Origin of the sequence: Croceicoccus marinus (assembly GCF_001661675.2) — a bacterium.
In the GTDB taxonomy this organism is placed as follows: domain Bacteria; phylum Pseudomonadota; class Alphaproteobacteria; order Sphingomonadales; family Sphingomonadaceae; genus Croceicoccus; species Croceicoccus marinus.
The window spans coordinates 1,842,103-1,951,238 of sequence record NZ_CP019602.1; the positions used below are offsets into that span (position 1 = coordinate 1,842,103).

The window sequence follows — 109,136 nt, forward strand, 5'->3', positions numbered from 1 at the left end:
TAGATCCCGATCACCAGCACCGCGAGCACACCTGCGATGCCCACCAGCCAGCGCTCTCGCCCCGACAGCCCCGCGAACCAGTCGCGCAAGGGTTGCAGCGCCGCGGTCATGGCGCGCGCACCGTGATGTCGACCACGGTCGCGCCGGTCGCGTCGGGCGCGATCTCGGGCGGGACGGTCACTTCCCAGCCATCGGCCTGCAGGGCGATCAGCATGCTGTTGATATCCTCCACGCGCGGCGCGGCGGCGCGGATCGCCAGCGTGCCGTCCCCCTGCCAGCCAAGCGAGCGCAATTGCAGCGAGGGCAGCGGCTGCATCGCGGCGAACACGGCGGGGGCCACCGCCTCGAAACTTGCGCCGCCCGCCCCGCGCCGCAGCAGTTCGGCATTCACCTGCGCCTCGGCGCTGGCGAGATCGGTGACGGCGGGGAAGCGCTGCTGCGCGGCGAGCAGCGCCTCGTCCTCAAGCGCAGTGCTGTCGAGTTCGAGGCGGATGATCTCCACCACCAGGATCAGGAAACCCAGCAGGGCGAGCACCGCCGCCATGCGCGCCAGGCCCGCCCAGTCGGGCAGGCGGAAGAACGACACGCGCGGGCGGGCATAGGCCCCCTGCCTCAGGTCGAGCGGCGGCTGCCGCCAGATCGCCGCCAACCGGTCGGCCAGCAAGTCGGGACCGATGTCGACACGCGGCGCATCGCCGGCCAGAGCATCCACCATCTCGGCCTCTCCCGCGAAGGCCGCTTCGGCGGATCGGGCCAGCGACTGGCCGCCGATCTCGCCCAGCGCGACCTCGCCCGGCGCAGGCGCAGGCAGGGCGAGCACGGCAGGCACCAGCGCATCGGCGTCGAGACCCGCCGTGGCCAGTTCTGCCAGCCACAGATCCATGTCCGACTGAGCGGCGCGGCAGGTAAGGATGCGGTCGCCCTCTGCCGCCGCGGCGACATGGGCGGGCCGGTCCGAGGCGAGGCCCGCTGGCGCAAGCCGGGCCGCGGCCACCGCCTGCGCGGCAGGCATGTCGCCGCGCGGGGCGAAACGGACGGGCGCGCTGACCGCGGGGACCAGCGCCACCACGCGCGAATGCTCTGCGTCGCCCCACGGGGCATCGGCGCCGGGGGTGTGGCGATGCTCGCTTTCGAGCCCGTCGGCAGTGACACGCCACCAGCGCCACGCGTCGCGCGGCTGCTCGCCCAGCAGGACGATCAGGCCCGCGGCGGAGTCCGCCTCATCGGGCTCGGGAAGGCTGGGAGTGAAACGCGCCATCGGTCGGCCTAGCCGATGATGTCCGCATTCTCGCCGTCGCCGCCGGGCTGTCCGTCGGCCCCCAGCGAATAGACGTCGAAGGGTTTCCCGTTCGTGCCGGGCACACGGTACTGGTACGGGCGGCCCCACGGATCGGTGGGCAGTTCCCTGATATAGCCGCCCGAACGGTAGTTCTGCGGCATCATCAGGTCGGCGGGCGGCGTCATCAGCGATGTCAGCCCGTCCGACGGGCCGGGATAGGTCGCGGTGTCGAGGCGGTACATTTCCAGCGCCTGGTTCAGCGTGGCGATATCGGCCTCGGCCTTGACCACCATCGCCTTGTCCTGGCTGGGCAGCACGTTGATGATGACGACGCTGGCCAGCAGGCCGATGATGAACAGCACCACCATCAGCTCGACGAGGGAGAAGCCGTTGCGCTTCCGGTTCTGGCGGCGCTTCTTGGCGCGGTTCCTGAGAATGTCTTCGGGTGTCTTGGTCATGATCTCAAAGTCCGGTCAGTTCCTGCAATTGCAGGATGGGAAGCAGGATGGCGAGGATGATCGTGGCGACCACCGCGCCCATCAGGATGATGATGGCAGGTTCCAGCAGCGCCATGGCGGCGGCGGTGAAGCTGGCGAATTCGCGTTCGAGATACTCGCCCGCGCGTTCGAGCATGGGGCCGAGCTGGCCAGCCGCCTCGCCGCTGGCGGCAAGATAGACGAGCAGCGGCGGAAAGGTCCCCGCCTCGCGCATGGCCGTCGATAGCGAGGTGCCCGCGCGCACCTTCTCGGTAATGACCTCCAGCGCGCGGCGCTGCACCGCGTTGTGCACGGTGCGGCTGGCAAGGCGCAGCCCGTCGACCAGCGGCAGGCGAGCGGCGATCATGGTCGACAGCGTGCGGGCGAGCGCGGCGGCATGCATGTCCCGGATCAGCCGCCCGATGAAAGGCGTCTTCAGCAGCAGCGTATCGAAGCGCAGCTTGAACGGGGGGCTCTTAAGCGCGCGCAGGAAACCCAGGATGCACAGCGCGATGACCAGCAGCAGCACCCACCACCAGGCCGACAGGAATTCCGACAAAGCGATCACGATGCGCGTCAGCAGCGGCAACTGGCGCGAGGCGTTGTCGAACTGTTCGACCACGCGCGGCACGACCGACACCATCAGCCCGGTGACCACCGCCACCGCCACCAGCGACAATATGATCGGATAGGCGAGCGCGGCGATGATCTTGCCGCGGATCTCGGCCTGCGATTCAAGGCTGTCGGCCAAGCGCTCGGCGATGCTGGGCAGGCTGCCCGAATTCTCGCCCGCCGCGATCATTGCGCGGAAGACCGGCGGAAAGCTCGCCTCCTCGCGGCGCAGCGCTTCGGCCAGCGGCTGGCCCTCGACGATGCCGGCGTGGACATTGGTCAGGATCGCGCGCGCCTTGTCCTTTTCGGTCTGGCGGCTGATCGTGCGCAGCGCTTCCTCAAGCGGGCTGACCATCATCAGCGAGGACAATTGCCGGGTGAACAGCGACAATTGCTTGGTCGTCAGCCTGCGGCCCAGCAGCGGCAGGGCGAAACCGCCCGGCTTGGCAGGCGCAGGGCCTGCCAGCTTCTCGTCCACGCGCAGCACGTGCCAGCGGCGCTTCGCCAGCTGTTCGCGCGCGGCGCTGGTGGAGGCGGCATCGACCGCACCGCGCCTTTCGCGCCCCTGCGGATCGACCGCGAGATAGGCGTATTTCGCCATCAGGGCTGCTCGTCTTCGCGGCGTGCGACGCGCGCGGCTTCGGTCGCAGAGGTCACGCCCGCCAGCACCAGACGCCGTGCCGCGCGGGCGAGGCGCTGGCCGCGCCGATTGCCGTCTGCGGTCTTGCCGAAGGCATAGTCGGCGATGCGTTCCTCGTCCGCATTATCGTGGATCATGCGGCGGATCGTGTCGTCGATGCGCACCGCCTCGTACACGCCGATGCGGCCGGTGAAGCCGGTCTCTCCGCATTGCTTGCAGCCGACCGGCTCATGGACGGGCCGGCCGGGCTTGATGCCCAGGATCGCGCCCAGCGCCGGATCGATCTCCGCCTCGCGTTTGCAGTGCGGGCACAGGCGGCGGACCAGGCGCTGCGCGATCACGCCGCGCAGGGTGCTGGCCAGCAGGAAGGGTTCGACCCCCATGTCGCGCATGCGCGTGATCGCGCCGATGCTGTCATTTGTGTGCACGGTGGAGAGCACCAGGTGCCCGGTCAGCGAGGCCTGCACCGCGATATCGGCGGTTTCCTTGTCGCGGATTTCGCCGACCATCACCACATCGGGATCCTGCCGCAGGATCGCGCGCAGCCCGGCGGCGAAGTCCAGCCCGACCTTGGAATTCACCTGCGTTTGCCCCACCCCGTCCACAGCGTATTCCACAGGGTCTTCCACAGTCAGTATATTGCGCTGTCCGTCGTTCAGGCTGCGCAGCCCGGCATAGAGCGAGGTGGTCTTGCCCGAACCGGTCGGGCCGGTGACCAGCACGATGCCATTGGGTTCCTTCAGCGCGCGTTCCAGCACCTCGCGCGCCTTGTCGTCGAGGCCCAGATCGGTGAGCGTCAGCCCCGCATTGTCCTTGTCGAGCAGGCGCAGCACCACGCGCTCGCCCGCGCGGTTCGGCAGGGTGGAAACGCGCACGTCGACCAGTTTGCCGCCCAGCGAAAGCCCGATGCGCCCGTCCTGCGGCACGCGGCGTTCGGCGATGTCGAGGCGGGCCATGACCTTGATGCGGCTGACCAGCACGGGCGCGACATGCGGCGGCATGCGCAATTTCTCGATCAGGACGCCGTCCTCGCGGAAGCGCACAACCAGCGCCTGTTCGTAAGGCTCGATATGGATGTCCGACGCGCCTTCGCGCAGGCCCTGCGCGATCAGCCCGTTGATGAGGCGAATGGCGGGCGCGTCGTCTGCGCTGTCGAGCAGGTCCTCGGCGCTGGGCAGGCCCATCATGTCGGTGTCCGACGAAGCCTCGAACCCCATCGAATCCGCGGCCAGCGACCCCGCATCGCCATAGGTTTCGGCCAGCAGCGCCTCAAAACGCTGCGGCTCCACCCTTTCTACCCGCAGGGGCCGTCCGAAACGGCGGCGCAGGTCGAGCAGCACCAGCGGATCGGCGGAATGCCGCATCGCCAGGCGCTCGCCCTCCTCGTCCTCCACCAGCAGCACGCCATTGTCGCGCGCCTCGGCATAGGTCAGGCCAGCCGCGACCCGCTCCGACACCACGGACTCCCCGGGCGCGAATTCTCCCCCGGCGAACGAGACATCGTCCGTCAGCGAAACCTCTGCGTGGGGATCGGTGGCCATGGCGCTGTTCTACTGCTGCGCGGTCGAGGGTGGAACCGGCGTAGTCGCAATCGGTGCGGGGGTGATCACCGTGTCGTTCGGCGTCACCGGCATCGTCGGCGGCACCGCGCCCATGTAATCGATGACCAGCTCGTCGATTGCCGGTTCGCGGTCGGGATCGAAATTATACTGCGCGCTGCGGATCGCGCCATAGCGGCGTGCGGTCACGGCTTGCCGATCGGCGGCAGTGCGCAGGATCGTGGGGCGGATGAAGACCATCAGGTTGGTCTTCACATGGCTCTTGCCGCGCGACTTGAACAATTCGCCGATCACGGGAATGTCGCCCAGCAGAGGCACCTTCTGGATGGTGCGCCGCTCGTTATCGTCAAGCAGGCCGCCCAGCACCAGGATCTCGCCATTGCCGACCGTCACGGTGGTCGCGATCTCGCGCTTGTTGATGATCAGCTCGTTGAAATCGTCGGACACCGGCCCCGCGATCGAGGACACTTCCTGCCGCAGGTTCAGCTTGATCTCGTCACCCGCGTTGATCTGCGGCGTGACGTCCAGCTCGATGCCGACGTTCTGGCGCTGGATCGTGCGGAACGCATTGTCGAAATTGTCGCCCAGCGCCTCGCCGGTGGAGACGGGGATCTCCTGCCCGAACAGGATCGAGGCAGGGACGTTGTCGTTGGTGGTGATATGCGGCGTCGACAGGATGTTCGAATCCGAATCCTCCTCCACCGCGTTGATCAGCACGCCCAGGTAATTGTTGCCGCCGAACTTGGTGCCATAGCCGCCCAGCCCGCCACGCGTGCCAAGGGCCGCCTGCACCGCATTTTCGCGCAGCAGGTCGGACACGCTGCTGTTGGTGCTGGTGGTGACGACGTCGCCATTGATGACGGTCGTGGTCTCGTCGAAATCGTCGGCCAGCAGACCGCCCGCCAGATCGATGATATTCGGCGCTATATTGGTGAAATTGGTGACGGCGAAGGGCACATCCTCGCCCCCGATAAGGAACTGCAGGCCCAGCTCGCGCGCCACCGAGTCCGAGATCTCGACGATGATCGCCTCGACCAGCACCTGGTCCTGCCGCACGTCCAGCTGTCGCACCAGCTCGGCCAGCTGTCGCTGGGTGTTGACGGGGGCCGAAATGACGATGGCGTTCGCGCCGGGATAGCGCGTGATGACTGCCGTGCCGCGCCCGCCCGAAAGCTCGATCAGGCCGCTGCCCAGATTGCCGTCCCCGACCGCGGCGCCGACCGCCCCCACCGGCGCAGCCGCCGCCCCGTCGGTCCCCAGCGCCGACAGGCCGCTGGTGCGCTGCACCGTGTCGACCGCAACCGGCACATAGGTGCCCGACCCGCCGATCAGCTTTTCCAGCATCGCGACCATCGCGCCCGCATCGGCATAGTCGAGCCAGATCACCTTGATCTCGCTACCCGCCGCGGCGCGATTGTCCAGCTCGCGCGCCATCGCGGCCAGCCGCCCGATCGTCGCCTGTTCCCCGCGCAGCAGCAGCGAGTTCGAACTGTCGACCGCGACCACGCCCGCCAGCGACGCGGCGCCGCCCTGCCCCTGCGGGACAAGCTCGCTAAGTGCGGCCGCGATCTCGCGCGCGCCGGCATGGTTGAGCGCGATCAGTTCGGTCGCGCTATTGTCGGTATCGATCTGCTGCAGCAGCGCGCGGATGCGGCGCAGATTATCGGCATAATCGACGATCACCAGCGAATTGCCCGCCCGGTTCGCGGTGATCGACCCCTCCGGGCTGACCAGCGGCTTGAGCGTATTGACTGCCTGCTCCGCCTCGACCGCGCCAAGGCGGACCACGTCGGTCACCATCTGGTTGCCGGGCGCGCCCTGGCTGCCGACGCGGCTGGGCTGCGACGCGGCATTGGCGGCCGGCTGGATGCGGAATGCGCCATCGGCGGTCGGCACCGCGACCAGCCCGTTGGCGCGCAGGGTGGACAGGAACACCTCGAAATATTCGCTGCGGGTCAGCGGCCGGTCGGACACGACCGACACCTTCTGGTTCACCCGGCCGTCGACGATGAAGGTCCGCCCCGTCACCTGCGCCGCATCCGCGACGAATGTGCGCACGTCGGCATCGCGCATGTTCAGCACATATTGCGCATGCGCTGGCGTGGCGCTGGCGCAGATCGCGACGGTGGTTGCAAGAGCGGCGGCAAGCGCCTGATTGAAAGAAGGCATTAGGGGGCTACCGTTATATTGACCGGAACCTCGCGTCCGTCGCGCCGGACGGTGAGGCTGACCTGGGAACCGGGCGTGAACGCACCGGAAAGCTGTGCGGCCTGCGATGGCGAGGTGATGCGCTGCCCGCCCATCGCCACCACCACGTCGCCGTCGCGCAGACCCGCGGCGCGGAACACGCTGCCATCGCCCGCGGGCGCGACATTCAGGCCCGAAAACCTGCCGCCCTGCTGCGAGGGCGTGAACGAGACGCCGGTGCCAAGCTCACCCACGCTCATGCGGTTGCGGATGGAGCTGGGCGTCGGCGGCGCCTCTTCGGGCTGGACAGCCGGTCCCGCCGAAGACTGGGTGGGCGACTGGGAGGACGACTGGCCAGAGGGCTGGACCGAAGGCTGGATCGAGGGCGCAGGCTGCGACTGGTCGAGATAGAGCAATTCGCGCGATCCGCCCCGGCTGAGCACGATATGGTCGAACTCAAGCGCGCTGAGCGTGACGCCCGGCGAAACCTCCTCGCCGATGCGGTAGATCCTCTGTTCGCCGTCATTGTCCGCGATGATCGCGGTGCCCGCGCCCGTCGCGGCGTTATAGCGTATGCCATAGACCGTCAGCGGCAGGTCGGTAATGGTCTCGACCATCTCGGTCTCTGCCATGGTGACGGGGTTGTTGCGGTTGAACGGATCGAAGCCCGTCATCAGCGCGGTGCGGGCGCTGTCCGACATGACGCGGACGCTGGCGGGCCGCCATTCGCCCAGCGGCGAGACGGGCGTGACGATCATCCAGAACAGGCGCACGGCGGCAATGACGATCCCGGCGGCAAGCAGCCACCACAGCGCATCATGCAGGGTCCACCCCCGCAGGCGAGGACCGCTTTGACCTAAGCGACCGAATCGCAAGCTCTTCATCCCACCCGTCCAAAATGAGGCGCCCTAGCCCTATGAGCGATGCGCCCGTTGCACAAGCGCCGCGAGGTAGCGTTCCCCTGCCGGAGCCGGGCGTTCGGCCCGGGCCAGGAACGGGCCGGCCACCTGCCGTCATGGCCGCCCGTGCCGTCACGTCCGTCGACGCCAATGTCGCAGATATTTGACAAATTCATGTCAAGGCTGGCGCCTGCACGAAAATGCCGCGGCGAAATACGGTGATCGCGCTCCGTTCCTGCCTCGCCAAAGCGGGATCATGAGTCTATGGCCCGCTGCCATGTCCGAAGCAGATACCATCGTGCCAGGTGCAAATCCGTCGACGGGCGACCGGGATGCGGGCGACAGGGATGCGGGCCACAGGGATGCGGGCCACAGGATGGACCTGCGGATCGCGATGTTCAGCGGCAATTACAATTACGTGCGCGACGGCGCGAACCAGGCGCTTAACCGGCTGGTGGACTATCTGCTGCGGCAGGGCTGCACGGTGCGCGCCTATGCGCCCAAGGTGGACAATCCCGCCTTCGAACCGACGGGCGAGCTGGTGGGCGTACCCGCCCTGCCGATCCCGGGCCGCAGCGAATATCGCTTTCCGCTCGCACTTTCGCCGCGGGTAAAGCGCGACATGGGGCGGTTCGCGCCGCATATCGTGCATGTCTCCAGCCCCGATATCGCGGCGCACGCGGCCGTTCGCTGGGCCCGCGCGCGCGGCATTCCCGTGCTGGCATCGGTGCATACGCGTTTCGAGACCTATCCCCGTTACTACCATCTGGGCTTCATCGAACCCGCGATGGTCGCGGGGCTGCGGCGATTCTACAACCGCTGCGACGCGCTGGTCGCTCCGTCCGAATCCATGGTCGATCTGCTGAAACGGCAGCGGATGAACAGCGATGTCTCGCTGTGGACGCGGGGGGTGGACCGTTCGATCTTCGTGCCGCAGGCGCGCGACATGGCGTGGCGGCGCTCGATGGGGATCGAGGATCACGAGCGCGTGATCGGCTTCCTTGGCCGGCTGGTCATGGAAAAGGGGCTGGACGTCTTCACCGACACCTGCGCCGAGCTGTCGCGCCGCGGCGTCGCGCACCGCGTCATCGTGATCGGCCAGGGCCCCGCGCGTGAGTGGTTCGAGGATCGGCTGCAGGATGGGGTCTTCGTCGGCCACCAGACCGGGGCCGAGCTTGGGCGCGCGGTCGCATCGATGGACATGCTGTTCAATCCCTCGGTGACCGAGACTTTCGGCAATGTCACGCTGGAGGCGATGGCCTGCGCGCTGCCGGTCGTCGCCGCGATCGCCACGGGCAGCGAGAGCCTGGTCGAGGACGGCGTTTCGGGCACGCTGGTGACGCCGGGCGACGTCGCGGGCTTTGCCGATGCGCTTCAGGCCTATTGCGCCGATCCCGCCCTGGCAGAACGCCACGGCAAGGCCGGCGAGGCGCGGGCCGAGAACTATGGCTGGGACCGGATCAATTCGGCGGTTCTGTCGACCTATCGCCGCCTGCTTGCCGAAAAGGGCTGACAGCGCTTCACGCGATATAGCCGCGCGACAGCGCCTTGCGCGCATAGGCAAGCAGCGCCAGCAGGATGATCCAGATCACCGCCGACACGAACCAGTATCCCGGCCCGCCAAGGCTGGACGGCATCGGCTTGACCGCCGCATAGACGGTTGTCACCACCACGCCGACCAGCGACACCAGGAACGCCGCCACCGCCCAGCGCGAACGCGCCAGCAGCAGAAGCGAGCCCGCCACCGATCCCCACACGCCCAGCGCCCAGAACGCGGTATGCCAGGCGGGGAAGCTGGTGAAATAGGCACGCTCCTCGGCCGAGAAATGGCCCATCAGCGCCTCGGCATCCAGCTGCGTCATCGTGTAGTCGAACGCGCCATAGGCGTTCCATAGCAGGCTGAGCAGGGCGATCACCCAGAAGCTTCCCGGAACCCGTGCCGCTTTGCTGGCCATTTGCGTTCTCCTCCCGCCATGCCCCCGCGGGCGTCACCTATACCGCAGATGAACGCAATGCCAAGAGCCGGCGGGATCAGAGCCGCTCGATCCGCCCCGCCGCCTCGTCGAGGATAGCGGCGATCCGGTGCGCGACCTCGTCGGTGAAACCGGCGGCCTGCGCGCGGTTGCGCGTGGCCACCAGCAGATTGCCGACGGCGCGGCGGACCGGCGGGCTTTCGCGGGGATCGCCCTCGTCCATGGCCTTGAGGCGGGCGAAGATCTGCGCGACCTTCTCCGCCTCGCCGGCGAGATGCGCCTTGCCTGCTTCGGTCACGGTGAAGGGCTTGCGGGCACTGTCCGCATGGCCCTCTGCCTCGGCGATCAGCCCTTCGTCCGCCAGCATGGCGAGCGTGGGATAGACCGCCCCGGGGCTGGGTGCATAGCGGCCGCCGGTCAGCGCCTCCACCGCCCTGATCAGCTCGTAACCGTGGCGTTCCTGCCGCCCGATCAGCTCCAGCAGGACAAGCCGCAGCTGGCCATGACCGAACATCCTCCTGCCCCGCCCTCGCCCCCGGTGGTCGCCTGCCAGCGCGCCGACGCCGGGGCCGCGTCCCATCCGGCTGCCCCGCTCGCGCGGGATGCGGTCCCCGAACTCGTCGCCGAAGCCCTTTCCGAAGCCCCCGCCCCATGGGCCGGGGCCGAGCGGGCCGTCGCCTCGCTGGCCGTGTGTTTCGTGGTGTCTGCCGGACCTGCATGGATCGCGCATGATGGTCTCCGTTTCGTTATTCTTACGATATATCTTAACGGTGTCGCGTCAAGCATAGGTGAAATTTCCCGCGGCACGCCTATCTTCGCTGCGATGGAAGATCTTTTTGCCGATGACGATGCAGGGCACGGCCCGCCCGATCACCCGACCGACGATGCCCCGCTGGCCGACCGTTTGCGCCCCGCGAAGCTGGACGACATCATCGGGCAGGAACATCTGACCGGTCCCGAGGGCGCGATCGGGCGGATGGTGGCGGCGGGCCGGCTGACCAGCATGATCCTGTGGGGCCCGCCCGGCACCGGCAAGACCAGCATCGCGCGGCTGCTGGCCGACAGCGTCGGCATGCGCTTTGCCGCGATCAGCGCCGTCTTTTCGGGCGTGGCGGACCTGAAGAAGGCTTTCGCCGAGGCCGAGGGGATGCAGAAAGCGGGGCGCAAGACGCTGTTGTTCGTGGACGAGATCCACCGCTTCAACCGCGCGCAGCAGGACGGCTTCCTGCCCTTCGTCGAACGCGGCACCGTGACTTTGGTGGGCGCCACGACCGAGAATCCCAGCTTCGCCCTCAACGCCGCGCTGCTCAGCCGCGCACAGGTGCTGATCCTGCACCGGCTTGATGCCGAGGCGCTGTCGAAACTGCTGGACCGTGCCGAGGCGCTGACCGGCCGCCCCCTCCCGCTCGACGCCGATGCCCGCGCGGCGCTGGTGGCCAGCGCCGATGGTGACGGGCGTTTCCTGTTGAACCAGGCCGAGACGCTCTATGCCGCGAACATCGACGCGCCGCTCGATCCCGCGGCGCTGGGCCAGTTCCTGCAGAGGCGTGTCGCCGTCTATGACAAGGACCGCGACGGGCATTACAACCTGATCAGCGCGCTGCACAAAAGCCTGCGCGGGTCCGACCCGCAGGCATCGCTCTATTACCTTGCGCGCATGCTGACCGCGGGGGAGGAGCCGCTCTACGTGCTGCGCCGCCTTGTCCGCTTCGCGAGCGAGGATATCGGTCTCGCCGATCCGCAGGCGCTGGTGCAATGCCTGGCCGCGAAGGATGCCTATGATTTTCTGGGCAGCCCGGAAGGCGAGCTCGCCATCGTGCAGGCCTGCCTCTATTGCGCAACCGCGCCCAAGTCGAACGCCGCCTACAAGGCGCAGAAGGCCGCTTTCAGGAACGCGCGCGAGACCGGCAGCCTGATGCCGCCCGCCAACATCCTGAACGCGCCGACCAAGCTGATGAAGGATGTGGGATACGGCAAGGACTATGCCTATGACCACGATGCCGAAGGCGGATTTTCCGGCGCGAACTACTGGCCCGCCGAGATGGAGCCGCAGGACTATTACAAGCCCGTCCCGCGCGGTTTCGAACGGCAGGTGATCGAGCGGATGGAATGGTGGGCGAAAAAGCGCGCCGAGAAGCAGGGGTAGTGCCCCGCTTCGACCATTTCGTGGCCATCGACTGGTCGGGGGCGGCCACCGAACGTCCCGGCGGGATCGCAATGGCCGTAGCCCATGGCGAAGACGGAGCGCCGGTGCTGGTCGATCCAGGCCCCAACGCCGGAAAAAAGGGGGGCTGGTCGCGAGAGGATGTGCTGGCAATCCTGCGCGACGAACTGCCCGCCGATACGCTGGTCGGGCTCGACCTGGGCATTTCGCTGCCGCATGCCGATTGCGGCGCATTCTTTCCCGGCTGGGCGGACAGCCCGCCCGATGCCCGGTCGCTATGGGCGATGATCGACCGCATCTGCGCGGGCGATCCGCATCTTTCCGCCAGCAGCTTCGTCGACCACCCGGAACTCAGCGCCTTCTACCGCCGCCACAACGGGCGCGAGGGGGCACGCTTCCATGCCCCCGGCGCCGTCCACAGGCGTGGCCGCTTCCGCGTGACCGAGGAGCGGCAGGCCGCGCTAGGCTGTTCGCCCTATTCCAACTTCAACCTGGTCGGCGCGGCGCAGGTCGGCAAGTCCAGCCTGACCGGGATGCGCGTGCTGCACCGGCTGGACGGGCGCATTCCCATCTGGCCGATCGATCCGCTGCCGCCATCGGGCAGCGTCATCGTCGAGATCTATACAGCGATCCCCGCCATAGCCGCGGGCCGCCGCGCGGGCACATCGAAGATCCGCAGCCACGAGGAATTGCGCCAGGCGCTGTCCGCACTGGGCAGCGCCGCCCCCGCTGGCACCGGCCTGGTCGACGACCACAGCGCCGACGCTTTGCTATCCGCCGCGTGGCTGCGCATCGCCGCGCAGGACGACCGGCTGTGGAATCCCCCCGGCCTGGATGCCGTCGCTAGCACCGAGGGCTGGACCTTCGGCGCGCCTTGACGCAAAGAGCGGTTCCGACGGCGATTCTGCAAAGGCATCGCCAGACGCCGGCTTAGCTCAGTTGGTAGAGCACCTGATTTGTAATCAGGGGGCCACGGGTTCGAATCCTGTAGCCGGCACCAGTTTCTGAATTGCCCGCCTGCGATTCGGGGGCAAAAGCCTTACCGCCCTTGACCTTGCGTCCTGCTCGACGCAGCCATGTGTGCAACTGCGAAATCGCACCGGGATCATCGTTTCCGCATGAGTATCATCGAAGCCATTCTCGTCGGGCTGCTTCAGGGCCTGACCGAGTTCCTGCCCATTTCGTCCAGCGCGCATCTGCGGCTGGCGGGGCCTTTCCTGACCTCGGGCGATCCGGGCGCGGCCTTTACCGCCGTGATCCAGATCGGGACCGAGGCTGCGGTGCTGCTCTATTTCCGCAAGGACATCTGGCGCATTGCCGAGGCGTGGATCCGCCAGCTTCTGCCTTCGGCCGAAAACCGCGATCCCGCCGATGCGCGGATGGGCTGGCTGATCATCATCGGCACGCTGCCGATCGCGATCCTGGGCGTGACGCTCAAGGACGCGATCGAGACCAATCTGCGCAACATGTACATCACCGCCACCATGCTGATCGCGTTCGGCCTGCTGCTCGGACTGGCCGATTACCTGGGGCGGCGCACCCGCCCGCTCGACCAGCTGAGCTGGAAGCACGGCCTGATCTTCGGCTTCGCGCAGGCGATGGCGCTGATCCCGGGCGTGTCCCGTTCGGGCGGCACCATCACCGCGGGGCTGGCGATGGGCTACACGCGCGAGGCGGCGGCCCGCTATTCCTTCCTGCTCGCGGTCCCGGCGGTGCTGGCCTCGGGCTTCTACCAGCTCTACAACTACTGGGGCGATTTCACGAGCAGCATGGCGATGCCGACCATCGTCGCGACGCTGGTGGCCTTCGTATCGGGCTATGTGGTGATCGTGGGCTTCCTCAAGCTGATCAGCACGCGCAGCTACATGATTTTCGTGGTGTACCGCGTCCTGCTGGGCAGCGTCATCCTGGCGTGCCTGGCGGCGGGCGTGATCGACCCGGTCTGACGGGCCTTCAAAGCCCCCAGTTCAGTCCCGCCCAGATTGTGCGCGGCACGCCAAGGTCGATCGATCCGCCCGAATTGCGGGTGATTATCGTCTCGTCGAACAGGTTCTCGCCCCGCAGCACGAAGGACAGCCTGCCCGCCAGCCGCATCTCGGCATAGGCGTCGAGAGTGGTGGCCGCCGGCAGCGGCTCGCTCTCGCGGTCGTCCTCGTACTGCTTGCCGACATGGCGCAGCGTAGCGGACAGGCGCGTGGCGTCCTGCGGCTGCCACCACAGCGTCGCGCTGGCCGCCAGTCGCGGCGTCTGCGCCGGGCGGAAGCCGTCGAGGTCCGCAGCTTCGCCCGCGCCGTCGACGACCGCGTCGGTATAGGTCACCGATCCCGCCAGCCCGAAAGCGCCCAGATCGACATTGGCATCCGCCTCGATCCCCTGCGCGTCGATCGCGGGCAGGTTGCGGCGCTGGCGCCAGGGTGACATTGGCGATGGCGGCGTCGATCCGGTTGTCGAACGCGGTCAGCGACAGGCGAACACCCGGTGCGGGGGTCAGGTCGACGCCCGCCTCGAACCCGAGCAATTCCTCGTTCTCAAGCTGGGCATTCGCTTCGGTCACGACCGGGAAGACGACGAACGGGCGGTACAGCTCGTTAAGGGTCGGCAGGCGAATGCCGCGATAGGCCGCCGCGCGCAGGGCCAGTGCCTCGCCCGCGCGGAAAAGCGCTCCGGCGCGCCAGGTGACGGTCCAGTCGGTGCGGTCCTCGAACGTCTCGTCGATGGTCACCGCGCCAGTTGGATCGGCCGAGCGGTAATATCCGCCCGTGATCGCGGTCCGGTCGGCGCGCACGCCGCCCGTCAGCACCAGCGCGCCCAGCGTCCAGTCATCCTCGGCGAACAGGCCCAGGTCCTCGTTCGCCCCGCCCGCGCGGCGGCGGGCGGTAATGTCGCCAGTGAACGCGCTGATCGCGTTTTCCATCATCGTGCCCGAAGCGCGGCGATAATCGGCACCGAAGCGAAGCTGGTGGCCCGCCATCCGGGGCGGGCGCAGTTCCAGCTTGCCGCCGAAGCCGGTGGAGGGCGTGTTGTACTGGTCCAGCACCGGGGTGAAGCGCGAGGAGCTGATCACGATATTGCTGAAATTGCGCGCCTGTACATAGGCAAGCGCATCCACTGCCCACTCGCCTCGGTGCACCAGCCGCAGCGATGCGTCCTGCCCCTCGCTGCTGCTGTCGGCGCCGTCGAAGCGCAGCGTGCGATCGTCGCGCCAGACCAGCATGCGGGCCTGCACCTCGGTCTGCGCGCCCGCCGGCATCACACCGCGCGCGCCGATCGACCAGTTGTCATAGGCGGCTCGTGCGCTGGCATCGACGCGCTGGTCCAGCGGAGTGGTCCAGAAGCCCTGCCCTCGGTCCCAGCGCCCCGATACCACGGCAAAGCCCGACCCCAGCTGCGGCGCCAACGTGGCGCTAAGCTCGGTGGCGCCGCGGTCGTTGACCAGCGCGCGGCCCGATACCGGGCCCAGCGTGGCGGCATTGGCGGTTTCCAGCTCGATCGTGCCGGTCAGCGCGCCCGCGCCGAACGGGCCTGATCCGCCGCCCCGGGTCACCGTGATTCGCTCCAGCCGTTCAGGGACGATGGCGTTGAAGGGGATGTAGCCGAAGAACGGATCCGCCATCGGCACCCCGTCCAGCAGCACCAGCGCCCTGCTGGTCGCGTTCCCGCCCAGCGAACGCAGCGTCGCGCCCTGCGCGCTGGGATTGGACGAACGGCTGTCCGAGCGGCGATATTGCTGGAAGCCCGCCACGCCCAGCAGCACGTCCTCTATCCGGCCCGACGCGGCTGTCAGGATCTGTTCGCGCGGAATCTCGCGCGTCGCATAGGCCGGCGAGCCGGGGGTATCGGCCAGCCCTTCGCCGGTCACCACGATGGGCGCCGGCTGTTCGCTTTCGGCATCCGCATCGTCCTGCGCGATGGCGTAGGCGGGATGCAGCATGGCGGCACCCGCCATCAGTCGGGGAAGCCAGATGCGGCGCTTTGTTTTTCGTTGCGGGGCCATAGGCGCGGCTTGGTAAAGCTTTGCGGCTTGAACGCAATGGCGGTGAACGCAATGGCGGGCCCTGGTTCTCAGAACTCTCCCGCGATGCCCGCGCGGACCGCGGTATTGCTGCCGCCGCCATAGCTTGCGCCCGCTGTCAGCGCGAAAGGCGTGTCGCTGGCGATACGGTGCATCAGCCCGGCGGAAACGCCCATTTCGCCGCGAAACAGCGCGACATTGCTGGCATAGCTGGTGCGCCCCGCCTCGCTGGGGAAGTGCGGATTGGCCAGTGCGGCGGTGGTGGCGATGCCCTGCCGCATCTTCTTGCGGTCAAGGGCGGCGATGTCGAACAGCTGGTCGACCTGGCCCTGAAGCTGATTGAACTGTTCTTCCGACACGGCGGCGATGGCCTGGACCGAAACGCCCAGCGAAGCCACTTGCTGTGCACCCGCCAGCGCGCTTCCGCGGCCGAAAGTGCCGTTTTCGTCCACCGTCACGGCATAGATCTGGCCGCTTTGCGCCGCAGTCGAGGATCCGATGTCGCCGATCTTCACCGACGAACCGGCACCGCCCAGCACCAGCTGGTTGCTTGCCGTGGTCCTTGCGCCATAACCCAGTGCCGTCGCATAGGCATGCCCGGCCAGCGCCTCGCCGCCGACCGCGGTGGCGCCCAGCGCGGTGGCGGTGGCGATAAAGCCGTTGGCGGTGGAGCGGTCGCCCGAGGCCGCGGCGCGGTAGCCGACCGCGCTGGCATAGATGCTGCTTGCGGCAGCGCGCGACCCCACCGCGACCGAGCGGTCGCCCGAGGCCAGGGATTGCGCGCCGATGGCACCCGACATGCTGCCGCTGGCTTGCGCCTCGAATCCGGCGGCATTGGAATAGGTGCCCGTTGCCGCGCTGCGATAGCCGGCGGCGGCCGAACCCTTGCCCTGCGCCAGTGCACCGCGCCCGATGGCGGCGGCATATTCGCCGGTCGCGATGCTGGCAGAGCCAAGCGCCAGGGCCGAACTGCCATTGGCGACCGATTCGGCGCCCAGTGCCGCCGCGCCGATGCCGACGGCCTGTGCCGATGGGCCCAGCGCCAGCGCGCCCGTGCCGCCGCTGGCTTCGCTGCCCTTGCCGATCGCCACCCCCAACGCCGCGGAGGCATTGGCGAGCGAGCCCAGCGCGATCGCATCTTCGCCCGCCGCCAGAGGCTGCGCGCCGCTGCTGCTGACCGCCAGATAGGGGCTGCCCGCGCCGCCGCCCGAGGGTGGCAGAGCCGCCATGGCGCTGGCGATGGCGCTGTTCATCTGGCCGAGATTGACGGCATCGGTACCGACCGTTCCCGCCGCCACATTGACGATCTGCCGCTGCGCGCCCGAATTTCCGACCGAGACGCTGTTCGCCCGGTTCGCGGTCGATCCGCTACCCAGTGCGACCGAATTGCTCGCCCCCGCCAGTGCATTGCCGCCGATGGCCAGCGATTCCGTGCCTGCCGCGCCCGCGTTCGCCAGCGCGCTGTTGATCGCGATGTGCGGGTTCGGCGCGGCGGGTTCGATCCCCGCCACCGCCGTCTGGATGGCGCTGTTGACCTGGCCCACGGTGGCCGCATCGGCGGCATCGACCCCGTTGGCCAGATTGACGATACGCCGCTTAAGCGTCGCGCTGCCGACCGAGACGCTGTTCGCGAGATTCGCGGTCGATCCGCTGCCCAGCGCGACGGAATTACTTGCTCCCGCCTGCGCCTTGCCGCCGATGGCCAGCGATTCGGTGCCCGTCGCGCCCGCGTCCGCCAGCGTGCTGTTGATCGCGAGATGGGGGTTCGGCGCAGCAGGCTCGATTCCAGCCACTGCCGTAGAGATCGCGCTGTTCATCTGGCCCACGGTCGCCGCGTCGGCGGCATCCACCCCGTTGGCGAGATTGACGATGCGCCGCTTCAGGGTCGCGCTGCCGACCGAGACGGTGTTGGGCGCGTCGGCCAGCGATTTCGCGCCCAGCGCCACCGCGTTTTCCTTTTCCGCGATCGAGCCCGCGCCGATGGCGGTGGAATTGATCCCGCTCGCCAGTGTCTTCTGCGTGCTGCCATAGGCGCCGAAGCTGCCGATGGCGGTCGATCCGGCGACGCTCGCTTCGGCCGAGCTGCCGATCGCGACGCCGCGGAAACTGGCCACCGCCTTGTCGCCCACAGCCACCGATTCGGTGCCCGCCGTGCTGCGCGTGCCCAGCGCCGATGCCGTGGTCTCTGCCGCGAAGGCGAAGCGGCCCACCGCGGTTCCCCCGCGCGAATCGGAATCGCGGCCCAGCGCCACGCCCCCTTCCTCGGCATAGGCCCCATAGCCCATGGCGACGCCCGCATCGGTTTCGGTCGAGGTGCCCGATCCGTTCACGACTGCGAAGGCGCCGACCGCGACCGCCTGCCGCGCATTGGCTTGCGCCTGGTTGCCCACGGCGATACCGTCCTGCCGATAGGCCGCCGCCAGATAGCCCGCCGCCAGCGAATAGGCCCCGCCCGCGTTGGAGGAGACGCCGACCGCAACCGCTCCGCTGGCGCCCGCGCTGGTATAGGGGCCGCACGCCAGCCGGTCGGGCTGGTTCGCCGATTCCGCCGCGCCATCGTTGTCGGTCGATGCGGTCGCCACCCCGTCGTTGTTGGTATCGAGCAGGCAGTCGCGCGCCTGCGCGGCATGGGCGTGCAGCCCTGCCGCCAACGCGATGCCCAGCCCCGCCAACAGGCGGGCACAGCCGTTCAAACGCAATTCCATGATACCCCCAGCGTCCCGCGGGGAGCAGCGGTCGGATTCGATCGACCATGGCCTGCGTCGCGGACCATCCAGGCGCGCCCCCTATCAAGCGCCCGTCTGAACTATTGGTGGTGAAAATCCCGTTAAGTCAAACCGCTGGGCCGGGGGGACGCGGCCGTTCCACAGCTTTGATGCGGCGGGCATCCGGCACCGCCGGCAATGGGTTCAGCCGCGGCCGCGATAGGAGGAGACCCCCTGGTCCGGCACCCACAGCCCCTCGGGGATCGCGCCGCTCTGCCAGAAGACGTCGATGGGGATGCCGCCGCGCGGGTACCAGTACCCGCCGATGCGCAGCCATCGCGGCGCCATCTCTGCGAACAGGCGCTGGCCGATGCCGACGGTCACATCCTCGTGAAAGCCGCAATGGTTGCGGAACGCGCCAAGGAACAGCTTGAGCGACTTCGATTCGACGATGGTCTCGCCCGGTGCGTAATCGATCACCAGATGCGCGAAATCGGGTTGGCCGGTCACCGGGCACAGCGAGGTGAACTCGGGCGCGGCGAAGCGCACCATGTAGAGCGAACCGGCACGCGGATTGGGCACGTAGTCGAGCACCGCCTCCTCGGGCGAAGCGGGAAGCGAACTGTTCTGCCCTAGGTAAAGGGGCTGCGTATGATCGTCGGCCATGGCGGCGCTTTGGCACTTTGCGGCGCGCCGCTCAAGAGAGCGCTCTTGGCGGGGGTGCATGGCATCGGCTACCAAGGGGCATGACTCAGTTGCTCGTCTCTACCGCCTGGCTGGCCGAACGGCTCGGCTCCGCCGATCTTGTGGTGCTGGATGCCAGCTATCACCTTGCGCCCACAGGCCGCGATGCCGCGGCGGAATTCGCGGCGGGGCATGTTCCCGGGGCGCGGTTCCTGAACCTCGCTTCGCTGAACGATCCTTCCGCGCCGTTCGACAACACCGTGCCGACGGCGGAGCAGTTCCAGCAGCACGTGCGGGCGCTGGGCGTGTCGGAGGGCAGCCATGTGGTGCTCTATGACGACAGCCCGCTGAGGAGTGCGGCGCGCGGCTGGTTCCTGTTCACCCTGTTCGGCGCGCGCAATGTGTCGATCCTGGATGGCGGTCTGGCGAAGTGGAAGGCCGAGGGGCGGCCCGAAACCCGCGCCATGGCGGAGCCGGCCAGCGGCGATTTCACCGCATCGTTCCGGCCCGAACTGCTGCGCGACAAGCAGGCGGTGCTGGCCTCGCTCGGCGGCGAGCAGCAGATCGTCGACGCGCGCGGCGCGGGGCGCTTCACCGCGGACGAGCCGGAGCCGCGCCCCGGCATGGCGTCGGGCCACATCCCCGGCGCGCGCAACCTGCCGATAGGCATGCTGTACGAGGCTGACGGCACGATGAAGGACGCCGCCGGGATCGAGGCGGAATTCGTCGCCGCGGGCGTGGATGTCGAGCGGCCCGTGATCACGTCGTGCGGATCGGGCGTGACCGCGGCGGTGCTAAGCCTTGCGCTGGCGCGGCTGGGGAAGCGGGACGTGGCATTGTACGACGGCAGCTGGTCCGAATGGGGCAGCGATCCCGATACGCCCAAGGCGACCGGTCCGGCCAAATTCGGCGAACAGGGCGGAGCAGCCCGGCTTGACTGATCCGAACGGCAGGAAGCACCGCACCGCGACCCGCGTGGTCGAGGCGGGGCGGCGCAGGCAGTGGACCAGCGTTCCCGATCTGGCAGGCGGCGTCGTCAATCCGCCGGTCTGGCGCGCCAGCACGCATCTTTACGAGAACTGCGCCGCGCTCAAGGAAGCGGCGGCGACATCGAACGAGGACGGCCGGTTCTTCTACGGCCGCCGCGGCGCGCCCACGCAATGGGCGCTGGCCGATGCGCTGACCGGGCTTGAGGAAGGCGCGTTCGGTACCATGCTCTATCCGTCGGGCGTGGCGGCGATCACCGGGGCCTATCTGGCCGTGTGCCGCCCGGGCGAGCGGCTGCTGATCGCCGACAATTCCTATGACCCGTCGCGCAGCATCGGCACCGGGCTGATGGCGAGCTATGGCGTGAAGGCCGAATTCTTCGATCCTTTGGACGTTGAGGGATTTCGCCGCCTTTGCGCGCAGGACGGCAAGATCGGCGCGGTGCTGCTGGAGGCGCCGGGCAGCCTTACAATGGAAGTGTGCGACGTGCCCGCGCTGGCGGCCACCGCAAAGGAAGCGGGCGCGTGGGTGCTGATCGACAATACCTGGGCGGGGCCGACCGGATTTTCCGCGCTGGCGCATGGCTGCGACGGGGTGATCACCGCGCTGACCAAGCATGTCGGCGGGCATTCCGACCTGATGATGGGATCGGTTTCGGGCACGGAAAGGCTCTATCACCGGCTGCGGCGCACCGCACAGCAATTGGGCCATGTCGTGTCGCCCGACGATGCCGCGCTGGCGCTGCGCGGGCTGCGCACGCTGGACCTGCGGCTGCGGCAGGAGAGTGCGAGCGCGCTGGCGGTCGCACGCTGGCTGCGCGGCAGGCCAGAAGTCGCGGCGGTTCTATGCCCGATGCTGGAAGGCGCGCCGGGGCACGATCTTTGGAAGCGCGACTTCACCGGCGGCTGCGGATTGTTCACCTTCGTCCTGAAGGGCCGCGACGCGGCGGCGCGCGCGCGGTTGATCGATGCCTTGAGGCTGTTTGGCATCGGCTATAGCTGGGGCGGGTTCGAAAGCCTGGCCCTGCCGATCGATCCGGGAAGCTGCCGTTCCGTCCGCGACTGGCCGCCCCGTGGCGGCTGGGGTGGACCGGATGGCGGCGGATTGGACGGAAGCGACCGTTTTGCGGTACGCCTGTCGATCGGGCTAGAGGATCCGGCCGATCTGATCGCCGACCTCGATCACGGATTTGCCGCGATGGAGAATGGCGGATGACGACGGGTTGGAGCGCGATACTGGCCGCCGCGCTGGGCGGCGGAGGCGATGGCGCGACCGCCGATCTTGCGGCAGCCATCGAGGGATCCGATCCCGCCGAGCCTCCGCCAGAAGAATCGCCGCCGACCGACACCCCCCTGCCCGAGCCTGATCCCCTGGCCGCCGAAGGCCCAATCGAGGGGGCAGATCAGATCAAGGAAGCACTGCAGGAACATTCGATCACCCTGGGCGGGGTGATCGACAAGCTCGACAGCTGGGGCGTGACCATCGGCGACACGCGCTTCTCCGTCTGGACCGCGATACTGGTCGTGCTGGTGCTGGTCGGCATATTCTTCATCGGCCGGCTGGGCGTGCGCCTTGCCCACAAGACGCTGGGCCGCTTCGGCAATCTTTCGGCGACGCAGCACCTTCTGGCGGACAAGCTGCTGACGCTGTTGGTGTGGGCCGTGGTGATCATGGTCGGGATCGACATCCTGGGCATCGACCTGACGGCGCTGGCGGTATTCTCGGGCGCGTTCGGCCTGGCCATCGGTTTCGGCCTGCAAAAGACGTTCGGCAATCTGATCGCGGGAATCATCCTGCTGATGGACCGGTCGATCAAGCCGGGCGACGTGATCGCCGTGTCCGACACCGCGGGTAACGAGACATTCGGCCAGATCCGCCGCATCGGCATTCGGGCAGTGTCCATCGTGACCCGCGACGAAAAGGAATATCTGATCCCGAACGAGAACCTGATGATCAATCAGGTCGAGAACTGGTCCTATTCCAGCCGCGACGTGCGCATGCAGGTGAATGTCGGCGTATCGTATAATTGCGACATCAAGCTGGCCGAAAAGCTGATGCTCGAGGCGGCGGTAAGCTGCGCGCGCGTACTGAAATCGCCGGCCCCTTCGGTCTGGCTTTCGGAGTATGGCGACAGCTCGGTCAATTTCGTGATCCATTGCTGGATCCGCGATCCCGAAAACGGACTGGGGAATATCCGGTCCGAAGTTCTGAAGAAGCTGTGGGACCTGTTCCAGGAAAGCGAGATCGAAATCCCCTTCCCGCAACGCGACATCAACTTGCGCCGGAACGATCAGTTCGACCAGCTTGTCGCAGCGATCGGGCAGAGGCTCGACAAATCGGGCGATTCCACGGGATAACCCGCTGATACGCTTGGGTTTGTCACGCCTAAAGCTGACCTACCCCCCCTTTTAGGCATTCTGGCTGGCACTCGGGCCAGGCAAGGACCATCTGGGTTCCATGGCCAGATCCACCTCCTCCACCGCCCGCATTGCCATGGTAAGCCTCGTCGGCGCAGGGCCGGGCGATCCGGACCTGCTGACGCTGCGTGCGGCGCGGCTGATCGCCGGTGCGGCCGTCGTGGTGCATGACGGCCTGGTCGGCGCAGAGATCCTGGCGATGGCACCTGCCGATGCGCGGCTGATCTCCGTCGCCAAGTCTCGCGCGCGCCATACGATGAAGCAGGAGGACATTTGCGCCCTGCTGGTGGCCCAGGCGCTGGCCGGTAACGATGTCGTGCGTCTTAAGGGCGGCGATCCGCTGATCTTCGGGCGCGGCGGCGAAGAGGCAGAAGCTTGCCGCGCCGCGGGCGTTCCGGTGCAGATCGTGCCCGGCATTTCCGCCGCGCAGGCCGCAGCGGCGCTTGCCGAGATTCCGCTGACCCACCGCGACCATGCCAGCATCGTCAGCTTTGTCGCGGGCCAGTGCAAGGGACTATCCGAACAGGACTGGTCGGGCCTTGCGGGCGTGGGCCGCACGCTGGTGATCTATATGGGGGTCGCCACCGCGGCCCAGATTTCGGAAAAGCTGATGGAAGACGGGCTTGCCCCCGACGCCGCCGTCGCCGTGGTGGAGCGTGCCTCGCTTCGCGGCATGCGCGTGCTGCGCGGGGTATTGGCGGGCCTGCCCGATATCGTGGCCGACAACGACGTGCGCAGCCCCGCGCTGATCGTGATCGGCGAAGTCACGCGCGAGCCGGACGCGGCGCTTGCGCATATTGCGATGGAAGCACAACAATGAAGATCCTGACAGGCAACGACCTCAAGACCGGAGAGGTCATCTGGTGGACCGGCACCGACTGGTCGATCCACGTCAACGACGCGGTCGACGTGGGCGACCGTGCGGATGAGATCGCCGCGCGTGAGGAAGCCGAACGCCGCGTCAACGTGCCCTATGCGGTCGATGCCGAAACCGACGACCAGGGCATCCGCCCCTCGCACATCAAGGAACGCATCCGTGCGCTGGGCCCCACCGTGCGGCCCGACCTGACTCTGAAACCCGCCGACCCGACGGCCGGCAACTGGGTGATCTGATATGTACAAGTACGACCAATACGACCAGCAGATGGTCGACACCCGCGTCGAGGAATTCCGCGACCAGACCCGCCGCCGCCTGTCTGGCGAGCTGCCCGAGGAGAAGTTCCGCCCGCTGCGGCTGATGAACGGCCTCTATCTGCAGCTGCATGCCTATATGCTGCGCGTCGCCGTGCCCTATGGCACCTTGTCGGGCGCGCAGATGCATGCGCTGGCCGACATCGCGGAGAAATACGACCGCGGCTATGGCCATTTCACCACGCGCCAGAACATCCAGTACAACTGGATCAAGCTGGAGGACGCTCCCGAGATCCTGGCCGATCTGGCCAAGGTCGAGATGCATGCCATCCAGACCAGCGGCAATTGCATCCGCAACATCAGCTCCGACCATTTCGCAGGCGCCGCGGCGGACGAGCTGATCGACCCGCGCCCCTATGCCGAATTGATGCGCCAGTGGTCGAGCTTCCATCCGGAGTTCAGCTATCTGCCGCGCAAGTTCAAGATCGCGGCGATCGCCAGCGATACCGACCGTGCGGCGATGCGCCTGCACGACATCGGCATCCAGATCGTTCGGAACGATTCCGGCGAGATCGGCGCGGCGTTCTATGTCGGCGGCGGCATGGGCCGCACCCCGATGATCGCGCCCTGCATCAATGCCTTCGTGCCGCTCGACCGGCTGATCACCTATGCCGAGGCGTGCCTGCGCGTCTACAACCGCTATGGCCGGCGCGACAACAAGTACAAGGCGCGGATCAAGATCCTGGTCCACGAGCTTGGCGCGGAGGAATATACCCGCCAGGTCGAGGAAGAATACGCGCATATGCTGGAACAGGGCGTCGAACCGCCCTTCGCCGAATTGGAGCGCATCAAGACCTATTTCGCGGACCCCGCGTTCGAGAGCGGTCTTTCGTCGGACATCGATCGCGGCGATCCCGATTTCGCGCTGTGGGTCGACCGCAACACGCATCAGCACAAGGCCGACGGCTATGTCAGCGCGGTGATTTCGCTGAAGCCCGTCGGCGGCATCCCCGGCGATGCGTCGGTGGAACAGATGCACCTGATGGCCGATCTTGCGACCGAGTTCAGCTTTGACGAATGCCGCGTGATGCACACGCAGAACATCGTTCTGCCGCATGTCAAGGTCGCCGACCTTCCGGCACTGTTCGCGCGGCTGGACGCGGCGGGGCTGTCGACGCCCAACCTCGACCAGATCGACGACATCATCGCGTGCCCCGGCCTCGACTATTGCAGCCTTGCCAATGCGCGCTCGATCCCGGTCGCGCAGAAGATCTCCGAGCGTTTTGCCGCCAATGGCAAGGGTAAGGAACTGGGCCAGCTGAAGCTGAAGATCTCGGGTTGCATCAATGCCTGCGGGCATCACCATGCGGGCCATATCGGCATCCTGGGCGTCGACCGCAAAGGGACCGAGAATTACCAGCTGCTGCTGGGCGGTTCGGAAGCAGAGGATACGTCGCTCGCCAAGATCACCGGGCCCGGTTTCGACGAGGACGGCATCGTCGCTGCGGTCGAGACCGTCACCGACGTCTATCTGGCGCAGCGCAGCGATGGCGAGCGGTTCCTCGATACCTATCGCCGGATCGGCATGGCTCCTTTCAAGGAGGCTCTTTATGACTGACGCGACTTTTACCGAACTGGTCCGGCTGCGCGATGACGCGACCAGCGAAGCCCCTGCCGTGACCGTCGATTCCTTTGCCGAGCAGTCCAATGCAGGCGCGGTCCGTATCGAGCCGGGCGACGACACGCGCCAGTTGCTGCCCCACCTGGGACATGTGACGCGGGTCGAGATCAACTTTCCCAGCTTCACCGATGGCCGGGGCTATTCGGCGGCGCAGATCCTGCGCGAAGCTGGCTATACCGGCGAGATCCGGGCCGTGGGCGATGTCGCGGTCGATCAGCTGGCCTATATGCGCCGCTGCGGGTTCGACGCGTTCCAGCCCGACAAGCCGATGAACGAAGCAGATGTCGAGGCCGCCTTCGCGCGCTGGGACGATGTCTATCAAAAGACGACCGATGGCCGTGTCCCGATCTGGGGCCTGCGCCATGGGCTGAACGATGATGCCGGTGCCGATGGCTGAGGCTGCACGTTCGATAGATCGCATCGACACCGGTCCGCGCTTCACGCACGCCGATGCCGCCGCACTCAACGCGCGCTATGCCGAGGCGAGCGCCGAGGACATCCTGCGCGCGGTGCTGGTGGACGGCGTGGCGGGCAAGGTCGCGCTGGTGTCCAGCTTTGGCGCTGAGAGCGCGGTGCTGCTGCATCTCGCCTCGCGCATCGACCCGGGGGCCCCGGTGCTGTTCCTGGAAACCGGCAAGCATTTCCCCGAGACGCTGGAGTATCGCGATACGCTGATCGGCACGCTGGGACTGACCGGCGTGGTCAATCTGCGCCCCGATCCCGCCGCGCTGGCGGCCAAGGACGAAAGCGGGCTGCGCTGGTCATACGACCCCGATGGCTGCTGCGAAATTCGCAAGGTCGTGCCGCTGGCCAGGGCTTTGGCCGAATTCGACGCCTCGATCAGCGGTCGCAAGGCATTCCAGTCGGCGACCCGCGCTGAACTGCCGGTGTTCGAGATCGACGAAAGCGACACCGCCGGACGGCTGAAGGTCAATCCGCTGATCGGCTGGTCGGTGGCGGATTTGCAGGCCCATCTCGACAAGCATGATTTGCCGCGCCATCCGCTGGTGGAACAGGGCTATCCCTCGATCGGATGCATGCCCTGCACCAGCAAGGTGGCCGAGGGCGAGGATCCGCGTTCGGGCCGCTGGAGGGGCTGGGACAAGACCGAATGCGGCATCCATTCGGCCACGGGTGCCGGCGACAGCAGCAACCTGCCGCCCGATTACGAACCGGTCTTCTAGGGGGCTAAAGCCACCCTGCCGCGCGGTACCATTCGGCCGTCTGGCGCAGTCCTTCGGGCGTGGGAATCTGCGCCTGCCACAGGCTTGCGGGCGGCTGGCGGTCCGCGTGGGCGGTCCAGTCCGGATGGCACATATAGCGGGCACGGTCGGGCGTCAGTTTGGCCTTTGCGCCGCGAAAGCCGCGGTCGATGCTGGCGGCCAGTCCGACCAGCCTGCGGGGCATGTGGATCGGCACGATCCTGCGGCCGACGGCGGCACCGATCATGCGGGCCATTTCCGCATGCGTCCAGCCGTTCGGGTGGCCGTCGTCGGCTTCGTAGATCGCTCCCTCCGCTTTGCCTCCGACCGCCAGCGCCAGCAGCAGGCGGGCCAGGTCGGCGACATGGATCATCGATGCGCGGCCGCGCGGGGGCAGCGGCACGACGCCGCTTCTGGCCGCGCGGAACAGCTCGAACATCTCGGTATCGCGCGGGCCATAGATCGCGGGCGGACGCACCATGACGCAGCCCCGCGCCTCCGCCGCCTCGGCCTCTGCGCCCGCTTTCGACCAGCCATAGTCGGACAGTCCGGGCTCGCGCGCAGCCAGTGACGAGACATGCACGAAGCGCGGCACATCGGCCTTAAGGGCGGCTGCGACCACCGCGCGCGTGCCGGCGATATTGCCTGCCTCGAACGCGGCCCGGTCGGGCACATTCACCACGCCCGCGACATGGATCGCCGCGTCGCAGCCATCGGCCAGGCGCAGCAGCGCCGCATGATCGGCCAGATCGCCGCGCACCCATGTCACGCCGGTGCGCGCATCCTGGTCGCGGCGGGTCAGAGCGCGTAATTCATGCCCCTCCTCCAGCGCATGATCCATCAGCGTCGAGCCGACGAACCCGGTCGCGCCGGTCAGGGCTATCCTCATCGCAGCATGACGAGCTGGTCGCGGTGCACCACGGCCGAGCGGGGGGTATAGCCCAGCACCTTCTCCTGCTCGTCGGTGTGGAGGCCGACCAGCGCCGCGCATTCGGGCGCGTCATATTCGGCCAGCCCCTTGGCCAGCCATTCGCCGTCCGGCCCCTCGATCCGCACGGGATCGCCGCGTACGAAGCCGCCATCCACCCGCGTGATGCCCTTGGCGAGCAGGCTGTTGCCGTCACGCAGCGCGTTCACCGCGCCCTCGTCGATGACCAGCGTGCCCTTCATGCGCAGGCGGCCGCCGATCCAGGCCTTGCGCGCGGTGTCGTGCCGCCGGGCCAGGAACAGCGTGCCGATGCCGTCGTCGCCGTGCAGGCCGATGGCACGGGCGATCGGCTGGTCGTATTTGCCATTGGCGATCACCAGCGCGATGCCGGCGCGCTCGGCGATTTCCACTGCGTTCACCTTGGTCCGCATGCCGCCCGATCCGATGCCCGAATCCGAATCGCCCGTCGCCATGGCGCGCACCTCGTCGTCCACGCCCCAGACCATCGGGATGCGCGACGCGCCGGGTTCGGACGGGTGCTTGTCGTAAAGCCCGTCGATGTCGGACAGCAGGATGACCGCGTTCGCCTTGGCCGCCTGCGCGACGCGCGCGGCCAGCCGGTCGTTGTCGCCGAACCGGATTTCATGAGTCGCGACGGTATCATTCTCGTTCACCACGGGCACCGCGCCGGTTTCCAGCAGGCGGTGCAGCGTGGCCGACGCATTGAGATAGCGGCGGCGGCCTTCCAGGTCCTCCAGCGTGATCAGCACCTGCGCGGCGGTCAGCTCGTGATTGCCCAGCAATTCAGCCCACAGGCTCGACAGGGCGATCTGGCCGACCGCGGCGCTGGCCTGCGCGTCGGCAAGGCTGCCGCGCCCGCCCTTTTCCAGCCCCAGGATCGCCGCGCCCAGCGCGATCGCGCCCGACGAGACGATGATCACTTCCTGCCCGCGGTCGCGCGCCTGCGCGATTTCGTTGGCGAGGCCGGTCAGCCATTTGCGGCGGGGCTTTCCGTCCTTGCCCACCAGCAGCGCCGATCCGACCTTGACCACCAGCCTGCCGCAAGCCTCCGGCGATTGAAGGTCGGTCAGATGGGCGATCATGGCGTCAGGTTTCTGCATGGGAAAGCAGTTAGGAACTCAAGCGCCGCAAGGAAAGGGTAGATTTGACCCAGTGTTCAACAGGCCAGTGTTCAACAGGCCAGTGTTCAACAGGAGGATCGCGGCAGGGGCCCGGTCAGATGGGCGACCAGTTGGTTTCGCCCTCTTCGCCGCCATCCGCATCTTCCTCGCGCTCCACGCCCTTGGTCTCGGTGCTCGTGGCGGCGGGAAGATAGGCAAGCACTGCGTCGAGCAGTTCCTCGACGCCCTGCCCGGTCGCGCCCGACAGGGCGAAAACCTTTTCCGCGCCTGCCTCGCGCAGTTCCTGTGCGAAGGCATCGGCCAGTTCCTGGTCGGCCAGGTCCAGCTTGTTCAGCGCGACAAGGCGCGGCTTGTCCTCCAGCCCCGCGCCATAGGCGGCGAGTTCTTCCTCGATCACCTGCAGCGCCTCGGCCGGGTCCTGACCGGGGCCGCTGCCCGAAATGTCGATCAGGTGGATCAGCACGCGGCAACGCTCGATATGGCCCAGGAAGCGGTCGCCGATGCCGGCGCCCTCGGCCGCACCCTCGATCAGGCCGGGGATGTCGGCCAGCACGAATTCGCGGGCCTTGTGGCGCACCACGCCCAGCTTGGGCACCAGGGTCGTGAATGCGTAATCGCCGACCTTGGCGCGAGTGTTCGACACCTGGTTGATGAAGGTCGACTTGCCCGCATTGGGCAGCCCGACCAGCCCCGCATCGGCCAGCAGCTTAAGCCGCAGCCATACCCACATCTCCTGCGCGGGTTCGCCCGGCTGGTGCTGGCGCGGCGCGCGATTGGTGCTGGTCTTGTAACTGGCGTTGCCACGTCCGCCCAGCCCGCCTTCGAGCAAAGTGATGCGCTGCCCGACCTCGGTAAAGTCGGCGATCACGTCCTCCTTGTCCTCGGACAGGATCTGCGTTCCGACCGGCACCTGGATCACCAGCGGCTGGGCCGAGGCGCCGGTGCGGTCCTTGCCCATGCCGTGGCCGCCGCGCGGCGCCTTGAAATGCTGCGAGTAGCGAAAGTCGATCAGCGTGTTGAGCCCCGCCACCGCTTCCAGCACGACATCGCCGCCGCGGCCGCCATTGCCGCCGTCGGGGCCGCCATATTCGACATATTTCTCACGCCGGAAGCTGACCGCACCGGGCCCGCCCGCGCCGGAGCGCACGTAGATCTTGGCCTGGTCGAGAAAATGCATGACTTGGTCAATCCGGTGGCGGCAGCGGTGCGGCAGATAGCGGCATCGGGGCCAGAAAACAGCGTAACGCCTCGCTATCCGATTCGGCGCCGGGCTTGCAAGCTGGCGCTGGCGGGCGGAGCCGCCGCCAGCAGCCAGCTTCTGCCGGCGACCCGTTCGGTGCAGAAAAGGCGGGTGGGTGAATGGTGGAGCCGAGCGGGATCGAACCGCTGACCTCGTCATTGCGAACGACGCGCTCTCCCAACTGAGCTACGGCCCCGTTCCATTCGCTGCTACACCTGCCAAAGGCCGATGTGCAAGAGCGCGCCTGTTACCGAAAGGCGCGCTCTTGTCAAAGTCAAAATTTGCCTCGCGTGCCGCAATCAGCTTTCGGTATTGCCGTTCGCGGTATCGGCGGTGGCCGAAGGCACGATGGTCGCGTCGGGCGCGGGCGGCAACGGCGCGTTCGCGTCGACGGCGGCATTGGGATCGACTTGGGCGTTTGGATCGACCGGAGCGGGCACCATCCAGCGGTGGCGATAGGGTTCGCCATAGGTCGCGAGATATTCGGAGTCCCACGCCTGCGCTTCGGCCCGATAGGCTTCGTATTCGTCGAAATATCCCAGGAACACGAGTTCCAGCTTGGGCAGTTCGACCTGCGCCGCTTCGTCGAGGTCGCCCTTGGGCACATCGGCCAGCGCCAGGCTGGTTTCCCGCACGGCGGCGCAGAAGCGCGGCAAGGCAGGCGGCAGCGAGAAGTAATTGTAGACCTGCGTCATGTACTGGTCGCGCGCGCGCTTGTAGTCGCTGCCGCCGAACCGGTCGCGAAACTGTTCGTCCACCTTCTTGTTGGTGCTGGTCAGCTCGCGCGAATGGGTCTTGAGGAATTCGCCGTAGCGCTCTGCCATCTGCGCATCTTCGGGCGCGTCGCAGTTCAGCGCCGCGACGTTATAGGCCGAGCGCAGGTTCCAGACAGACTGTTCGGGCGTGAGGCCGGTGTTGATGGTCTGGCGGATGCCAAGCTCGTTCCGGCCGGGCACGGCCAGATTGTCCTGCGCATAGCCGGGTGCGATCGGGCGGGCGCGAAACGCCTCTTGCACCGGGGGCGGCGGCGGAGCGACCGGCGGCGGCGGCGGGGGGCCGCACGATGCAAGGGTTGCGGCGGCCGCCACGGTCGTAATGCGAATGAGAGGCTTGCTTCCCGACACGGATGTTTCCTGTTCTTTCGTCTGGCGAGTTGATGGCTGCCATCGCGTTATAGCAGAGCGCAGCTTGCGCCCGGGTGAAGCGGAGAACATGCGCTTTTGCCGGGCGGGCTGCACCCGGATTATCCCGCCCATCCACAAGGAAAACGCCCGACCGGGACTTCTGTCCGATCGGGCGTTCCCTTTCACCTGTTCTCCTGGAGGAGCCATCGGCTCCGCCTGTCAGATCACTCGCGCTGGCCCATGAAGGCGAGCAGGAACTGGAACATGTTGATGAAGTCGAGGTAGAGCGACAGAGCGCCCAGCACCACGGCCTTGCCCATGAATTCCGTTCCGGCGAGCTGGTAGTACTGCATCTTCAGACGCTGCGTATCGTAAGCCGTCAGGCCCGCGAAGATCAGCACGCCCAGGAAGCTTACCGCCCACATCAGCGCGGTCGACTGCACGAAGATATTGATGACCGAGGCGATGATCAGGCCGATCACGCCCATGATGAGGAAGCTGCCCATGCCGGACAGGTCCTTCTTCGTGGTATAGCCGAACAGCGACAGGCCAGCGAAAGCACCCGCGGTCGCAAAGAAGGTCGCCGCAATCGACCCGCCCGTATAGACGAGGAAGATGGTCGACAGGCTCATGCCCATCAGGATCGCGAAACCCCAGAACAGCATCTGCAGCGTTCCGGTCGAGAAACGGTTCGCACCGAAGCTCATCGCGAACACGATGGCAAGCGGCGAGAGCATCACCAGCCACATCAGCGGCGAACCGACCATCGCGACTGTCATGCCAGAGCTGGCCATCAGCAGGGCGACGACGCCCGACAGCAGCACGGCCGAAGCCATGTAATTGTAGATCGAGAGCATGTATTTGCGCAGACCGGCATCATATCCGGTGCGCGGCACGCTTGCGCCGAGGCCCGTGGACGCGCCGAAGCCGGCGCGCGTCTGCGGACGCGTGGGCTGGGGGTCGTTCCAGTTTGCCATAGCTTTGTTCTTCTCCTCAGTCGCTTCTCCGGGGCGGGAAGCGATCTCTTCGTAATATCGGCGCAGGCGCACTTGTTTTCAAGGAAAACCGGGGCCCGGCAATATTCTGTAACAAATCTGTCCGGCAAAGCCCGGCGCGATCGCCAGTCTACGCTTCTCCCGCGGCATCCACCAGCGCATTCGCCAGGGCTTCGGCGGCGTCGCGGTCGCCCCACAGCACGAACTGGAACGCGGGATAGAAGCGGTCGCATTCGTCCACCGCCTGCTCGACCGCCATCTGTGCCTGGCTGAGCGAGAGCAGCCCGTCGTCGCCCAGCATCAGCCCGTGGCGATAGAGAAGCAGCGAACCGGCGGACCACAGGTCGAAATGGCCCAGCCACAATTGCTCGTTCACCAGGCTCATCAATTCGAACATGCGGACGCGCTTGTCGTCGGGCACGCGCACCTCGGGCAGGCAGAGGAGCTGCAGCACGTTATCCTCGCGCCGCCAGATCGCGCGCAGCTGGTATTTCGCCCAGGCCCCCTGCACCTCGCCGCCGATCTCGTCCTCACCGGTCACCTCGTAAGGCCAACCGCGCGCCTCGAATAACGAGACAAGCATGTCGACCGGCGCCGCGTCTTCGTGGCGGTGTTCGGCCTGGCTTTCACTCATCATGCAGCGGTTCTCTCTCCGTGGCGCGGACCCCCATGACCCGCCATTGCGCTCAGGTGGACCAGCCGTGGCCGCCTTTACAATGGCTTAACTTATCGCCTCGGTGCATAACGCGATACTGTTGTTCACCGCATGTGGATAAGGATTTGCTGGCCCGTCGCGCGGGGGCGAAATATTGCTGCGCCAAGTCAGTCACCGTCGTCCGGCTGGTCGTCGCTGCCGAAGGGCCGGCCAGCGGGAACGAGCCGGTCTCCGCCCCCTATCTCGCTGAAATCCGAAGGAAAAATCCCCAGATGCGCAGCCGCGATCTGCTGCCCCGGCGCCAGCCGCGGGACCGAACGCATATAGGGCGCAAGATTATCCGCCAGCTGTTGGGGCAGCACGGCATAGAGCAGCGCGACCGCCTCTCCGGCACGTCCCGAGACTGCCAGCATGAAGGCGCGGATGCGCCATGCGGCGGCATCGTCGGCCTGCAGCAAGGGGTGCAGCATGCGCTCGGCCGCGTCGCGCTGACCGGCGACGGCCAGGCTGAAGGCGTGGCGGCGCGTCACTTCCGGATCGGGGGCCAGGCGGTTGGCGATGGCATAATAATATTGCGCGCTGGCCTGGTCGCCGAGAAGATCGTGGGCAAGGCCCCTGTCCGCCGCGAACTCCACCGCGCGGCCGCCCAGGCGCTCGGCTTCTGCAAACAGGGGCAGCGCCATGCGCGGCTGGCCGAGCCGCACCATCACGCTGCCGCGCGTGGCCTTCACAAAGGGATCGCCGGGCATCGCAACCTCGGCGCGGTTCAGGAAACCGAGCGCCACCTCGTACTCGCCAAGGCGCATTGCCGCTTCGGCCCCGTCGCGCATCGCCTGCGTGTCGGTGGCGTTGCCCACCAGCCTTGCAGTGGCCTCGTCCATGATGCGCTGGTCCGCTGCCGGATTGCTGATGGCGATGCTGCGCCCCTGCGCGCTGGCTGGCGGGGCGGCGATGGTGCAAGCCAATATAGGCCCAACCAATACACCAAGGGCGGCGAGCAAGCCCGCCGCCCTCAAACGCTTCAGCCCTTTCGGGCGATCGTCAGCGCCGGTTGTTGTTGCGACCGAGGAAGCGAGGGATATTGAGGTCCGTCGCATCGTCGTCCTCACGGTCCTCCGCAGGCGCATCCTCGCGATTGCGGGACAGGTTGGCCATGCGTTCGAACAGCGTGCTGCCGCCGACCGATACCGCCGCCTGGCCCGAGGCCGGGCGCCAGCCGCGCGACGATTCGGTGCGCGAAGACGCATCCATCGGTCCGGAATCGCGCGCACCGTCGCGGGATTCTGCGCGGGCAGGCTCGGCGGCAGCGGGACGGGGCTCTTCCTCGAACCCGTCGCCCAGCAGCAATTCGCCGTCGTCCTCGCCCTCAGCCATGTCGAGGCCGAGATCCAGCGGCTCTTCCGAACCGGCGGACGCGAAGCCGCCTTCATCGCCAAGGTGGCGCTGCGTGCGGTCGTCGGCGGGATCGGCCAGCTTCATCGCCGGCTCGGCCGCGCGAGCCGGTGCCGGGGCCGGGGCGGCAGGCGCCGCGCCGGGGCGCATCGGCGCGCGGCCCGATCCCAGCGAGAACGGGCGCGACTGCGCGGAGGGCTGCTCGGCATCCTGGTCGATGCCGGTGGCCACGACCGACACGCGGATCTTGCCTTCCAGCTCGGGATTGAAGGCCGAACCCCAGATGATATTCGCATCGGGATCGACGAGGTCGCGGATATGGTTCGCCGCCTCGTCCACTTCCATCAGGCGCATGTCCTCGCCGCCGATGATCGAGATGATGACGCCCTTGGCGCCGGTCATCGACACGCCGTCGAGCAGCGGGTTGGCGATCGCCTTCTCCGCCGCCTCGAGCGCACGGTTCTCGCCGTCCGCCTCGCCGGTGCCCATCATCGCCTTGCCCATCTCGCCCATGACCGAACGCACGTCGGCGAAGTCGAGGTTGATGAGGCCCGGCATGACCATCAGGTCGGTGATCGAGCGCACGCCCTGCTGCAGCACCTCGTCGGCAAGCTGGAACGCTTCCTTGAAGGTGGTGTCGGGACGCGCGACCAGGAAGAGGTTCTGGTTGGGGATGACGATCAGCGTATCGACGTGCTTCTGCAGCTCCTCGATACCCGCGTCGGCCGAACGCATGCGGCGCGTGCCTTCGAACATGAAGGGCTTGGTCACCACACCAACGGTCAGCACGCCCTTTTCGCGCGCCGCCTTGGCGATCACGGGCGCGGCGCCCGTGCCGGTGCCGCCGCCCATGCCGGCCGCGATGAAGCACATGTGCACGCCGTCCAGCATGCGGTCGATCTCGTGCAGCGTCTCCTCTGCCGCGGCGCGCCCGACCTCGGGCCGCGACCCTGCGCCCAGGCCCTGCGTGATTTCGGGGCCCAGCTGGATGCGATCCTCGCACACCGCGGTGTTCAGCGCCTGCGCGTCGGTGTTGGCGACGATGAAGTCCACACCTTCGATCTGCGCCTGGATCATGTTGGCGATGGCGTTGCCGCCCGCACCGCCGACGCCGATGACGGTAATGCGCGGACGCAGTTCCTCAACCGCAGGCGGACCGATATTAATGCTCATTAAGGTCTCCGCAAACTCGCTGTCGGCCCCTGGCGGTCCATCGCCGGATCCTGTGATACCGACCCACCGCGACGCCCCGTTACAGCCCCGTTACTTGTGCATGATAGTGGCATGAATCGAATCGCCACCGCAAAGGCTTTCGGCAGATTTCCACATCGCTGTTGGACCAGTCCCCTAAAGCCGTTCACCCTAGCCATTGGGGGTAGTCTTCCCAGCGATGTCAGCGAAGGCTGCCGATCGTCATGAATGCGAGCGCCATAAGCAGCCCGGCGAGCCGGTTGGAACGGAAACGAGCCAGCGCGTTCATCCCGTCCGCCGGGTCGAGCGTGATCGTCTGCCAGCCCAGATGAAGCGCCACCGGCAGCAGGGCCAGCAGCGCCACCCAGTCGGGCCGGATCAGCCAGATCGCCGCGCCCCAGCCCAGCAGCGCGAGGGCGTATAGCGCCGCCACGCCCGGCACGATCCGGCCTTTCAGCGCCAGCGCGCTGGACCGCACGCCGACCAGCGCGTCATCCTCCATGTCCTGAACCGCATAGATCGTGTCGTAGCCGATGACCCAGAAGATGCACCCGGCATAAAGCGCGGCCAGCGCCGCCGGCGATCCGCCCCCCGCCTCGACCCAGCCGACCAGGGCGCCCCAGCTGAACACCAGGCCCAGCCATGCCTGCGGCCACCAGGTGATGCGCTTCATCAGCGGGTAGAGCGCGACGGGCAGCAGGCTGGCCAGCGCGACGAGCTGCGCCTGCCAGCGCAATTGCAACAGCACGATAAGCCCGACGAGGCACAAAGCCAGCAGCCAGGCCCAGGCCTTCTTCAGCGACACCTGCCCGCTCGCTAGCGGGCGGCTGGCGGTGCGCGCCACCTGCCGGTCGAGATCGCGGTCGAGGATGTCGTTGTATACGCAGCCTGCCCCGCGCATTACGATCGCACCCAGCAGCAGCCACAGCGCCATGTCCCAGCGCGCTGCGCCGCCCGCCGCCCACAGGCCCGCGACGCAGGGCCAGAACAGCAGCCACCAGCCGATCGGCCGGTCGAACCGCGCCAGCAGCGCATAGGGACGGGCGCGCGCCGGCATCAGCGCTACCAGCCCGCGGTGCTGGGTGTCGGGGGTCACGGCATGAGAGGCGGTTTCAATCATCGCGCCATGCTTTAAAGGGAGGACCGATCGGGCGGCAAGGGAGCATCACGGACCGATGAGCCAAATCGACGACATCGGCGAATTCAACCGGCAGGGCTGGAACGTCAAGTCCGACGGGGGCGACCGATGGTCGATTCCGGTGGACGCTGCCGCCATCGCCGCCGCGCGCAGGGGCGAATGGAGCGTGGTGCTTAACCCATCGCGTCCGGTGCCGCGCGGCTGGTTCGGCGATATTGCGGGCATCGACCTGCTGGGCCTGGCTTCGGCAGGGGGGCAGCAATGCCCGGTCTTCGCCGCGGCCGGTGCGCATGTCACCAGCTTCGATGCCAGCGACGCGCAGCTTGCCCGCGACCGCGAGGTGGCGGAGCGCGAAGGGCTGGGCATCCGCACCGAGCGCGGGCTGATGCATGATCTGTCGGTGTTCGGTGACGACAGCTTCGACATGATCTTCCACCCATGCTCGAACAGTTTCGCGCCCGACGTACTGCCCGTATGGCGCGAATGCGCGCGCGTGCTGCGTCCGAGCGGCGTGCTGCTGGCGGGGTTCACCAATCCGGCGCGCTTCCTGTTCGACGAGGCCAGCGTCGAGCGCGGAGAACCCGTGGCACGCCACCGCATCCCTTACAGCGATCTCGACCTGCCCGATGCGGAGCGAGAGGCCTTGCTGGCGCAGGATCCGGTGCTGTGCTTTGGCCACACGCTGACCGACCAGATCGGCGGACAGCTTGCGGCGGGCTTCATGCTGACCCATCTGTTCGAGGATGACTTCGAACAGCGCGACGCGGTGGGGCGGCTGATGGACTGCTATATCGCCACGCGCGCGATCCTGGCGGGTTGAGCGCGATGGCAGCAACCCCCGCCTGGCCGCCCAAGAGTGCCCCTCGCCTGTTCGTGGACGCGCCCCTGTCGCAGGGCATGACGTACGAGATCGACGGACAGCAGGCGCATTACCTGTCGCGCGTCATGCGGGTGAAGCCGGGCGATGCGGTAATCCTGTGCGACGATGAAACCGGCGAATGGGCCGCCCGCGTGACCGAGTCGGGCAAGCGCAGCGTGACGGTCGAGATCGCCGATCATCTCCGGCCGCGCGAAAGCGTGCCGCCGCTGACCCTGTGCGCCGCGCTGCTGAAGAAGCCGCGTTTCGACCTGGTGCTGGAAAAGGCCACCGAGCTGGGCGTGGCGCGCATCCGGCCCATCGTCACCCGCCGCTGCGTTGCCGATGCGCTGAACATGGACCGCGCGCGCCAGATCGTCACCGAAGCGGCCGAGCAATGCGCGCGCACCGCCCTTCCCGCCATCGATCAGCCGGTGACGCTGGACGCGATGCTGAGGGACTGGGACGGCGCCGCGCTGCTCTTCGCCGACGAATCGCGAAGCGCCCCGCCCGCCGCGCAGGCATTTGCGAAAGCGCCGCCCCCCGCCGCCCTGCTGATCGGGCCCGAGGGCGGCTTCGACGATGCGGAGCGCGAGGCCATCCGCGCGCATCCAGCCGCCATTCCGGTGGCGCTCGGCCCGCGCATCCTGCGCGGCGAGACGGCGGCGATCGCGGCGATGGCTTTGTGGATGGGGATCGCGGGCGACTGGCGGTAAGCGCGGCAAGCCGAAAAATCACGCTTCCCCAATTGCGCGAACCCGCCTAACGCCCCGCGCCATGAGCACGCGCAAGGAATCCGGGGCCGACGAGCCCGTCATCGAAAGCCGCGACCAGCTTCTGATCCCCATGCAAGAGGGCGAGAAGCCGCGCGAGCAATGGCGCATCGGCACCGAGCACGAGAAGTTCGTCTTCCGCACCCAGGACCACCGCGCGCCCAGCTATGACGAGGCCGGCGGCATCCGCGACATCCTGCTGGCGCTGGAGAAGTTCGGCTGGACCCCCGTCATCGAGGGCGGGAACATCATCGCCATGGCGGGAGAGGACGGCACCGTCAGCCTTGAGCCCGCGGGACAGCTTGAACTGTCGGGCGCGCCGCTGGTCAGCCTGCACCAGACCTGCGCCGAGACTGGTCGCCACCTGACGCAGGTGAAAGAGGTGGGCGAGAAGCTGGGCATCGGCTTCCTGGGCCTGGGCATGTGGCCCGACAAGGCGCGCGCCGACCTGCCGGTAATGCCCAAGGGCCGCTACAGGATCATGATGGAGCACATGCCGCGTGTCGGCACCATGGGGCTCGACATGATGCTGCGTACCTGCACCATCCAAGTCAATCTGGACTATTCCTCCGAAGCCGACATGGTGAAGAAGTTCCGCGTCGGGCTGGCGCTGCAGCCATTGGCGACCGCGCTGTTCGCCAATTCGCCCTTTACCGAGGGGAAGCCCAACGGCTTCCTGTCGTACCGCAGCCACATCTGGTCGGATACCGATCCGGCGCGCACCGGCATGCTGCCCTTCGTGTTCGAGGATGGCTTCGGATACGAACGCTGGGCGGACTACATGCTCGACGTGCCGATGTATTTCGTCTTCCGCGACGGGAAATACATCGACGCGGCGGGGCAGAGTTTCCGCGATTTCCTGAAGGGCGAACTGCCCGCCCTGCCCGGTGAGAAGCCGACCATGGCGGACTGGACCGACCACATGTCGACCGCCTTCCCCGAAGTGCGGCTGAAGAGCTTCCTGGAAATGCGCGGCGCCGATGGCGGGCCCTGGAGCCGGATCTGCGCGCTGCCCGCGTTCTGGGTCGGGCTGCTATACGACCAGGGCGCGCTGGATGCGGCCTGGGACCTGGTCAAGGACTGGACGATGGAAGAGCGCGAGGCGCTGCGCAATGCGGTGCCCCGGCTGGCGCTGGATGCGCCCATCCCCGGCGGCGGCGTGCTGGCCGATATTGCGCCCGCAGTGCTGAAGATCGCGCGCGCCGGCCTTGCCGCGCGCGGGCAGCTCAATTCGGCGGGCGACAACGAGACCGGCTTCCTGTCGCCGCTGGACGAGATCGCCAAGCGCCGCAGGGTGCCGGCACAGGACCTGCTCGACCATTATCACGGCGACTGGAACGGATCGGTCGAGCCGATCTATAAAGACAGCCTTTAACGGGGCGGCCGGGGCCGATCAGCGAAACGCGCTGATCGTCCCGCCGTCGTCCAGGACGTAAAGAGTGTTGTTGGCCACGATCGGGTTCAGCGACACTCCGTCCTTCAGTTCCGCGATCTGCGTCTGCGAACCGTCGGCAGCGTCGACCGCCACCAGCGCGCCACGCGTGCTGGCGACATAGAGCTTGCCGCCGGCCAGTGCGGGGCCGGACCAGAAGATCTCGCCTTCCTTGTCCTTTTCGTCCTTCCAGTGCGGCAGTTCGCTGATCCAGCGCACCTTGCCCGTGGCGCGCGCGATCGCCAGCAGGCGTGCGTCGTCGGTCAGCACGAAGATCCAGTCGCCCGCCACCGCGGGGGTCGAGATGCCCGCCAGCGACAGGTCCCAGATGCGCCGGCCCGACAGCAGTTCATACGCCGCCATGCGTCCGCCCTGCCCCAGCGCATAGACGCGCCCGCCATCGATGATCGGGTCGGCGTCGACATCGGTCAGCGACCCGACCGAGGTGGAGATATTGGTGCGCGCCAGTGCATCGCCCCACAATTCGGTGCCGTTCTCATAGCGATAGGCGATCAGCTCGCCGCTGGAATAGCCCGCGATCACCGTGCCCGCGCCCGCTGCCGGAGCCGCCACGCCGAACACGCCCGACAGCCCGCTCGATCCTGCGCGGTTCCACTCGATGTCGCCGGTGGCGGCGTCGAGCGCGAAGATCTGGTTGTCCTGCGTCATCACGAAGACATTGCCGAACGCCAGCGTCGGCGCGCCGCGCAGCGGGCCGGAGGGCTGGACCTTCCAGATTTCATCGCCGCTGTCGGCATCGAGAGCGGCGACCTGGCCGGTTCCGGTCGTCACATAGATCCTGCCCGCTTCATAGCTGACGCCGCCGCCGAATACCGAGCTGGAGCCGTCGCCGCTGATCCGCAGCGACTTCTGCCACACCGTCGCGCCGGATGCCGCGTCGACGGCCCAGACCTTGCCCTCGGTATCGAAGACGAACAGCTTTCCGCCGCCGACGACCGGCGCGGCGGCCAGGCGCCGCTGCTGGCTGGCCCCGGCGATGCTGGTGGTCCAGGCGCGCGTCGGATTGGCGGCAAGCGCCGGATGGCCATAGCTCTTGGACGCCGATCCGCCCGCCTGCGCCCATTCGCTATCCGCCGTCGGGGCGGGCAGAACAACCGGCACGCTGGCCAGCGAGGGATCGACCTCGGTCGTATTCTCGATCCGCGACAGGATCGGTTCGCGCTTGCCGACTGTGGGGGTCGTTTCCGGGCCATCGCCCTTGAACACGCCACATGCGCCAAGGCTTGCTGCCAGCGCCGCGACCAGCGTGATCCTTGCCACGCCTGCGGTAAGGCCTTTGCCAAACGGGTACATCATTGTTCCGAAACTCTCCAAAAACTCTGTCTTGCCGACCGTCGCTCTATTGCGGTGCGGCGCCGCCCGAGGCGATCTGGTCCACGATGGCCTGCGCGTCGTCGACGGCATCGGTGCCGAACAGGCCGGCAAGCTGCCGGGCCCGCGCGCGCACCGTCTCGGGCTGCTCCTCGTCCCGCGCGATTTCGGCGAACAGCGGGCCGGCCAGATCGGCCTTCCCCTGCTCGACATAGGCAAGGCCGACCATTTCGCCCGCGCTACCGAACCAGGGGTTGCCCGGCACTGCCAGCGGCTTCAGCCGGTCGATCACCTGCTGGGGGTCCATTTCGTCATAATTCACCGACACCGCACGGATCGCGGCCAGGTCGCGGAACGGCTGCGGGATGTCGTCGTCGTTGGCGACCGCGTCGAACAGCCTGATTGCTTCCTCGGCATTGCCCTCTTCCTGCGCGGCAGCGGCCGCCAGGAACTGCGCCGGGGCGCGATAGGCCGCGGGCGTATCCGCGCCCGTCAGGCCCGAGGCCTTTTCGGCCGCGGCCTGCAGATTGCCCGCTTCCAGCTGGTCGATCGCCAGCGTCAGCTCGACCGCATCGGCCTCGGCCTCGGTCGTGGTCTTGTGATGCCACCATGCCCACGCACCCAGCGCCGCCAGAAGCAGCACGATGGCGACGATCAGCAGCTTGCCCCACTTCCTCAGGAAGCCCGAGATCGTGTCCTGTCGAACCGCCTCGTCCACCTCGCGGCGAAAGACATCTTCCTGCGCGCGTTGGCGCAACTCGGCCTTTTCGATGGATTTGCTGGAATTTGCAGGGCTGAGCGCCACGTCTTTCGGCCTTTCGAATGTCTTTTCGGCTCCGGCCATCGCGTCCGGAATGGCGGGGTCTTACGGACCGTGCCGGGGCTTTTCAACGCCAAAGCGATTCGCGCCTGAACGCGCGCTGAAACAAGTCATCCGGATGGCGGCGCCGCGGGCCGAAAGGTCAGGGATAAAGCCGGTCGTCGCCGGTCATTTCCGCCAGCAGGGCGCGGTGATCGGCGGCGTCCGAATGCCTTGCGGCAAAGTCCGCCATCGACCGGGCCAGCCGCTTGCGCTGCACCTCGTCCCTTGCCAGCACGACCATCGCTTCGGCCATGGCGCCCAGATGACCGCTGGCATTGCCGAAGACATAATCGTGCTGCTCGGGCGGCAGAATGGCGGCGATCTCGCTTCCCGCGGCGATCATCGGCACCCCGGCAGGCGCGGCGAGGAAGGGCATGCGCGGCATTTCGGCGCCTTTCGGGGACGACGCGGGCGAAAGCAGCATGTCGAACAGCCCCGCCCTGTCCTCGGGCCCGGCGAGCCGCTGGCTGGTCAGCAGCCGGTCGGCCACTTCCATCTTCGCGCAGAGCGAGGCGATCTGGACCGTATCCTCCTTGCTGCCGAAGGCGACCAGCCGCCATTCGTCGCCAAGATCGCGCAGGCGGCGCAGGATCGGGTCGGCATCGGGCAGCAGATCGGCTGCGCGCACGCCGATCCATGCCTCGTCCCGGCGCTTCATAAGTCCCGGAATGGCATCGGGGCGCGGCGACTTGGGTGCGCGGCCGAACACCGGCAGCGCGATGCGCAGGCGCTTGCCGCCCACGTCCCAGTTCTTCGCGATCTCGTTCGCGGCGGCCGGGGTCGGCGCGATCACCACCTGCGTGCGCGCGAACCCCAGCCTGCGCTTGAAGCGCTTGACCGCGCCGCCCGCGAAGCCCTGCAGCGCATGGTGGTGATGGATCAGCGGCGGCAGCTTCAGCGCCTCGGAAAACAGGCTGTGCGCCATGGCGGCGGGGAAACCCGCCTCGCCATGCGTCATGATCATGTCATAGCCGCGCATCTTGCGCGCCATGCGGTTCAGCTTGCCCGGCCCCGCCCCCTGGTCGAGCAGCGGAAAGTCGGGCCGATACAGCTGCAGCCGCGAGGCGATGTCGTCGCTGGCGGCGGGGGCGTGATGCTCGATGAACTGGAACCTGCCGCCCGACAGCGCGCGGATCAAGTCGCCGCTCCACGGCGCGGCGACCGGGTCGAGCCCAAGGTGAAGGATCCGCAGCTTGCGGTAGACGGTAATCTTCTTGGCCATGGTCTTTGCGGTAACTCGGCAGGGTCAGGCAGCGCAGCGCGCCAGCAGGCGGTCGATCGCCTCGCGCACATGCGGCTCGTTCAAAGTGGGCGTATGGCCGATTCCCGGCACGCTCACCAGTTCGACTTGCGGGATACGCCCGACCATTTCGCGCGCGACCGTGCCCGACAATATATCCGACGTCTCGCCGTGCACCACCAGCACCGGGCGGCCGGCCAGCGCGTCGAAGGCAGGCCACAGATCCTCGGCCCCGATCATCGAGCTGTCCTTCGCGGGATTGCCGGTACCCGCGAAGGCGTCGGCGATGCGCATGTCATAGTCGAAGCGAATATTGCCGCTGGCGCTGAGTTCCATCAAACGCTTGGCAAAGGCGATCCATTGTTCGATCCGCCAGTCGGGATAGACCGCGCCGTGCACGTCCTGCAGCGCGCGCGCCGCGTGCATCCATGTGGGGAAGCTGCGCCCGTGGCCGACATATTCCAGTATATGCTCCAGCCCCTCGCGCTCTATCACCGGGCCGATGTCGTTGAGCATGGCGCCCGCGATCCGCTGCGGCGCGGTCATGGCGGACAGCATGGTCACGATGCCGCCCAGCGAGGTTCCGAAGAAGACCGCGCGGTCGATCCCGGTTTCCGCGAAGAACAGTTCGAGGTCGGCGACATATTGCGTGGGCACATAGCTGGCCGGATCGCGCGCATATTCGCTTTCGCCGCGCCCGCGCAGCTCGATGCAGATAACGCGGCGATCGGCAGAGAGATCCTCGGCCAGCACCTCGAAATCGCGGGCGTTGCGCGTCAGCCCCGGAATACACAGCACCGGCAGAACATCAGAGCCGCTGCTGCGTCGCGCGGGATAGTCGCGGTAATGCAGCTTCAGCCCGTCCTCGCTCTCCCACCAGCCGTCATGCCAGATTGCCGATTCGTTTGACCCGTTCGATAGAACGCCGGATCTGTCGTCCACTTGCGTTGCCGCCTTTCGTCAAATTGCCCGCCCATGAACGCCCCGAGACTTGCGCCGGGGGCGGCGGCACCCCACTATCGCGACATGAGCGGCAATCCGCAACCTTCCCCCTATCGTCCCGATCCGGCCATCGCGGGCATTGCAGTCTGGATCGCCGATCCGGTCCGCCCCGCCGATTTCCCGCAGGCGACGATCCGTTTCCGCAACGGGCGCTGGGCAGAGGCGGTCGGTCTTGGCGGGTTGGACGATGATGAATGGACCCGCCATTTCGCGCGATTCGAACCGCTGGAGGGGAACCTGCCCCAGCCGCTGGCGCTGCGCTATCACGGGCACCAGTTCCGCACCTATAACCCTGAGATCGGCGACGGGCGCGGCTTCCTGTTCGCGCAGCTGCGCGGAAGGGACGACCGCCTGCTGGATCTTGGCACCAAGGGATCCGGCCAGACCCCTTATTCGCGTTTCGGCGACGGGCGGCTGACGCTGAAGGGCGCGGTTCGCGAAGTGCTGGCGACCGAGCAGCTGGAGGCGCTGGGCGTATATACCAGCAAGACATTCTCGGTCATCGAGACCGGAGAGCAGCTTGAGCGAGGCGACGAGCCCTCGCCGACTCGCTCTGCCGTGCTGGTGCGACTGAGCCATGGACACATCCGCATCGGCAGCTTCCAGCGCCTGGCCGCGCTGGAGCAGCACGAGCAGCTTGGCATGCTGACGGATTATGCGCTGCGGCACTATCCCGGTCCGCCGCCGCCCCCGGATGCCCTGGACCGCGAGCAGCCGCCGGTGCGCCTGCTGCACCTGGTCGTCGAACGGCTGGCGGACATGGCTGCGGCCTATGCCAGTGCCGGCTTCGTACACGGCGTGCTCAATACCGACAACATGAACATTTCGGGCGAGAGTTTCGATTACGGGCCGTGGCGCTTCCTGCCGCGCTGGGATCCGGCGTTCACGGCCGCCTATTTCGACCATAGCGGCCTCTATGCCTTTGGCCGGCAGGCCGAGGCGATCCACTGGAACTGCGCGCAGCTGGCGATCGCGCTGCGCCCGATATGCGAGGCGCCGCCGCTGGTCGCCGCGCTCGAGCGGTTTCCCGAGCTGTACACCGCCGCGATCCGCCGCCGTTTTGGCTGGCGGCTGGGCGTGACGCCCGAATGGATCGAAAGCGAGGCCGAAGCGGCGGGCAGGCTGGTCGAAACGGCGGAACAGGCCATGCGCGAGAGCGACATGCAGCCCGACGCCTTCCTGTTCGCGGCGCGGACCGGGCAGCTGTCGGGCGAGGGCGCGGCAGCGGATGTCGCGGCGATCCTGGCCGAGGCGGACCGGCCGGTGGACGACCACCCCTATTGGAGCGAGGACGCGCCGCCGAGCATGCTGATCGAGGAAGTGGAGGCGATCTGGGCCGACATCGACCGCGGCGATGATTGGTCCGCCCTTCATGCCAAGGTCGACGCGCTGCGCCGCATGGGCGAAGCACATGGCCCGGCGCCCCGACCCGCAGGGCAGCCGGACTAGCCTATTCGGCGGCGGGTTGCTGTTGTTCCTGCGGCGAGGCGATGATGCGCGGCTCCACGCTGACCCCGAACAGCCGCCACTCGCCGTTCTGCCACTGGAACGCCATGTCGAACACCACTGCGCGCGGGCGCAGCGGGAAATAGCCCTGGACCTGGAACACATCTGGCCGCAGCAATTGCGGCGGCGCGGTATAGCTGGGCGCGGTCAGCAGCGTGGTCGTCAGGTCGATGCGGCTGGCGCGCAGCCCGGCGAAGATCTGCGACAGCTTTGACGGGTCGTTCGCGATCTGGAAGCCCGTTGCCGAACTGTCGCGCAGCACGGTGTAATTGCCGCTGCCGTTCGCATTGGCGATCGTCACCATCGTGGACCAGATCAGCCGGGCCAGCTCCATCTCGCTGGGGACGGGCGCGGCGGCTGGCGGCGGGACATTGCTGCCCTGCGGCACGGGGGCAGGTTGCTGCGCGGCGGGGGCCGGCTGTTCCTGCGCTCCGGCGGTCGCGCCGGGGACAAGCAGCACGGCCGCCAGCGGCGCCGCGGCACCGCGTACAAGAAGGCCGATGGGCGAACGCAGATCGAAAAGCTTCATGGGCACGGGTTCTAGCGGTCGCCGCGCGCTTGGCAATGGGGTCGCAGCACCCATATTCCACGCGCGGCCCGAAACGCCGCCGTGACCATGACGCTCCGCCGGGGCGCTCCACTGGTCAGCGCGGCATCAATGGGTTAGATCCTGTGCCACCCTTCCAGGCACGCATTCGACGGAGCCAACTTGACCACCGAACTGACCTCGATCGAACCCGCCACTGGCGAGATTTTCTGGCACGGCACAACGGGCGATCGCAACCGGATCCTCGATGCCTCGCGCACTGCCTTTTCGTCGTGGGCGGCAGAGCCGATGGCGCGCCGGATCGAATTGCTGCAGCGCTTCGCCAACCAGGTGCGCAGCGATGCCGACGGGCTGGCGCGGCTGATCGCGCGCGAAACCGGCAAGCCCATGTGGGAGGCTGAGACCGAGGTTCAGGCCGTTCTGGGCAAGGTCGACATTTCGATCACCGCGCAGGCGGAACGCGCGGGCAACCGCGCCAGCGAAGGCGCGATGGGCGCGAAAAGCGCGCTGCGGCACAAGCCGCATGGCGTGATGGCGGTGCTGGGGCCGTATAATTTCCCCGCTCATCTGCCCAACGGCCATATCGTGCCTGCCCTGCTGGCGGGCAACACGGTGGTGTTCAAGCCTTCCGAAAAGACCCCCGCGGTGGGCGAACGGCTGGTCGGCTATTTCCGCGCGGCCGGCTTTCCCGACAATGTCGTGCAATTGCTGCTGGGCGGCCCGGACGAAGGCCGCGCGCTGACCGCGGATCCGCGCATCGACGGCGTGCTGTTCACCGGATCGTCGCAGACCGGAGTCGCCATACGCAAGGCGCTGGCCGAACGGCCCGGGATCATCACCGCGCTGGAAATGGGCGGGAATAATCCGCTGATCGTTTGGGATACGCCGCTGCTGCAGGATGCCGCCGCGACCATCGTGCAATCGGCCTTCACCACGGCGGGCCAGCGCTGCACCGCCGCGCGGCGGCTGATCGTGCGCGACACCATGTACGAACGCGTGATGGAAGCGCTGACGAAGTTGGTCGACCGCATCATCGTCGGCGCGCCCTTCGACCAGCCCTCGCCGTTCATGGGGCCGGTGATCGACAATGCCGCCGCCGACATCGTCGTGCGCGGCTATCAGGGCATCGTGTCGCGCGGCGGCAAAATGATCCGGCCCGTCGAACGCAAGGTGGAAGGCCTGCCGTTCCTGACCCCCGGCATCGTCGACGTGACCGAAATGGAAGGCAGGCGGGACGAGGAATTGTTCGGCCCGCTGCTGCAGGTGATCCGCGTGTCCAACTTCAAGGCCGCGCTGGAGGAAGCGAACAACACCAGCTATGGCCTTTCGGCATCGCTTCTGGGCGGCACGCCGGAACTCTACGGACGCTTCTGGCGCGAGATCCGGGCGGGCATCGTCAACTGGAACCGGCCCACCAACGGGGCATCGTCGAATGCGCCCTTCGGCGGTGTGGGCCTGTCGGGCAATCATCGTCCGGGGGCCTATTACGCGGTCGATTATTGCAACTATCCGGTCGCATCGGCGGAAGTGGACCAGCCCCGCGCGATGATCGGCGTGGGGCTTACGCAATGATCACACGCGAATAGCAAAAGGCCGCGCCCCAATGCCGGGACGCGGCCTCCCCCTGCTTGCGCTACCGATCAACGGCAGCGAGCATCGCTCTTGTCGATGGCGCGGCCCAGCAGGGCACCGCCCGCGGCGCCCAGGATTGCGCCCATCGTCTTGTCCTTCAGGATCTCATGCCCGGCCAGTCCGCCAACCGCGCCGCCGATCAGAAGGCCGGTCGTGCCGTTTTCCTTCTTGCAGTAGTAGCGGCCGTCATCGCCCCGCCACACCCGGCTGTCGCCGCGCACACGCTCATCGCGGTCATAGCGGTCATAGCGGCTGTCGTAGCGGTCGTACCGGTCATAGCGGCCGTACCGGTCGCGATCGCGGTGCTTGTTGCGGCGGTCGTGATTGGCGTTCACATCCGCGACAGTCGCGATCTGCGAAGTCTGGGCCGAAGCCGCCTGCATCGGAAAGGCTGCCGCCTGCGCGGCGGGAGCCGACAGGGCCATCGCGGGAACCGCCGCTGCCAGGGCAAGGGTGCGAAGCTTCAGGAACTGGGCCATATTCTTTCTCCTTCAAATCCGTATCCGCTTCGGCTCAGTGCCCTCAGCGTCTTGAGTTCATAATTAGGGACGCGAATGTGAACGGTTGCCGAATGGCTCGTTTATTTTCACATTAAGTGTGTTTTTTCTGAACGGCTCGCCGCCAAGGTGGCACGTTTTGCCTTTGCTTTGCCGCGCAAGCCGCCTAGGCGCGCGACAATCATGAGCAGCAACGCACCCTCCTCGCCCGCGCCGAAATCAGGCCTGCCCTTCGCGCTGGGCGCCTATTCGCTGTGGGGTGTGCTGCCGCTCTACCTGGTGCTGCTGAACGCGGTGAACCCCTTCGCGCTGGTCGGATGGCGCACCTTGTGGACGATCCCCGTCTGCGCCATCGCCGTTGCGGCCCGCGGCCAGATCGCCGAGGTCAAGGCCGCCTTGTCGAATCCGCGGGTTTTCGGCGTGCTCGTAATCTCCAGCGCGCTGATCAGCATCAACTGGGTGGTCTATATCGTCGCGGTGCAGCGCGGCGCGTTCTATGCGGCCAGCCTGGGGTATTACATCAACCCGCTGGTCAATGTGCTGCTGGGCACGATCTTCCTGAAGGAAAGACTGAGCCGGCTGCAGTGGATCGCGGTCGGCGTGGCGGCGATCGGCGTGGCCATCCTGGCGTTCGAGGCGGTCGATACGCTTTACATCAGCCTGACCCTGGCGCTGAGCTTCGCCGCCTATGGCCTGCTTCGAAAGCGCGTGCCTGTCGGGTCGCTGCCCGGCCTGTCGATCGAGGTGCTGGTGCTGGCGATTCCCGCGGTGATCGCAATCGCGCTAGCGCCCCAAGCAAGCAGCGGGCTGAACGCCGACTTCGGCCTCAACGCATTGCTGTTCGGGGCGGGTCTGTGGACGGCCATCCCGCTCCTGCTGTTCGCCACGGCGGCGCGCAGGATGGAATATTCCACGCTGGGCTTCGTGCAGTTCATGGCGCCGACCATCGTCTTCATCCTGGGCCTTACCGTACTGGGAGAGCCGCTCGATCCCGTTCGCCTGGTCTGCTTCCTGTTCATCTGGGCCGCCATCGCCATCTTCTGCGTCGATCTGCTGATGCGCGCACGGGCCAGGCGCCGCCCCGCCCCGATCGCCTGACGGCATCGCTTGCCTGACGGCATCGCTTGCCTGACGGCGGTGTCGGGCCACGCCGGACCCAATCGGCGGGTTGAGGCGTATCTGTATAGACCCCATTCGACATGGCACCACGGCAAGAGCCAAGGAGAGCAGGCCCCATGAACCAACCATCTTCCCGTCACGACGTGACCCGCCTTGCAGACCGCGCGATCATCCGGCTTACTGGCGAAGGGGAGAACATGACCGAATTCCTGCAGGGCCTGGTGACCAGCGACGTCACGGGGCCGCTGCCGGTCTGGACCGCGCTGCTATCGCCGCAGGGCAAGGTGCTGTTCGATTTCTTCATCTGGCCCAGCGGCGAGGATCTGCTGATCGATTGCGAACGGGAATTTGCAGACGATCTGGTGAAGAAGCTCTCGCTCTATCGCCTTCGCCGCAAGATCGCCATCGCGGTGGATCCCAAGGTCGAAGTCCACTGGATCAGCCACCGCGGCGACGGCGGTGCCGACGATCCCCGCCTGGCCGCACTGGGGCAGCGCTGGCTGCTGCCCGCGTCGGATGAGCACCAGGGGCAGAGCGCCGATGGCGCCTATCTTGCGCATCGGCTGTCGCTGGGCGTGACCGAGGGCCGCGCCGAACTGGGCCATGACCAGACCTTGTGGCTGGAATGCAACGCGGCAGAGCTGCACGGCGTCAACTTCCGCAAGGGTTGCTATGTCGGGCAGGAGAATACGGCGCGCATGAACTGGCGGCAGAAAGTGAACCGGCGTCTGTTGGTCGTGCCGCTGGACCGGTCGGACGAAGGGCGGCGCCGGATTGCCTATGAGGATCTGGACGTCGCGGTGGATCATGTGCGGATCGCCGATGTGGACAGCGACCTGTGGCCCGGGTGGCTTGCCCTGGATCTGCAGCCGAAGGACTAGACGCTTTCGCCGCGCGGCAGCGTCGCGATCAGCTGGCGGGCGGCAAGCTCGCGCGCCCTCTCGCGCGGAAGGTCCAGCGATTGCGCCAGCGAGTCGCCGATTGTGGCATCGCCCAGCGCCTGCAGGACCAGCGTCATCGTGGCCTCGCGGATCAGGCGCCAGTCTTCGCCCTCGGCGCTCAGTTCCTCAACCAGATTGTGGATCGTGTCGAAAATGGGATCCAGCGTGTCGCGATTGCCCGACACCATTGTCCAGCTGGCGAGCGCGCCGGCCCCTTCCCTGCCGAAGGCGTCGAACACCAGATCGACCAGTTCGCGTGCGGTCCCCTCGCCCGCGCGCCGCTTGTTCACGGCCTGCGCGATCGATTCGCAGATCGAATCGGCCAAGAAGCCGGCCAGCGCCTTTTGCAATCCGGCGGCACTGCCGAAATGATGGAGCAGGTTGGAATGGGTACGCCCGATCCGCGCCGCCACGGCCTTGAGCGTAAGCGACTGCGGTCCAGTCTCGATCAGCAATTCACGCGCCGCAAGCAATGCCGCGCGCTGGCTGTCTTCCTGGCTTAATCGTTTTCGTGTTGCCACCGGCCCTCAATTACTCAGACGCGACCCGGCAATTGGGATACACAATTCGCCTGTTTCTTCAAGGAACTATGGCGACGCGACAGACGCCTTTTCTTCAGGTGAAGGCTGGCTTCACGCGGCCTGCAGTTCGACGCCGGGCATGGTGCGCGGTCCGGAAGGGTCGGGCAGCTGCGCCATCAGCGTCAGCACGGCTTCCTCCACCTCCTCGAACAGGCCAAGGTGGCGGAAGGCGGGCGCCAGCCAGATGCGCGGCTGCCAGCGGCCCTTGCGCACGATGAAACCGGCGGTCCCGGCAACGCGGTCCTGCCCGATGGTCGGCATGGTCACGATCAGCGGATGGGCCAGTTCGGCCGCACGCAGCGGATCATGCGCAGCAGGCACGCCTGCGCGATCGATATTGGCACGATCCTCGGGCCATGCGGGCCGAAGAAACAGATTTTCACTACGGATAAACAAGGTTCCGCTCCCCATTGTCGCGATCGCTTTACTAGAGTCGCCGCGTTTCATTATGGTGATAGCCGGCAAAGATTTATTTGCCGTATAGGCTGAATGCGCCCTCTAACTCGCTGATAAGATTTCGGTTCCCGGCAGATGCGAAAAAGGGAGACAGCGCGTGGCCCTCTCCCTTCAGGCCGGTCGAAGCCGGCGGGGCCGTCCGTTTTACGAGACGACCTATCGCTTGCGGCTGACCCTTACTCGGCGGCTTCCGCCATCGCGTCGACCGACACGTATTTGCGGCCAAGCTTGCCGTCGTGGAAACGGACCTTGCCCTCGGACAGCGCGAACAGCGTGTGGTCGCGGCCCATGCCGACGTTCACGCCCGGGTACACCCTTGTCCCGCGCTGACGGATGATGATGTTGCCGCCGACGACTTCCTGGCCGCCGAACTTCTTGACGCCAAGGCGACGGCCCGCTGAGTCGCGACCGTTGCGCGAGGAGCCGCCTGCTTTTTTATGTGCCATGGTGTGATGCTCCTACTTTGGTGTTCAGCCGACCGACACGATGCGCAGCAGGGTCATCTGCTGGCGGTGTCCGTTCCGACGGCGATAATTGTGACGGCGACGCTTCTTGAAGACGATCACCTTCTCCGACTTGGCCTGCGCGATGATTTCGGCCGAGACCTTGACCTTCGACGCGTCCTTCAGCTCCGAGCCTTCGCCCGCGAGCAGAATGTCGCCCAGTTCGATCTTGTCGCCGGCGTCGCCCGCCAGCTTCTCGACCGCGATCTTGTCTCCTTCGGCGACGCGATACTGCTTGCCGCCCGTGCGCACGATTGCGAACATGTTAAAACCTGTCTGTTCTGCCGCGAAGCCACGACCCGGCGTCAATGCGCCGGCGTTGTATCCGTGCCGATCTGCGGACGTTTCACCGGCCCAATGCGATTGCAGCGCGCAAAAGCACTTGAAATGCCGGATGGAGCGGTGCCCGTTACTGGCAATGGTTCATCCTGTCAATTCCAAAGGACCGTCAGCCTTTCCCGGCCCGCGATCCGGCCTCTATCTGGGTGCTGGCGCGGCGGATGCAAGCTGCTATCAGGCGTGGTCATGACAGCACCGAGCCCTTTCTTTCTCCTGCTTCCCGCCGCCCTGGCGTTGACCGCCTGCGCGACCGATACGCGCTACCCCTCGCTGGCCAAGCGAGATTTCGAGCGGGTGGAGGGCAATGCGCCCGCGGCAGAGCCCGATGTTCAGCCGCCGGTATCCGCGCAACCGCTGCCAGTGGGCCTGGAGGAGCGGCTCGACGAACTGCGGCAAAAGGCGCGCGACGCGCATGCCGAGTTCGAAAATCTGGCCGGCGCCGCCCGATCGCGCGCGCAGGCCGCCGCCGGTGCGCCGCAGGGCAGCACGCGCTGGTCCGACGCGATCGTCGCGATCAGCGATGTCGAATCGGCGCGCAGCGAGACGATGCTGGCGCTGGCCGAACTCGATTCGATGCTGGCGCTGGGGGCAGTCGCTGAAGCGCGGACCGACGACAATCGCGGGCTGACACAGATCGCCGCCGCGCGCGAGGATGTTGCCGCGCTGGTGGCGCAGGAAGATGCGGTACTGCAGGCGCTGACGGATCCGATCGGCAGCTAGGCGTTTTCACCCGACATCCGCCCAGCGCGACAGATCGTCGCGGTCCTGTTCGCGCGGCTCGACCCAGTGCCAGCCCTGCGCGGTCTGCTCGCGTTTCCAGAACCAGCTTTCGGATTTCAGATGGTCCATCACGAAGTCGCAGGCCTCGAACGCATCGCGCCGGTGGCGCGCACCGCAGGCGACCAGCACGATCGGATCGCCGGGATGCATGATTCCCTCGCGGTGGATCACCAGCAGGCCGGTCAATCGCCAGTGCCGCTCCGCCCGCATCGCGAGCTGGTCCATGCCGGACAGGGTCAGCGGTGCGTAATGGCGCAGTTCCAGTGCAGTAACGGAATTGTCGCCCCCTTCGGCGCGGACCTTGCCCAGGAAGCTGACGATGCCGCCCGCATCCTGCCCGTCGCCGAACCGCTGCAGCTCGTGCGCGGGTTCGAAAGCCGCATGGGCAAGGCGAACATCCCGGATCATGCGCAGTCCGTCAGCCACCGCTGACGGGGGGCAGGAAGGCCAGTTCGTCGCCGTCGCCAGCGATCCAGTCGCCGGTGCCCGCCAGCGACCCGTTCAACGCCACGCGCACATTGCCGGAAGAAAGCGCGACGGCCAGCCTGGGCTCAAGCCGTTCGGCGATCTCCGCGAAACCCAGCGGCCTTTCAACGTCGAGCGACAGCGCGGGGGCCCCAGCCACATCCTCGAGCCTGCCCAGGAACAGCAGCGTAAGGGACATGTTCGCGCTAGCCGCCCGTGACCGACATGTGGCGGGGAAGCGCGGGAGCCTCGCCCGCCTGGCTTATGGCGAAATGATGCCGTTCGGGCTTGATCGCCATCGCCTCGTCCAGCGCATCGGCCAGCGCGCGGTCGGGATCCTGCGAGCGCACCGCGGCGCGCAGATCGACCTGCTCGCGCCCGCCCAGGCAGGCGTAGAGCTGGCCTGTCGCGGTCACCCGCACGCGGTTGCAGCCCTCGCAGAAATTGCCGGTCAGCGGCGTGATGAAGCCAAGCCGCCCGCCGGTCTCGGCAATGTTCACATAGCGCGACGGGCCGCCGGTGCGGTGCCCGCTGGGCGTCAGCGTCCAGCGCCGTTCCAGATCGCGGCGCACCGCGTCGAGCGGCAGGTAATGGTCGATCCGCTCGCCATCGACTTCGCCCAGCGGCATGACCTCGATCAGGGTCACGTCATGGCCCTGCCCGTGTGCCCATTCGATCATGTCCGGGATCTCGTGCTCGTTCACGCCCTTCAGCGCCACGGTGTTCAGCTTGACCTTCAAACCGGCTTCGCGAGCGGCCGCGATCCCCTGAAGCACAGCATCCAGCCGGTCGCGTCGCGCCAGCCGTTCGAACGCCGCCCGGTCCAGCGTATCGAGCGAGACATTGACCCGCCTGACCCCGGCCGCCGCCAGGTCCCCGGCAAATTCGGCAAGCTGCGTGCCGTTCGTCGTCAGGGTCAGCTCTTCCAGCCCGTTCCCGATCCGGCGGCCCAGCGCACGCACCAGTTCGATCATGTCGCGCCGCACCAGCGGCTCGCCGCCCGTCAGCCTGATCTTGGTCACGCCGCGGTCGATGAAGGCGATCGCCACGCGGTGCGCCTCCTCGAGGCTCAGCACCTCTGCGCGTGGCAGGAACTGCATGCGTTCGGGCATGCAATAGCTGCACCGCAGATCGCAGCGGTCGGTCAGCGACAGCCGCAAATAGGTAATGTGCCGGCCAAATCCATCGATCAGGGGGGACTGCGTTGCTGGGTTCATGCGCTGCATTGTGCCAGAGCGCTCAGCCCCCGCCAAGCGTTCCCGCAATCAGCAATTGACCGGTCACTCCGCCATTGGCGTGGAGGAAGGCGATGGCCGCGCGCATGGCGTCCTCATCGGGCGCAGCCAACGCGGGCGCGACCGCATTGACGCGCGCCGGGGCCGCCGCGCGCGCCAGCGCCGCGATCGCTTCCTCGCGCCAGCGATGGGGCTTGGGCTCGGCATGGTCGAAGCGCAGCACGATGGACCGGCACCCCTCGGCGACCAGCGCGACCGCCTGCGGCAGATGATGCTGGTGGAACACGGCCGCGGCGGCGAGCGGATCGGCCCCGGCCAGCTCGATCTCCAGAACGGCCTCGTCGCTCATCGGCGGTGCCGCTTCATCGTCATGCCGATCTTCTCGTCATGTTCGGCAATCGCCAGCTTGACGATCTTGACCTGCACCCATCTCACCCGCGCATCCTGCACGAACAGGGTGTCGCAGATATGGTCGGCCACCGCCTCGATCAGCTTGAAATGCACGCCCGGCGGCAAGGCCTGCGTCGCGGCGAACTTCAGGTCCATGTAGTTCTTGCTGGCGTCGAGCGGCGTATCCGGCTCGAACCGTCCAGGCATGTCCAGCTCCACCGCGATCGAGATGCGCAGCGGCTGGGGCTTGCCGGTTTCTTCCGAATAGATGCCGGTCAGCACGTCGACGACAAGGTCTTCGACCTCGAGGATCAGCGAATCGTTCATCTCATGATCCTCGATCATTGGCCCAGCGCGCGAAAATGGCGGTGGGCAGGATGCGGCGCGAATCGGTGCCGGGCGCTGGCACTTCGCGGACGGCCAGTTCGCCATGTTCGACCCGGCCCGGCAGGGCGGCGAATTGCTCGTCAAGCAGGCCGGCCAGCGACAGCGAGCTCATCCGCACGGCATAGGCGGTCAGGAACAGGAAGCGCGAATCGCCGTCCAGCAACTGGCGGCAATCGGCGATCAGCGGGGCAAGGCTTTCCTCGATCCGCCATGTCTCGTTCTTGGGGCCGCGGCCGAACTTGGGAGGGTCGAGGATGATGCCGTCATAGCGCCTCTCGCGGCGCACCTCGCGCGCGGCGAACTTGGCGGCGTCGTCGACCAGCCAGCGGACGGGCGCGTCATCCATGCCGCTGGCCGCCGCGTTGTCACGCGCCTGCGCCACCGATTTCTTGCTGGCATCGACATGCGCCACCGTCCCGCGCCGGGCGAGCGACAGCGAACCCACGCCGGTATAGCCGAACAGGTTCAGCGTCTGCGCATCCTCGATGCCTTCCAGCATCGCGTCCATCCAGTCCCAGACCGGCGCCATGTCGGGAAAGAAGCCAAGATGGCGGAACGGCGTGCATTGCGCGGTGAAAGATATCTCGCGCCACGAGAGCGGCCAGCCCTCCTCGGGCACGGGCCTTGAGAAGTGCCAGCGCCCGCCGCCATCGTCGTCCGAGCCGGGTACGAATTCGCCATGCGCGTCCCATTCGGCAAGGCGCGGTTTCCACATCGCCTGCGGTTCGGGCCGGATGAAGCGAAAAGGGCCATAGCTTTCGAATTTCCGCCCATCCCCGCTGTCGAGCAGGGCATAATCCGCCCAGCCCTCTCCGATCAGCAGTTGGGGCAGTTCGCCAAGCTGCGCCATCAGTCTGCGAGCGCGGGACTGGGTGTTGCGTGCTGCGCGACGAATGCTGCCACGGCGTCATAGGTGCCCGGCAGGTCGGTGCAGGCTTCCTCGCGGTCCATCAGGTCGGCAAGGCGCGGCGGCAGCCTGGGCGACACGCCGATGGCCGCCTCGACCGCGGGGCCGAACTTGGCCGCCGCCGCCGTGGCAAGGGTGACGACCGGCACCCCGCGCGGCAGATCGGCTTCCAGCGCAGCCGATAGGCCGATGGCGGTATGCGGATCGATCACCGCGCCGCAATTGTCATGCGCCCAGCGCATCGCCGCGCTCATCTGCCGGGCATCCACGCGCGCGCTGGCGAACAGGCTGGCCGATCCCTCGCGCTGGGCATTGGTCAGCTGCATCGCCTTCGCCCCTTCGAAGCCGCGCATCTGCTGGGCCAGCGCCGCACCGTCGCGACCGCCGGCATCGAACAGCAGCCGTTCGAAATTGCTGGATACCTGGATGTCCATCGACGGCGCATCGGTCGGCGTGACGCCGTGCGCCGAATAATCCCCCGACGACAGCGCCCGGTGGAGGATGTCGTTGACATTGGTCGCGACGATCAGCTTTTCAATCGGCAGGCCCATGCGCGCGGCGACATGGCCTGCGAAAACATCGCCGAAATTGCCGGTCGGCACGCTGAAGGCCGTCTTGCGATGCGGAGCGCCCAGCTGGATCGCGGCGGCGAAATAATAGACGACCTGCGCCATCAGCCGCGCCCAGTTGATCGAATTGACCGCGGTGATGCGGAACCGCCCGGTCATGTCGGTATCGGCGAACATGCGCTTCACCATCGCCTGCGCGTCGTCGAAGCTGGCATCTTCCAGCGCGATATTGTGCACGTTGGGCGCGATCACGCTGGTCATCTGGCGGCGCTGCACCTCGCTGACGCGGCCCTTGGGGTGGAGCATGAAGATATCGATCTTCTCGCGCCCCGCCACCGCGTCGATCGCCGCGCTGCCGGTATCGCCGCTGGTCGCCCCGACAATGGTCAGGTGCTGGTCGCTGCCCTTCAGGAACTCTTCGAACAGCAGGCCCAGAAGCTGCAGCGCCACGTCCTTGAACGCCAGCGTCGGGCCGTGGAACAGTTCGAGCAGCCAGTTGCGTTCGTCGAACTGGACCAGCGGGGTCACCGCCTTGTGCGCGAAGCGGCCATAGGCCTGGCGCGTCAGTTCAAGAAGCCGTTCGGGCGCGATACAGTCGCCGACGAAGGGCTGCATGACTTTCGCAGCCAGTTCGGCATAGGGAAGCCCGGCCATCGCAGCGATATCGTCACCGGAAAAGCGCGGCCATTCGCGCGGCACGTAAAGCCCGCCATCGCTGGCAAGGCCGGCAAGCGTGACCGAACGGAAATCGAGCGGCGCGGCGCTGCCCCTGGTGCTGATGTAATCCATGAAGCGCGCGGTTAGCCCCGCTGGCCTGCCATGGCAAGACGACTCGAAGGCCCGGCTTCAGTCGGCCGATTTCGCCTGCATGCGCCGCAGCGCAAGAAAATAGATGACAAGCGCGGTGATCGCGAAAAAGAACCACTGGAACGCATAGGCTATATGATTGTCAGGCAATGCGCGCGGATCGGGCGCGGCATTGGCGGCAAGCCCCTCGACCGGCGGGTCGGCGACCAGCCTTATGCCTTCGCCATAGCGCGTGATCCGCCCGGTCACTTCGCCCCCGTTCCAGCTTATGGGCTGGGGATCCTGCGTCCAGCCCAGCTGCACCGCCGCCGGATCGCCGCGGGCGGTGCGACAGCGGGCGATCTGGACCCAGCCCGCCTCACCATCGCTGTTGCGGCCGGCGATCGCGTCGCGGCCCAGCACTTCGGCACAGGTGAACGAGGACCGCCGATAATAGAGATCGTCATATTGATCGGACGCCCCCGGCCAGGCCACCGCGGTATCGTCCTGTGCCGCATCCGCATAGCGGGTCAGCAATTCATGCTTCCAGCTGGCACGCTGCAGCTGCCATACGCCCAGCCCGATCATGACGGCGACCGCCGCCAGCACCAGTATGGTCGGAATGATGGGTAGCCGGCGCATCATGCCTCAGGGTCGCGGCCACCGGCTTCGCGGGCGTCGCGGTGGTATTCGACGATCAGAAGAAGCCCCTTGGCGATACGCAGCCCGCCCAGCACCATGACCACCGTCAAGGGCACCCACAGGATGACATGCACCCAGAACGGCGGATCGGCCGACAGGTCGAACCAGATGGCAAGGCCGGTGATGATCGTGCCGATGATCAGCGTCAGGAACGCGGCGGGCCCATCGCCGACATTGAAGCGGTCATAGTTCAGCCCGCAACTGCCGCATTTCGAGGCGAAGCGGACCCAGCCCCCGGGAAAGCAGCCCGCGAACATAGTGGGGGCGGCGCAGCGCGGACATTCGCCGCGAACGGCTCCGCGCAGCGCAGCGCCCACATCCGGCCCCTGATCCGCGCGGGAGGACGGTTCCCCGGCCTCCCCGCGGTCGGGTTCGGTCAATGGGGGCGCCTTGCCAGATGCACCGACGGTCCGATCAATGGATGGTCGCACCCCAACCGCCCCACACATAGACGGCGATGAACAGGAACAGCCACACGACGTCGACGAAGTGCCAGTACCACGCCGCCGCTTCGAAACCGAAATGCTGGCGCGGCGTGAAGTCGCCCTTGTAGGCGCGCACGAGGCACACGATCAGCATGATGGTGCCGACGATGACGTGGAAGCCGTGGAAGCCGGTCGCCATGTAGAAGACCGAGCCATAGGTGTTCTCGCCGAAGGGGAACGGCGCGTGCATGTATTCATACGCCTGGATCATGCTGAACAGCACACCCAGGATGACGGTGAGCCACAGGCCCTGCTTCAGCCCCTCGCGGTCGCCGTGGATCAGCGAATGGTGCGCCCAGGTTACCGTGGTGCCCGAGCAGAGCAGGATCAGCGTGTTGAGCAGCGGCAGGTCGAACGGATCCATGACCGCCTCGATGCTCTCGGGCGGCCAGACGCCGCCGACCGTTTCGACCAGCTCGCTGGGGAACAGCGCGAAATCGAAAAAGGCCCAGAACCAGCCGACGAAGAACATCACTTCCGAAGCGATGAACAGGATCATGCCATAGCGCTGGTGAAGCTGGACGACAGGCGTGTGATCGCCCGCGCGTGCTTCCTTGATGATATTGCCGAACCAGCTGAACATCGAGATGATCAGCCCGATCACGCCCGCGATCAGCAGATAGGTGCCGAACGGATAATCGTGCATGAAGAACGCGAGACCCGTCGTCATCACCAGCGCCGAGAACGACGTCAGGAACGGCCAGGGATCGGTCGGCAGAATGTGATAGTCGTGGTTCTTGGTGCCGGCCATTTTCGCGTGTCTTCCCTTGTTGCTCGCGTAAGGGGGCGGCTGCGCCCCCTAGCAAAACCCAAACCTTTGCGCCGCGCTTTAGCCAGCGGACCCGGTATGGTCCAGAGGCTTTGCGCCGCTAATTCCGATATACGTCCGGCGCCCGGTGCTAAAGCCGGCCGCTTTCGTAGAAACTGTAGCTCAGCGTGATCTGCTGGATGTCCTTGGTGTCGGGATCGTCGAGGATCGCCGGATCTACGTAATAGATCACCGGCATTTCCACGTCCTGCCCCGGCTTCAGCGTCTGCTCGGTAAAGCAGAAGCATTCGATCTTGTTGAAATACTTGCCCGCCTGAACCGGGCTGACGTTGAACACGGCCGTCCCGGTGACTTCCCGCGCCGAGTTGTTCTTAGCCTCGTACTTGGCCAGCGCCTTTTCGCCGATCATGACATTGCTGGTCGTCTGCATCGGGCGGAACGACCATGGCAGGCCGTTCGAAACATTGCCGTCGAATCGCACCGAGATGCGCTGTCCGGTGGCCTGGACCTGGGCGGCCTGCGCCGTGCTGGCGCGCTGGGTCGTGCCGTCGATTCCGGTTACCTGGCAGAACATCCGATAGAGCGGCACCGCTGCGTAGCCCAGCGCCAGCATCGCAAGCGCAACGCCCAGGAAGATCAGCCCGGTGCGCGCATTGCGCGAACCCTGCGTCTTATCGTGCACACCGGAGGGAGAAGCGATGCTCTGGGCCATACTCAACTCGTGGGAAAACGGACGACGGTCAACAGGAAGAAGAGCACGACCAGTCCGCCCAGGAACAGGCCGAGCGCGATATTGCGCGCCTTCTGCCGGGCACGGACTTCGCGGGTCAGCTTTTCGCGGTCGGTCTCGGTCATGCGATCACCCCCGCCTGCGCGAGCAGCCGGTCGAGGACCAGCGCCCCGAACAGGATGAAGAGATACAGGATCGAATAGGCAAACAGGCGCTTTTCGGGCTTCATCGCGTCGCCAACCTGCGCGCGGCGAAGGCCCACCGGGATCGCCAGGGCGATGAACAGCGCGGACAGCGCAGCGGACGAGACCGCATAGACCATCCCTGCCCCACCCACGAAGAACGGCGCCAGCGCGATGGGAGCCAGCATGACCGCATAGGCCAGGATCTGGCGACGCGTCGAAACCTCGCCCGCGACGACCGGCATCATCGGGATGCCGACGCGCGCATAATCGGTCTTAACAAACAGGGCGAGCGCCCAGAAATGCGGCGGCGTCCACATGAAGATGATTGCGAACAAGAGGATCGGCATCAGCGTGATGTCGCCGGTCACGGCCACCCAGCCGATCAGCGGCGGAAACGCCCCGGCACCGCCGCCCACCACGATGTTCTGCGGGGTGCGCGGCTTCAGCCACATCGTATAGACGACCGCGTAATAGAAGATCGATATGGCCAGGAGCGCAGCCGCAAGCCAGCCCACGCCGAGGCCCATCACGACCACCGACCCCGCCGATAGCGCCACCGCGAAGTCGCGCGCGGTTTCACGGTCCATGCGGCCCGCGGGGATCGGGCGCTTGGCAGTGCGCTTCATCTCGGCATCGATGTCGGCCTCGTACCATTGGTTGATCGCCGCCGCGCCGCCCGCACCCAGCGCGATGCACAGGATCGCGGTGAAGCCGATGATCGGGTGGATGGACCCGGGCGCCGCAAGCAGCCCGCAGATCGCCGTGAACACCACCAGGCTCATCACGCGCGGTTTGGTCAGCGCGACGAAATCGCGCCAGTCGGCCGGCATCGTGACCGCCTGCTTCATCGTGTCTTCGGCTGGACTCATGCTCGCCATAATAATCCTCGGGCCGAAAGGGGCCAGCTTTACCTTGAACGAAAGGGGGAGCGTGACGGAGCCGAAGCCCCGTCGACGCCCCCCAATGCCTTATCCGGTCCGCTTTTCACGCAGATCCCGACAGGTAGTCAGCCTGCTCAGTGAGCGTGGCCAGCCTCGTCGTCGATCAGCGGCAGCGTCTCGAACTGGTGGAACGGCGGAGGCGAGGACAGAGTCCACTCCAGCGTCGTCGCACCTTCGCCCCAATAGTTAGCTTCCGCCTTCTTACGCGCCACTATCGAGTACACGATATTGGCGAAGAAGATCACGATGCTCACAGCCATGATCTCGTAACCGCGGGTCGCGACCCAGTTCCACAGCTCGAAGGCCGGGGTGTAGTCGGGGTAGCGACGCGGCATGCCGTTCATGCCCAGGAAGTGCATCGGGAAGAACAGAGTGTTCACGCCGATGAAGAACACCACGAACTGCAGCTTTGCCAGGAATTCGGAGTGCCAGACACCGAACATCTTGGGGAACCAGTAGAACCAGCCGGCGAACATCGCGGTCACGGCGCCCAGCGACAGCACGTAGTGGAAGTGCGCCACCACGTAATAGCTGTCGTGCAGATTGTCGTCGATGCCGCCATTGGCCAGCACCACGCCGGTCACGCCGCCAACAGTGAACAGGAAGATGAAGCCCAGCGCCCACCACATCGGCGAGGCGAAGCGCAGCGATCCGCCCCACATCGTGGCGATCCAGCTGAAGATCTTCACGCCGGTCGGCACCGCGATGACCATGGTCGCCGCCGTGAAATACATCTTCTCGTTCACCGACAGGCCGACGGTGTACATGTGGTGCGCCCACACGATGAAGCCGACGACGCCGATCGCGACCATGGCATAAGCCATGCCGAGGTAGCCGAACACCGGCTTGCGGCTGAAGGTCGAGATGATCTGCGAGATGATGCCGAAGCCCGGCAGGATCATGATGTACACTTCGGGGTGGCCGAAGAACCAGAACAGGTGCTGGTAGAGGATCGGGTCACCGCCACCCTGCGGGGTGAAGAAGGTGGTGTTGAAGTTGCGGTCGGTCAGCAGCATCGTGATGGCAGCGGCCAGCACCGGAAGCGCAAGCAGCAGCAGGAATGCGGTGACCAGCACGGACCACACGAACAGCGGCATCTTGTGCAGGCTCATGCCAGGTGCGCGCATGTTGAAGATGGTGGTGATGAAGTTGATGGCGCCCATGATCGAGCCCGCACCCGCAAGGTGGAGCGCGAAGATACCGAAGTCCACCGCCGGTCCGGGCGAACCCGTGGTCGAAAGCGGGGCATAGACGGTCCAGCCGGTGCCCGCACCCATGCCCGTACCGCCGGGCAGGAACGCGCTCATCATCAGCGAGCAGAAACCCATGAAGGTCAGCCAGAAGCTGATGTTGTTCATGCGCGGGAACGCCATGTCGGGCGCGCCGATCATGATCGGGACGAACCAGTTGGCAAATCCGCCGATCATGGCTGGCATGACCACGAAGAACACCATGATCAGGCCATGCGCCGTGATCAGCACGTTCCACAGATGCAGCGAACCGTCGAAGTCGCCGGCCGCGCCGCCCATGAATTCGTGGACCGCGCCCAGGTACTGGATGCCCGGCTCGGCCAGTTCCATGCGCATGATGCCCGAAATCGCGCCGCCGATGACGGCCGCGAAGATCGAGAAGATCAGGTAGAGAGTGCCGATGTCCTTGTGGTTCGTCGACATGAACCAGCGCTGGAAGAACGCCGGCTTGTGGTCCGCATGCGCGTCGTGATGCGCATCCTCGTGGACCGGGAAGCTTTCAGGGGCGGTGGTGGCCATGCTCTTGGTACCCTATCCGTAAAATCTGTCAGGCTTCGGTCGTTGCCGGTTCGGCGGCATCGACGTCTTCCTCGAGTGCGCTGTCGGGGCGGGGAGCACCCGCCGCTCCGGGAATGGCCGATTCGGGCTGCTGGGTCGGAACCTCGAGCTCGGTCTCGGTCTCTGCCCCCAGCGTGCCGCCCGGCTGTTCCAGCACCCACTGTTCGAACTCTGCCATCGGCAGTGCCTCTACCGCGATCGGCATGAAGGCATGACGGGCGCCGCACAGTTCCATGCACTGGCCGTAATAGACGCCCGGCTCCTTGATGAAGATCACCTTCTCGTTCAGGCGGCCCGGAACGGCGTCCAGCTTGAACCAGAGCGAGGGAATCGCGAACGAGTGGATCACGTCGGCGCCGATCGTCTGGATCCGGATCGGAACACCCGCCGGAACGACCATACGCTTGTCGACCGCCAGCTGGGTCGGCTCGCCGGCGGCCAGCGCCTCGTCCTCGGGCAGCATGTTCGAGATGACCTCGAACCCGCCGTAATCGGGATAGGTATAGCCCCAGTACCACTGGTAGCCGGTGACCTTGACGGTGAACGCGCCTTCAGGGGCGGTTTCGTACTGGTTGGCGAGAAGCCGCATCGACGGCACCGCGATGCCCAGCAGTACCAGCACCGGCAGCAGCGTCCAGATAACCTCGATCACCGTGTTGTGGCTGGTGCGCGAGGGATTGGGATTGGCCTTGGCGCGATAGCGGCCCATCACCCAGATCAGCAGGAACAGCACCAGCAGGCTGATCGCCGCGATGATCGGCAGCAGCACCCAGTTGTGCATCCACTGGCCATATTCGCCGATCGGCGAATATTGCGTCTGGAAACCGATCGCGCCGGGCGTGGGCATGCCCTTGCCCTCGGTCGGCTGCATCGGGACGTAACCGCCCACGACGGCGTCTTCCGGCAGCGCGGTGGCTTCGGTGGCGGCGGCCCATGCGGTGCCGGCCGAAACCATCAGCATGGCGCCTGCCAGGCTGGCGAATTCGGCTGCGCGGCGGATTCCCATGACTTTCAAGATCGCTTTCCCTGATCCCGGTCCCGCCTTCCGGCACGGTGTGAAAAATACCATGCAGGGCGGCGGTTTGACTGAACTGAAGCGCGAAACATGTCCACGCATGTAGCACGAAAAACATGCCATCGGTCATGCCCGATCGGGCAAAACTTGGGGCGCCTATACGCGCGCTTGCGGGCCGCCTCAAGCACCTCTAGGGATATTTTTGAATTAGCTTGCAATCCGCAGGCATTTCGCCATCTGGCGACCACCCGTTTCGCACCGGCGACAAGCTCCCTTCCGCATCCTTTCCATGTATCGATGATGCGGGACCTTTGCTTTCCATCTGCCGGGACGGTTCAACTGGACGAGGAAAGATGACCGAAGACGAAGTCCTGTCGGAATTTCGCGCCGCCGGCGCCCTGCTCGAAGGGCACTTCCTGCTCTCGTCGGGCAGGCACAGCGCGCATTATCTTCAATGCGCGCGCGTTCTGATGAACCCGAACCGCGCGGGCAGGCTGGCGGTGGCTCTTGCTTCCGCGCTTCCGCGCGAACTGCGGAGCAGGATCGACAAGGTCGTGTCGCCCGCGATGGGCGGCATCATCATCGGGCACGAAATGGGGCGCGCGCTGCAGGTCGACGCCATATTCGTGGAACGCCCGACCGGGACCTTCGAACTGCGCCGCGGTTTCGACATCCAGCCGGGCGAAAGAATCCTGATGGTCGAGGATGTTGTCACCACCGGCCTTTCCAGCCGCGAGGCGATCAGCGCGGTCGAGGGTGCGGGCGGCAAGGTCGTGGGCATCTGCTCGCTGGTCGACCGTTCGGGCGGGCAGGTCGAATTCGACATTCCCTATCACGCGCTCGTCTCGCTCTCTTTCCCGACCTATGCGGAAGACGAGCTGCCGGACGATCTGGCCGCGGTGCCGGTGGAAAAGCCCGGCAGCCGCAAGAAGCCCTGACAGGAGTTCGCCGCGTGCAAACCTCTCGCCTTCGCCTGGGCGTGAACATCGATCACGTCGCCACCATCCGCAACGCGCGCGGCGGGGATCATCCCGATCCGGTCCGCGCGGCCGAGATCGTGGCCTCGGTCGGCGGTGACGGGATCACCGCCCATCTGCGCGAGGATCGCCGCCATATCCGCGACGGCGACCTGTCGCGCATCCAGTCCGCGACCGGCCTCCCACTCAACCTCGAGATGGCGGCGACCGACGAGATGCTGGCGATCGCCCTCTCCCATGCGCCGCACGCGGCCTGCATCGTGCCGGAAAAGCGCGAGGAGCGGACGACCGAGGGCGGGCTGGACGCCGCCGGGCAGCACAACCGGCTGGCGCCGATCGTCACGCGGCTGTCTGATGCGGGCATTCGCGTGTCGCTGTTCATCGAGCCCGAGGAACGCCAGCTTGATGCGGCGCTGAGGCTGGGCGTGCCGGTCGTTGAATTCCACACCGGCGAATATGCGCATGCGACCGGCCCGGAACGCGCGCGCGAGTTGAAGCGTATAGCCGACATGGCGGCGCTGGCGGCAAAGAACGGGATCGAGCCGCACGCGGGTCACGGGCTGACCTATGACAATGTGCAGCCGATCGCCGCGATCCCGCAGCTCGCCGAGCTGAACATCGGGCATTATTTGATCGGAGAGGCCGTGTTCGTCGGGCTGGAAACCGCGGTGCGCCGCATGCGGGACCTGATGGATGAAGCGCGCTAGCGCCCTCTCGATAACAGCCAGGCTCTCGCGGCGACATGCGGCCTGCGGGGGCGTGACGCCATGATCATCGGCCTGGGTTCCGATCTCTGCAATATCGAGCGAATCCAGAATTCTCTGGACCGGTTCGGCGAGCGTTTCGAGCTTCGCGTCTTCACTGACGTCGAACGTGCCAAGGCCGCGCGCCGTCCGTTCACGAGCGCGGGCACCTATGCCAAGCGCTTTGCCGCGAAAGAGGCGTTTTCCAAGGCGGTCGGCACCGGCTTCAAGCGCGGCGTGTTCATGAAGGACATCGGCGTGGTCAACGCGCCATCGGGTGCGCCTACGCTGGCGCTGGCCGGCGGCGCGGCGGCGCGATTGGCCGAGATAACGCCTGCCGGGCACGAGGCGGTCGTCCATCTGACGATGACCGACGACCATCCCTGGGCACAGGCCTTCGTGGTGATCGAGGGGCGGGTTATAGAGGCTGGGGCGTTAGAGGCTGGGCCACTGGCGGGCGGGCCGTGAACAGCCCCCGCCCCGAATGGCGCGGCAACTGGCGTTCGCATACGCACCGGCCCCCGCCCCCCGCCCTGGAGCCGATCAGCGGGCAGCCGAGCGAGCGGGTGAACTGGCTGCACGAAGCGGGCGGGCTGGTCGCCATGCTGCTGGCGGTGCTGGCGTTCCATTCGCTGATCGCCAAGCCCTTCTATATCCCCAGCGGATCGATGATGCCCAACTTGCTGGTCGGCGACCGGCTGATCGTGTCGAAATACCCCTATGGCTGGAGCTGGGTGTCCGCCTCGTTCCATGTCGTGCCGCGGTCAGCGCGCCGGGTGATGGCATCTACTCCCGAATATGGCGATATCGTCATCGTGACCCCGCCCTATGCGAACGAGGACTGGATCAAGCGCGTCGTCGCCCTGCCCGGCGACACGATCGCCGTGCGCCGCGGCCAGATCATCCTGAACGGCTCGCCCGTCCCGCAGGAGGTCGAGCCGCCGGTCCAGCTGGATACCGACGATTCGCAATTCTGCGACGGCCGCCCCTGCCTGGAAGCGTATGAGCGGTTTCGCGTACGCCTTCCCAGCGGACGCGAGGTGTACGAGCCGCCGACCTGGCGCGAGACGCTGCCTAATGGCGCCAGCTATCTGGTAATCGATCACCTGAACCAGCCGCTCGACAACATGGACGAGATCGCGGTTCCAAGCGGCCATGTCTTCGTGATGGGCGACAACCGCGACCATTCGGCCGACAGCCGCGAGATGCGTCCCGGCCACGGGCTGGGCGGTCCGGTACCGCTGGCGGATGTCGGCGGCAGGGCCGAATTCATCACCTTCTCGCTCGACGGCAGCGAATCGTGGAATCCGCTTTCGTGGTGGAGCGGCTTGCGTACCGAACGCGCGTGGAGCAGTCTGCGCCCGGTCATCAGAACAGCGCCTCCGCCAGGGCCGGAATCGACAAGATAAGGCCAGGGGAGCAGCGCATGGACGACCGGGATCCGCAGCCGCAGACGACCAGCCCGACAAGCATATCGGACCCGCGCCTTCGCTTCGAGGCGCGCAAGGCGCTGATCTGGGTGTCGGTGGTCGCGCTGATCGGCATCGCCATCTATATGTCGCAGGCGTTGCTGGTCGTGTTCGGCGGGCTGGTCTTTGCAGCGATCATCGACGGCGGCGCCCGGCTGCTTGGGCGGGTCCTGCCCATCGGGCGCAGTTGGCGCGTCGCCATCGTGCTGCTGCTGACGGTCGCCTTCGTCGCCTGGGTGGCGATCTTCGCGGGCACGTCGCTGGCCGAGGAAGCCGCGCAATTCCCCGCCCTGGTCGAGCAGCAGGCGATCCGCCTGATGGAATGGCTGCGGATGCAGGGCGTCGAGGTCAATGCCGAGCGCTTCAGCGGGCTTGCCCAGCAGGCGCTTGGCGGGATCGGTCAGCTGACCACCGCCGTCGGCGGCCTTATCGGCGGGTTCACCACCGGTTTCCTGATCATAATCCTGGGCGTCTATATCGCGTTCGAACCCAATCTGTACGAGCGCGGGGTGGCATGGATGGTGCCCGACCACCGGCGGAGTGCCTTCCTGGAACTGGCGAGCGAGATGGGCATGTCGCTGCGCCGGCTGATGTTCGGCAGGATCGTGGGCATGGTATGCGAGGGGATACTGACCTGGGCGGCGCTTGCAGCCTATGGCGTGCCGCTTTCGGTGCTGCTGGGGCTGCTGACCGGACTGCTGGCGTTCATACCCAATATCGGCGCGGTCATATCCGGCCTGCTGATGGTGCTGGTGGGCTTTTCGGGCGGCCCCGACATGGCGCTGTATTGCGTGGGCGTCTATCTGGTGGTCCAGACCTTCGACGGCTATGTCGTCATTCCGATGATCGCGCGCAAGACGGTCGACCTGGCGCCTGCGCTGGTCCTGGCGGGCCAGCTGATCCTCGGTGTGCTGTTCGGCATACTGGGGCTGGCTCTGGCCGACCCGCTGATCGCGATGATCAAGGTCATGCTTGAGTATCGGTCGGAGCACAGCTCGGACGATCAATATGGCGACAAGGAAGCGGAACGCAGTTTTCAACCGGGATGACGGCCCGGTTCGGGGGATCGAAAGCAGGAATGGCACGCAAGTTTCTCTATGCCATCGCCATCGTGGTGGTGCTCATCATCGCAGGCGGTATCGCGCTGTCGTTCTGGTCGAATGAGCTGACGCAGCTGGCCTTCGTGCCGGGCGGGGAGTTCGAGGAGCAGGCCGCGCTGGAAAACAACGCCTATGAGGACCCGGCGATGTGGATCGCCCGGCCCGGCATGGGCGAGGGCAATCCCGCCCGCTTCCTGCCCGATGGCTTCACGCCCGAGGAAGGCACGTCGGACAGCGCCGTGTTCTTCGTCCACCCCACCAGCTATACCGCGACCGATCACTGGAACGCGCCGCTGGACGATGCGGCCGGGCGCAGCGGGGCGGAACTGTTCGTGCGCGGGATGGCCAGCCCGTTCAATCGATCTGCCCAGCTATGGGCGCCGCGCTATCGGCAGGCCGCCGTGGGCGCCTTCCTGACCGAAAAGCCCGAGGCGAAGCGCGCGGTCGATGCCGCCTATGCCGATGTCGCGCAGGCGTTCGACTATTTCGTCGCGTCGATCCCGCAGGACGCGCCCATCGTGCTGGCGGGTCATAGCCAAGGTGCGCTCCACCTGATCCGGCTGATCAAGGAGAAGGTCGCGGGCACCCCCCTCGCCCCTCGCATCGTCGCGGCCTATGTCGTCGGCTGGCCCGTATCGACCGAAACCGACCTGCCCGCCATGGCCATGCCAGCATGCGCCACCCCCGGCCAGCCCGGCTGCGTGATGAGCTGGCAGAGCTTTGCCGAACCCGCCGAGCCCGAGGCCTTGCTGGAAGCCTATGCCCGCGGGCCCGATCTGGACGGCAGGCCCAAGCTGCCCGAAAACGTGCTGTGCACCAATCCGCTTACCGGAGGGACGGGCGGCGAAGCGCCGATGGGCGACAATCTGGGCACCCTGGTCCCGAACGCGGGCATGACGGGCGGCACGCTGGTGGCGGGCGCGGTTCCGGCGAAATGCGATCCGCGCGGCATATTGCTGATCGGCGACCCGCCCGAAATGGGCAGCGCGGTGCTGCCGGGCAATAATTACCACGTCTATGACATCCCCCTGTTCTGGGCCAATCTGCGCGCCGATGTCGCGGCGCGAGAGGAAGGCTACGCCAAGGCACGGACAGCCGCGCAATGATCTTGGAGAATGCGCGCGGCTTTGCCGACGCGCTGCCGGATGGCGGCGTGCTGCTGGGGCTCGATCCCGGTACCAAGACGGTCGGGGTCGCCATGTGCGATGCCGGCTGGCGGTTCGCCACGGCGGGCAAGACTCTGCCGCGCGGCAAGTTCGGGCCGCTGAAGGAAGCGCTCGCCGCCCTGCTGGCGGCGCGCAAGGTGGCCGGCATCGTGGTCGGCCTTGCCAGGAACATGGACGGAAGCGAAGGCCCCCGTGCGCAGGCCGCGCGCGCGCTTGCCCGCAATCTGGACGAGGCCTTCGCGCTGCCCATCCTGCTGTGGGACGAACGGCTCTCTACCGCCGGGGCGGAGCGCGCGATGATCGAGCAGGACATGAGCCGGGCCCGGCGTGCCGAGCGGATCGACAGCCATGCAGCGGCGGTCATCCTGCAGGCTGCGATCGACGCGTTATCGGCGTCTTTCCTCGATTGATAACAGTGAGTTAGTGTGAGGTATCGAAACGATCGGGGTCAAGCGCCGCGATCGCTTCGGGCATGGCCTCGCGCAGGAATGACAGGATCTGGCGACAGCGGTCGGGCTCGCCTGCCTGCAGGGAACGCTCCGCATCGGCCAGCTTGCGTTCCATGACCTGCAGCATGTGGCGGCAATTATTGGCTGCGTGACGCAATTCGTCCGCTTCGCCAGTCCTGCCCGTGCCGTTCCCGTCCATCTCGCGCGCATTGCGAAGAATCGGAAGCAGTTGCAATATCATCTGACATAGCAACAAAATTTAATTTGCCGATCGGATCGCCACCACGATGCCGTCCGCCATGTCCGCCGGAACCTCTCCGCCTTCCGGCACGCGCTGCGCGTCGGCGCGGGCACGAACCAGCACCGATTGTGGCACGTTGCGGTCATGAATGACCACATCCGCGCCGCCCAGAAGCCGCGCTTCGCGCAAGGTAAGGTCGTCGGGATCGGCTGACCGCAAGAGGATCTGGAAAAACCCCTGCTCGGTATCGTTCCTGTCGCCCGACAGCCAGCGATCGACCGCGTCCTCGCCCTGTACCGCCATCGGGTCGAGCGGGCCGCCTTCGCGCAGCGCCGCGTCGAGCGCGCGGCGCCGCTGGTCGGATGTCGGAAAGCGCGCGCGGATCGCCGGGCGCGCGGCGGACAATTGCGACGCCAGCCGGCCGAGGCCCTGCGGCAGGAAGCGCTCAAGCCGCAGCCGCAGCATCTTGGCCATGCCTGCCGACGCGCCGCCGGTGCCGACCGCCACGATCACCGGTTCGCGGTCGACGATCGACGGGACGGTGAAATCGCACAGCGCGGGCCGGTCGGTCACGTTGACGATCAGCCCCTTGCCGCGCAGCCGCATCGCCGCGGCCCTGGCCTCGCCCTCGTCATCCAGCACCACGAAGGCGAGCTGGGCGTGATGTGCCTCAGCCTCGCCCACGCAGATGCCGCCTGCCCGTTCGACCAGGCGGCGCTTGGCTTCGGCAGCCTCGCCCAGGCCCAGCACCACGACCCTGCGATCGGCGATGCGGTGGAAGAGCGGCAGCGAGTTCACAGCCAGTCCGGCACGCGTTCGGCGGCGAGGATGGCGGCAGGCTCGATCCGGTCGGCCACCACCGCGAAGCGGTCGCCGCTGACCAGCACTTCGGGCACCAGCGCGCGCGAATTATAGGTGTTCGCCATCGTCGCGCCATAGGCGCCCGCGGTACGGAACACCGCCAGGTCGCCGGTCTGCACCGAGTCGATCTCGCGCTCCTTGGCGAAGACGTCGCTCGATTCGCAGATCGGGCCGACCACGCTGGCGGTCAGGCGATCGCCCGTTGGCCGGACCGCGGCGAAGTCGTGCCAGGCGTCGTACATCGCGGGGCGGGCCAGATCGTTCATCGCCGCGTCGACCACCACGAAAGGCGCGGTCACGCCCTGCTTCACCCGGATGACTTCGGTGACGAGCATGCCCGAATTGCCGGTGATTACGCGCCCCGGCTCGAACATCAGCGTCACGTCCCAGCCCTTGCAGACCCGCGCGACCATCGCGCCATAATCGGCGGGCGAGGGAAACTGCTCGCCCTCGCGGTAGGGGACGCCGACGCCGCCGCCCAGGTCCATGTGGGTGACGTGGTGCCCCTCGGCCCGGATCGCCTCCATCAGCGCGCCCATGCGGCTGAAAGCGGCCTCCAGCGGGGCAAGGCTCTGCAACTGGCTTCCGATATGCACCGCCAGCCCGCGAAGGTTCATGCCGGACAGGCGCGCCAGACGGTCGAACATCTCCGCCGCGCGGTCATAGGGCACGCCGAACTTGTTCTCGGCCTTGCCGGTCGAGATCTTGGCATGGGTCCCCGCCTCGACATCGGGGTTCACGCGCAGGGCGCAGGGCGCGGTCACGCCGCGCTCGGCGGCCAGCGCGGCCAGTTCCTCGCCCTCTTCCTCGGATTCCACGTTGAACTGCCCGATCCCCGCTTCCAGCGCGGCGGCCAGTTCGCGCCGCGTCTTGCCGACGCCCGAGAACACGATGTCGGCTGCCGGAATGCCCGCCGCCAGCGCGCGGCGCATCTCGCCCTCGGACACGACATCGGCGCCGAAGCCCTGCTCCTTCAGCACTTTCAGCACCGCGACATTGGGGTTCGACTTCACCGCGAAGGCCAGGTGGACGCTGGGCAGATCGGCCAGCCCCTCGCGGAACACCTGCGCATGGCGTTCCAGCGTGGCGCGCGAATAGACATAGACGGGCGTGCCGACCTGTTCCGCGATGCGGGCCAGCGGCACGTTTTCGGCATGAAGTTCGCCGTTGTGGTAATGGAAATGGTCCAAGGAAAATCAGCCTTCGGGCGGGAGGTCGAACGGGTCTTCCTCGCGCGGTTCGGATCGTACGCGAAGTTCGACATTGCGTTCGGGCGCGGCCTGCACCGGCCGGTCGAGCAGATCGTCGGCATCGGGCCGGGTCGCCGCGCCATAGGGCTTGGGCGGCAGGTCGGCGCCGGGCGGCGGTTTCAGTTCGGTCTGGCGGGCGCAGCCGGTGACGGCAAGCGCCGCAAGGGCAAGCGTGATGGCAAGACGCATGTCAGTCCTCCCCGATCCCGGTTTCCGGCATGCCGAGCGCGCGGCGCGCATCGGCGACGCGCAGCCTTACCTGTGTGGGCGCGGTTCCGCCATGGCTGGCGCGCGCCGCGACCGAGGAATCGACCGACAGCGCCTTGTAGACCCGCTCGTCGATGCGGCTGTCGATGGCCTTCAACTCGTCGATGGTCAGCCCGTCGAGCGCGATGCCCCGGCTCTCGGCCAGCTTGACCGCCGCGCCTGTGATGTGATGCGCCTCGCGGAAGGGGATGTCGCCTTCGCGCACCAGCCAATCGGCAAGGTCGGTCGCGGTGGCATAGCCCTGCTCCGCCGCGCCGCGCATCCGGTCGGTGCGGAACGTCGCGCCCGCGATCATGCCTTCGCTGGCCGCGATGGACAGCGCGAGCAGGCCATGCGCCTCGAACACCGGCGGCTTGTCGTCCTGCATGTCCTTGGAATAGGCGAGCGGCAGGCCCTTCATCGTCATCATCAGGCTCATCAGGCAGCCCGTGACCCGCCCCGCATGGCCGCGCACCAGTTCGGCGGCGTCAGGGTTCTTCTTTTGCGGCATGATGGAACTGCCGGTCGAAAGCGTATCGGGCAGCCGCACGAAACCGAAGGGCTGGCTGGCCCACAGCACCAGCTCCTCCGCCAGACGCGACAGGTGCAGCGCGATCTGGCTGGCGGCCTGCAGATAGTCGAGCGCGAAATCGCGGTCGGACACGGCGTCGAGGCTGTTATCGGTCGGCCGGTCGAAATCCAGCGCGTCGCAGGTCGCCTGCCGGTCGATCGGAAAACCCGTTCCCGCCAGCGCCGCGCTGCCCAGCGGACATTCGTTCATCCGCGCGCGCGCATCCAACAGGCGCGAACGGTCGCGGCGGAACATCTCGTAATAGGCCATCAGATGGTGGCCCAGCGTCACCGGCTGCGCGGTCTGCAGATGGGTGAAGCCGGGCATGATGCTGCCCGCATGTTCATCCGCACGCGTCACCAGCGCGCGTTGCAGCGCGGCCAGCCCCGCATCGGTCTGGTCCAGCGCGTCGCGCACCCACAGCTTGAAATCGGTCGCGACCTGGTCGTTGCGGCTGCGCGCGGTGTGAAGGCGTCCGGCGGGGGCGCCGATCAGCTGGGTCAGCCGGTCCTCAGTCACCATGTGGATGTCCTCGAGATCCCAGTTCTCGGGCACGCCGTTCGCTTCATATTCGGCGGCGACCGCGTCGAGGCCGCCGGTGATCGCTGTCACATCCTCTGCCGAAACGATGCCCTGCGCGCCCAGCATGGCGACATGCGCCTTGGACGCGCGGATGTCCTGCCGCCACAGTGCCTTGTCGAAGGGGATGGAGGCGTTTATCTCGCGCATGATCGCGGACGGCCCTTCGGCGAAGCGTCCGCCCCACATCTGGTTGGCGCCCCTGGCCCCATCCCTGTTTTTGCCGCCCTCACCTGCTCCGGAGCCGGAATTGCCCATGATAGATCGCATACCTTCTTACCTGGCGAGGGCGCTGGCCCTTGGCGCCGCCCTCTCGCTTGGCGCGTGCGATAGTCAAAGCGGCGCGCCGCAGCAAGGCGAGGCAGTGCAAAGCGCCGATGCCGCCCCCGAAGCCGGCGTGCTGGACGACAGCCACGCGGGCGAGGCGCTGCCCGATTTCACCATCGCCCTGCCCGACGGGACCGAACGGAAGCTGGCGGAATTCACCGGCCAGCCGCTGCTGATCAACCTGTGGGCGACCTGGTGCGGGCCCTGCAAGCTTGAGATGCCGATGCTGGACCAGCTGGCGGGCGAGCGCGAGGGATCGCTCAAGGTGCTGACCGTGTCGCAGGACATGCAGGGCGCCGAGGTGGTCACGCCCTTCTTCGAAGAGCAGGATTTTGCCAATCTTGAGCCGTGGATCGATGCGGGGAACGATTTGGGCTTCGCCTATGGCGGCGGGGTGCTGCCGCTGACGATCTATTACGACGCCGAAGGCAGGGAAGTGTGGCGCATGATCGGCGAGCATGACTGGACCAGCGCGGAGACCGCCGAGATGCTGGCGCTGGCCGAAGGCTGAGGCGGCACGGACCGGGCATACGAAAACGGCCGCCGCGATCTGGTCGCGGCGGCCGTTTTTCGAGGAGTTTCCGAAGGAAGCGGCGGTCGGGGCTGGCCCGAGCGCCTTTGGCCCATCAGTTCATCCAGATGAGGCCGAGCGTGCTGGCTGCCAACATCATGGGCACCACGCGAAGTGCCATGAAAGCAACGGCGCACTGGCGCGCAAGGCGTGAGGTCTCGTCCATGGTCATGTCCTTCCGTCGTGGTCCGGTCCGCGCTGTCTTCCAGCGAGCGGACGGTTGATCTGCTGTCCAACTACTTTCACCCAAAGGTGTTAAAGACAAGTAAATGATTGCCTCGCGGTTGCCCCGGATCGGTGCTGCAGCCGCGAACAAAACGGCGCGATTGACGCGAGCGGAAAAGCGTCTAAATCGGCCTGCACGCCGGGAGGGCATACTCCCCGGGGCGGTTAGCTCAGCTGGTAGAGCATCTCGTTTACACCGAGAGGGTCGGGGGTTCGAGCCCCTCACCGCCCACCATGGCTTCCCATGCGAATCGCGCAGGGAAGCGGCCCGCGAACGATCATGCATCGATTGTGCAGCCGCAAAAAACAGGCCGAAACGCGACTTAAAAAAATGTTCCCGGTCGAGACGTTTTTTTACGTTTTGGCAATTTCGGTCAGGTTGACTACCCAATTCGGGCGAATCACCAGGACTGCCAAGCCCTCTTTTCCGCGCGGCCCTGCGGTGCCATCATCGGCGCATGAAACGATCCTTCTCCCTTGCCGCCAGCCTTGCCGCCGTCGCCGCTCCTTGCGCGCTGACCCCCGTATCCGCCCTTGCGCAGCAGGCCGAAAGACCGGCTGCGACGCCCAGGGAAATCGCCGACGCCGCGCCGCCAAGCGACTGGACCGAAATCGCGCCCGATGATTTGATGATCATCACCCTCGCCCCCACCGAAACGGGCGAGGAGCGGCAGATCGTGATCCGCCTGATGAGCGAACCCTTTGCGCAAGGCTGGGTCGACAATCTGCGCACGCTGACACGCGCGCGCTGGTACGATGGGCTGTGGGTCTATCGACTGGTCGACAATTTCGTCGTGCAATGGGGCGATCCGGCCAGCGACCCCGACAGCGGCGAAACGCCCCGCCCCCTTCACCCCGGCATGCTGACCCCGCCCGCAAGCGACTACGTCCACCGCACGGGCCAGACGATGCCGGTCATCGACCCCTGCGCCGCTGGCGGTTTCAGCGCAGAGGCCATCTGCGACAATTTCGCGCCTGCCGCCGGGTTTCGCGAAGGCTGGCCGGTCGCCTGGGATGCCACCAGCATCTGGCCGGTCCACTGCTATGGCATGGTCGGCGTGGGCCGCAACGAAGCGCCCGATACCGGCAGCGGCAGCGAGCTTTACGCCATCATCGGCCATGCCCCGCGCAGGCTGGACCGCAATCTGGCGCTGGTCGGCCGGGTGATCGAGGGGATGGAGCATTTCTCGGCCCTGCCGCGCGGGCACGGGCGGATGAACACCTATGAGGACACGTCAGATCGCACGCCGATCCGGTCGGTCCGGCTGGCGAGCGAGATGGCCGATGCGCCGCGCTTCGAATATCTCTCGACCGAGAGCGACAGTTTTGCCCGCATGGCCGATGTGTTCGCCGCCGGGACCAATGACTTCTATACGGTGACGGCGGGCGATACCGATGTCTGCGCGGTGCCGCTGCCGGTCAGGCGCGCGAGCGAATAGGCGCGGTTGTGCGTCGGGCTCGGCCCCAAGACCCTGTTGGCCCCAAGACCCTTTTGACCTCTAAACCCTGTTGGCCTGAGCGACAGCGTCGCTGGCGCGCAGGGCGCTGATGTTGCGCGTCAGATGCGCCAGGTCGCGAACCTCTATGTCGACGACATAGTGGCCGAAGCGTTCGTCACGCGACACCAGCCCCAGATGCGAGATATTGACGTGATTGGCCGCGAAGATGCCCGTCATCTCCGCCAAAGTGCCGGGGCGGTTGTAGAGGATCACGTTGAGCCGCCCCGTCGCGCCGTCGGTGCGTGGGTCCCATGACAGGTCGGTCCATTCCTCGTCGGCGGCTTCCCTGGCCAGCGTCAGGCAATCGATGGTGTGCACGTCGACGGTCTTGCCGTCCTGCACCCCGACGATGCGGTCGCCGGGCACCGGATGGCAGCAATCCGCCAGCGCGAAATCCGTGCCGCGTCCGATGCCCCGGATGCGGACGCCGCGCTGCGGAGCCTGCCAGAAGCTGTTGTCGGGCAATTCGGCGGCGCTGCCCGGGACCAGCGCTTCCATCACCTCACGCTCCGCCAGCCGCGCTTCGCCGATGGCGTGCATCAGTGTGTCCTCGTCCGCCATGTCCAGCCGCTTGAGCGCGGCCGACAAGGCCTTCTTGCCGACTTTGCCGGGCATCCGCGCGACGATCGAATCGAACAGGTCACGGCCCGTCTCGATCGTCTCCTCGCGCTCCTTCATGCGGACCGATCGCCGGATCGCGGCGCGCGCCTTGGCGGTGGTGACGAAGCTGAGCCATGTCAGCTGCGGCTCGCTGTCGTGGCCCTTGATGATCTCGACCACGTCGCCGTTCGCCAGCGGCGTGCGCAGCGGCATGTGCCGCCCGTTGATCTTCGCGCCCACCGTCTGCGCGCCCAGGTCGGTGTGGACGGCAAAGGCGAAATCCACCGGCGTCGCGCCCTTGGGAAGCTGGTAGAGCGCGCCTTTGGGCGTGAAGGCGAAGATGCGGTCCTGGTAGATCGCCAGCTTCGCATTCTCGAGCAGTTCCTCGGCGTCCTGCGCCTGCTCCATCACCTCGATCAGGTCGCGCAGCCAGCCGACCTGCCCGTCGGGCGTGGCGCCGCCCTGCTTATAGGCCCAGTGCGCGGCCAGGCCGAATTCGTTGGTGCGGTGCATCTCCTGCGTGCGGATCTGCACCTCCATCCGCATCGAATTACGATAGATCATCGCGGTATGCAGCGAGCGATAGCCGTTCGCCTTGGGCGTCGAGATATAGTCCTTGAACCGCCCCGGCAGGCTGGACCAGTGGCGATGCAACATGCCCAAAGCGCGGTAGCAGTCGTCCTCGCTGTCGGTGAGGACGCGAAAGGCCATGATGTCGGTGATCTGTTCGAAGCTGACGTGGCGTTCGGCCATCTTGCGCCAGATCGAATAGGGATGCTTCTCGCGCCCTGACACCTCGACGTTCAGACCGCCCTCGGCCAGCACCTGCTTGATGCGCAGCGCGATTTCGTCGACCTGGCCGCCTTCTTCGGATCGGATCTGCGCCAGTCGGCCGGTGATGGTGGCATAGGCCTGCGGTTCGAGCTGTTCGAAGGCCAGCAATTGCATCTCGCGCATGTATTCGTACATGCCCACCCGCTCGGCCAGCGGGGCGTAGATATCCATCGTCTCGCGCGCGATGCGCTGGCGCTTTTCGGGCTTGGCTATGAAATGCAGCGTGCGCATGTTGTGCAGCCGGTCGGCCAGCTTGACCAGAAGGACGCGCAGATCCTCGCTCATCGCCAGCAGGAACTTGCGCAGGTTTTCGGCCGCGCGCTCGTTCTCGGGCATCTGCTCGATCTTGGACAGCTTGGTCACGCCGTCGACCAGCCGCGCGACTTCGGCCCCGAAATTGCGCTCCACATCCTCGATCGTGGCGAGCGTGTCCTCCACCGTGTCGTGGAGCAGCGCGGTGATGATCGTTTCCTGGTCCAGCTTCAGGTCGGTCATCAGCCCCGCGACTTCGACCGGGTGGCTGAAATAGGGGTCGCCGCTGGCGCGCTTCTGCGTGCCGTGCTTCTGCACGGTATAGACATAGGCACGGTTCAGCATCGCCTCGTCCGCATCGGGATCGTAGGCTTTGACTCGTTCGACAAGTTCGTACTGGCGCAGCATGCTGGGGCCGAATTTGGGCGCTAATTGCGGGGCTTGCAACCGGCCTGTTCAGGAAAATGCGCGGGCGATGCGCCGATGCGAACAGGCCTCCTAGAACAATCCGGGCATCTCGATCTGCGCGACCGTCGGATTCCGCGGCATGATCACCCGCTTGCCCAGCGATTTCGTGCCCTGCGTGCCCGCAACAAGCGGCTGGCAATAGCCGCTCTCAAGGAAAGAGGCGGCCGCAATCGTCATTTCTTCGGCGGGATTGCCCAGCATGTCCGTCAGCTCGTCATAAGCGAGGCAGGCGTTCGGCATGGTGCTGGCCATGCCCGTGTAGTAATCCGCATTGCCCGCCGCGTTCACGGTTCGGAACGTCACCGCGCGCAGGCGGTCGTCGCATTCCTCCAGATCGAAGGCATACTGGCCCACCGGCTTGCCATAGGTATTCTCGCCGATCAGCGCGGTGTTCTCTCCCGAATAGGGGATCTGCGCGTTCATGATCATTTCCGATGCCGAAGCGCTGTTGCTGGTGCCGATGAAAGCCACCTTCACCGCATCGATCGCTCCGTCCTGGCGGCGGAAGTAATAGGTGTCGTTCTGCGATGCCTTGCTGGGCCGCAGTTCGAGCGTCGAATATTCCTCGCCCACATGGCCGGCGTTCAGCAGCTCGCTCAGCACCTGCGACGTGCGGATCAGGCCGCCGCCGTTGTAGCGCACGTCGACGATCACCTTGTCGATGCCCTGCGCGCCGAAATCGGCGAAGGCGTCGCGCAATTGCTGCTCCGCAGGCTCGATGAAGGTGCGCAGGTTGATATAGCCGTATTTCCCGATCCCGGTATCGACGATGGTCGATCCATAGCGCGGGGACAGCGGCTGGATGTCGTATTCGGCCTTGGTCACCGTGCGCGTCTGCACGGCGCCATAGCCCGTGCCGCTGACTGCCCGGAACCGGAACACGCGGCTTACGCCGCTTTCCGACGGGCCCAGCGCCTCGACCAGCGTGTCATAGTCCATTGCGGCGACATCGACGAGGTTCGAGCTTGTCGTGCCGATAGCCAGGATCTCGGTCCCGCGGTCCATGCCCGCGGCATAGGCGGGCGCATTCTCATAGGCTTCGCGAAGGAGCAGGCGGCCCGTCTCGTCGATCACCAGAAGCGCGCCGATCCCGGCGGTCGAACCGCTTTCGTAATAGGCGTTCTCTTCCTCGATCGAGGTAAGATAGGTGAAGCCGCGGTCCTTCGATTCCTCGCGGGCGGGCGCGACCAGCGCGTCGACATAGCGCTGCACATCCGGATAATCGGACGCCCGCACGTTCTGGGCAAGAAGGTCGGGGAAAAGGTACCATTCCTCGAGCACGTCCCTGGCCCAAGCCTGACGGCTGGCCAGCGAACAGGTGATGCTGGTCGGTGTGGGCGTGGGTGCGGGCGAAGGCGACACCACGGTCGGCCCGGATGCGGAGCCGTCCCCGCCCCCGCCCCCGCCGCAGCCCGACAGGGCCAGTACCATCGCCAGCGCGCCCAGCGCATTTCCGGGCCGGGCAAGCGGCTTCCAGCGCGGTGCCGATGTCAGTCCCATGATGTGTCGCGATCCCTTGTGCGGGCACGCCGACATGGCCGCCCGCTGCATGACGCCATGCTATCGCTGCCGAGCTTTAATTTGAAATGAACTGGATGCAGAAATCTGTGAGGATCAACTCCACGCCGCTTGCGGAGGAAGGCTCATCAGGATCGCATCGACATTGCCCCCGGTCTTCAGGCCGAACAGGGTTCCGCGGTCATAGACCAGGTTGAATTCGGCATAGCGCCCCCGCCATTCCAGCATGCGCTGGCGGTCGGCGGCGTCCCATTCGTGGTCCATGCGGCGGCGCACGATGCGCGGATACGCGTCCAGGAACGCCTCGCCCACCGCGCGGGTAAAGGTGAAATTGGCGTCGAAGCCGGCCATGTCCCCGCAATCCAGATGGTCGTAGAAGATGCCGCCGACGCCGCGGTGGACGCCGCGATGGGGGATGTAGAAATACTCGTCCGCCCATTTGCTGAAACGCTCGTAATAATCCGCGCCATGCGCGTCGCAGGCGGCTTTAAGCACCGCGTGGAAATCGCGCGTATCCTCTTCATAGGGGATCGGCGGGTTTAGGTCGGCCCCGCCGCCGAACCAGGATTTCTGCGTGGTCAGGAACCGCGTGTTCATGTGCACCGCCGGGACATGCGGATTGGCCATGTGGGCGACCAGGCTGATGCCTGTGGCGGTGAAATCGGGATGTTCCGCACTGGCGCCGTTGATCGTGGCCGCGAATTGCGGGGCGAAGCTGCCGTGCACGGTCGAGACATTGACGCCGACCTTCTCGAACACCTTGCCCTTCATCACCCCGCGCGTGCCGCCGCCGGGGTTGTCGTTGCCTTCCTCCTCGCGCTGCCATGGCGTATAGGTGAAGGCGGCGTCGCTGCCGGCCTCGCGCTCGATCTCTTCGAAGGCGGCGCAGATCCGGTTGCGTAGCGTTTCGAACCACTCGCGTGCCTGCTCGGTCTGATTTGTCCAGTCGGTCATGGCGAGAGCGCTTGCCAAACTGCGGGGATCGCGGCAATAGCAAGCGCATGGTTCCCGTTTCGTTCGCATCCATGGAATTCGCCGGCCAGGAATGGCGCATGGTCGCCGATGCCCGGGGCGGCCGCGCTCTGTACTGGGAGCGGGAAAATGCGCTGATCGTGGCCGATCTCCATCTTGAAAAGGCCAGCTTCTATGCGCGCAGCGGCCAGATGCTGCCCCCCTATGACAGCCGCGAAACGCTGGAGCGCGTGGCGCAGGCGGTGCGGGCGACCGGCGCGCGGCGGGTGTTCACCCTGGGCGACAATTTCCACGATGCGGCCGGACCCGCCCGGATGGAGCCGCATGCGCGCGGCATGCTGGATGCGCTGACCCGCGCGCTCGACTGGGTGTGGGTGACCGGCAACCATGACGAAAAGCATGGCGAGGCTGCCGCCCCCGGCGGTACGCAGGTCGATGAGATGGAGGTTTCGGGCGTGATGCTGCGGCATATCGCACGGCCCGACGAGACGAGGCCCGAACTGTCCGGCCATTTCCATCCCCGGTTGCAATTGTCGCTGCGCGGGCGGAGAATCGTTCGGCCCTGCGCGGTGGTGGCCGAGGGGAACGGGCAGACCGGCGGGCGCATGGTGCTTCCTGCCTGCGGCGCGCTGACGGGCGGCATGGATGCGGGCGATCCCGCAATCGTGTCGGCGCTGCAGCCGGCCCGCGCGATCGAGGCGGCGGTTCCGGCGGCGGGGCGCTTGCTGCGATTCCCGCTGTGGCGTGCGGCCTGATCGGCGCGCCGAACCGCAGCAGGCTTGGATTCGGGCCGCGCCGTTCCTATTTTCTGCAGGGCCTTCGCGGAACGCACCATCCGGTGCCGAGTTCTCTCTTTATAAAAATCCCGATTGGGGATAAGAGCGCCCGCTGAGGTTTCCATCCGTCACGCTTTCAAAAGCCTGGCGGAGATTTCCGCGACTGCCCGATGATCCGCGTCACGCGGCTGGCGGCAGTGGCGTTCTAGTTTTTGGTATAGAGGCAATCGAAGGAGAAGGCCCCATAGCACGTCCACCTCGTCGCAGTTTGCAACCGCCGGTCAAGAGCGGGCCGCGATATAATAATTTCATTCAGGTCGACAAGGTTCGCGTCATCGATGGCGAAGGCGAGAATCTCGGGGTGATGTACACGCGTGAGGCTATCGAACAGGCGGCCGAGGTAGGGCTGGATCTGGTCGAGGTATCGCCCAATGCCGATCCGCCGGTCTGCAAGTTCCTGGACGTCGGCAAGTACCGGTACGAGGCCCAGAAAAAGGCCAATGCCCAGCGCAAGACGCAGAAGACGCAGGAACTCAAAGAGATCAAGATGCGTCCCAACATCGATGATCACGATTACGACGTGAAAATGCGTAACGTGAACAAGTTCATCGAGAATGGCGACAAGGTGAAGCTGACCCTGCGCTTCCGCGGGCGTGAATTGTCGCACCAGGAACTGGGCATGAACCTGCTGAAGCGCGTGCAGGAAGACGTCGAGGAAATCGCCAAGGTCGAGGCCTATCCCCGCATGGAAGGCCGGCAGATGCTGATGGTGCTTGCTCCCAAGTGAACCGTTCGAACACGTTTTGGTAACCATCGCTCCCCTAGCATCGGGGAGCAATGGCATCGGAATGGTTTCTTTCACCCGATTGGGACGATGAGGCGCGGGCGGATTTCCGCCTGCGCCTTTCGCAAGCCCGCGAGCAGCGACGTTATTACCTGGGACAAAAGGCGGCCGCGATCGCCGACCGGCATCCCGAGGCCGCCATCGCGCTTTATGACGAAAAGATCGCCGCCGCAGAGTACGAGGACGAGATCGTCCCCGCCCTGCACGCGCAGGCCATGATCCATTTCCGCGCGGGCGATCACGAGGCAATGTTCCATGCCTTCGAGCGCGCGATCGAGGCAGGAGGCGAGTTTACCGCCATCGCGGCGATCACCGATTATTGCTCGGCAGTCGGGCTGCTGCGCGACGAGAGCCGCTATCGCAGCGCGCTGGACTGGCTCGACAAGCTCGATTCGCGGGCGATCGCGCAGCTGGGCCATCCGTTCGTGGGCTTTGCCGCCAGCGCGGCGCGTGCCTTCATCTGCTGGCAGACGGGCGAGCGCGAGCTGGCTGCCGATGCCGCGCGAGAGGCTTTGGAAATGTCGATCAGCGATGACCCGATGCCCGGCCTGCCCTGCATGGGCAGCGCGCCCAAGCCGCCCAGCCCGGTCCATGACCGCCTTTTGGTGATCGCGGGTTTGTGGGACGAGGATAATCTGGGCCCCGCGCCGCTGGCCTGATCGATCAGCCTTCGGGGTGCCCGTGCCAGCTGCGCCGCTCTTCCGCCGCGCGCAGCACTTCATAGGCCAGTTGCAGCTTGTGGAATTCCCTGGCCGCCGCTTCGTCGCCCGGCTTCACGTCGGGATGGACTTCCTTCGCCTTTGACCGCCACGCTTTCTTGATGGCGGCGAAGTCGACGTCATATTCCAGTTCCAGCACGTCGAGGGCGTTGATCTCGTCCTTGCTGCGCGAACCGTCACCCGACCCGCCCCAGCCGTAATGCGACGCGGTCTTGTATCCGGCATTGGTCGAACGTTCGCTCGCCGCGCGGGCGGCGGCTTCCTCGGCATCGAGGCCGGCGAAATAGTCCCAGCCGCGATTATATTCGGCGGCATGCTTTTCGCAGAAATACCAGCGGTCGGGATTGTTGGGAGATTTGGGAGCGGGACAATTGCCCGGCTCTTCGCAGCCATGCCGGTCGCACAGCTTTACCGTCTGCGCGTCGCGCCCGGCTTCATAGCCGCGCCAGCGCGGGAAACCCCAGTCCATCGATCGACCCGAACGTGCCATGTATTATGCGTTACAGTGTCGATCGCCGGGGGTCGAGGGGCGATCCGCCGAAAGGGTTCGACGAACCGCCCACTCGAGGAGTTACTGGACGGTGACGGTCACGGCGCGGCGGTTCTGCGCCCATGCCTGCTCGTCCGAACCCATCGCCATCGGGCGTTCCTTGCCATAGCTCACGACATTGACGCGGCCGGGCTGGATGCCCAGGCCCACCAGATAGTTCTTCGCGGCATTGGCGCGGCGCTCACCCAGGGCGAGGTTGTATTCGCGGGTGCCGCGTTCGTCGGCATGGCCTTCGATCGTGACGCGCGTGTTCGGGTACTGCTGCAGCCAGCGAGCCTGGCTCTGCAGCGTGGCCATGTCGGCGCTGTCGACGTTGTAGCGGTCGGTGTCGAAGAAGATGCGATCCGACGAGACCGAGGCCATGAAATCTTCCTGGCTGCCGGGGACGGGGCCGCTGGGCGCGGGCGTCGCGGTCGGCGCCGGCATCGGGGTCGGTTCGGGCGGCAGTTCGTCAGGCGTGGACTTGCAGGCGCCCAGCGCAAGCGTGCTGGCGGCAATGAGCAGGACGACGGACTTCTGGCGGTTCAAGAGCGACATTGAAAATGCTCCTTCTGATGACCTGCGGACATGTCTCGCAGGGGGCGGTCTGGACTATGGTGACCGTGCGCACGGCCCCTACGAACGCACGGTGATGACAGGATAACGCAGTTAAGGCAAAACCGGTCCCCACGCAGGGTCGGAAGCATCTTCCGGCGTTTCCAGCTTGCGCAGATGGCGACCGGTCAGATCGACCTGCCACAGCGAAGTTTCCCCCGTGTTCTTCGTCGTGCGGAAGAACTGGATGATGCGGCCATTGGGGCTCCAGGTCGGAGCCTCGTCCTGCCACGCATTGGTCAGGTGACGCATGTTGCCGCCCGACGGGCTCATCACCGCGACGCGCAGGTCGCCCGCGATGTGGGTAAAGGCGATCTGGTCGCCGCGCGGGCTCCATTCCGGAGTCGCCGCGCGGCCCCCGAAGAAGGTGATGCGGCGCTGGTTCGATCCGTCCGCGTCCATCACATAGACCTGCTGGCTGCCCGAACGATCCGATTCGAACACGATGCGGCGGCCGTCGGGCGAATAGGATCCGCCGATGTCGATGCCGGGGCTGTCGGTCAGCCGCACCGGCGAACCGCCACCGCCGGCCGGGACGCGGTAGATGTCGGTATTGCCCGCGATCGCCATCGAATAGAGGATATAGCGCCCATCGGGCGACCAGCGCGGCGCGAAGGTCGGGTTGCTGGACTGGGTGACCAGCGTCTGGCGGCCCGACTGGATGTCATAGACATAGATGCGCGGATTGCCGTCCGAATAGGACAGATAGGCGATCTTGGAATAATCGGGCGAATAGCGCGGGGTCAGCGCGCTGCTCGAGCCGCTGGTGATGAAGCGGTGGTTCGCGCCGTCCGAATCCATGATGGCCAGACGCTTGCGGCGGTTACCCTTGGGCCCCGTCTCGGCGATATACGCAATGCGGCTGTCGAAGAACGGCTCCTCGCCCGACAGGCGCGAATAAATCATGTCGGCGCATTTATGCGCGGCGCGGCGCCAGTCGGCGGGCGCGACGACATAGCCTTCGCGCACCAGCTCGCTGCCGAGCTGGACGTCGTAGAGATAGCAGCCCACCGTCAGCTGGTTGTTCGCAGCGGAAGTGACATAGCCATGGACCAGCATGTCGGTACCCAGCGGGCGCCAGCGGCCGAACTGCGGATTGGTCGCCTCGGAAAAGGCGATCGTGGGCAGGCGGTCGGGACCGACCGGCTTGAACAGCCCATTGTTCTGCAGGTCGGCGGTGATGATGCGCGCCAGTTCCACGCCCAGCTTCGATGTGGTCTGCGGCGCGGCGGGCGTGGGCTGGTCGCGGTCGGTCGGAAAGGCGGGAATGGCGATGCCCAGATCCTGCCACTCGCTTTCGTCGGACACCGATCCGGTCAGCCCCCCGGTGTCCTGCGCGGCGGCAGGCATGGCGGCCATGGCAAAGGCGGCAGCGATCAGGCTGACGAACTGGGGCCGGTGAGCTTTGAGCATCCTATAGTCTCCGGTCGAAACGGAACGCGTCCACGCGTTTCCAGCTATCGTAATATTCTGAAGGAAGATCGAAGGGCGCTGCAAGCTGCACCGCCCTGATGGCGAGTTCGGCGTGGCGGTCGGCCTGCGCCCGGTTGGCATCGGTGATGCCCGACTGGGACACGACCTCGGGGCGGCCCGCAAGGCTGCCGTCGCGGTTCATGCGCCAGGCGAGCACCGTGACCAGCTTTTCCGAATCGACACCCTGCGGCGCGGTCCAGTGCGGTTTCAGCGCGCGCGCGATGGCAGAGGACAGCGATGCGGCGGTCGCGGGCCCGGCGCGTTCTGCCGGCTGGTCGCGGTCCGTTCCGCTGCCGCCGGTGCCCGCCAGGAAGTCCGAGCCGATCCGGCTGCCCGTGGCGGCCTGCTGCTTTGGCGCGGGCTGCTGCTTGGGCTGTGGCGGGGCCGGCTTGGGTTCGGGCCGGCGGGCCTTGGGCTGCGGGGCGGGCGTGGGATTGGGCCGCGGCGTTGGCGCGGGGCGCGGCCGTTCGACCGGCGCCGTGGTTACGGGTACGGATTCGGGAATCGCTTCGGCGACGGGCTGGATGTCGCCAATCTCGGGCGCGACCGAAGGGGCCGGATCGGCCATGGGGTTCGGCGAGATCGATTCGAGCGCGATCTCGTCCGAGACGGTGACCGAAATGCGGTCGGGAAGCGCGACCGGTTCCTCCGAGCTGTCCCACCACGCCAGCGCCGCGAACAGCAGCAGATGGGCGGCGACGGCGATCCCCAGACCCACGCGCTCCTCGCGCCCGAAAGCGGGCGTTTCGGGCGTTTCATAGGGTGCTGAAGCGGAACGCATGGTCGCCATCGGCTATGGGCTTTCAGATGAACCGTTTGTGACCAGCGATATCTGGCGGAATCCGGCGGCGTTGAGCGCCCCCATGACCGCCACCACGCGCCCGTAGTCGAGCGAGCGATCGGCGCGCAGCACAACGGGCGGCACGTTCGTCGAGCCGGGCGGGGAAATGGCCGCCAGCCGGTCGGCGAATGCGCCCGCGGGCACCTGGTCCTCGTCGATATAGATCAGGCCCTGGCTGTCGAGCGAGACGCTGACCTGCCGATCCTCGTTATTGAGCGCGTCGGCCTGGCTGTCGGGCAGGTCGACGGGCACGCCCGCGACCAGCAGCGGGGCGGCGACCATGAAGATGATCAGCAGCACCAGCATCACGTCGACCATCGGCGTGACATTGATCTCGGCCATGGGCGCGCGGCCGTGGCGACCGCGCCGCCCGCGCCCTCCCCCGCCGGACGATGCGAGCCTTGCGCCCATCTACATCGCCTCCAGTTCGCGGCTGAGCGAGGCGTGCAGCCGGTCGGCGAAGCGGTAGAGCCGCGTTTCGTAGACGCCCACGCGGTGCGAGAAACGGTTATAGGCGATCACCGCCGGGATGGCGGCAAACAGGCCGATGGCGGTGGCGAACAGCGCCTCGGAAATGCCGGGCGCGACGACCGCGAGCGAGGTGTTGGACTGGGCGCCGATCTGGAAGAAGCTTTCCATGATGCCCCACACCGTGCCGAACAGGCCCACGAAGGGCGCGACCGAACCGACGGTGGCGAGGAAATTGAGCTGCGCCGCCAGCTTGTCGCTTTCCGCCGTGACCGCCGCGTCCATCGCCTGCGTCATGCGGGCGCGGGTGCCCTCGCGGTCGCGCACGCCCTTTTCGGTCGATGCGCGCCATTCTGCCAGCCCAGCCTCGGCCACGCTGCGCGAGGGCAGATTGCCCTCGCGGTTGGCGATCAGCGCGTCGGGATTGTCGCTGCGCCAGAAGCTCTTTTCGAAATGGCGGTTCTTGGAATCCAGCCGCCCCACCTTCATCGAGAACGAGACGATGATCGCCCACACCCAGATCGAGGCAAGCAGCAGCCCGGCCATTACCAGCTTCACCACGATCCCGGCATCGAGGAACAATTGCAGCGGATCGAGATGCGTGGGCGCGGCCACGGCGGGCGGGATCGCTGCAGACAGAATGAGGGCGGTTGCTGTCATCGACATCAGGCTTTCAGGTCAGGAGAGGTTCGGGGGAGAGCGCCCCCATCTGCGGATATGCCCGGCTTAGCTGAACGGGCAATGAAATTCTCGAACGCGTGCAGCCATTCGTCTGGCTGGCGTCGCGGGCGGCCATTGGGCGCGACGAAGCCGACGCGCACGTCCATCTCGGCCAGCAGCGTTTCGCGCTGATCGCCGCCCAGCCACGCACGCTGGTTGAGCCGGCACGAGGCGCGCCCGATCTGGACCGCACGCGTCTGGATCAGCACGTCGTCGTCCAGCCGCGCGGGAGAGGCGTAGCGGATCGCCAGGTCGCTGACGGCATAGGCCCCCTCGCCCGCTTCATGCGCGGCGCGCTGATCGATGTGCAGCATGCGCAGCAGGTCCGAGCGCGCGCGTTCGAACCAGCGCAGGTAATTGGCGTGATAGGCGACGCCGGACAGGTCGGTATCCTCGAAGAAAACGCGCACCGCGTAGAAATGCGCATCGCGCAGGATCGATCCGCCCGCCGGAACAGGCAGCGCGTCGCCCGGGGGCAAGTCGGATGTCTGGTCCTTGGCGTGCATATGATTGCGTCCATAGCCGGGCGGGGATTCGCCGCACAAGCACGCGGACGAAACTTGTGAACCGTTGATCGCGGACCAGCCACGAATGGCCGAGGTCCGGAACAAGTGATCGAGAAGCGCGCGCCCTATTGCCCTGTCAGCATCGGGCCCATCGTGCGCCCGCCCAGCAAATGCACGTGCAGATGCGGCACGATCTGGCCTCCATCGGGGCCGATATTGTTGATCAGGCGATAGCCGTCCTCGACCAGCCCAAGCTGCCGCGCGACATTGCCGATGGCCTTGACGTAGCCCGCGACTTCCTGGGCGGGGGCGTTCTGCGAGAAATCGTCCCAGCTGACATAGGCGCCGCGCGGCACCACCAGCACATGGATCGGCGCGACGGGGGCGATATCCTCGAACGCGACGGCCCATTCATCCTCGTACACCCGGGTCGAGGGGATTTCCCCGCGCAGGATCTTCGCGAAGATATTGTCGGAGTCATAGGGCTGCGTCGGATCGACGGGGGTCACGCTCATGGCTCAGTTCCCTTGGCTGCTGCGCGCATTCTTTTCCTCGATGCCCGAAACCCCCTCGCGGCGGCCCAGTTCGGCAAGTGCGTCGTGGATCGAAAGGTCGCGGGCGGAGAGCAGGACGGACAGGTGAAAGATTACGTCCGCCGCCTCGCCCACAAGTTCCTCATCGCTGCCCGCCAGCGCGGCGACGACGGTTTCCACCGCTTCCTCGCCCAGCTTGCGCGCGGCATAGTCGGGGCCGCGGTCGAACAGCTTGGCCACATAGCTATCGTTCGGATCGCCGCCCTTGCGGGTTTCGATCGTGGCGGCCAAACGAGTGATGATGTCGATGCTGTCGGTCATGTCAGCCAGTCGCTTAGGTCGCGGGGAGGGAATCGTCTAGTGCCGCGGATCGGGCACGAACATGCGGTCGATGCCGGCGCGCAGATCGCCTGCCTCGCGCTGCAGATCCAGCCGGTCCTCGTCCGCCTTGCGGTAATCGTCGATCGCGTTCTCGATCAATTGTTCGCTGCTGCCCAGGCCTCGCAGCGCTTCGCGCGCCATGGTAATGGCCGATTCGAACACCTCGCGCACGACGACGTCGTTCCTGCCAGGGTCCAGCTTGATGATCGAACGGCGGTCATAGACGCGGATATGGACGAGCGCGCTGGGAAAGGCCTCATGCACCTCGCGCAGCAGATTGGCGTCGATCTGGTCGCCGTCGATGCAGAACAGGATCGCCTCCGCCTCGGCAGCGCCGGCCTGGCGCAGCATGTCCATGCGCGTGCCGTCGCCGAAATAGACGGTGGCGCCGAATTCGCGCGCCACGTCGATCTGTTCGACATTGCTGTCGATCACGGTCAGGCCGATCTCGCCCGCGGCCAGCGTCTGCGCGACCGTCTGGCCAAAGCGGCCATAGCCCACGACCAGAGCGGTGGCGCCCTTGTTGACCGGACCCTCGCGCTCTTCGCCGGGAGTGCTGGGAGGCCTGCGGATGCTTGAGGTGAATTTCATCAGGAACGGGGTGCAGGCCATCGAGATGGTCACGATGGCGGTGAACAGGCTCGACGCTTCGCTGCTGATCAACAGGCCGCGTTCAGCGGCGGCAAACAGGACGAAGCCGAACTCGCCCCCCTGGCTGAGCAGCAGGCCAAGCGCGAGCGCGCTGCGCCATTGCATCCTGGCCAGCATGCCCAGCAGGAAGATCACGCCCGCCTTGGCCGATATCAGCAGCACCGCGCCCAGCAGCACGAAGACCGGGCGATCCGCGATCGCCTGAAGGTCCAGCATCATCCCCACGGCCAGGAAGAACAGGCCCAACAGGATCGAGCGGAAAGGCTCGACATCGGCTTCCAGCTCGTGCCGGAAGGGAGAGCTGGCCAGCATCACGCCCGCCACGAACGCGCCCAGCGCGGTCGACAGGCCTAGCCACGCCATCAGCGCGGCGGAGCCGACCACCGCGAACAGGCCGGCGACCACGAACATCTCACGCTCGCCCAGATTGCCGATCAGGCGCAGCAGCGGGCGCAGCAGGTACGCGCCAGCCAGCACAAGCCCGCCGACCGCGGCAATGGTCATCAGTCCAAGCTGCCAGCCCGGAGGTCCCGCCTGGTCAGCCGGATTGCGGCTGAGCGCGGCAACGATCGTCAGCAGCGGGATGATCGAGAGGTCCTGGAACAGCAGGACGGCAAAGGCGCGTTCCCCGAAGGGAGTCCGCAGGCGGCCCGCCGATTGCAGCATCGGCAGCACCTGCGCGGTCGAGGACAGCGCCAGCGGCAGGCCCAGCGCCAGCACCGCGGCAAAGGTAAAGCCGGTGGTCAGATAGATGATCGCGACGATAGCCGCCGCGCAGAGAAGCACTTGCGCGAAGCCCAGCCCGAAGATCTCGCGCCGCATGCGCCACAGGCGCTGGGGTGCCAGTTCGAGCCCGACGATGAACAGCAGGAAGGTGATGCCAAGCTCGGCAAAATGAAGCTTGTTCTCGGCATCGCCGGCAAGGCCCAGCACCTGTGGGCCGACCATGACGCCCGCCACCAGATAGCCCAGAGTGGCGCCCAGCCCCAGCCGGCGGAACAGCAGAACGAAGCCCAGCGCGAAGCCGAGAAGCACGAAGCCTTCGACCAGAAGACCCGCGCTTCCGCCCTCCTCCATCGGTCAGGCCCGCGCCGGCAGGCCCGCCGCGCGCAGCGCGGCGTGGGCATCGGCGATGGAATAGGTCCCGAAATGGAAGATCGAGGCGGCCAGCACCGCGCTGGCATGCCCCTTTGTCACGCCCTCTACCAGGTGATCGAGCGTGCCAACCCCGCCGCTAGCCACCACCGGCACCGACACCGCATCGGCAATCGCGCGGGTAAGCGCGAGGTCATAGCCCGCCTTGGTCCCGTCGCCGTCCATCGAGGTGACGAGCAATTCGCCCGCGCCCAGTCCGGCCAGCCTGACGGCATGTTCCACCGCGTCGATGCCGGTGGGCTTGCGCCCGCCATGGGTGAAGATTTCCCAGCGATCCTCTCCGTCTGAAGAGACGCGCCGCGCGTCGATCGAGGCGACCACGCATTGCGCGCCGAAGCGGTCGGCGATGTCGGCCACGACTTCGGGCCGGGCCACGGCCGCGGAATTGACCGCCACCTTGTCGGCCCCCGCCAGCAGCAGCGTGCGCGCATCCTCTGCCGATCGCACGCCGCCGCCCACCGTCAGCGGCATGAAGCAGACCTGCGCGGTGCGGCGCACAATGTCGACCAGCGTGCCGCGGCCTTCGTGGGTGGCCGAAATGTCGAGGAAGCACAGCTCGTCCGCGCCGGCGGCATCATAGGCGCGCGCCTGTTCGACCGGATCGCCCGCATCGACCAGATCGACGAAATTCACGCCCTTCACCACGCGCCCTTCGGCCACGTCGAGGCACGGAATGACGCGGATCCGGACCGTCATGTGCGCGGTCCTGCCGCTTTCGCGGCCATGGCGAGCGCGGCGGCCAGATCCAGCCGCCCGTCATAGATCGCGCGGCCGGTGATCACCCCCTCGATCCCGTCGACCGCGTGGAGCGAAAGGATGTGGATGTCGTCGAGCCCCTTGACCCCGCCGCTGGCGATGACGGGCATGTCGGTGGCGCGCGCCAGGTCGACCGTGGCGTCGATGTTGCAACCCTTGAGCATGCCGTCGCGGCCGATGTCGGTGAACAGCAGGCTGGCGACGCCCGCATCCTCGAACCGGCGGGCAAGGTCGACCACCGGCACGTCGGACAGTTCGGCCCAGCCCTCGGTCGCGACCATGCCGTCGCGCGCGTCCACCGCTACCACGATGCCGCCGGGGAATTCCCCGGCCATGTCCTTCACGAATATTGGGTCTTTCAGCGCCGCGGTGCCCATCACGATGCGGCTGACGCCAAGGTCGAACCAGCCCTCGACCGCCTCGCGCGTGCGGATGCCGCCGCCAAGCTGGACGTGGCCGGGGAAGCTTTGCAGGATGCCCTCGACCGCCTCGCGGTTCTCGGTGCGGCCCGCGAAGCTGCCGTCGAGGTCGACGACATGCAGATGCATCGCCCCCGCCTGAGCGAACAGAGCGGCCTGTGCGGCGGGATCGTCGCCATAGACCGTGGCGCGGTCCATGTCGCCCTCGGCCAGTCTGACGACCTGGCCTCCCTTCAGATCGATGGCGGGAAATACAATCATGGCGTCCAGTCCAGAAATCGTTCGAGCAGGTCGATGCCGTAGCGCTGGCTCTTTTCCGGGTGGAACTGCACGCCCAGCATGTTGTCGCGCGCGACCGCAGCGGTGATCGCGCCGCCATGGTCGGTGATGGCGGCGATGTCGCGGCCGCTGTCGGCGACGAAATGGAAGCTGTGGAGGAAATAGGCCTCCCCCGCCTCGATCAAGCCTGCACCGTCGTGGTGCGGCATCGGGCGGACGTCGTTCCAGCCCATGTGCGGCACCTTGATGGCGGGATCGGTCACCTCGATCGCGCGCACCTCGCCCGAAATCCAGTCGAGCCCGTCATGCGTGCCGAACTCGATGCCCCGCGTTGCCATCAGCTGCATGCCGACGCAGATGCCCAGGAACGGCGCGCCGCCTTGCAGCACGGCTTCCTCCATCGCGTCGATCATGCCGGGAATGGCGCGCAAGGCGCTGGCACAGGATCCGAAGGCGCCCACGCCGGGCAGGACCACCCGTTCGGCCCGCAGCACGTCCATCGGGTCCGACGTGACCACGATCCGCCCCGCCCCCGCGGCCCGCAGCGCGTTTTCGACGGAATGCAGATTGCCCGCGCCGAAATCGATGAGAGCCAGGCCGTCCTTCATCGCCCGCCCTTCATCGCCGAAGCGCCTCTAGCCCCTCGGCCGCGAATTTGGCGTCGAATTCGATAACGGTCACGCTGGCGGCGCCGTTCGCGACAAAGGGATCGCGCTGCGCCTCCGCCTCGATCTCCACGCGCACCCCGACGGCGAAGACCATCCCGCCGGTCCGCGGCACCTTGCGGCCCCATGCGACGAAGCGGCCCGCATCGCGGCCCTTTTCCAGCCACGCGACGTGATCGGGCAGCAATTCGTCCATCCGTTCGGTCGGGGCGGTATAGGTGATGTCGAGAATGAACATGGCGCGTCAGACCTCCAGCGTGCCGGTGCCGAGCATGCCCTTGGTCGACGGAACCGCATCGCCCTTCCTCGGGTCGATCTCCACCGCAGAGCGCATGGCGCGGGCGAAACCCTTGTATATCGCCTCCACGATGTGGTGGTTGTTCTGGCCGTAGAGCAATTCGATGTGCAGCGTGATGCCCGCAGCCTGCGCGACCGAATGGAACCAGTGCTCGAACAGTTCGGTATCCATCTCGCCCAGCCGCGGCTGCGAGAAACCGGCCCGCCACACCAGATAGGGTCGGCCGGAGATGTCAAGCGACACCCGGGCCAGCGTCTCGTCCATCGGCGAATAGGCGTGGCCATAGCGGGTGATCCCGCGCTTCTCGCCCAGTGCCTGCGAAATCGCCTCGCCCAGCGCGATCGCGCTGTCTTCCACCGTGTGATGCTGGTCGACATGCAGGTCGCCGTCGACGCGCAACTTCACGTCGATCAGCGAATGGCGCGAGAACTGCTCGATCATGTGGTCGAGAAAGCCGATGCCCGTCTCGATCCGGTACGCGCCGGTTCCATCGAGATCGACCGCGACGTCGATATCGGTCTCATGGGTCTTGCGCCGGACGGTTCCGGTGCGTGCGGGAAGGCTGCTGTGCATGGCTATGGCGCTATAGGCTTCAACCCGCGCCGCGCAAGGGGTTGCGCGCTGCCGTTCGCACCGTGTCATGCGCGGGGGCTGCGCGGGGCCAATCCGGCAACAATTGTTCACCGCTGTCGATAATGTCGTGCAGGTCGCGCCTTTCCGGCTTGACCGGCGGGTAAGCTGCTGACAATCCAATCCGCATGAACGACACCACGCCGGACAGCCTGATCCCTTACGACGAGATCGTGCAGGAAGCGCTGCGCGCCGTCGTGGGCCGCGTGCTGGGAGAGGTGGAGGCCGCGGGCGGCCTGCCGCCCGGCAGCCATCATTTCTACATCACCTTCAAGACCGGCGCCGCCGGGGTCGAGATTCCCGCCGACCTGCGCGCGCGTTTCCCGGACGAGATGACGATCGTCCTCCAGAACAAGTTCTGGGACCTGGCGGTGGCCGCAGATCATTTCTCGGTCGGGCTCAGCTTCAACCAGATCCCGGCACGGCTGGTCATTCCCTTCTCGGCGATCACCGCCTTCGTCGACCCGGCGGTCGAGTTCGGGCTGCAGTTCCAGGCCGTGGCCGAGGCGGACGACGCGGAGCCGCATGGCGATGCCGAGAACGATTCGGAACAGGGTGGTTCGACCGGCGTTGAGGGAGGAGAGACGCCGGACGACGGTTCCAATGTCGTGACGGTGGACTTCGGCAAGAAGAAATAGAAGCTGCCACTATATCCCTCTGGCAGCGCACGGACCGGGGGCATTTGATGGCATTATTTGGCAAGCGCCGTAAAAAGGCAAAGCGCACGACGCAGGCAACCGACGAGAACGGCCTGCCGGGGTTCAGCCCCAATCCCATGACAAATCTGATCCTGACCGACATCGCGCTGCGAGGCGTAAGCCGCGTCGCGCGCCGCGTGACGGAACAGAAGATGCTGAGCAAACGCTATAGCAAGGAAAACGCGAAGAAGGTAATGGCGGGCCGCTCGGTCGGCGAGACATTGCTGGCCGCGGCCGTCGCCCGCGCCGCGACGAGGTCGGTGCCGGGTGCGGTCGTCATCGGCGGCGGATTGCTGGCCAAGGCGCTGTATGACCGGCGCAAGGGCCATTCCTCGAAGATCGAAGGGCGCAAGGCGCTGCACAAGCGGATCGCCGAGGCGGAGGACTAGATCGCGCGCGCCCGCTTACGGCTCTGCTTGCCGTTGGCATAGAAGAATACACTCTCGGCGCTTGACGCCTGCCCCCAGGCCCGGCCATCAGCGCGCATGGTCGATCCCCGTTTGTCCGATACCCGTCCCGTCACTGCGCTTGCCCGGCGCGGGCTGATGTTCATCCTGTCCTCGCCCTCGGGCGCGGGAAAGACCACGATTGCGCGCAAGCTGCTGCAATCGGACCCAGGCGTCGCCTTGTCGGTATCGGCCACCACGCGTGCGATCCGGCCGGGCGAGGTCGACGGACGCGATTATCATTTCGTGGACAAGCCGACCTTCGACCGCATGGCCGACGATCACGAGTTTCTGGAATGGGCGCATGTGTTCGGCCATAGCTATGGCACGCCCAAGGCCCAGATCTGGGCCGGGCTGAAGGCGGGCACCGATTTCCTGTTCGACATCGACTGGCAGGGCACGCAGCAATTGTCGCAGCGCGCGCGCGAGGATGTCGTGCCGGTGTTCATCCTGCCGCCCAGCATCGACGAGCTGCGCCGCCGCCTGATGGCGCGCGGCACCGACGACATGAAGGTGATCGAGGCGCGCATGGATCGCGCGCGGGCCGAGATCAGCCATTGGTCGGATTACGACTACGTCGTGGTCAATGACGATATCGACCGCTGTTTCGAGAAGGTGCGCCGCATCCTCGACGCCGAGCGCATGCGCCGGGAGCGGCAGACCGGGCTGGTCAATTTCGTCCGCCAGCTGACCGGCGAAGGTTCGCCCACCTGATCCGTCACCTCCTGGGTCTAGAACGCGCGGCTCCAGCGCAGGCCCGCGCCCATGTCCGCGCTGGCGGACGCGACGTGGCCCGGGTCGCGGCGCATGAACAGGCTGGCCGCCGCTGTTCCGCCCCACACCGGCCCCTCCCATGACAATTCGGTCGCGATCTCGCGCCCCGTGGGGCTGAGCGACAGTCGCGAGATTCCCATGGTCGCGCTTTCGCTGGCATAGTCGTAGGCGACGGGCAGGTTCAGCGCGAGCGCGCCCGATTCGACCCGCAGCGGCTGCGACACGCGCAGGGCCAGCCTGTCCTGCCGGGTGAAGATGCCGCTGCGTGCCGCATCGATGCTCCAGCCTGAGGTGTGCAGCAGCGCGGCATCGGTCATCAGCCCGCCCGCGATGGGCCGCGTCAGGCCCTGCCGCACCGACAGGCCGAAACGCCAGCCGGGCGAGGCATCCCAGCCCGCCGCCAGATCGAGGAACATGCTGTCCGCGCCGCCCCGGCCCACCAGCGCGCTTTGAAAGCTGCCGCCGAGCAGGGTTGTATCCTCGTGCAGCCAGGACGCGCCCAGCGATGCGTCGATCGCGCCCTTTCGCGCATCGGCAGACACGCCGTAGCGAGCCAGTCGGTTCCGCCGCGCCGGAAGGATCGCCAGCTCGTCGTCCAGCCGCTCGTTCCAGACCGCGCCAGCCTCTCCCGACAGGGTCAGGCCCCAGCCGCCCATCTCGCGGCGTATCGCCATCGAACCCGCGTTCATCGCGGCGAAGCCCAGGTCCGTGCCCGGTTCCTGCGCGACCATAAAGGCCGGGCGATCCGCACCGCGCAGGCTCGCCTCAAGCCCGCTCGCGCCCTGGCGGAAGCCGAAGGCGACCTCGGTCCCCGGTGCGATCCGCGCGCTGATCCGCGCGGCGAGAAGCTGTGCCTGCGCCGCATCCTCGCTGCGCAGCTGGGGGGGGCCGCCGCCCGGCCCGCCATGAATGCCATCGGCCACCGCGAAGGATGCGCCCAGGCCGCCCGCCTGCAGGCTGGCACCCCGCGCGCTGCCCATCAGCGAGCGTGCGAAATCGCGGCGCGGTGCGGCGCTGCGCAGCCGCCCGGCAAGATCGACCGAATAGGCACGCCCATAGCCGTCGAGCAGGATCGCGCCGGTCGTGCCCTGCTGTCCCGCGTCCCCCATCGCGGGGCTGACGCTGCCCGCGGCGGTCGCCAGCGACAGCGCCGTGCCATGCCCGGCCAGCGTGGTCGTCCCGCTTGGCGCGAAGGCCGCGCCGATGTCCAGCACGCCGCGTCCGTAGATCGCATCGGTCCCGCGCTCTCCGGCATCGCGGGCGTTGTCCAGCAGCAGGCTGACGATCTCGGCCCCGCTGAGATTGGGGAACGCCTGCGCCAGCAGCGCCGCCGCGCCGGCAATCTGCGGCGCTGCGAAACTGGTTCCGTTGACGACATAGACGAAATCGGTGCCGTCCCGCGTCTCGGTATAGATTTGGCCGTCCTGGTAGACGCAGCACACATCCTCGCCCTGCGCGGCCAGGAACGAGGCGGCGTACCGTCCCGCCTTGTTGCTGAACGAGGATATCTGCGCCTCGGCATCGACCGAACCGGCGATGATCACATTGGCGCCGCCCGCGCGCAGCGTGCCGATGGCGAAGGGATCGGGATTTTCCGGATCGATCGACAGGTCGCCGCCTTCTCCGTCATTGCCAGCGGACACGACGATCACCGCCCCCGCCTCGGCGGCGGAGGCCAGCGCGCTGCGCAGCACGCTGGACGGGTTGGAGCCGCCCAGCGAGATATTGATCACCCGCGCGCCCGCGGACACCGCCAGGTTCACGCCGCGGGCGATGTCGCTATCGTTGAAGCTGCAGCCGGTGACCGGGTTGACGGGATCGAACCCCTGGCACGTGCCGGGAAGATCGGCGCGAAAGGCGATGATGGTTGCGTCATAGGCCATGCCCATCACGCCGCGGTCGTTGCGCGCCGCAGCCGCCACCAGCGCGACCTGCGTGCCGTGGCCGTCGGGCGAATCGATGCCGCGGTCCCCCGCCACGTCGCGCGAGGCGCTGGAAATGCGGCCCGCGAATTCCGGGTTGTCGGGATCGATGCCGGTGTCGATGATGGCGATGCCCACGCCCCTGCCCGTCGCACCGTCCTGCCAGGCGGCCACCGCATCGTGCAGCGCAGGCCCGTCGGAGCGGCGGAATTCGGCCGTATCGAAATCGATGTCGGGCGTTGGCGCGGGCTGCGGGGCAGGCGCCGGGGTCGGCGTCGAGATCGGACCACCGCCTGAACCGCCGCCACCGCCGCAGGCCGACAGCATCGCCAGTGCGGACAGCGCCGCCAGCATGTATGCCGCTCTGCAGCGCGCGGGTCGTCCGGTATCCATCGCATCCCCCAGCAGGATTGTTCCCACGTCGAACGGAAACGCTGCGCGCGCCCGTCCCGAAGCCTTGCCCGATCGACCAAAAGCCCCCACGATCCGGCCATCCCCGATAAGTGACGCGAACGCCACGAAAAATCGAGCGGCAATTACGTATAGGCTGCGTGCCGGCGCTTCAAGCAAGCCGCGGGATCGCTTCGCGGCCATTGCCCATCCGCGGCAGAGGCGATAGGCGGAGCGCCGTCCCGGCCCGCCCGCGTCGGCGGACTGGCTCCATCGTTACCAGAAAGAGACCGCCCAGCATGACCACCCGTTCCGAGCTGATCGCCCGCATCGATGCCGCATTCGACGATCGCGCCAATGTCACCCCCGAAAGCGCCGACGTGCGCAAGGATGTCGAGGAAGCGCTGGCGCTGCTGGATTCGGGTGAGGCGCGCGTGGCCGAGAAGACCGGCGGCGAGTGGACCGTCAACCAATGGCTGAAAAAGGCGGTGCTGCTGTCCTTCCGCCTGAACGATAACGAGATCGTGCCCTATGGCTCGGCGGGCGAGAGCGCGTTCGACAAGGTGCCGTCGAAGTTCGCAGGCTGGACCGACGGGCGTTTCGCCGAGAACGGCTTTCGCGTGGTGCCCGGCGCGGTGGCGCGGCGCGGCAGCTTCATCGGCAGGGGCGTGGTGCTGATGCCCAGCTTCGTCAATATCGGGGCCTATGTCGATGAAGGCACGATGGTCGATACCTGGGCCACCGTCGGGTCCTGCGCGCAGATCGGCAAGAACGTCCACATTTCGGGCGGCGCGGGGATCGGCGGCGTGCTGGAGCCGCTGCAGGCCGGGCCCGTCATCATCGAGGACGGTGCCTTCATCGGCGCCCGCAGCGAAGTCGCCGAAGGCGTGACGATCGGCGAAGGCGCGGTGCTGTCGATGGGTGTCTTCATCGGCGCGTCGACCAAGATCATCGATCGCGACACCGGCGAAGTGCATGTCGGCAAGGTGCCGCCCTATGCGGTGGTCGTGCCCGGCTCGATGCCCGGCAAGCCGCTGCCCGACGGCACGCCCGGCCCGTCGCTGTATTGCGCGGTGATCGTCAAGACCGTGGACGCGCAGACCCGTTCAAAGACCGGTATCAACGAACTTTTGCGGCCCTGACCGGGGCGGCGCTGCACCCCGGCGCTGGCGCTGGACGGAAGCTGGAACGAAAGCTTCCTGACGCGCGTTCCTTCATGAATAGGCCTGCGGGCGGCGCTGTAGCCGCCCTTGGGCCCGGGATCGTATTTTGAAGTCGAGGAGTATCACGATGCAACGTCATGGCGAAGAGGTCGATCTGACCACCAATGAAGCGCGTGGCGGATCAACCCCGCATATCGTGCGCTATGTCCTGCTGATCAGCCTGTTTCTGGCGGCGGCGGCAATGACCATCGCTTGGGTGAGTGGCGCGCTTTCCGCCGACCAGGTGGAAGACAATGGCATGGTCACCAATCAGCCAGTTCCCTCCGAGGCTGGCTCTGCGGTTGGCGAGGACCAGGGCGTCGAGGGCAATATGGCGGACGGATACACCTTCGAAGAAGAGACGACCGAGGTCGAATAAAGGCGAAAGCCGGGTTAGGAGCGCAGCATGGCCGACAAGGAAAACAGTTTTCAGGTCGATCAGCACGTCCAGTGGAGCTGGGGCGGCGGCAAGGGCAAAGGCCAGATCAAGGAGCGGTTCGAACGCGATGTCGAACGAACCCTCAAAGGATCGAAGGTCAAGCGCCACGGAACCGAGGACGATCCGGCCTATCTGATCGAGCAGGACGATGGGGACGAAGTCCTAAAGCTCGGTTCCGAACTGGAAGGAGCGGGATAATGCCTGCACAGTCCAAGGCGCAGCAGAAGGCCGCCGGTGCCGCCCTTTCCGCCAAGCGCGGCGATACCAAGGTGTCCGACCTGCAGGGCGCTTCGAAAGAGATGTACGACAGCATGAGCGAAGCTGAGCTGGAAGACATCGCCTCGACCAGCCGCGAAGACCTGCCCGAACACAAGTCCTGATCGCCCGGCTGACCCCGTAATCCGGGGAAGCCCTTCTAACCGCGCTGGTCCTGCCTTATGCTCCGGATTGGCTCATACCTTCCGGTTTGGGCCATGATACAGCGGGGGTGGGCATTCTGTGAACGATATCGACGGCGCGCAATATCATCAGCTTGCGGCGGAATTGACTGCGGCCAGCGTCCTTGGTGCGTCCTGCGTTGTCATCCACGGGCTGGGCCTCGCCATGATCACCCGCTTCATCCGGCCCAGCGACGATCCGCGGCGCGTCACCCATCTGCCGCCCGTTACCGTCCACGGGATCGCCATGACCATCATCATCGCGCTGTCGCTGTTCGTCATCCACGGGCTTGAAATCTGGCTCTACGCGTTCTTCTATCTGACGGTGGGCGCCTTGCCCGATTTGTCGTCGGCGCTGTATTTCTCGACGATCAGCTATTCCACCGTGGGGTTCAGCGATGCGCTGATCCTGCCCGCGTGGCGCAATGTCGCGGCGCTTGAAAGCATTGCCGGGGTCATCATGCTTGGCTGGTCTACAGCCTATTTCGTGCGGATCCTGGGCCATATCGACGTGAAGCCCAGACCGCCAAGGCTATGACGCCGGGGCGATGATACAGGGCGGCCCCGCGGGACCGCCCTGTCCGATCAATGCCGATCAGCCGAGGTGCTTCGATACCGCCGCCGTCATCTTGAACATCGAGATCTTCTCGGTGCCGATGACCTTGCCCAGCTTGTCGTCGGGTTCGATCATGCGCTTGTCGTCGGCGGCCTGCAGGTCGTGCTTCTTGATATATTCCCACACCTTGGCGGTCACTTCGCCGCGCGGCATCGGGCCCTTGCCGACGATCTCTTCCAGATCGGCCGAGACGGGAACGGGCTTGTTGATCGCGTTATTCTTGGCAGCCATTAGTTACTTCCTTTCCATAGGAGAGTTGCGGCCCCCTTGCCGGGCGGCCGGATCTTGCTTGGTCGAACGGGCAGGCATCAATCCTCGTCTTCGAGGTCGATGTCGTCCCAATCCTTGATTTCCCCGCCGCGTTCATAGGTCGCGCTCAGGATCGCGAGCGACACGACATGGCCTTCCATCGCCTTCATAAGGGCGCCGCGCCCCGCGCCGGGGGCGAGGTCGATCGGGGTGTCGACGGCGAACAGCTGGAACACGTAATCGTGCTTGCCATGGCCCGTGGGCGGGTCGGGCAGCAGCCATTCGGAATTCTGATAGGAGTTCTTGCCGACCTTGGGCGGAACCTCGCCCTCCATCAGCTTGCCCCGCTGGGGGGCAAGGCCCCATACCAGCCAGTGGCAGAAGGGTTCGGGCGACGGGGCGTCCGGATCCTCGACGATCAGCACCAGTTCCTGTGCGGCGGCCTGGATGTTGTTCCATTCCAGCGGCGGCGCGACGGCGTCCTCCTCGTCAGCGGTGAAGCTGGGGTCCAGTTCCTCGCCATTTTCGAACGCGGCGGAGGTCAGCACCATGCCGCCTGCACCCACCACACCGTCGCCGCCCAGTTTCACGGCGGCCAGCTTGCTATGTCCGGCGCGGACATTGTGCAGGGCGGCGCCAAGCCATTCGGGGACGTGTTCAAGCATCTTGTTCCTTTCGCGCGCGGTTCGCTTGCCATTGTTCAAGAGGGCAACGAGCCCCGGCCCGCGGTCGTTCCAGACCCTAGGCCAAGCACGAAGCGGCGATCCCGGAAAGGGGGCCGCTGCCCGTAATCCCCAACAGAGGCGGGAAAACGCCGGAATCGGCCCGATTCCATGCGCTTGCGCGGTGATTGCGCGGGCAGGATGAACCGCCGGGCAAAGCGAATTTGCTCGCGGCGGCGGCATTTCCGCACGGCAGATGAGTCGCGTGATCGGCGCGCCGGTCGACCGCCTGATCGATTTTGCCTCATGAGCCCGCACTGTTCATCGACCGGTTCGATCACAGCGAGTGGATTTCCGCGCTGGCATTTGCGAGCCGTTCGCAATAGATCCCCGGTGTCTCCACGAAGGAGCGTCACCAGTTCAAGGATCACCCGATGTCCCGCGATCTTGCCAAGACCGTCAGCTTCCTTTGCCTGCACCTGATGGTGGGCTTCGCGGTGGCCTATGCCTTTACCGGCAGCCTTGCGCTGGCAAGCGGGATCGCGCTGGTCGAGCCATGCGTGAACGCGGTGGTGTTCTTCTTCCACGAACGTGCATGGCGCGGCGAGATCCGTTTCCTGGACCTGCTTACCCACCGGCACGGCGCGGCGGCGGCCTAAATCTCGCGAGGCTAATCCGGGCAGGACTGATCCGGGCGGGACCGATCCTAGCGCGAGAGGCGCCGGCGATTGGCCGAAACCTTGGTCTGATAGCGCTGCATTGCGCCGCGCATCGCGGCTTCGGGCGTATTGCCCGCCTGCCCGGTCGCGGCACTCATGCCCAGCAATGCCGCGGTTTCCCATTTTTCCGACACCATGCGCACCGCCTCGCGCTGGGCCACGGCGCCGCCCTGCATCATCCGCATCGAACGCAGCGCGATCACTTGCGAGGATTCGATGCACAGCCGCCACCAGTCGAACGCAAGGCGCGACATCGCGAGCGGGTCCATCATTTGTCCGAATGGCATCTGGCCAAAGGGCATCTGGCCGAACGGCATCATCGTATCGGGCACGGCGGCAGTCGGCGTGGTCACGGTAGGCATGGCGCGCATAATCCTGGAATATGGGGAAAGAGGGCATGCCAGCCATCCGGCGTGCATGGATCCTGCGCTTATCCGCCTCTGCCGCCCGACATACAAGCGCTATCGCTGCGCGCCGGAACATCGGCCGCGCTCGCGCGCTGTTCGGACACAGGACATCCCGTCTGGAAGGAACCCCGATATGACCGTCAATAGTGCAACCGCCCGCTACGAAGGCCTTGGCAAGGATGGCAAGGGCCATGTCGCCACGAAGTCCGGCGCGCTCGATGCGCCCTATGGCTTCAACAGCCGCTTCGAATCGGGCCCCGGCACCAACCCCGAGGAAATGATCGCCGCCGCCCATGCCAGCTGCTTCACCATGGCGACCAGCTTCGCGCTGGCCAAGGCGGGGCATACCGATGGCATGCTGGACACCAACTGCGACGTGACGCTAGAAAAGGACGGCGACGGCTTCACCGTGACGAAAAGCGCGCTGAGCATGAAGGCCAGGGTCGCCGGCATGGACAAGGCCGAGTTCGAGAAAATCGCCGCCGAAGCCAAGGCGAACTGCCCGATCTCGAAACTGCTGAGCTGCGAGATCACGCTGGAAACCGAATTCGAGGGCTGAGCGATCGGACCGAGAACCTGTCCCCATCCGGTTGACACAGGCGACACATCCTACAGGGTGTGTCGCCCCTCTCCGCGCCCCGGAATTGCGCGGGTTTCCCGCCTTCGGTTGGCACCGGGCGGAGGCGGGAAAATGCGCGGGATGGCGGGCGTTCGGCATGAGGCCAGCGGTCGCATTTCGCCGCCATGTAGGACAGTGGTTTCTGCACGCCGCAAGGCCCCCACCGAAGGAGCATGGCGGCCATGACGCGGCAGCTTGTCATCACCGGCTTCCAGCCCTTTCCCGGCGTGGCCGAGAACCCGACCGAGGTGCTGGTCCGCTCGCTGGACTCATGCGGCGATCCGGTCCTGCAACGGGCGGAGGCTGTCATCGTGCCGACGCGCTATGGCGATGCGCCCGCCGCGCTGCGATCCGTTCTGGCCAGCCCGCCGCGCGTGCTGATCATGACCGGCTTCAGCGCGCGCGCCGCCGGGCTGGTGCTGGAAAGCCGCGCCAGCAACGCCTGCACCGCGGCGCTTCCCGATGCGAGAGGCGCGATGCCCCCCGAAAGCGCCGATCCGCTGCATCATTTGCCCGCGCGTTGCGACATCGACGATCTGTGCGCCGCGGTGGAAAGCGCCGGGCTGGCCTGCGCGCCGTCGGACGATGCGGGCGGCTATGTGTGCAATCACCTCTATTACCACGCGCTGGCGGCGCTGGACGAAAGCGGCGCCGATACGCGCGCATTGTTCGTGCATATACCGGCGCTGGCGGGCAGTGCGCTGGCCGCAACGAGCGCCGCCGCGCTGGAACTGGCCGACCTGCAGCGCGGGCTGGGCGTGCTGGCGGGCGAATTGCTGCGCTGAGGAGCGGGGCTTGGCGTGCTGCGCTTCACTGGCCTACAGCCCGCCTGATGAATGACCGACCTTCAATCCTGACGATCCTTGTCGACGCCGACGCCTGCCCGGTGAAGGACGAGATCTACCGCGTCGCCGCGCGCTATCGCGCCGAGGTTTTCGTCGTCAGCAATGCCGCGTTCCGCATTCCGCAGGATCCCAGCATCCACCGCGTGGTGGTGGATGACGGGTTCGACGCCGCCGACGACTGGATCGCCGAGGAAGCGGCGCGGGTCGGCCCGCGCTGCGTGGTCGTCACCGCCGACATATTGCTGGCCGACCGCTGCCTGAAGGCGGGCGCCAGGGTGCTGGCGCATAATGGCAAGATCTTCGACAAGGCCGGGATCGGCAGCGCGGTCGCGATGCGCGCGATCATGGCCGATCTGCGGTCGGGCATGGACGGCGTGACCGGCGGGCCTCCGCCGTTCGGCAAGGCGGACCGATCGAATTTCCTGCAGGCATTGGACCGGGTTATGGTGGCGCTGTCGCGGATGCCGGGCTGAACAAGCGGGTTTATCTGCGAGCCGGTCCGGGCGCCGCAGAATTCGTGCCATGTTATCGGCGGTTACCGCTATGATGCGGGCGGGGGCATTCCGCCCCGATTGGAACGGACATGGCCAAGGGCCAACGCAAGTCGAACAAGGAAATCCGCAAACCCAAGGCCGAAAAGGGGCCCAAGACGAACGCCTCGCAGCCCAGCCTGAAGCCGGGCGGGATCAAGGGGCTGGAGAATTTGAAGAACGGCTGATCGCAGCCTCGTCCGGCGGCATGGACCGCCGGACAGCGCAGCCGGGCTTCAGCGCGCCTTGTGCGCGGCGATCGCCTCGTCGATCTGGACGATGCGCTGGCGTTCGGGCGAATCCTTGGGCAGCCCCTTCAGGCGGCAGGTCGCCCACAGCTGGCGGCGTTCGGATTCGAGATTCTTGAGATAGAGATCGGCCATGAGCGCTCCTATGCGCGTTTCGCGCCGCGCTGGCTAGTCGGGCGGATCGGTACTTCGTCGGCGCGCGGCCATCTACGGTTCGGCTCAGTCGCCGCCGCCCGCCAGCCGCCGATGCTCGTCGACCGAGCGGCGCATCTCGGCGGCCTGCAGCTTGAGCGCCTTGTTCGACAGGCGAATCTCGCGCCCCTGCTGGAAGAAGCCCAGCACCAGCCACAGGAACGCCAGCGGACTGGACACGCCGCCCAGGAAGTCGCCAAGCTCGTTCAGGTCGAGGCTGGCGGGGTTCTGCCCCTGCGCCCACAGATAGATCACCAGCCCCGCGACCTAGATCGCGGTCAGCACCAGCCCGATGCGCGGCAGGCTGCGGCGCTCGCGGTCCTCGTCCAGCGCCGCGTCGGTGGTTATCGCGCTTGTTTCGGTCATGGCCCCCTGCCCTTTCGTTCGCAGCTATCTGCCACCCCTGTAGGCGGTCACCTTGATCTCGACCAGCGCGCTCGGTTCGTACAGAGCGGTGATGCCGATGGCGGTCCATGCCGGGAAAGGCGCCTTGACGTAGCGGTTCTTGACCTCGGCAAATGTGTCGATCTGGGCGGGGAGATCGGTGTGGAAGGTCTGGATCTCGACCACGTCGTCCCAGCCGACCCCGGCGCGTTCCAGCGTGCGGGCGATCCGGTCGAATGCGCGGGCGAAGCCGGGTTCCATGCCCTCATCGCCGTCCGCGGGCCCGGCGACGACGCCCGACAGGATCACCAGATCGCCGGCGACGACCGCGTCCGAATAGCCCACCGCCTGCTGGAACGCGAGCGCGTCGGGGTCTTCGGGCATGATGGTCTGCTTGGCGTCCTGAGCCGATGCGGCTTGGGGGCCGAAGATCGCCAGCGTCAGCGCGGCAGCCGAAAAGAACGCACGCGACATGGGCAAATTCCCCCTGAATGGAGGGGGACGTGGCAGCCTCCCCCTGCAAAAAAGGGGAGACTGCACCGGTCATGTCAGCAGGGCAAGGCGATCAGTCCTTGGCCGGAACGTAGAGGTCGCCGCCGTCGCGGTATTTCTCGGCCATTTCCTCCATGCCTTCCTCGGCGCTGCGGCGTTCGGCGGGCGGGGTTTCGCCCTTCAGGTTCTCGCTGGCGAGGAAGCTGTCGGAATTCTGCTTGGCGGCGAATTCGCGCACTTCCTGGCTGATCTTCATCGAGCAGAACTTGGGCCCGCACATCGAGCAGAAATGCGCGGTCTTGGCGCCTTCGGCCGGAAGCGTCTGGTCGTGGTACTGCTCCGCCGTGTCGGGATCGAGCGACAGGTTGAACTGGTCGCGCCAGCGGAACTCGAACCGCGCCTTGCTCAAGGCATCGTCGCGCACCTGCGCCGCCGGGTGGCCCTTGGCGAGATCCGCCGCGTGGGCGGCCAGCTTGTAGGTGACGACGCCGACCTTCACGTCGTCGCGGTCGGGCAGCCCAAGGTGTTCCTTGGGCGTGACGTAGCAGAGCATCGCCGTGCCGTACCAGCCGATCTGCGCCGCGCCGATGCCGCTGGTGATGTGGTCGTATCCCGGCGCGATGTCGGTGACCAGGGGCCCAAGCGTGTAGAACGGGGCCTCGCCGCAGGCTTCCAGCTGCTTGTCCATGTTCTCCTTGATCTTGTGCATCGGCACGTGGCCGGGGCCTTCGATCATCACCTGAACGTCCTGCGCCCATGCGCGCTTGGTCAGCTCGCCCAGCGTGTAGAGTTCGGCGAACTGCGCCTCGTCATTGGCGTCGGCAATCGAACCGGGGCGCAGGCCGTCGCCCAGCGAATAGGCGATGTCGTATGCCTTGCAAATCTCGGTGATCTCGTCGAAATTCTCGTAGAGGAAGCTCTCCTTGTGGTGCGCGAGGCACCATTTCGCCATGATCGAACCGCCGCGCGACACGATGCCGGTCACGCGCTTGGCCGCCAGCGGCACATAGGGCAGGCGCACGCCCGCGTGGATCGTGAAATAGTCGACGCCCTGCTCGGCCTGTTCGATCAAGGTGTCGCGGAAGACTTCCCAGGTCAGCTCCTCGGCGATGCCGCCGACCTTTTCCAGCGCCTGATAGATCGGCACGGTGCCGATCGGCACGGGCGAATTGCGGATGATCCATTCGCGCGTGTCGTGGATGTTGCGGCCCGTCGACAGGTCCATCACCGTGTCCGCGCCCCAGCGGATCGACCAGACCATCTTGTCGACTTCGCTCGCCACGTCGGACGCCACGGCGGAATTGCCGATATTGGCGTTGATCTTGACCAGGAAGTTGCGACCGATCGCCATCGGCTCGGTCTCGGGGTGGTTGATGTTGTTGGGGATGATGGCGCGGCCGCGCGCAATCTCGTCACGCACGAATTCGGGGGTGACATATTCGGGGATCGCCGCGCCCCACGAATTGCCCTCGATCTCGCGGCGGACATATTCGCGGCCCAGGTTCTCGCGCTCGGCCACATATTCCATTTCGGGGGTGATGATGCCCTGCCGCGCATAGTGCATCTGGCTGACGTTCCGGCCCGCCCTGGCGCGCAGCGGGCGCTTCACCACCTTGGGGAACGGGGGCACGCCGCCGCTGCGGTCGGGGCCCAATTGGCCGTTGTCTTCGGGCCGGATCTCTCGCGCGTCATATCCCTCGACGTCTCCGCGGCCCATGATCCAGTCGCGGCGCAGTTGCGGCAGGCCAGCCTGGATGTCGATCGACGCATTGCTGTCGGTATAGGGGCCGCTGGTGTCGTAGACGCGGACCGGTTCCTCGCCCCCTTCCAGCGAAATTTCGCGCATGGCGACGCGCACGCCGCTGCCGGAATGGGCCGCGACATGCACCTTTTTCGACCCGCGAATGGGGCCGGTGGTGACGCCGATTTCAAGCTTGCTGTTGATGTCCGCCATGGGAAGAAAACCTTTCAGGGGAAGGTAGGTTCAGGAAAAATGCAGGCTGCCCGCCACGGTCAGTACCGCGCCGATCAGCAGGGTGACGATGGCCCAGGCCCGGTGCATGAAGGCCAGGTTCTTGAGCCAGAAGTGGAAATAGATGTCGGAAAATCCCGCGACGACCAGCGCTTCCAGCACCATCAGCCCGCCGATGAGTTTCATGAGGCACGCAAGGATGTCGCCCGGCAGCCAGGGATTGGCCAGATAGATCGCCGCGCCCGCCGCCATTTCCGCCACGCCTGAAATCATCTGCAGCGCGGGCGAGCGTTCGACTTCCGCGACCAGCCGCTGCCATGCGCCGCGCTGGCGCAGCGCGCCGATGGACGCGAAGACCGAGAACAGGCCAAGGAACATCGCGGTCCATGCCGTCGCATCGAAGGCGCTTGCGGGGTCGAGTTCGGACAAGGCTCTCCTTCCTTTTCCGCCCGGCATTATCGGGCGGCCCATGTCATGGCAGGAAGGAGTACGGCGGTCTTTTTGCGTGTGCCGCGCGGCTGCCCTTCCCTCC

At 66.6% G+C, this 109,136-nt stretch carries 122 protein-coding genes, 3 tRNA genes, 1 pseudogene and 1 riboswitch (2 of these 127 only partly in view); of the genes and pseudogenes, 47 read left to right on the forward strand and 79 right to left on the reverse strand.

From position 1 onward, the window contains the following. The 7 genes in view from gspM to A9D14_RS08705 are tightly spaced (at most 9 nt apart) and all read right to left on the reverse strand, a layout consistent with a single transcriptional unit that may run on beyond the window. On the reverse strand, positions 1-110 hold the 5' portion of the coding sequence (gspM, locus tag A9D14_RS08675) for a type II secretion system protein GspM (RefSeq protein ID WP_066845345.1). Its footprint begins 376 nt before the window's first position; the window shows 110 of its 486 coding nt (coding positions 1-110); it begins with the start codon at positions 108-110; the stop codon falls past the left edge of the window. After that, entirely contained in the window at positions 107-1,258 is a 1,152-nt protein-coding gene (gene gspL, locus A9D14_RS08680; RefSeq protein WP_066845348.1) for a type II secretion system protein GspL, read from the reverse strand. The genes gspM and gspL overlap by 4 nt, the downstream gene beginning before the upstream one ends. Before the next feature lie 8 nt (positions 1,259-1,266). After that, a complete protein-coding gene (gene gspG, locus A9D14_RS08685) occupies positions 1,267-1,737 on the reverse strand; it encodes a type II secretion system major pseudopilin GspG (RefSeq protein ID WP_066845351.1) in 471 nt (156 codons plus the stop codon). Between the two features lie 4 nt (positions 1,738-1,741). Next, positions 1,742-2,968 (reverse strand): type II secretion system inner membrane protein GspF, encoded by a 1,227-nt coding sequence (gspF, locus tag A9D14_RS08690; protein ID WP_066845355.1) that lies wholly within the window; start codon positions 2,966-2,968, stop codon positions 1,742-1,744. Next, a complete protein-coding gene (locus A9D14_RS08695; protein WP_083987800.1) occupies positions 2,968-4,548 on the reverse strand; it encodes a GspE/PulE family protein in 1,581 nt (526 codons plus the stop codon). The genes gspF and A9D14_RS08695 overlap by 1 nt, the downstream gene beginning before the upstream one ends. 9 nt (positions 4,549-4,557) lie before the next feature. Continuing rightward, on the reverse strand, positions 4,558-6,735 hold the full coding sequence (gene gspD, locus A9D14_RS08700) for a type II secretion system secretin GspD (protein ID WP_066845357.1): 2,178 nt from the start codon (positions 6,733-6,735) through the stop codon (positions 4,558-4,560). Then, positions 6,735-7,628, reverse strand: a complete 894-nt coding sequence (locus tag A9D14_RS08705) for a type II secretion system protein N (protein WP_198301994.1) — start codon at positions 7,626-7,628, stop codon at positions 6,735-6,737. The genes gspD and A9D14_RS08705 overlap by 1 nt, the downstream gene beginning before the upstream one ends. A gap of 400 nt (positions 7,629-8,028) precedes the next feature. Between A9D14_RS08705 and A9D14_RS08710 the strand changes: the two genes are divergently transcribed. Then, the gene (locus tag A9D14_RS08710; RefSeq protein WP_066848678.1) at positions 8,029-9,165 is read left to right on the forward strand and encodes a glycosyltransferase family 4 protein; all 1,137 of its coding nucleotides are present in this window, start codon (positions 8,029-8,031) and stop codon (positions 9,163-9,165) included. Positions 9,166-9,172: 7 nt separating this feature from the next. Here the strand turns inward: A9D14_RS08710 and A9D14_RS08715 are convergent, their stop codons facing one another. Next, positions 9,173-9,607, reverse strand: a complete 435-nt coding sequence (locus A9D14_RS08715) for a hypothetical protein (RefSeq protein ID WP_066845361.1) — start codon at positions 9,605-9,607, stop codon at positions 9,173-9,175. Between the two features lie 76 nt (positions 9,608-9,683). Further along, positions 9,684-10,355, reverse strand: a complete 672-nt coding sequence (locus tag A9D14_RS08720) for a PadR family transcriptional regulator (RefSeq protein ID WP_083987801.1) — start codon at positions 10,353-10,355, stop codon at positions 9,684-9,686. Between the two features lie 93 nt (positions 10,356-10,448). Here A9D14_RS08720 and A9D14_RS08725 point away from each other — a divergent pair, with 93 nt between their 5' ends. The 4 genes from A9D14_RS08725 to A9D14_RS08740 all read left to right on the forward strand — a co-directional run bounded on the left by A9D14_RS08725 (position 10,449) and on the right by A9D14_RS08740 (position 13,735). Further along, the gene (locus A9D14_RS08725; protein ID WP_066845365.1) at positions 10,449-11,771 is read left to right on the forward strand and encodes a replication-associated recombination protein A; all 1,323 of its coding nucleotides are present in this window, start codon (positions 10,449-10,451) and stop codon (positions 11,769-11,771) included. Beyond that, positions 11,771-12,667 carry a hypothetical protein gene (locus A9D14_RS08730; RefSeq protein WP_232468479.1) on the forward strand — a complete coding sequence of 299 codons (897 nt, stop codon included), beginning with the start codon at positions 11,771-11,773 and terminating at the stop codon, positions 12,665-12,667. Before A9D14_RS08725 ends, A9D14_RS08730 begins: the two co-directional genes overlap by 1 nt. Positions 12,668-12,713: 46 nt before the next feature. Then, positions 12,714-12,789, forward strand: a tRNA-Thr gene (locus A9D14_RS08735). A gap of 118 nt (positions 12,790-12,907) precedes the next feature. After that, positions 12,908-13,735, forward strand: coding sequence for an undecaprenyl-diphosphate phosphatase (locus A9D14_RS08740; RefSeq protein WP_066845377.1), 828 nt, complete (start codon positions 12,908-12,910; stop codon positions 13,733-13,735). A gap of 7 nt (positions 13,736-13,742) precedes the next feature. Here the strand turns inward: A9D14_RS08740 and A9D14_RS08745 are convergent. From A9D14_RS08745 to queF, 3 genes and pseudogenes are all read right to left on the reverse strand, one after another. Then, positions 13,743-15,720 (reverse strand): annotated as a pseudogene (locus tag A9D14_RS08745) (TonB-dependent receptor plug domain-containing protein). A gap of 131 nt (positions 15,721-15,851) precedes the next feature. Further along, entirely contained in the window at positions 15,852-18,506 is a 2,655-nt protein-coding gene (locus tag A9D14_RS08750; protein WP_083987802.1) for a hypothetical protein, read from the reverse strand. A gap of 204 nt (positions 18,507-18,710) precedes the next feature. Continuing rightward, positions 18,711-19,172 (reverse strand): preQ(1) synthase, encoded by a 462-nt coding sequence (gene queF, locus A9D14_RS08755; RefSeq protein WP_066845381.1) that lies wholly within the window; start codon positions 19,170-19,172, stop codon positions 18,711-18,713. 80 nt (positions 19,173-19,252) lie between these two features. On the opposite strand from queF, the gene sseA reads away from it, so the two are divergent. From sseA to A9D14_RS08795, 8 genes are all read left to right on the forward strand, one after another. Then, positions 19,253-20,131 (forward strand): 3-mercaptopyruvate sulfurtransferase, encoded by an 879-nt coding sequence (gene sseA, locus A9D14_RS08760; protein ID WP_066845383.1) that lies wholly within the window; start codon positions 19,253-19,255, stop codon positions 20,129-20,131. Next, positions 20,124-21,392 carry a cystathionine beta-lyase gene (metC, locus tag A9D14_RS08765; RefSeq protein ID WP_066845387.1) on the forward strand — a complete coding sequence of 423 codons (1,269 nt, stop codon included), beginning with the start codon at positions 20,124-20,126 and terminating at the stop codon, positions 21,390-21,392. The genes sseA and metC overlap by 8 nt, the downstream gene beginning before the upstream one ends. Next, the gene (locus A9D14_RS08770) at positions 21,389-22,534 is read left to right on the forward strand and encodes a mechanosensitive ion channel family protein (RefSeq protein WP_083987803.1); all 1,146 of its coding nucleotides are present in this window, start codon (positions 21,389-21,391) and stop codon (positions 22,532-22,534) included. Before metC ends, A9D14_RS08770 begins: the two co-directional genes overlap by 4 nt. A gap of 100 nt (positions 22,535-22,634) precedes the next feature. Beyond that, entirely contained in the window at positions 22,635-23,414 is a 780-nt protein-coding gene (cobA, locus tag A9D14_RS08775; protein ID WP_066845391.1) for a uroporphyrinogen-III C-methyltransferase, read from the forward strand. After that, entirely contained in the window at positions 23,411-23,707 is a 297-nt protein-coding gene (locus A9D14_RS08780; RefSeq protein ID WP_066845394.1) for a DUF2849 domain-containing protein, read from the forward strand. The genes cobA and A9D14_RS08780 overlap by 4 nt, the downstream gene beginning before the upstream one ends. 1 nt (position 23,708) lies before the next feature. After that, complete coding sequence (locus A9D14_RS08785) at positions 23,709-25,343, forward strand: nitrite/sulfite reductase (protein WP_066845397.1); 1,635 nt, start codon at positions 23,709-23,711, stop codon at positions 25,341-25,343. Further along, positions 25,336-25,803: a DUF934 domain-containing protein gene (locus tag A9D14_RS08790; protein ID WP_066845400.1), complete on the forward strand. Its 468-nt coding sequence runs from the start codon at positions 25,336-25,338 to the stop codon at positions 25,801-25,803. The genes A9D14_RS08785 and A9D14_RS08790 overlap by 8 nt, the downstream gene beginning before the upstream one ends. Next, the gene (locus tag A9D14_RS08795; protein ID WP_066848684.1) at positions 25,796-26,590 is read left to right on the forward strand and encodes a phosphoadenylyl-sulfate reductase; all 795 of its coding nucleotides are present in this window, start codon (positions 25,796-25,798) and stop codon (positions 26,588-26,590) included. Before A9D14_RS08790 ends, A9D14_RS08795 begins: the two co-directional genes overlap by 8 nt. A gap of 4 nt (positions 26,591-26,594) precedes the next feature. Here the strand turns inward: A9D14_RS08795 and A9D14_RS08800 are convergent, their stop codons facing one another. The 10 genes from A9D14_RS08800 to ubiA all read right to left on the reverse strand — a co-directional run bounded on the left by A9D14_RS08800 (position 26,595) and on the right by ubiA (position 36,395). Beyond that, positions 26,595-27,497: an NAD-dependent epimerase/dehydratase family protein gene (locus tag A9D14_RS08800; protein ID WP_066845403.1), complete on the reverse strand. Its 903-nt coding sequence runs from the start codon at positions 27,495-27,497 to the stop codon at positions 26,595-26,597. Further along, positions 27,494-28,657 carry a glutamate 5-kinase gene (proB, locus tag A9D14_RS08805; protein ID WP_415877329.1) on the reverse strand — a complete coding sequence of 388 codons (1,164 nt, stop codon included), beginning with the start codon at positions 28,655-28,657 and terminating at the stop codon, positions 27,494-27,496. The genes A9D14_RS08800 and proB overlap by 4 nt, the downstream gene beginning before the upstream one ends. 115 nt (positions 28,658-28,772) lie before the next feature. Continuing rightward, positions 28,773-29,855, reverse strand: a complete 1,083-nt coding sequence (gene obgE / locus A9D14_RS08810; protein ID WP_066845406.1) for a GTPase ObgE — start codon at positions 29,853-29,855, stop codon at positions 28,773-28,775. A 183-nt stretch (positions 29,856-30,038) separates the two neighbouring features. Next, positions 30,039-30,114: transfer RNA gene (locus tag A9D14_RS08815), tRNA-Ala, on the reverse strand. Positions 30,115-30,217: 103 nt separating this feature from the next. Then, positions 30,218-31,042: a hypothetical protein gene (locus tag A9D14_RS08820; protein WP_157668180.1), complete on the reverse strand. Its 825-nt coding sequence runs from the start codon at positions 31,040-31,042 to the stop codon at positions 30,218-30,220. Between the two features lie 224 nt (positions 31,043-31,266). Continuing rightward, positions 31,267-32,019: a Bax inhibitor-1/YccA family protein gene (locus tag A9D14_RS08825; protein WP_066848690.1), complete on the reverse strand. Its 753-nt coding sequence runs from the start codon at positions 32,017-32,019 to the stop codon at positions 31,267-31,269. 148 nt (positions 32,020-32,167) lie between these two features. Then, complete coding sequence (locus A9D14_RS08830; protein WP_087910482.1) at positions 32,168-32,674, reverse strand: type III secretion system chaperone family protein; 507 nt, start codon at positions 32,672-32,674, stop codon at positions 32,168-32,170. Positions 32,675-32,859: 185 nt separating this feature from the next. Next, entirely contained in the window at positions 32,860-33,693 is an 834-nt protein-coding gene (locus tag A9D14_RS08835) for a tetratricopeptide repeat protein (protein ID WP_157668181.1), read from the reverse strand. 40 nt (positions 33,694-33,733) lie between these two features. Beyond that, complete coding sequence (gene ftsZ / locus A9D14_RS08840) at positions 33,734-35,257, reverse strand: cell division protein FtsZ (protein WP_066845418.1); 1,524 nt, start codon at positions 35,255-35,257, stop codon at positions 33,734-33,736. 220 nt (positions 35,258-35,477) lie between these two features. Then, complete coding sequence (gene ubiA / locus A9D14_RS08845; RefSeq protein WP_066845421.1) at positions 35,478-36,395, reverse strand: 4-hydroxybenzoate octaprenyltransferase; 918 nt, start codon at positions 36,393-36,395, stop codon at positions 35,478-35,480. 55 nt (positions 36,396-36,450) lie between these two features. Between ubiA and A9D14_RS08850 the strand changes: the two genes are divergently transcribed. The 3 genes from A9D14_RS08850 to A9D14_RS08860 all read left to right on the forward strand — a co-directional run bounded on the left by A9D14_RS08850 (position 36,451) and on the right by A9D14_RS08860 (position 39,417). Continuing rightward, positions 36,451-37,233 (forward strand): class I SAM-dependent methyltransferase, encoded by a 783-nt coding sequence (locus A9D14_RS08850; RefSeq protein WP_066845423.1) that lies wholly within the window; start codon positions 36,451-36,453, stop codon positions 37,231-37,233. 5 nt (positions 37,234-37,238) lie between these two features. After that, on the forward strand, positions 37,239-37,985 hold the full coding sequence (locus A9D14_RS08855; protein WP_066845425.1) for a 16S rRNA (uracil(1498)-N(3))-methyltransferase: 747 nt from the start codon (positions 37,239-37,241) through the stop codon (positions 37,983-37,985). Positions 37,986-38,046: 61 nt separating this feature from the next. Beyond that, on the forward strand, positions 38,047-39,417 hold the full coding sequence (locus A9D14_RS08860) for a glutamate--cysteine ligase (RefSeq protein ID WP_066845427.1): 1,371 nt from the start codon (positions 38,047-38,049) through the stop codon (positions 39,415-39,417). Between the two features lie 18 nt (positions 39,418-39,435). Here A9D14_RS08860 and A9D14_RS08865 read toward each other — a convergent pair whose 3' ends face one another. From A9D14_RS08865 to A9D14_RS08880, 4 genes are all read right to left on the reverse strand, one after another. Beyond that, positions 39,436-40,788, reverse strand: a complete 1,353-nt coding sequence (locus A9D14_RS08865; RefSeq protein ID WP_066845428.1) for an outer membrane protein assembly factor BamB family protein — start codon at positions 40,786-40,788, stop codon at positions 39,436-39,438. Positions 40,789-40,834: 46 nt separating this feature from the next. Next, positions 40,835-41,611, reverse strand: a complete 777-nt coding sequence (locus A9D14_RS08870) for a tetratricopeptide repeat protein (RefSeq protein ID WP_066848693.1) — start codon at positions 41,609-41,611, stop codon at positions 40,835-40,837. 157 nt (positions 41,612-41,768) lie between these two features. Further along, entirely contained in the window at positions 41,769-42,890 is a 1,122-nt protein-coding gene (locus A9D14_RS08875) for a glycosyltransferase (RefSeq protein WP_066845431.1), read from the reverse strand. A 24-nt stretch (positions 42,891-42,914) separates the two neighbouring features. Next, positions 42,915-43,850 (reverse strand): alpha/beta fold hydrolase, encoded by a 936-nt coding sequence (locus A9D14_RS08880; protein WP_066845434.1) that lies wholly within the window; start codon positions 43,848-43,850, stop codon positions 42,915-42,917. An 84-nt stretch (positions 43,851-43,934) separates the two neighbouring features. Here A9D14_RS08880 and A9D14_RS08885 point away from each other — a divergent pair, with 84 nt between their 5' ends. Beyond that, positions 43,935-45,359: a protein adenylyltransferase SelO family protein gene (locus A9D14_RS08885; RefSeq protein ID WP_066845437.1), complete on the forward strand. Its 1,425-nt coding sequence runs from the start codon at positions 43,935-43,937 to the stop codon at positions 45,357-45,359. A 1-nt stretch (position 45,360) separates the two neighbouring features. Here the strand turns inward: A9D14_RS08885 and A9D14_RS08890 are convergent, their stop codons facing one another. Continuing rightward, on the reverse strand, positions 45,361-45,945 hold the full coding sequence (locus A9D14_RS08890) for a hypothetical protein (RefSeq protein WP_066845440.1): 585 nt from the start codon (positions 45,943-45,945) through the stop codon (positions 45,361-45,363). A 180-nt stretch (positions 45,946-46,125) separates the two neighbouring features. On the opposite strand from A9D14_RS08890, the gene astD reads away from it, so the two are divergent. Further along, positions 46,126-47,535, forward strand: coding sequence for a succinylglutamate-semialdehyde dehydrogenase (astD, locus tag A9D14_RS08895; RefSeq protein ID WP_066845442.1), 1,410 nt, complete (start codon positions 46,126-46,128; stop codon positions 47,533-47,535). A 68-nt stretch (positions 47,536-47,603) separates the two neighbouring features. On the opposite strand, the gene A9D14_RS08900 is transcribed toward astD, so the two are convergent. Next, positions 47,604-48,074 (reverse strand): glycine zipper 2TM domain-containing protein, encoded by a 471-nt coding sequence (locus tag A9D14_RS08900; protein WP_066845443.1) that lies wholly within the window; start codon positions 48,072-48,074, stop codon positions 47,604-47,606. 201 nt (positions 48,075-48,275) lie between these two features. Here A9D14_RS08900 and rarD point away from each other — a divergent pair, with 201 nt between their 5' ends. Beyond that, positions 48,276-49,190: an EamA family transporter RarD gene (gene rarD, locus A9D14_RS08905; protein WP_066845445.1), complete on the forward strand. Its 915-nt coding sequence runs from the start codon at positions 48,276-48,278 to the stop codon at positions 49,188-49,190. 137 nt (positions 49,191-49,327) lie between these two features. Next, entirely contained in the window at positions 49,328-50,092 is a 765-nt protein-coding gene (gene ygfZ, locus A9D14_RS08910) for a CAF17-like 4Fe-4S cluster assembly/insertion protein YgfZ (RefSeq protein WP_066845448.1), read from the forward strand. Here the strand turns inward: ygfZ and A9D14_RS08915 are convergent. The 4 genes from A9D14_RS08915 to rplU form a co-directional block, all read right to left on the reverse strand. Continuing rightward, entirely contained in the window at positions 50,089-50,673 is a 585-nt protein-coding gene (locus A9D14_RS08915; RefSeq protein WP_066845451.1) for a TetR/AcrR family transcriptional regulator, read from the reverse strand. The two genes, ygfZ and A9D14_RS08915, sit on opposite strands and share 4 nt — an antisense overlap. Before the next feature lie 111 nt (positions 50,674-50,784). After that, positions 50,785-51,129, reverse strand: a complete 345-nt coding sequence (locus tag A9D14_RS08920) for a hypothetical protein (RefSeq protein ID WP_066845454.1) — start codon at positions 51,127-51,129, stop codon at positions 50,785-50,787. A gap of 236 nt (positions 51,130-51,365) precedes the next feature. Then, positions 51,366-51,635 carry a 50S ribosomal protein L27 gene (gene rpmA / locus A9D14_RS08925; RefSeq protein WP_066845457.1) on the reverse strand — a complete coding sequence of 90 codons (270 nt, stop codon included), beginning with the start codon at positions 51,633-51,635 and terminating at the stop codon, positions 51,366-51,368. A gap of 24 nt (positions 51,636-51,659) precedes the next feature. Next, positions 51,660-51,944: a 50S ribosomal protein L21 gene (gene rplU / locus A9D14_RS08930; protein WP_232468481.1), complete on the reverse strand. Its 285-nt coding sequence runs from the start codon at positions 51,942-51,944 to the stop codon at positions 51,660-51,662. Positions 51,945-52,217: 273 nt separating this feature from the next. Here rplU and A9D14_RS08935 point away from each other — a divergent pair, with 273 nt between their 5' ends. Then, positions 52,218-52,751, forward strand: coding sequence for a hypothetical protein (locus tag A9D14_RS08935; protein WP_066845461.1), 534 nt, complete (start codon positions 52,218-52,220; stop codon positions 52,749-52,751). A gap of 6 nt (positions 52,752-52,757) precedes the next feature. Here the strand turns inward: A9D14_RS08935 and A9D14_RS08940 are convergent, their stop codons facing one another. From A9D14_RS08940 to coxB, 15 genes are all read right to left on the reverse strand, one after another. After that, positions 52,758-53,219, reverse strand: coding sequence for a molybdenum cofactor biosynthesis protein MoaE (locus A9D14_RS08940; RefSeq protein WP_083987806.1), 462 nt, complete (start codon positions 53,217-53,219; stop codon positions 52,758-52,760). Positions 53,220-53,229: 10 nt separating this feature from the next. Then, positions 53,230-53,475 carry a MoaD/ThiS family protein gene (locus A9D14_RS08945; protein WP_066845462.1) on the reverse strand — a complete coding sequence of 82 codons (246 nt, stop codon included), beginning with the start codon at positions 53,473-53,475 and terminating at the stop codon, positions 53,230-53,232. 7 nt (positions 53,476-53,482) lie between these two features. After that, positions 53,483-54,493, reverse strand: a complete 1,011-nt coding sequence (moaA, locus tag A9D14_RS08950) for a GTP 3',8-cyclase MoaA (RefSeq protein ID WP_066848698.1) — start codon at positions 54,491-54,493, stop codon at positions 53,483-53,485. A gap of 22 nt (positions 54,494-54,515) precedes the next feature. Then, entirely contained in the window at positions 54,516-54,860 is a 345-nt protein-coding gene (locus A9D14_RS08955; RefSeq protein ID WP_066845465.1) for a Rossmann fold domain-containing protein, read from the reverse strand. Next, a complete protein-coding gene (locus A9D14_RS08960) occupies positions 54,857-55,228 on the reverse strand; it encodes a dihydroneopterin aldolase (protein ID WP_066848701.1) in 372 nt (123 codons plus the stop codon). The genes A9D14_RS08955 and A9D14_RS08960 overlap by 4 nt, the downstream gene beginning before the upstream one ends. 1 nt (position 55,229) lies before the next feature. Next, a complete protein-coding gene (locus A9D14_RS08965) occupies positions 55,230-56,138 on the reverse strand; it encodes a class I SAM-dependent methyltransferase (protein WP_066845468.1) in 909 nt (302 codons plus the stop codon). Continuing rightward, positions 56,138-57,553, reverse strand: coding sequence for a threonine synthase (thrC, locus tag A9D14_RS08970; RefSeq protein WP_066845470.1), 1,416 nt, complete (start codon positions 57,551-57,553; stop codon positions 56,138-56,140). The genes A9D14_RS08965 and thrC overlap by 1 nt, the downstream gene beginning before the upstream one ends. Positions 57,554-57,610: 57 nt before the next feature. Continuing rightward, positions 57,611-58,195 (reverse strand): SURF1 family protein, encoded by a 585-nt coding sequence (locus tag A9D14_RS08975; RefSeq protein WP_332459765.1) that lies wholly within the window; start codon positions 58,193-58,195, stop codon positions 57,611-57,613. Next, on the reverse strand, positions 58,192-58,632 hold the full coding sequence (locus tag A9D14_RS20030) for a DUF983 domain-containing protein (protein ID WP_415877330.1): 441 nt from the start codon (positions 58,630-58,632) through the stop codon (positions 58,192-58,194). The genes A9D14_RS08975 and A9D14_RS20030 overlap by 4 nt, the downstream gene beginning before the upstream one ends. A 34-nt stretch (positions 58,633-58,666) precedes the next feature. Beyond that, on the reverse strand, positions 58,667-59,488 hold the full coding sequence (locus tag A9D14_RS08985) for a cytochrome c oxidase subunit 3 (protein ID WP_066845474.1): 822 nt from the start codon (positions 59,486-59,488) through the stop codon (positions 58,667-58,669). Between the two features lie 148 nt (positions 59,489-59,636). After that, a complete protein-coding gene (locus A9D14_RS08990) occupies positions 59,637-60,218 on the reverse strand; it encodes a cytochrome c oxidase assembly protein (RefSeq protein ID WP_066845477.1) in 582 nt (193 codons plus the stop codon). A 2-nt stretch (positions 60,219-60,220) separates the two neighbouring features. Next, positions 60,221-60,361, reverse strand: a complete 141-nt coding sequence (locus tag A9D14_RS19805; RefSeq protein ID WP_087910484.1) for a hypothetical protein — start codon at positions 60,359-60,361, stop codon at positions 60,221-60,223. Then, complete coding sequence (locus tag A9D14_RS09000) at positions 60,358-61,290, reverse strand: heme o synthase (protein WP_066848709.1); 933 nt, start codon at positions 61,288-61,290, stop codon at positions 60,358-60,360. The genes A9D14_RS19805 and A9D14_RS09000 overlap by 4 nt, the downstream gene beginning before the upstream one ends. Positions 61,291-61,436: 146 nt before the next feature. Next, positions 61,437-63,131, reverse strand: a complete 1,695-nt coding sequence (gene ctaD, locus A9D14_RS09005; protein WP_066845481.1) for a cytochrome c oxidase subunit I — start codon at positions 63,129-63,131, stop codon at positions 61,437-61,439. 28 nt (positions 63,132-63,159) lie between these two features. Beyond that, entirely contained in the window at positions 63,160-64,176 is a 1,017-nt protein-coding gene (gene coxB, locus A9D14_RS09010) for a cytochrome c oxidase subunit II (RefSeq protein ID WP_066845484.1), read from the reverse strand. A gap of 362 nt (positions 64,177-64,538) precedes the next feature. Here coxB and pyrE point away from each other — a divergent pair, with 362 nt between their 5' ends. From pyrE to ruvX, 7 genes are read left to right on the forward strand one after another with little or no spacing between them, the layout of a single operon-like run. Further along, positions 64,539-65,123 (forward strand): orotate phosphoribosyltransferase, encoded by a 585-nt coding sequence (pyrE, locus tag A9D14_RS09015; RefSeq protein WP_066845487.1) that lies wholly within the window; start codon positions 64,539-64,541, stop codon positions 65,121-65,123. A 14-nt stretch (positions 65,124-65,137) separates the two neighbouring features. Continuing rightward, positions 65,138-65,869 carry a pyridoxine 5'-phosphate synthase gene (locus tag A9D14_RS09020; RefSeq protein ID WP_083987813.1) on the forward strand — a complete coding sequence of 244 codons (732 nt, stop codon included), beginning with the start codon at positions 65,138-65,140 and terminating at the stop codon, positions 65,867-65,869. Between the two features lie 60 nt (positions 65,870-65,929). Beyond that, positions 65,930-66,373, forward strand: coding sequence for a holo-ACP synthase (acpS, locus tag A9D14_RS09025; RefSeq protein WP_066845489.1), 444 nt, complete (start codon positions 65,930-65,932; stop codon positions 66,371-66,373). Beyond that, on the forward strand, positions 66,370-67,314 hold the full coding sequence (lepB, locus tag A9D14_RS09030; RefSeq protein ID WP_415877331.1) for a signal peptidase I: 945 nt from the start codon (positions 66,370-66,372) through the stop codon (positions 67,312-67,314). The genes acpS and lepB overlap by 4 nt, the downstream gene beginning before the upstream one ends. A 17-nt stretch (positions 67,315-67,331) precedes the next feature. Further along, positions 67,332-68,423 carry an AI-2E family transporter gene (locus A9D14_RS09035; protein WP_066845491.1) on the forward strand — a complete coding sequence of 364 codons (1,092 nt, stop codon included), beginning with the start codon at positions 67,332-67,334 and terminating at the stop codon, positions 68,421-68,423. Between the two features lie 29 nt (positions 68,424-68,452). Beyond that, positions 68,453-69,580 (forward strand): DUF3089 domain-containing protein, encoded by a 1,128-nt coding sequence (locus tag A9D14_RS09040; RefSeq protein ID WP_066845493.1) that lies wholly within the window; start codon positions 68,453-68,455, stop codon positions 69,578-69,580. Continuing rightward, positions 69,577-70,050, forward strand: a complete 474-nt coding sequence (gene ruvX / locus A9D14_RS09045) for a Holliday junction resolvase RuvX (protein ID WP_066845496.1) — start codon at positions 69,577-69,579, stop codon at positions 70,048-70,050. Before A9D14_RS09040 ends, ruvX begins: the two co-directional genes overlap by 4 nt. A 10-nt stretch (positions 70,051-70,060) precedes the next feature. Here ruvX and A9D14_RS09050 read toward each other — a convergent pair whose 3' ends face one another. From A9D14_RS09050 to argH, 5 genes are read right to left on the reverse strand one after another with little or no spacing between them, the layout of a single operon-like run. Beyond that, the gene (locus tag A9D14_RS09050; protein ID WP_157668182.1) at positions 70,061-70,324 is read right to left on the reverse strand and encodes a hypothetical protein; all 264 of its coding nucleotides are present in this window, start codon (positions 70,322-70,324) and stop codon (positions 70,061-70,063) included. Positions 70,325-70,348: 24 nt separating this feature from the next. Next, positions 70,349-71,134, reverse strand: coding sequence for a precorrin-2 dehydrogenase/sirohydrochlorin ferrochelatase family protein (locus tag A9D14_RS09055; RefSeq protein WP_066845502.1), 786 nt, complete (start codon positions 71,132-71,134; stop codon positions 70,349-70,351). Then, positions 71,125-72,381, reverse strand: a complete 1,257-nt coding sequence (gene lysA, locus A9D14_RS09060; RefSeq protein ID WP_066845505.1) for a diaminopimelate decarboxylase — start codon at positions 72,379-72,381, stop codon at positions 71,125-71,127. Before lysA ends, A9D14_RS09055 begins: the two co-directional genes overlap by 10 nt. 6 nt (positions 72,382-72,387) lie before the next feature. Next, on the reverse strand, positions 72,388-72,630 hold the full coding sequence (locus A9D14_RS09065; protein WP_066845508.1) for a hypothetical protein: 243 nt from the start codon (positions 72,628-72,630) through the stop codon (positions 72,388-72,390). Between the two features lies 1 nt (position 72,631). Further along, positions 72,632-74,026 (reverse strand): argininosuccinate lyase, encoded by a 1,395-nt coding sequence (gene argH / locus A9D14_RS09070; RefSeq protein WP_066848718.1) that lies wholly within the window; start codon positions 74,024-74,026, stop codon positions 72,632-72,634. Between the two features lie 67 nt (positions 74,027-74,093). Between argH and A9D14_RS09075 the strand changes: the two genes are divergently transcribed. The 3 genes from A9D14_RS09075 to A9D14_RS09085 all read left to right on the forward strand — a co-directional run bounded on the left by A9D14_RS09075 (position 74,094) and on the right by A9D14_RS09085 (position 76,399). Then, positions 74,094-74,675 (forward strand): TlpA family protein disulfide reductase, encoded by a 582-nt coding sequence (locus A9D14_RS09075; RefSeq protein WP_066845511.1) that lies wholly within the window; start codon positions 74,094-74,096, stop codon positions 74,673-74,675. A gap of 444 nt (positions 74,676-75,119) precedes the next feature. Beyond that, positions 75,120-75,195: transfer RNA gene (locus A9D14_RS09080), tRNA-Val, on the forward strand. 223 nt (positions 75,196-75,418) lie between these two features. Further along, complete coding sequence (locus A9D14_RS09085) at positions 75,419-76,399, forward strand: peptidylprolyl isomerase (RefSeq protein ID WP_066845514.1); 981 nt, start codon at positions 75,419-75,421, stop codon at positions 76,397-76,399. Between the two features lie 60 nt (positions 76,400-76,459). On the opposite strand, the gene A9D14_RS09090 is transcribed toward A9D14_RS09085, so the two are convergent. The 3 genes from A9D14_RS09090 to hemF form a co-directional block, all read right to left on the reverse strand. Next, on the reverse strand, positions 76,460-78,553 hold the full coding sequence (locus A9D14_RS09090) for a RelA/SpoT family protein (protein ID WP_066845517.1): 2,094 nt from the start codon (positions 78,551-78,553) through the stop codon (positions 76,460-76,462). 90 nt (positions 78,554-78,643) lie between these two features. Next, a complete protein-coding gene (locus A9D14_RS09095) occupies positions 78,644-80,113 on the reverse strand; it encodes a S41 family peptidase (protein WP_083988025.1) in 1,470 nt (489 codons plus the stop codon). Between the two features lie 114 nt (positions 80,114-80,227). Continuing rightward, positions 80,228-81,085, reverse strand: a complete 858-nt coding sequence (gene hemF, locus A9D14_RS09100) for an oxygen-dependent coproporphyrinogen oxidase (RefSeq protein ID WP_066845521.1) — start codon at positions 81,083-81,085, stop codon at positions 80,228-80,230. 47 nt (positions 81,086-81,132) lie between these two features. Between hemF and pdeM the strand changes: the two genes are divergently transcribed. From pdeM to A9D14_RS09115, 3 genes are all read left to right on the forward strand, one after another. Further along, positions 81,133-81,858 (forward strand): ligase-associated DNA damage response endonuclease PdeM, encoded by a 726-nt coding sequence (gene pdeM / locus A9D14_RS09105; RefSeq protein ID WP_066845524.1) that lies wholly within the window; start codon positions 81,133-81,135, stop codon positions 81,856-81,858. A gap of 289 nt (positions 81,859-82,147) precedes the next feature. Then, positions 82,148-82,666 (forward strand): translation initiation factor IF-3, encoded by a 519-nt coding sequence (infC, locus tag A9D14_RS09110; RefSeq protein WP_066845527.1) that lies wholly within the window; start codon positions 82,148-82,150, stop codon positions 82,664-82,666. Between the two features lie 50 nt (positions 82,667-82,716). Beyond that, positions 82,717-83,382, forward strand: coding sequence for a hypothetical protein (locus tag A9D14_RS09115; RefSeq protein ID WP_066845528.1), 666 nt, complete (start codon positions 82,717-82,719; stop codon positions 83,380-83,382). A 4-nt stretch (positions 83,383-83,386) separates the two neighbouring features. On the opposite strand, the gene A9D14_RS09120 is transcribed toward A9D14_RS09115, so the two are convergent. The 15 genes from A9D14_RS09120 to hisB form a co-directional block, all read right to left on the reverse strand. Further along, positions 83,387-83,932 (reverse strand): J domain-containing protein, encoded by a 546-nt coding sequence (locus tag A9D14_RS09120; RefSeq protein ID WP_066845531.1) that lies wholly within the window; start codon positions 83,930-83,932, stop codon positions 83,387-83,389. Between the two features lie 81 nt (positions 83,933-84,013). Continuing rightward, a complete protein-coding gene (gene pal, locus A9D14_RS09125) occupies positions 84,014-84,529 on the reverse strand; it encodes a peptidoglycan-associated lipoprotein Pal (protein ID WP_066845534.1) in 516 nt (171 codons plus the stop codon). Positions 84,530-84,640: 111 nt separating this feature from the next. Beyond that, positions 84,641-85,999: a Tol-Pal system beta propeller repeat protein TolB gene (gene tolB, locus A9D14_RS09130; RefSeq protein WP_066845537.1), complete on the reverse strand. Its 1,359-nt coding sequence runs from the start codon at positions 85,997-85,999 to the stop codon at positions 84,641-84,643. A gap of 1 nt (position 86,000) precedes the next feature. Then, positions 86,001-86,840 (reverse strand): hypothetical protein, encoded by an 840-nt coding sequence (locus tag A9D14_RS09135; protein ID WP_066848724.1) that lies wholly within the window; start codon positions 86,838-86,840, stop codon positions 86,001-86,003. Between the two features lie 12 nt (positions 86,841-86,852). Beyond that, positions 86,853-87,311 carry an ExbD/TolR family protein gene (locus tag A9D14_RS09140; RefSeq protein WP_066845540.1) on the reverse strand — a complete coding sequence of 153 codons (459 nt, stop codon included), beginning with the start codon at positions 87,309-87,311 and terminating at the stop codon, positions 86,853-86,855. After that, positions 87,312-88,028, reverse strand: coding sequence for a protein TolQ (gene tolQ / locus A9D14_RS09145; protein ID WP_066848728.1), 717 nt, complete (start codon positions 88,026-88,028; stop codon positions 87,312-87,314). 5 nt (positions 88,029-88,033) lie between these two features. Further along, positions 88,034-88,594, reverse strand: a complete 561-nt coding sequence (locus tag A9D14_RS09150; protein ID WP_083988026.1) for a YbgC/FadM family acyl-CoA thioesterase — start codon at positions 88,592-88,594, stop codon at positions 88,034-88,036. Between the two features lie 125 nt (positions 88,595-88,719). Next, positions 88,720-89,109: a histidine triad nucleotide-binding protein gene (locus tag A9D14_RS09155; protein WP_066845543.1), complete on the reverse strand. Its 390-nt coding sequence runs from the start codon at positions 89,107-89,109 to the stop codon at positions 88,720-88,722. A gap of 3 nt (positions 89,110-89,112) precedes the next feature. After that, positions 89,113-89,448 (reverse strand): phosphoribosyl-ATP diphosphatase, encoded by a 336-nt coding sequence (locus A9D14_RS09160; protein ID WP_066845547.1) that lies wholly within the window; start codon positions 89,446-89,448, stop codon positions 89,113-89,115. A 36-nt stretch (positions 89,449-89,484) separates the two neighbouring features. Beyond that, positions 89,485-91,236, reverse strand: coding sequence for a cation:proton antiporter domain-containing protein (locus A9D14_RS09165; protein WP_066845550.1), 1,752 nt, complete (start codon positions 91,234-91,236; stop codon positions 89,485-89,487). 3 nt (positions 91,237-91,239) lie between these two features. Next, a complete protein-coding gene (hisF, locus tag A9D14_RS09170) occupies positions 91,240-92,010 on the reverse strand; it encodes an imidazole glycerol phosphate synthase subunit HisF (protein WP_066845553.1) in 771 nt (256 codons plus the stop codon). Beyond that, positions 92,007-92,750 (reverse strand): 1-(5-phosphoribosyl)-5-[(5-phosphoribosylamino)methylideneamino]imidazole-4-carboxamide isomerase, encoded by a 744-nt coding sequence (gene hisA / locus A9D14_RS09175; protein WP_066845556.1) that lies wholly within the window; start codon positions 92,748-92,750, stop codon positions 92,007-92,009. Before hisA ends, hisF begins: the two co-directional genes overlap by 4 nt. Next, positions 92,747-93,376, reverse strand: a complete 630-nt coding sequence (gene hisH / locus A9D14_RS09180; RefSeq protein ID WP_066845567.1) for an imidazole glycerol phosphate synthase subunit HisH — start codon at positions 93,374-93,376, stop codon at positions 92,747-92,749. The genes hisA and hisH overlap by 4 nt, the downstream gene beginning before the upstream one ends. Before the next feature lie 10 nt (positions 93,377-93,386). Continuing rightward, entirely contained in the window at positions 93,387-93,671 is a 285-nt protein-coding gene (locus A9D14_RS09185) for a YciI family protein (protein ID WP_066845570.1), read from the reverse strand. A 6-nt stretch (positions 93,672-93,677) separates the two neighbouring features. Continuing rightward, positions 93,678-94,304 carry an imidazoleglycerol-phosphate dehydratase HisB gene (gene hisB, locus A9D14_RS09190; protein ID WP_066845573.1) on the reverse strand — a complete coding sequence of 209 codons (627 nt, stop codon included), beginning with the start codon at positions 94,302-94,304 and terminating at the stop codon, positions 93,678-93,680. Between the two features lie 185 nt (positions 94,305-94,489). Here hisB and A9D14_RS09195 point away from each other — a divergent pair, with 185 nt between their 5' ends. From A9D14_RS09195 to gmk, 3 genes are all read left to right on the forward strand, one after another. After that, on the forward strand, positions 94,490-94,999 hold the full coding sequence (locus tag A9D14_RS09195) for an SspB family protein (protein WP_066845576.1): 510 nt from the start codon (positions 94,490-94,492) through the stop codon (positions 94,997-94,999). Positions 95,000-95,046: 47 nt separating this feature from the next. Beyond that, on the forward strand, positions 95,047-95,448 hold the full coding sequence (locus tag A9D14_RS09200; RefSeq protein WP_066845579.1) for a hypothetical protein: 402 nt from the start codon (positions 95,047-95,049) through the stop codon (positions 95,446-95,448). A gap of 96 nt (positions 95,449-95,544) precedes the next feature. Beyond that, positions 95,545-96,219 (forward strand): guanylate kinase, encoded by a 675-nt coding sequence (gene gmk / locus A9D14_RS09205; RefSeq protein WP_066845581.1) that lies wholly within the window; start codon positions 95,545-95,547, stop codon positions 96,217-96,219. 17 nt (positions 96,220-96,236) lie between these two features. Here the strand turns inward: gmk and A9D14_RS09210 are convergent, their stop codons facing one another. After that, a complete protein-coding gene (locus tag A9D14_RS09210; RefSeq protein WP_157668183.1) occupies positions 96,237-98,594 on the reverse strand; it encodes a S8 family peptidase in 2,358 nt (785 codons plus the stop codon). A 296-nt stretch (positions 98,595-98,890) separates the two neighbouring features. On the opposite strand from A9D14_RS09210, the gene dapD reads away from it, so the two are divergent. The 5 genes from dapD to A9D14_RS09235 all read left to right on the forward strand — a co-directional run bounded on the left by dapD (position 98,891) and on the right by A9D14_RS09235 (position 101,207). After that, positions 98,891-99,733 carry a 2,3,4,5-tetrahydropyridine-2,6-dicarboxylate N-succinyltransferase gene (gene dapD, locus A9D14_RS09215; protein ID WP_066845585.1) on the forward strand — a complete coding sequence of 281 codons (843 nt, stop codon included), beginning with the start codon at positions 98,891-98,893 and terminating at the stop codon, positions 99,731-99,733. A 148-nt stretch (positions 99,734-99,881) separates the two neighbouring features. Further along, positions 99,882-100,172, forward strand: a complete 291-nt coding sequence (locus tag A9D14_RS09220) for a hypothetical protein (protein WP_066845588.1) — start codon at positions 99,882-99,884, stop codon at positions 100,170-100,172. 27 nt (positions 100,173-100,199) lie between these two features. After that, positions 100,200-100,430 (forward strand): hypervirulence associated TUDOR domain-containing protein, encoded by a 231-nt coding sequence (locus A9D14_RS09225; protein ID WP_066845591.1) that lies wholly within the window; start codon positions 100,200-100,202, stop codon positions 100,428-100,430. After that, positions 100,430-100,612 (forward strand): DUF3008 family protein, encoded by a 183-nt coding sequence (locus A9D14_RS09230; RefSeq protein WP_066845594.1) that lies wholly within the window; start codon positions 100,430-100,432, stop codon positions 100,610-100,612. Before A9D14_RS09225 ends, A9D14_RS09230 begins: the two co-directional genes overlap by 1 nt. Positions 100,613-100,730: 118 nt before the next feature. Continuing rightward, complete coding sequence (locus A9D14_RS09235; protein ID WP_232468485.1) at positions 100,731-101,207, forward strand: ion channel; 477 nt, start codon at positions 100,731-100,733, stop codon at positions 101,205-101,207. A gap of 57 nt (positions 101,208-101,264) precedes the next feature. On the opposite strand, the gene A9D14_RS09240 is transcribed toward A9D14_RS09235, so the two are convergent. Both A9D14_RS09240 and A9D14_RS09245 read right to left on the reverse strand, forming a co-directional pair. Next, on the reverse strand, positions 101,265-101,516 hold the full coding sequence (locus A9D14_RS09240; RefSeq protein WP_066845597.1) for an SWIB/MDM2 domain-containing protein: 252 nt from the start codon (positions 101,514-101,516) through the stop codon (positions 101,265-101,267). Between the two features lie 77 nt (positions 101,517-101,593). Further along, positions 101,594-102,199, reverse strand: coding sequence for a YbhB/YbcL family Raf kinase inhibitor-like protein (locus A9D14_RS09245; protein WP_066848737.1), 606 nt, complete (start codon positions 102,197-102,199; stop codon positions 101,594-101,596). Between the two features lie 431 nt (positions 102,200-102,630). Here A9D14_RS09245 and A9D14_RS09250 point away from each other — a divergent pair, with 431 nt between their 5' ends. Then, positions 102,631-102,855 carry a DUF2061 domain-containing protein gene (locus A9D14_RS09250; RefSeq protein WP_066845600.1) on the forward strand — a complete coding sequence of 75 codons (225 nt, stop codon included), beginning with the start codon at positions 102,631-102,633 and terminating at the stop codon, positions 102,853-102,855. Positions 102,856-102,902: 47 nt separating this feature from the next. On the opposite strand, the gene A9D14_RS09255 is transcribed toward A9D14_RS09250, so the two are convergent. Further along, on the reverse strand, positions 102,903-103,277 hold the full coding sequence (locus tag A9D14_RS09255) for a hypothetical protein (protein WP_198301995.1): 375 nt from the start codon (positions 103,275-103,277) through the stop codon (positions 102,903-102,905). Positions 103,278-103,455: 178 nt separating this feature from the next. Between A9D14_RS09255 and A9D14_RS09260 the strand changes: the two genes are divergently transcribed. The 4 genes from A9D14_RS09260 to A9D14_RS20280 all read left to right on the forward strand — a co-directional run bounded on the left by A9D14_RS09260 (position 103,456) and on the right by A9D14_RS20280 (position 105,504). Further along, on the forward strand, positions 103,456-103,881 hold the full coding sequence (locus A9D14_RS09260; RefSeq protein WP_066848743.1) for an OsmC family protein: 426 nt from the start codon (positions 103,456-103,458) through the stop codon (positions 103,879-103,881). A gap of 242 nt (positions 103,882-104,123) precedes the next feature. Continuing rightward, a complete protein-coding gene (locus tag A9D14_RS09265) occupies positions 104,124-104,726 on the forward strand; it encodes a pyroglutamyl-peptidase I (protein ID WP_157668184.1) in 603 nt (200 codons plus the stop codon). A 47-nt stretch (positions 104,727-104,773) separates the two neighbouring features. Next, positions 104,774-105,259 carry a YaiI/YqxD family protein gene (locus A9D14_RS09270; RefSeq protein ID WP_198301996.1) on the forward strand — a complete coding sequence of 162 codons (486 nt, stop codon included), beginning with the start codon at positions 104,774-104,776 and terminating at the stop codon, positions 105,257-105,259. 110 nt (positions 105,260-105,369) lie between these two features. Beyond that, on the forward strand, positions 105,370-105,504 hold the full coding sequence (locus A9D14_RS20280) for a hypothetical protein (protein ID WP_269769190.1): 135 nt from the start codon (positions 105,370-105,372) through the stop codon (positions 105,502-105,504). Between the two features lie 48 nt (positions 105,505-105,552). Here the strand turns inward: A9D14_RS20280 and A9D14_RS19810 are convergent, their stop codons facing one another. The 5 genes from A9D14_RS19810 to A9D14_RS09290 form a co-directional block, all read right to left on the reverse strand. Beyond that, positions 105,553-105,699, reverse strand: coding sequence for a hypothetical protein (locus A9D14_RS19810; RefSeq protein WP_198301997.1), 147 nt, complete (start codon positions 105,697-105,699; stop codon positions 105,553-105,555). Between the two features lie 84 nt (positions 105,700-105,783). Next, on the reverse strand, positions 105,784-106,011 hold the full coding sequence (locus tag A9D14_RS09275; protein WP_232468486.1) for a hypothetical protein: 228 nt from the start codon (positions 106,009-106,011) through the stop codon (positions 105,784-105,786). A 135-nt stretch (positions 106,012-106,146) separates the two neighbouring features. Further along, the gene (locus A9D14_RS09280; RefSeq protein ID WP_198301998.1) at positions 106,147-106,614 is read right to left on the reverse strand and encodes a RidA family protein; all 468 of its coding nucleotides are present in this window, start codon (positions 106,612-106,614) and stop codon (positions 106,147-106,149) included. A 91-nt stretch (positions 106,615-106,705) separates the two neighbouring features. Then, positions 106,706-108,586, reverse strand: coding sequence for a phosphomethylpyrimidine synthase ThiC (thiC, locus tag A9D14_RS09285; RefSeq protein ID WP_066845606.1), 1,881 nt, complete (start codon positions 108,584-108,586; stop codon positions 106,706-106,708). 30 nt (positions 108,587-108,616) lie between these two features. Beyond that, positions 108,617-109,033 carry a hypothetical protein gene (locus A9D14_RS09290; RefSeq protein ID WP_232468487.1) on the reverse strand — a complete coding sequence of 139 codons (417 nt, stop codon included), beginning with the start codon at positions 109,031-109,033 and terminating at the stop codon, positions 108,617-108,619. A gap of 78 nt (positions 109,034-109,111) precedes the next feature. Then, positions 109,112-109,136, reverse strand: a riboswitch (TPP riboswitch) (it continues 84 nt past the right edge of the window).

Coding starts and splice junctions, on each gene's coding strand:
- coxB (WP_066845484.1), bottom strand. CDS start 64,176: ATGGGAATCCGCCGCGCAGCCGAATTCGCCAGCCTGGCAGGCGCCATG.
- A9D14_RS09115 (WP_066845528.1), top strand. CDS start 82,717: ATGGCATCGGAATGGTTTCTTTCACCCGATTGGGACGATGAGGCGCGG.
- gspD (WP_066845357.1), bottom strand. CDS start 6,735: ATGCCTTCTTTCAATCAGGCGCTTGCCGCCGCTCTTGCAACCACCGTC.
- obgE (WP_066845406.1), bottom strand. CDS start 29,855: ATGCATTTTCTCGACCAGGCCAAGATCTACGTGCGCTCCGGCGCGGGC.
- ygfZ (WP_066845448.1), top strand. CDS start 49,328: ATGAACCAACCATCTTCCCGTCACGACGTGACCCGCCTTGCAGACCGC.
- hisB (WP_066845573.1), bottom strand. CDS start 94,304: ATGCACAGCAGCCTTCCCGCACGCACCGGAACCGTCCGGCGCAAGACC.
- A9D14_RS09270 (WP_198301996.1), top strand. CDS start 104,774: ATGAATGACCGACCTTCAATCCTGACGATCCTTGTCGACGCCGACGCC.
- A9D14_RS09135 (WP_066848724.1), bottom strand. CDS start 86,840: ATGCGTTCCGCTTCAGCACCCTATGAAACGCCCGAAACGCCCGCTTTC.
- A9D14_RS19810 (WP_198301997.1), bottom strand. CDS start 105,699: ATGGCCGATCTCTATCTCAAGAATCTCGAATCCGAACGCCGCCAGCTG.
- A9D14_RS09240 (WP_066845597.1), bottom strand. CDS start 101,516: ATGGCTGCCAAGAATAACGCGATCAACAAGCCCGTTCCCGTCTCGGCC.
- A9D14_RS09165 (WP_066845550.1), bottom strand. CDS start 91,236: ATGGAGGAGGGCGGAAGCGCGGGTCTTCTGGTCGAAGGCTTCGTGCTT.
- hisH (WP_066845567.1), bottom strand. CDS start 93,376: ATGAAGGACGGCCTGGCTCTCATCGATTTCGGCGCGGGCAATCTGCAT.
- A9D14_RS08825 (WP_066848690.1), bottom strand. CDS start 32,019: ATGGCAAACTGGAACGACCCCCAGCCCACGCGTCCGCAGACGCGCGCC.
- hemF (WP_066845521.1), bottom strand. CDS start 81,085: ATGACCGACTGGACAAATCAGACCGAGCAGGCACGCGAGTGGTTCGAA.
- A9D14_RS08750 (WP_083987802.1), bottom strand. CDS start 18,506: ATGGAATTGCGTTTGAACGGCTGTGCCCGCCTGTTGGCGGGGCTGGGC.
- acpS (WP_066845489.1), top strand. CDS start 65,930: ATGATCATCGGCCTGGGTTCCGATCTCTGCAATATCGAGCGAATCCAG.
- moaA (WP_066848698.1), bottom strand. CDS start 54,493: ATGAACCCAGCAACGCAGTCCCCCCTGATCGATGGATTTGGCCGGCAC.
- tolQ (WP_066848728.1), bottom strand. CDS start 88,028: ATGACAGCAACCGCCCTCATTCTGTCTGCAGCGATCCCGCCCGCCGTG.
- A9D14_RS08990 (WP_066845477.1), bottom strand. CDS start 60,218: ATGGCCCAGAGCATCGCTTCTCCCTCCGGTGTGCACGATAAGACGCAG.
- pal (WP_066845534.1), bottom strand. CDS start 84,529: ATGTCGCTCTTGAACCGCCAGAAGTCCGTCGTCCTGCTCATTGCCGCC.
- A9D14_RS08975 (WP_332459765.1), bottom strand. CDS start 58,195: ATGATGCGCCGGCTACCCATCATTCCGACCATACTGGTGCTGGCGGCG.
- A9D14_RS08965 (WP_066845468.1), bottom strand. CDS start 56,138: ATGGCGCAGCTTGGCGAACTGCCCCAACTGCTGATCGGAGAGGGCTGG.
- A9D14_RS09155 (WP_066845543.1), bottom strand. CDS start 89,109: ATGAGCGTGACCCCCGTCGATCCGACGCAGCCCTATGACTCCGACAAT.
- A9D14_RS09160 (WP_066845547.1), bottom strand. CDS start 89,448: ATGACCGACAGCATCGACATCATCACTCGTTTGGCCGCCACGATCGAA.
- A9D14_RS08860 (WP_066845427.1), top strand. CDS start 38,047: ATGAGCACGCGCAAGGAATCCGGGGCCGACGAGCCCGTCATCGAAAGC.
- A9D14_RS08945 (WP_066845462.1), bottom strand. CDS start 53,475: ATGTCCCTTACGCTGCTGTTCCTGGGCAGGCTCGAGGATGTGGCTGGG.
- ctaD (WP_066845481.1), bottom strand. CDS start 63,131: ATGGCCACCACCGCCCCTGAAAGCTTCCCGGTCCACGAGGATGCGCAT.
- A9D14_RS09245 (WP_066848737.1), bottom strand. CDS start 102,199: ATGCTTGAACACGTCCCCGAATGGCTTGGCGCCGCCCTGCACAATGTC.
- A9D14_RS08830 (WP_087910482.1), bottom strand. CDS start 32,674: ATGATGAGTGAAAGCCAGGCCGAACACCGCCACGAAGACGCGGCGCCG.
- A9D14_RS08850 (WP_066845423.1), top strand. CDS start 36,451: ATGAGCCAAATCGACGACATCGGCGAATTCAACCGGCAGGGCTGGAAC.
- A9D14_RS19805 (WP_087910484.1), bottom strand. CDS start 60,361: ATGACCGAGACCGACCGCGAAAAGCTGACCCGCGAAGTCCGTGCCCGG.
- A9D14_RS08695 (WP_083987800.1), bottom strand. CDS start 4,548: ATGGCCACCGATCCCCACGCAGAGGTTTCGCTGACGGACGATGTCTCG.
- A9D14_RS09200 (WP_066845579.1), top strand. CDS start 95,047: ATGGCATTATTTGGCAAGCGCCGTAAAAAGGCAAAGCGCACGACGCAG.
- queF (WP_066845381.1), bottom strand. CDS start 19,172: ATGGCCGACGATCATACGCAGCCCCTTTACCTAGGGCAGAACAGTTCG.
- pdeM (WP_066845524.1), top strand. CDS start 81,133: ATGGTTCCCGTTTCGTTCGCATCCATGGAATTCGCCGGCCAGGAATGG.
- A9D14_RS08935 (WP_066845461.1), top strand. CDS start 52,218: ATGACAGCACCGAGCCCTTTCTTTCTCCTGCTTCCCGCCGCCCTGGCG.
- A9D14_RS08710 (WP_066848678.1), top strand. CDS start 8,029: ATGGACCTGCGGATCGCGATGTTCAGCGGCAATTACAATTACGTGCGC.
- A9D14_RS08960 (WP_066848701.1), bottom strand. CDS start 55,228: ATGAACGATTCGCTGATCCTCGAGGTCGAAGACCTTGTCGTCGACGTG.
- sseA (WP_066845383.1), top strand. CDS start 19,253: ATGACTCAGTTGCTCGTCTCTACCGCCTGGCTGGCCGAACGGCTCGGC.
- A9D14_RS08715 (WP_066845361.1), bottom strand. CDS start 9,607: ATGGCCAGCAAAGCGGCACGGGTTCCGGGAAGCTTCTGGGTGATCGCC.
- A9D14_RS09085 (WP_066845514.1), top strand. CDS start 75,419: ATGAAACGATCCTTCTCCCTTGCCGCCAGCCTTGCCGCCGTCGCCGCT.
- gmk (WP_066845581.1), top strand. CDS start 95,545: ATGGTCGATCCCCGTTTGTCCGATACCCGTCCCGTCACTGCGCTTGCC.
- hisA (WP_066845556.1), bottom strand. CDS start 92,750: ATGATTGTATTTCCCGCCATCGATCTGAAGGGAGGCCAGGTCGTCAGA.
- rpmA (WP_066845457.1), bottom strand. CDS start 51,635: ATGGCACATAAAAAAGCAGGCGGCTCCTCGCGCAACGGTCGCGACTCA.
- A9D14_RS08890 (WP_066845440.1), bottom strand. CDS start 45,945: ATGAAGCTTTTCGATCTGCGTTCGCCCATCGGCCTTCTTGTACGCGGT.
- A9D14_RS09150 (WP_083988026.1), bottom strand. CDS start 88,594: ATGCACGCCAAGGACCAGACATCCGACTTGCCCCCGGGCGACGCGCTG.
- A9D14_RS09220 (WP_066845588.1), top strand. CDS start 99,882: ATGCAACGTCATGGCGAAGAGGTCGATCTGACCACCAATGAAGCGCGT.
- A9D14_RS09040 (WP_066845493.1), top strand. CDS start 68,453: ATGGCACGCAAGTTTCTCTATGCCATCGCCATCGTGGTGGTGCTCATC.
- A9D14_RS09250 (WP_066845600.1), top strand. CDS start 102,631: ATGTCCCGCGATCTTGCCAAGACCGTCAGCTTCCTTTGCCTGCACCTG.
- thiC (WP_066845606.1), bottom strand. CDS start 108,586: ATGGCGGACATCAACAGCAAGCTTGAAATCGGCGTCACCACCGGCCCC.
- hisF (WP_066845553.1), bottom strand. CDS start 92,010: ATGACGGTCCGGATCCGCGTCATTCCGTGCCTCGACGTGGCCGAAGGG.
- A9D14_RS08790 (WP_066845400.1), top strand. CDS start 25,336: ATGACTGACGCGACTTTTACCGAACTGGTCCGGCTGCGCGATGACGCG.
- A9D14_RS09195 (WP_066845576.1), top strand. CDS start 94,490: ATGAACGACACCACGCCGGACAGCCTGATCCCTTACGACGAGATCGTG.
- A9D14_RS09185 (WP_066845570.1), bottom strand. CDS start 93,671: ATGTTCATTCTCGACATCACCTATACCGCCCCGACCGAACGGATGGAC.
- A9D14_RS08985 (WP_066845474.1), bottom strand. CDS start 59,488: ATGGCCGGCACCAAGAACCACGACTATCACATTCTGCCGACCGATCCC.
- A9D14_RS09120 (WP_066845531.1), bottom strand. CDS start 83,932: ATGGCACGTTCGGGTCGATCGATGGACTGGGGTTTCCCGCGCTGGCGC.
- A9D14_RS09225 (WP_066845591.1), top strand. CDS start 100,200: ATGGCCGACAAGGAAAACAGTTTTCAGGTCGATCAGCACGTCCAGTGG.
- cobA (WP_066845391.1), top strand. CDS start 22,635: ATGGCCAGATCCACCTCCTCCACCGCCCGCATTGCCATGGTAAGCCTC.
- A9D14_RS08770 (WP_083987803.1), top strand. CDS start 21,389: ATGACGACGGGTTGGAGCGCGATACTGGCCGCCGCGCTGGGCGGCGGA.
- A9D14_RS09065 (WP_066845508.1), bottom strand. CDS start 72,630: ATGCGTCTTGCCATCACGCTTGCCCTTGCGGCGCTTGCCGTCACCGGC.
- A9D14_RS08940 (WP_083987806.1), bottom strand. CDS start 53,219: ATGATCCGGGATGTTCGCCTTGCCCATGCGGCTTTCGAACCCGCGCAC.
- ruvX (WP_066845496.1), top strand. CDS start 69,577: ATGATCTTGGAGAATGCGCGCGGCTTTGCCGACGCGCTGCCGGATGGC.
- A9D14_RS08780 (WP_066845394.1), top strand. CDS start 23,411: ATGAAGATCCTGACAGGCAACGACCTCAAGACCGGAGAGGTCATCTGG.
- A9D14_RS08785 (WP_066845397.1), top strand. CDS start 23,709: ATGTACAAGTACGACCAATACGACCAGCAGATGGTCGACACCCGCGTC.
- A9D14_RS08900 (WP_066845443.1), bottom strand. CDS start 48,074: ATGGCCCAGTTCCTGAAGCTTCGCACCCTTGCCCTGGCAGCGGCGGTT.
- A9D14_RS09075 (WP_066845511.1), top strand. CDS start 74,094: ATGATAGATCGCATACCTTCTTACCTGGCGAGGGCGCTGGCCCTTGGC.
- pyrE (WP_066845487.1), top strand. CDS start 64,539: ATGACCGAAGACGAAGTCCTGTCGGAATTTCGCGCCGCCGGCGCCCTG.
- A9D14_RS08865 (WP_066845428.1), bottom strand. CDS start 40,788: ATGTACCCGTTTGGCAAAGGCCTTACCGCAGGCGTGGCAAGGATCACG.
- argH (WP_066848718.1), bottom strand. CDS start 74,026: ATGTGGGGCGGACGCTTCGCCGAAGGGCCGTCCGCGATCATGCGCGAG.
- A9D14_RS09265 (WP_157668184.1), top strand. CDS start 104,124: ATGACGCGGCAGCTTGTCATCACCGGCTTCCAGCCCTTTCCCGGCGTG.
- dapD (WP_066845585.1), top strand. CDS start 98,891: ATGACCACCCGTTCCGAGCTGATCGCCCGCATCGATGCCGCATTCGAC.
- A9D14_RS09140 (WP_066845540.1), bottom strand. CDS start 87,311: ATGGGCGCAAGGCTCGCATCGTCCGGCGGGGGAGGGCGCGGGCGGCGC.
- A9D14_RS09230 (WP_066845594.1), top strand. CDS start 100,430: ATGCCTGCACAGTCCAAGGCGCAGCAGAAGGCCGCCGGTGCCGCCCTT.
- A9D14_RS08955 (WP_066845465.1), bottom strand. CDS start 54,860: ATGAGCGACGAGGCCGTTCTGGAGATCGAGCTGGCCGGGGCCGATCCG.
- A9D14_RS08725 (WP_066845365.1), top strand. CDS start 10,449: ATGGAAGATCTTTTTGCCGATGACGATGCAGGGCACGGCCCGCCCGAT.
- proB (WP_415877329.1), bottom strand. CDS start 28,657: ATGCAGAAACCTGACGCCATGATCGCCCATCTGACCGACCTTCAATCG.
- A9D14_RS09280 (WP_198301998.1), bottom strand. CDS start 106,614: ATGTCGCGTGCGTTCTTTTCGGCTGCCGCGCTGACGCTGGCGATCTTC.
- A9D14_RS09255 (WP_198301995.1), bottom strand. CDS start 103,277: ATGCCTACCGTGACCACGCCGACTGCCGCCGTGCCCGATACGATGATG.
- A9D14_RS09210 (WP_157668183.1), bottom strand. CDS start 98,594: ATGGATACCGGACGACCCGCGCGCTGCAGAGCGGCATACATGCTGGCG.
- A9D14_RS09035 (WP_066845491.1), top strand. CDS start 67,332: ATGGACGACCGGGATCCGCAGCCGCAGACGACCAGCCCGACAAGCATA.
- gspG (WP_066845351.1), bottom strand. CDS start 1,737: ATGACCAAGACACCCGAAGACATTCTCAGGAACCGCGCCAAGAAGCGC.
- A9D14_RS20280 (WP_269769190.1), top strand. CDS start 105,370: ATGGCCAAGGGCCAACGCAAGTCGAACAAGGAAATCCGCAAACCCAAG.
- gspL (WP_066845348.1), bottom strand. CDS start 1,258: ATGGCGCGTTTCACTCCCAGCCTTCCCGAGCCCGATGAGGCGGACTCC.
- gspF (WP_066845355.1), bottom strand. CDS start 2,968: ATGGCGAAATACGCCTATCTCGCGGTCGATCCGCAGGGGCGCGAAAGG.
- A9D14_RS09090 (WP_066845517.1), bottom strand. CDS start 78,553: ATGCTGCGCCAGTACGAACTTGTCGAACGAGTCAAAGCCTACGATCCC.
- A9D14_RS08800 (WP_066845403.1), bottom strand. CDS start 27,497: ATGAGGATAGCCCTGACCGGCGCGACCGGGTTCGTCGGCTCGACGCTG.
- A9D14_RS09260 (WP_066848743.1), top strand. CDS start 103,456: ATGACCGTCAATAGTGCAACCGCCCGCTACGAAGGCCTTGGCAAGGAT.
- ftsZ (WP_066845418.1), bottom strand. CDS start 35,257: ATGAGCATTAATATCGGTCCGCCTGCGGTTGAGGAACTGCGTCCGCGC.
- A9D14_RS08885 (WP_066845437.1), top strand. CDS start 43,935: ATGAGCGGCAATCCGCAACCTTCCCCCTATCGTCCCGATCCGGCCATC.
- A9D14_RS08720 (WP_083987801.1), bottom strand. CDS start 10,355: ATGCGCGATCCATGCAGGTCCGGCAGACACCACGAAACACACGGCCAG.
- thrC (WP_066845470.1), bottom strand. CDS start 57,553: ATGGATTACATCAGCACCAGGGGCAGCGCCGCGCCGCTCGATTTCCGT.
- A9D14_RS09095 (WP_083988025.1), bottom strand. CDS start 80,113: ATGGGACTGACATCGGCACCGCGCTGGAAGCCGCTTGCCCGGCCCGGA.
- ubiA (WP_066845421.1), bottom strand. CDS start 36,395: ATGATTGAAACCGCCTCTCATGCCGTGACCCCCGACACCCAGCACCGC.
- rarD (WP_066845445.1), top strand. CDS start 48,276: ATGAGCAGCAACGCACCCTCCTCGCCCGCGCCGAAATCAGGCCTGCCC.
- tolB (WP_066845537.1), bottom strand. CDS start 85,999: ATGCTCAAAGCTCACCGGCCCCAGTTCGTCAGCCTGATCGCTGCCGCC.
- A9D14_RS08740 (WP_066845377.1), top strand. CDS start 12,908: ATGAGTATCATCGAAGCCATTCTCGTCGGGCTGCTTCAGGGCCTGACC.
- A9D14_RS09000 (WP_066848709.1), bottom strand. CDS start 61,290: ATGAGTCCAGCCGAAGACACGATGAAGCAGGCGGTCACGATGCCGGCC.
- A9D14_RS08855 (WP_066845425.1), top strand. CDS start 37,239: ATGGCAGCAACCCCCGCCTGGCCGCCCAAGAGTGCCCCTCGCCTGTTC.
- A9D14_RS08795 (WP_066848684.1), top strand. CDS start 25,796: ATGGCTGAGGCTGCACGTTCGATAGATCGCATCGACACCGGTCCGCGC.
- A9D14_RS08875 (WP_066845431.1), bottom strand. CDS start 42,890: ATGGCCAAGAAGATTACCGTCTACCGCAAGCTGCGGATCCTTCACCTT.